At 56.1% G+C, this 115,343-nt stretch carries 91 protein-coding genes and 6 pseudogenes (1 of these 97 running past the window's edge); 47 read left to right on the forward strand and 50 right to left on the reverse strand.

Annotation, left to right across the window (positions count from 1 at the left end; all coding sequences use genetic code 11):
* A partial coding sequence (locus BLU85_RS22435) for a retention module-containing protein (RefSeq protein WP_139208049.1) occupies positions 1 to 1,349 on the reverse strand: 1,349 nt, incomplete at its 3' end.
* A 454-nt stretch (positions 1,350 to 1,803) separates the two neighbouring features.
* Here BLU85_RS22435 and BLU85_RS22440 point away from each other — a divergent pair.
* From BLU85_RS22440 to BLU85_RS22450, 3 genes are all read left to right on the forward strand, one after another.
* Entirely contained in the window at positions 1,804 to 3,162 is a 1,359-nt protein-coding gene (locus BLU85_RS22440) for a TolC family outer membrane protein (protein WP_092205060.1), read from the forward strand.
* A gap of 30 nt (positions 3,163 to 3,192) precedes the next feature.
* Complete coding sequence (locus tag BLU85_RS22445) at positions 3,193 to 5,352, forward strand: type I secretion system permease/ATPase (protein WP_092205061.1); 2,160 nt, start codon at positions 3,193 to 3,195, stop codon at positions 5,350 to 5,352.
* Positions 5,353 to 5,517: 165 nt separating this feature from the next.
* Positions 5,518 to 6,882 (forward strand): HlyD family type I secretion periplasmic adaptor subunit, encoded by a 1,365-nt coding sequence (locus BLU85_RS22450; protein WP_092205062.1) that lies wholly within the window; start codon positions 5,518 to 5,520, stop codon positions 6,880 to 6,882.
* A 131-nt stretch (positions 6,883 to 7,013) separates the two neighbouring features.
* Here BLU85_RS22450 and BLU85_RS22455 read toward each other — a convergent pair whose 3' ends face one another.
* Together BLU85_RS22455 and BLU85_RS22460 are read right to left on the reverse strand one after the other, a co-directional pair.
* On the reverse strand, positions 7,014 to 7,610 hold the full coding sequence (locus BLU85_RS22455) for a tRNA-uridine aminocarboxypropyltransferase (protein ID WP_092205063.1): 597 nt from the start codon (positions 7,608 to 7,610) through the stop codon (positions 7,014 to 7,016).
* Positions 7,611 to 7,612: 2 nt separating this feature from the next.
* Positions 7,613 to 8,506, reverse strand: a complete 894-nt coding sequence (locus tag BLU85_RS22460; protein WP_092205064.1) for a LysR family transcriptional regulator — start codon at positions 8,504 to 8,506, stop codon at positions 7,613 to 7,615.
* Between the two features lie 334 nt (positions 8,507 to 8,840).
* Here BLU85_RS22460 and speB point away from each other — a divergent pair, with 334 nt between their 5' ends.
* The 4 genes from speB to BLU85_RS22480 all read left to right on the forward strand — a co-directional run bounded on the left by speB (position 8,841) and on the right by BLU85_RS22480 (position 13,341).
* Complete coding sequence (gene speB, locus BLU85_RS22465; protein WP_092205065.1) at positions 8,841 to 9,791, forward strand: agmatinase; 951 nt, start codon at positions 8,841 to 8,843, stop codon at positions 9,789 to 9,791.
* Between the two features lie 9 nt (positions 9,792 to 9,800).
* Entirely contained in the window at positions 9,801 to 10,208 is a 408-nt protein-coding gene (locus BLU85_RS22470; protein WP_092205066.1) for a YybH family protein, read from the forward strand.
* 49 nt (positions 10,209 to 10,257) lie between these two features.
* Complete coding sequence (locus BLU85_RS22475) at positions 10,258 to 11,796, forward strand: purine-cytosine permease family protein (RefSeq protein ID WP_256326591.1); 1,539 nt, start codon at positions 10,258 to 10,260, stop codon at positions 11,794 to 11,796.
* A gap of 156 nt (positions 11,797 to 11,952) precedes the next feature.
* Positions 11,953 to 13,341 (forward strand): sodium:solute symporter family protein, encoded by a 1,389-nt coding sequence (locus BLU85_RS22480; RefSeq protein WP_092205068.1) that lies wholly within the window; start codon positions 11,953 to 11,955, stop codon positions 13,339 to 13,341.
* A gap of 208 nt (positions 13,342 to 13,549) precedes the next feature.
* On the opposite strand, the gene BLU85_RS31475 is transcribed toward BLU85_RS22480, so the two are convergent.
* Both BLU85_RS31475 and BLU85_RS22490 read right to left on the reverse strand, forming a co-directional pair.
* A complete protein-coding gene (locus tag BLU85_RS31475; protein WP_003198971.1) occupies positions 13,550 to 13,678 on the reverse strand; it encodes a PA1414 family protein in 129 nt (42 codons plus the stop codon).
* Between the two features lie 139 nt (positions 13,679 to 13,817).
* Positions 13,818 to 14,711, reverse strand: a complete 894-nt coding sequence (locus tag BLU85_RS22490) for a putrescine utilization regulator PtrR (RefSeq protein ID WP_092205070.1) — start codon at positions 14,709 to 14,711, stop codon at positions 13,818 to 13,820.
* A 103-nt stretch (positions 14,712 to 14,814) separates the two neighbouring features.
* On the opposite strand from BLU85_RS22490, the gene BLU85_RS22495 reads away from it, so the two are divergent.
* Positions 14,815 to 15,987 carry an MFS transporter gene (locus tag BLU85_RS22495; RefSeq protein ID WP_092205071.1) on the forward strand — a complete coding sequence of 391 codons (1,173 nt, stop codon included), beginning with the start codon at positions 14,815 to 14,817 and terminating at the stop codon, positions 15,985 to 15,987.
* Here the strand turns inward: BLU85_RS22495 and BLU85_RS22500 are convergent, their stop codons facing one another.
* Together BLU85_RS22500 and BLU85_RS22505 are read right to left on the reverse strand one after the other, a co-directional pair.
* On the reverse strand, positions 15,988 to 17,442 hold the full coding sequence (locus tag BLU85_RS22500) for an NCS1 family nucleobase:cation symporter-1 (protein WP_060738694.1): 1,455 nt from the start codon (positions 17,440 to 17,442) through the stop codon (positions 15,988 to 15,990).
* Positions 17,443 to 17,860: 418 nt separating this feature from the next.
* Positions 17,861 to 18,697 (reverse strand): CvfB family protein, encoded by an 837-nt coding sequence (locus BLU85_RS22505; protein ID WP_060738695.1) that lies wholly within the window; start codon positions 18,695 to 18,697, stop codon positions 17,861 to 17,863.
* A 339-nt stretch (positions 18,698 to 19,036) separates the two neighbouring features.
* On the opposite strand from BLU85_RS22505, the gene BLU85_RS22510 reads away from it, so the two are divergent.
* The 3 genes from BLU85_RS22510 to BLU85_RS22520 all read left to right on the forward strand — a co-directional run bounded on the left by BLU85_RS22510 (position 19,037) and on the right by BLU85_RS22520 (position 21,079).
* On the forward strand, positions 19,037 to 19,225 hold the full coding sequence (locus tag BLU85_RS22510) for a hypothetical protein (RefSeq protein WP_018607615.1): 189 nt from the start codon (positions 19,037 to 19,039) through the stop codon (positions 19,223 to 19,225).
* A gap of 189 nt (positions 19,226 to 19,414) precedes the next feature.
* Entirely contained in the window at positions 19,415 to 20,131 is a 717-nt protein-coding gene (locus BLU85_RS22515) for a TorF family putative porin (protein ID WP_092205072.1), read from the forward strand.
* A gap of 81 nt (positions 20,132 to 20,212) precedes the next feature.
* Complete coding sequence (locus BLU85_RS22520) at positions 20,213 to 21,079, forward strand: DUF6279 family lipoprotein (RefSeq protein WP_092205073.1); 867 nt, start codon at positions 20,213 to 20,215, stop codon at positions 21,077 to 21,079.
* 165 nt (positions 21,080 to 21,244) lie between these two features.
* On the opposite strand, the gene BLU85_RS22525 is transcribed toward BLU85_RS22520, so the two are convergent.
* Entirely contained in the window at positions 21,245 to 21,637 is a 393-nt protein-coding gene (locus BLU85_RS22525) for a transcriptional regulator (protein ID WP_092205074.1), read from the reverse strand.
* A gap of 187 nt (positions 21,638 to 21,824) precedes the next feature.
* On the opposite strand from BLU85_RS22525, the gene BLU85_RS22530 reads away from it, so the two are divergent.
* Positions 21,825 to 22,556: a DUF899 domain-containing protein gene (locus tag BLU85_RS22530; protein WP_092205075.1), complete on the forward strand. Its 732-nt coding sequence runs from the start codon at positions 21,825 to 21,827 to the stop codon at positions 22,554 to 22,556.
* Positions 22,557 to 22,757: 201 nt separating this feature from the next.
* On the opposite strand, the gene BLU85_RS22535 is transcribed toward BLU85_RS22530, so the two are convergent.
* Together BLU85_RS22535 and BLU85_RS22540 are read right to left on the reverse strand one after the other, a co-directional pair.
* Positions 22,758 to 23,015, reverse strand: coding sequence for a BrnA antitoxin family protein (locus BLU85_RS22535; RefSeq protein ID WP_092205076.1), 258 nt, complete (start codon positions 23,013 to 23,015; stop codon positions 22,758 to 22,760).
* Complete coding sequence (locus BLU85_RS22540) at positions 22,993 to 23,271, reverse strand: BrnT family toxin (protein WP_092205077.1); 279 nt, start codon at positions 23,269 to 23,271, stop codon at positions 22,993 to 22,995. The genes BLU85_RS22535 and BLU85_RS22540 overlap by 23 nt, the downstream gene beginning before the upstream one ends.
* A gap of 784 nt (positions 23,272 to 24,055) precedes the next feature.
* Here BLU85_RS22540 and BLU85_RS22545 point away from each other — a divergent pair.
* The gene (locus BLU85_RS22545) at positions 24,056 to 24,328 is read left to right on the forward strand and encodes a hypothetical protein (protein ID WP_058544380.1); all 273 of its coding nucleotides are present in this window, start codon (positions 24,056 to 24,058) and stop codon (positions 24,326 to 24,328) included.
* Between the two features lie 52 nt (positions 24,329 to 24,380).
* A pseudogene (locus BLU85_RS31480) lies at positions 24,381 to 24,546 on the forward strand (addiction module antidote protein); the annotation flags it as partial.
* Positions 24,547 to 24,550: 4 nt separating this feature from the next.
* On the opposite strand, the gene BLU85_RS22555 reads toward BLU85_RS31480, so the two are convergent.
* The 10 genes from BLU85_RS22555 to BLU85_RS22600 all read right to left on the reverse strand — a co-directional run bounded on the left by BLU85_RS22555 (position 24,551) and on the right by BLU85_RS22600 (position 45,462).
* Positions 24,551 to 24,838: a HigA family addiction module antitoxin gene (locus BLU85_RS22555; protein ID WP_092205078.1), complete on the reverse strand. Its 288-nt coding sequence runs from the start codon at positions 24,836 to 24,838 to the stop codon at positions 24,551 to 24,553.
* Entirely contained in the window at positions 24,838 to 25,002 is a 165-nt protein-coding gene (locus tag BLU85_RS31835; protein WP_371914253.1) for a type II toxin-antitoxin system RelE/ParE family toxin, read from the reverse strand. Before BLU85_RS31835 ends, BLU85_RS22555 begins: the two co-directional genes overlap by 1 nt.
* A 28-nt stretch (positions 25,003 to 25,030) precedes the next feature.
* Positions 25,031 to 25,585 (reverse strand): hypothetical protein, encoded by a 555-nt coding sequence (locus BLU85_RS22565; protein WP_092205080.1) that lies wholly within the window; start codon positions 25,583 to 25,585, stop codon positions 25,031 to 25,033.
* 283 nt (positions 25,586 to 25,868) lie between these two features.
* Positions 25,869 to 26,123, reverse strand: a complete 255-nt coding sequence (locus BLU85_RS22570) for a DUF7660 family protein (RefSeq protein ID WP_092205081.1) — start codon at positions 26,121 to 26,123, stop codon at positions 25,869 to 25,871.
* A 368-nt stretch (positions 26,124 to 26,491) separates the two neighbouring features.
* Positions 26,492 to 26,986 (reverse strand): hypothetical protein, encoded by a 495-nt coding sequence (locus tag BLU85_RS22575; protein ID WP_139208052.1) that lies wholly within the window; start codon positions 26,984 to 26,986, stop codon positions 26,492 to 26,494.
* Entirely contained in the window at positions 26,979 to 27,374 is a 396-nt protein-coding gene (locus tag BLU85_RS30775) for a hypothetical protein (protein ID WP_139208053.1), read from the reverse strand. Before BLU85_RS30775 ends, BLU85_RS22575 begins: the two co-directional genes overlap by 8 nt.
* 192 nt (positions 27,375 to 27,566) lie before the next feature.
* Positions 27,567 to 27,959 (reverse strand): hypothetical protein, encoded by a 393-nt coding sequence (locus BLU85_RS22585; RefSeq protein WP_025211708.1) that lies wholly within the window; start codon positions 27,957 to 27,959, stop codon positions 27,567 to 27,569.
* Between the two features lie 25 nt (positions 27,960 to 27,984).
* Positions 27,985 to 40,917 carry a two-partner secretion domain-containing protein gene (locus BLU85_RS22590; protein WP_092205084.1) on the reverse strand — a complete coding sequence of 4,311 codons (12,933 nt, stop codon included), beginning with the start codon at positions 40,915 to 40,917 and terminating at the stop codon, positions 27,985 to 27,987.
* A 24-nt stretch (positions 40,918 to 40,941) separates the two neighbouring features.
* Positions 40,942 to 42,648: a ShlB/FhaC/HecB family hemolysin secretion/activation protein gene (locus tag BLU85_RS22595; protein WP_092205085.1), complete on the reverse strand. Its 1,707-nt coding sequence runs from the start codon at positions 42,646 to 42,648 to the stop codon at positions 40,942 to 40,944.
* Between the two features lie 324 nt (positions 42,649 to 42,972).
* Complete coding sequence (locus BLU85_RS22600; RefSeq protein ID WP_092205086.1) at positions 42,973 to 45,462, reverse strand: PQQ-binding-like beta-propeller repeat protein; 2,490 nt, start codon at positions 45,460 to 45,462, stop codon at positions 42,973 to 42,975.
* A 220-nt stretch (positions 45,463 to 45,682) separates the two neighbouring features.
* On the opposite strand from BLU85_RS22600, the gene BLU85_RS22605 reads away from it, so the two are divergent.
* Complete coding sequence (locus BLU85_RS22605) at positions 45,683 to 45,955, forward strand: hypothetical protein (protein ID WP_092205087.1); 273 nt, start codon at positions 45,683 to 45,685, stop codon at positions 45,953 to 45,955.
* A gap of 223 nt (positions 45,956 to 46,178) precedes the next feature.
* On the opposite strand, the gene BLU85_RS22610 is transcribed toward BLU85_RS22605, so the two are convergent.
* On the reverse strand, positions 46,179 to 47,525 hold the full coding sequence (locus BLU85_RS22610; RefSeq protein WP_060738709.1) for a DEAD/DEAH box helicase: 1,347 nt from the start codon (positions 47,523 to 47,525) through the stop codon (positions 46,179 to 46,181).
* A 193-nt stretch (positions 47,526 to 47,718) separates the two neighbouring features.
* Between BLU85_RS22610 and BLU85_RS22615 the strand changes: the two are divergent.
* Positions 47,719 to 48,420, forward strand: a pseudogene (locus BLU85_RS22615) (mechanosensitive ion channel domain-containing protein); the annotation flags it as partial.
* Between the two features lie 834 nt (positions 48,421 to 49,254).
* Here the strand turns inward: BLU85_RS22615 and BLU85_RS22625 are convergent.
* The 3 genes from BLU85_RS22625 to BLU85_RS22635 are packed head-to-tail and all read right to left on the reverse strand — an operon-like array spanning position 49,255 to position 51,434.
* Positions 49,255 to 49,656: an ester cyclase gene (locus BLU85_RS22625; RefSeq protein WP_092205089.1), complete on the reverse strand. Its 402-nt coding sequence runs from the start codon at positions 49,654 to 49,656 to the stop codon at positions 49,255 to 49,257.
* A 19-nt stretch (positions 49,657 to 49,675) separates the two neighbouring features.
* Positions 49,676 to 50,626 carry a GlxA family transcriptional regulator gene (locus tag BLU85_RS22630; RefSeq protein ID WP_092205090.1) on the reverse strand — a complete coding sequence of 317 codons (951 nt, stop codon included), beginning with the start codon at positions 50,624 to 50,626 and terminating at the stop codon, positions 49,676 to 49,678.
* A gap of 31 nt (positions 50,627 to 50,657) precedes the next feature.
* Positions 50,658 to 51,434, reverse strand: coding sequence for an MBL fold metallo-hydrolase (locus tag BLU85_RS22635; RefSeq protein ID WP_092205091.1), 777 nt, complete (start codon positions 51,432 to 51,434; stop codon positions 50,658 to 50,660).
* Positions 51,435 to 52,110: 676 nt separating this feature from the next.
* Between BLU85_RS22635 and BLU85_RS22645 the strand changes: the two genes are divergently transcribed.
* Together BLU85_RS22645 and BLU85_RS22650 are read left to right on the forward strand one after the other, a co-directional pair.
* A complete protein-coding gene (locus tag BLU85_RS22645; protein WP_092204605.1) occupies positions 52,111 to 53,529 on the forward strand; it encodes an APC family permease in 1,419 nt (472 codons plus the stop codon).
* 44 nt (positions 53,530 to 53,573) lie between these two features.
* A complete protein-coding gene (locus BLU85_RS22650) occupies positions 53,574 to 54,434 on the forward strand; it encodes a fumarylacetoacetate hydrolase family protein (RefSeq protein WP_092204606.1) in 861 nt (286 codons plus the stop codon).
* A 230-nt stretch (positions 54,435 to 54,664) separates the two neighbouring features.
* On the opposite strand, the gene BLU85_RS22655 is transcribed toward BLU85_RS22650, so the two are convergent.
* Both BLU85_RS22655 and BLU85_RS30780 read right to left on the reverse strand, forming a co-directional pair.
* Positions 54,665 to 56,011 (reverse strand): aspartate aminotransferase family protein, encoded by a 1,347-nt coding sequence (locus BLU85_RS22655; protein ID WP_092204607.1) that lies wholly within the window; start codon positions 56,009 to 56,011, stop codon positions 54,665 to 54,667.
* Between the two features lie 248 nt (positions 56,012 to 56,259).
* Entirely contained in the window at positions 56,260 to 56,577 is a 318-nt protein-coding gene (locus BLU85_RS30780; protein ID WP_139208035.1) for a hypothetical protein, read from the reverse strand.
* A 9-nt stretch (positions 56,578 to 56,586) separates the two neighbouring features.
* Between BLU85_RS30780 and BLU85_RS22660 the strand changes: the two genes are divergently transcribed.
* The 3 genes from BLU85_RS22660 (at position 56,587) to BLU85_RS22670 (ending at position 60,895) form a co-directional block, all read left to right on the forward strand.
* Entirely contained in the window at positions 56,587 to 57,510 is a 924-nt protein-coding gene (locus BLU85_RS22660; RefSeq protein ID WP_092204608.1) for a LysR family transcriptional regulator, read from the forward strand.
* A 319-nt stretch (positions 57,511 to 57,829) separates the two neighbouring features.
* A complete protein-coding gene (locus BLU85_RS22665) occupies positions 57,830 to 59,167 on the forward strand; it encodes an aminotransferase family protein (RefSeq protein ID WP_092204609.1) in 1,338 nt (445 codons plus the stop codon).
* A 312-nt stretch (positions 59,168 to 59,479) separates the two neighbouring features.
* A complete protein-coding gene (locus tag BLU85_RS22670) occupies positions 59,480 to 60,895 on the forward strand; it encodes an APC family permease (RefSeq protein ID WP_092204610.1) in 1,416 nt (471 codons plus the stop codon).
* A gap of 73 nt (positions 60,896 to 60,968) precedes the next feature.
* Here the strand turns inward: BLU85_RS22670 and BLU85_RS22675 are convergent, their stop codons facing one another.
* On the reverse strand, positions 60,969 to 61,421 hold the full coding sequence (locus BLU85_RS22675; protein ID WP_092204611.1) for a MarR family winged helix-turn-helix transcriptional regulator: 453 nt from the start codon (positions 61,419 to 61,421) through the stop codon (positions 60,969 to 60,971).
* 251 nt (positions 61,422 to 61,672) lie between these two features.
* Between BLU85_RS22675 and BLU85_RS22680 the strand changes: the two genes are divergently transcribed.
* Entirely contained in the window at positions 61,673 to 62,758 is a 1,086-nt protein-coding gene (locus BLU85_RS22680) for an aromatic ring-hydroxylating dioxygenase subunit alpha (protein ID WP_092204612.1), read from the forward strand.
* A gap of 33 nt (positions 62,759 to 62,791) precedes the next feature.
* Positions 62,792 to 63,739 carry a PDR/VanB family oxidoreductase gene (locus BLU85_RS22685; RefSeq protein ID WP_092204613.1) on the forward strand — a complete coding sequence of 316 codons (948 nt, stop codon included), beginning with the start codon at positions 62,792 to 62,794 and terminating at the stop codon, positions 63,737 to 63,739.
* A 112-nt stretch (positions 63,740 to 63,851) separates the two neighbouring features.
* On the opposite strand, the gene BLU85_RS22690 is transcribed toward BLU85_RS22685, so the two are convergent.
* A complete protein-coding gene (locus BLU85_RS22690) occupies positions 63,852 to 64,790 on the reverse strand; it encodes a LysR substrate-binding domain-containing protein (protein ID WP_092204665.1) in 939 nt (312 codons plus the stop codon).
* A 143-nt stretch (positions 64,791 to 64,933) separates the two neighbouring features.
* On the opposite strand from BLU85_RS22690, the gene gtdA reads away from it, so the two are divergent.
* The 5 genes from gtdA (at position 64,934) to BLU85_RS22715 (ending at position 70,039) form a co-directional block, all read left to right on the forward strand.
* Positions 64,934 to 65,986, forward strand: coding sequence for a gentisate 1,2-dioxygenase (gene gtdA / locus BLU85_RS22695; RefSeq protein ID WP_092204614.1), 1,053 nt, complete (start codon positions 64,934 to 64,936; stop codon positions 65,984 to 65,986).
* Between the two features lie 19 nt (positions 65,987 to 66,005).
* Positions 66,006 to 66,704, forward strand: a complete 699-nt coding sequence (locus BLU85_RS22700) for a fumarylacetoacetate hydrolase family protein (RefSeq protein ID WP_092204615.1) — start codon at positions 66,006 to 66,008, stop codon at positions 66,702 to 66,704.
* A 70-nt stretch (positions 66,705 to 66,774) separates the two neighbouring features.
* Positions 66,775 to 68,139 carry an MFS transporter gene (locus tag BLU85_RS22705; protein WP_092204616.1) on the forward strand — a complete coding sequence of 455 codons (1,365 nt, stop codon included), beginning with the start codon at positions 66,775 to 66,777 and terminating at the stop codon, positions 68,137 to 68,139.
* Between the two features lie 13 nt (positions 68,140 to 68,152).
* The gene (gene maiA, locus BLU85_RS22710) at positions 68,153 to 68,794 is read left to right on the forward strand and encodes a maleylacetoacetate isomerase (RefSeq protein ID WP_092204617.1); all 642 of its coding nucleotides are present in this window, start codon (positions 68,153 to 68,155) and stop codon (positions 68,792 to 68,794) included.
* A gap of 48 nt (positions 68,795 to 68,842) precedes the next feature.
* A complete protein-coding gene (locus BLU85_RS22715; protein ID WP_092204618.1) occupies positions 68,843 to 70,039 on the forward strand; it encodes a 3-hydroxybenzoate 6-monooxygenase in 1,197 nt (398 codons plus the stop codon).
* Positions 70,040 to 70,861: 822 nt separating this feature from the next.
* On the opposite strand, the pseudogene BLU85_RS22725 reads toward BLU85_RS22715, so the two are convergent.
* Both BLU85_RS22725 and BLU85_RS22730 read right to left on the reverse strand, forming a co-directional pair.
* A pseudogene (locus tag BLU85_RS22725) lies at positions 70,862 to 71,090 on the reverse strand (IS5/IS1182 family transposase); the annotation flags it as partial.
* 117 nt (positions 71,091 to 71,207) lie between these two features.
* Entirely contained in the window at positions 71,208 to 72,680 is a 1,473-nt protein-coding gene (locus tag BLU85_RS22730; RefSeq protein ID WP_092204619.1) for an aldehyde dehydrogenase family protein, read from the reverse strand.
* A 571-nt stretch (positions 72,681 to 73,251) separates the two neighbouring features.
* Here BLU85_RS22730 and BLU85_RS22735 point away from each other — a divergent pair.
* From BLU85_RS22735 to hisN, 4 genes and pseudogenes are all read left to right on the forward strand, one after another.
* Complete coding sequence (locus BLU85_RS22735; RefSeq protein WP_092204620.1) at positions 73,252 to 74,577, forward strand: alginate export family protein; 1,326 nt, start codon at positions 73,252 to 73,254, stop codon at positions 74,575 to 74,577.
* A 299-nt stretch (positions 74,578 to 74,876) separates the two neighbouring features.
* Positions 74,877 to 75,971 (forward strand): annotated as a pseudogene (locus tag BLU85_RS31840) (HAMP domain-containing protein); the annotation flags it as partial.
* Between the two features lie 105 nt (positions 75,972 to 76,076).
* Complete coding sequence (locus tag BLU85_RS31845; RefSeq protein WP_371914254.1) at positions 76,077 to 76,832, forward strand: methyl-accepting chemotaxis protein; 756 nt, start codon at positions 76,077 to 76,079, stop codon at positions 76,830 to 76,832.
* A 104-nt stretch (positions 76,833 to 76,936) separates the two neighbouring features.
* Positions 76,937 to 77,728, forward strand: coding sequence for a histidinol-phosphatase (gene hisN / locus BLU85_RS22745; RefSeq protein ID WP_092204622.1), 792 nt, complete (start codon positions 76,937 to 76,939; stop codon positions 77,726 to 77,728).
* A gap of 422 nt (positions 77,729 to 78,150) precedes the next feature.
* Here the strand turns inward: hisN and BLU85_RS22750 are convergent.
* The 4 genes and pseudogenes from BLU85_RS22750 to BLU85_RS22765 all read right to left on the reverse strand — a co-directional run.
* Positions 78,151 to 78,688, reverse strand: a pseudogene (locus BLU85_RS22750) (IS3 family transposase); the annotation flags it as partial.
* 64 nt (positions 78,689 to 78,752) lie between these two features.
* The gene (locus BLU85_RS22755; RefSeq protein ID WP_092204623.1) at positions 78,753 to 79,694 is read right to left on the reverse strand and encodes a PDR/VanB family oxidoreductase; all 942 of its coding nucleotides are present in this window, start codon (positions 79,692 to 79,694) and stop codon (positions 78,753 to 78,755) included.
* A 76-nt stretch (positions 79,695 to 79,770) separates the two neighbouring features.
* On the reverse strand, positions 79,771 to 80,826 hold the full coding sequence (locus tag BLU85_RS22760) for an aromatic ring-hydroxylating dioxygenase subunit alpha (RefSeq protein WP_092204624.1): 1,056 nt from the start codon (positions 80,824 to 80,826) through the stop codon (positions 79,771 to 79,773).
* Positions 80,827 to 80,872: 46 nt separating this feature from the next.
* Positions 80,873 to 81,940 carry an aromatic ring-hydroxylating oxygenase subunit alpha gene (locus BLU85_RS22765; protein WP_092204625.1) on the reverse strand — a complete coding sequence of 356 codons (1,068 nt, stop codon included), beginning with the start codon at positions 81,938 to 81,940 and terminating at the stop codon, positions 80,873 to 80,875.
* A gap of 443 nt (positions 81,941 to 82,383) precedes the next feature.
* Here BLU85_RS22765 and BLU85_RS22770 point away from each other — a divergent pair, with 443 nt between their 5' ends.
* The 5 genes from BLU85_RS22770 (at position 82,384) to BLU85_RS22785 (ending at position 87,350) form a co-directional block, all read left to right on the forward strand.
* On the forward strand, positions 82,384 to 82,854 hold the full coding sequence (locus BLU85_RS22770; RefSeq protein ID WP_092204666.1) for a MarR family winged helix-turn-helix transcriptional regulator: 471 nt from the start codon (positions 82,384 to 82,386) through the stop codon (positions 82,852 to 82,854).
* 277 nt (positions 82,855 to 83,131) lie between these two features.
* Complete coding sequence (locus BLU85_RS30785) at positions 83,132 to 83,617, forward strand: carotenoid oxygenase family protein (protein WP_115986127.1); 486 nt, start codon at positions 83,132 to 83,134, stop codon at positions 83,615 to 83,617.
* Positions 83,618 to 84,161: 544 nt separating this feature from the next.
* The gene (locus BLU85_RS22775) at positions 84,162 to 85,619 is read left to right on the forward strand and encodes a coniferyl aldehyde dehydrogenase (RefSeq protein WP_092204626.1); all 1,458 of its coding nucleotides are present in this window, start codon (positions 84,162 to 84,164) and stop codon (positions 85,617 to 85,619) included.
* A 77-nt stretch (positions 85,620 to 85,696) separates the two neighbouring features.
* Positions 85,697 to 86,911, forward strand: a complete 1,215-nt coding sequence (gene fdhA / locus BLU85_RS22780) for a formaldehyde dehydrogenase, glutathione-independent (protein ID WP_092204627.1) — start codon at positions 85,697 to 85,699, stop codon at positions 86,909 to 86,911.
* 184 nt (positions 86,912 to 87,095) lie between these two features.
* On the forward strand, positions 87,096 to 87,350 hold the full coding sequence (locus tag BLU85_RS22785) for an OprD family outer membrane porin (protein ID WP_092204628.1): 255 nt from the start codon (positions 87,096 to 87,098) through the stop codon (positions 87,348 to 87,350).
* 4 nt (positions 87,351 to 87,354) lie between these two features.
* Here the strand turns inward: BLU85_RS22785 and BLU85_RS22790 are convergent, their stop codons facing one another.
* Positions 87,355 to 88,902 (reverse strand): IclR family transcriptional regulator domain-containing protein, encoded by a 1,548-nt coding sequence (locus BLU85_RS22790; RefSeq protein ID WP_092204629.1) that lies wholly within the window; start codon positions 88,900 to 88,902, stop codon positions 87,355 to 87,357.
* A gap of 172 nt (positions 88,903 to 89,074) precedes the next feature.
* Between BLU85_RS22790 and BLU85_RS22795 the strand changes: the two genes are divergently transcribed.
* The 4 genes from BLU85_RS22795 to BLU85_RS22810 all read left to right on the forward strand — a co-directional run bounded on the left by BLU85_RS22795 (position 89,075) and on the right by BLU85_RS22810 (position 95,280).
* Complete coding sequence (locus BLU85_RS22795; RefSeq protein WP_092204630.1) at positions 89,075 to 90,424, forward strand: MFS transporter; 1,350 nt, start codon at positions 89,075 to 89,077, stop codon at positions 90,422 to 90,424.
* Between the two features lie 10 nt (positions 90,425 to 90,434).
* Positions 90,435 to 91,409 (forward strand): hydroxyacid dehydrogenase, encoded by a 975-nt coding sequence (locus BLU85_RS22800; RefSeq protein ID WP_092204631.1) that lies wholly within the window; start codon positions 90,435 to 90,437, stop codon positions 91,407 to 91,409.
* A gap of 32 nt (positions 91,410 to 91,441) precedes the next feature.
* Entirely contained in the window at positions 91,442 to 92,080 is a 639-nt protein-coding gene (locus tag BLU85_RS22805; protein ID WP_092204632.1) for an RraA family protein, read from the forward strand.
* 146 nt (positions 92,081 to 92,226) lie between these two features.
* Complete coding sequence (locus tag BLU85_RS22810) at positions 92,227 to 95,280, forward strand: D-2-hydroxyglutarate dehydrogenase YdiJ (protein ID WP_092204633.1); 3,054 nt, start codon at positions 92,227 to 92,229, stop codon at positions 95,278 to 95,280.
* A 99-nt stretch (positions 95,281 to 95,379) separates the two neighbouring features.
* Here BLU85_RS22810 and BLU85_RS22815 read toward each other — a convergent pair whose 3' ends face one another.
* From BLU85_RS22815 to BLU85_RS22830, 4 genes are all read right to left on the reverse strand, one after another.
* Positions 95,380 to 95,745, reverse strand: a complete 366-nt coding sequence (locus BLU85_RS22815; RefSeq protein WP_092204634.1) for a histone-like nucleoid-structuring protein, MvaT/MvaU family — start codon at positions 95,743 to 95,745, stop codon at positions 95,380 to 95,382.
* 355 nt (positions 95,746 to 96,100) lie between these two features.
* Entirely contained in the window at positions 96,101 to 96,484 is a 384-nt protein-coding gene (locus BLU85_RS22820) for a hypothetical protein (protein WP_092204635.1), read from the reverse strand.
* Positions 96,485 to 96,573: 89 nt separating this feature from the next.
* Positions 96,574 to 97,020: a hypothetical protein gene (locus tag BLU85_RS22825; protein ID WP_092204636.1), complete on the reverse strand. Its 447-nt coding sequence runs from the start codon at positions 97,018 to 97,020 to the stop codon at positions 96,574 to 96,576.
* 47 nt (positions 97,021 to 97,067) lie between these two features.
* A complete protein-coding gene (locus BLU85_RS22830) occupies positions 97,068 to 97,463 on the reverse strand; it encodes a DUF6957 family protein (protein WP_170847656.1) in 396 nt (131 codons plus the stop codon).
* A 130-nt stretch (positions 97,464 to 97,593) separates the two neighbouring features.
* On the opposite strand from BLU85_RS22830, the gene BLU85_RS22835 reads away from it, so the two are divergent.
* A complete protein-coding gene (locus tag BLU85_RS22835) occupies positions 97,594 to 98,055 on the forward strand; it encodes a helix-turn-helix domain-containing protein (RefSeq protein ID WP_092204637.1) in 462 nt (153 codons plus the stop codon).
* Positions 98,056 to 98,086: 31 nt separating this feature from the next.
* On the opposite strand, the gene BLU85_RS30790 is transcribed toward BLU85_RS22835, so the two are convergent.
* Positions 98,087 to 98,347, reverse strand: a complete 261-nt coding sequence (locus BLU85_RS30790) for a hypothetical protein (protein ID WP_139208036.1) — start codon at positions 98,345 to 98,347, stop codon at positions 98,087 to 98,089.
* Positions 98,348 to 98,362: 15 nt separating this feature from the next.
* On the opposite strand from BLU85_RS30790, the pseudogene BLU85_RS22840 reads away from it, so the two are divergent.
* Positions 98,363 to 98,971: pseudogene (locus BLU85_RS22840) on the forward strand (mechanosensitive ion channel family protein); the annotation flags it as partial.
* 113 nt (positions 98,972 to 99,084) lie between these two features.
* On the opposite strand, the gene BLU85_RS22845 reads toward BLU85_RS22840, so the two are convergent.
* The 3 genes from BLU85_RS22845 to BLU85_RS22855 form a co-directional block, all read right to left on the reverse strand.
* Positions 99,085 to 99,951, reverse strand: coding sequence for a carboxylate/amino acid/amine transporter (locus BLU85_RS22845; protein WP_092204639.1), 867 nt, complete (start codon positions 99,949 to 99,951; stop codon positions 99,085 to 99,087).
* 351 nt (positions 99,952 to 100,302) lie between these two features.
* Positions 100,303 to 100,902: an FMN-dependent NADH-azoreductase gene (locus tag BLU85_RS22850; RefSeq protein ID WP_092204640.1), complete on the reverse strand. Its 600-nt coding sequence runs from the start codon at positions 100,900 to 100,902 to the stop codon at positions 100,303 to 100,305.
* Between the two features lie 149 nt (positions 100,903 to 101,051).
* Positions 101,052 to 101,366, reverse strand: a complete 315-nt coding sequence (locus BLU85_RS22855) for a hypothetical protein (RefSeq protein ID WP_060738712.1) — start codon at positions 101,364 to 101,366, stop codon at positions 101,052 to 101,054.
* Positions 101,367 to 101,416: 50 nt separating this feature from the next.
* Here BLU85_RS22855 and BLU85_RS22860 point away from each other — a divergent pair, with 50 nt between their 5' ends.
* From BLU85_RS22860 to BLU85_RS22875, 4 genes are all read left to right on the forward strand, one after another.
* Positions 101,417 to 102,340 carry a PA3225 family LysR-type transcriptional regulator gene (locus BLU85_RS22860; protein WP_060738713.1) on the forward strand — a complete coding sequence of 308 codons (924 nt, stop codon included), beginning with the start codon at positions 101,417 to 101,419 and terminating at the stop codon, positions 102,338 to 102,340.
* A gap of 14 nt (positions 102,341 to 102,354) precedes the next feature.
* Positions 102,355 to 103,158 (forward strand): alpha/beta fold hydrolase, encoded by an 804-nt coding sequence (locus BLU85_RS22865; protein WP_092204641.1) that lies wholly within the window; start codon positions 102,355 to 102,357, stop codon positions 103,156 to 103,158.
* Between the two features lie 4 nt (positions 103,159 to 103,162).
* Positions 103,163 to 103,726 (forward strand): peptidylprolyl isomerase, encoded by a 564-nt coding sequence (locus tag BLU85_RS22870; protein WP_092204642.1) that lies wholly within the window; start codon positions 103,163 to 103,165, stop codon positions 103,724 to 103,726.
* Positions 103,727 to 103,809: 83 nt separating this feature from the next.
* Positions 103,810 to 105,642, forward strand: a complete 1,833-nt coding sequence (locus BLU85_RS22875) for an ABC transporter ATP-binding protein (RefSeq protein ID WP_092204643.1) — start codon at positions 103,810 to 103,812, stop codon at positions 105,640 to 105,642.
* Between the two features lie 211 nt (positions 105,643 to 105,853).
* Here the strand turns inward: BLU85_RS22875 and BLU85_RS22880 are convergent, their stop codons facing one another.
* From BLU85_RS22880 to aceK, 7 genes are all read right to left on the reverse strand, one after another.
* On the reverse strand, positions 105,854 to 106,978 hold the full coding sequence (locus BLU85_RS22880; protein ID WP_092204644.1) for a GNAT family N-acetyltransferase: 1,125 nt from the start codon (positions 106,976 to 106,978) through the stop codon (positions 105,854 to 105,856).
* 141 nt (positions 106,979 to 107,119) lie between these two features.
* The gene (locus BLU85_RS22885; protein ID WP_092204645.1) at positions 107,120 to 108,430 is read right to left on the reverse strand and encodes an OprO/OprP family phosphate-selective porin; all 1,311 of its coding nucleotides are present in this window, start codon (positions 108,428 to 108,430) and stop codon (positions 107,120 to 107,122) included.
* Positions 108,431 to 108,722: 292 nt separating this feature from the next.
* Positions 108,723 to 108,959, reverse strand: a complete 237-nt coding sequence (locus BLU85_RS22890) for an anti-sigma factor family protein (protein WP_018607575.1) — start codon at positions 108,957 to 108,959, stop codon at positions 108,723 to 108,725.
* Positions 108,953 to 109,564: an RNA polymerase sigma factor gene (locus tag BLU85_RS22895; protein ID WP_060738720.1), complete on the reverse strand. Its 612-nt coding sequence runs from the start codon at positions 109,562 to 109,564 to the stop codon at positions 108,953 to 108,955. The genes BLU85_RS22890 and BLU85_RS22895 overlap by 7 nt, the downstream gene beginning before the upstream one ends.
* A 189-nt stretch (positions 109,565 to 109,753) precedes the next feature.
* Positions 109,754 to 110,875 (reverse strand): beta-ketoacyl-ACP synthase III, encoded by a 1,122-nt coding sequence (locus tag BLU85_RS22900; protein ID WP_092204646.1) that lies wholly within the window; start codon positions 110,873 to 110,875, stop codon positions 109,754 to 109,756.
* 335 nt (positions 110,876 to 111,210) lie between these two features.
* On the reverse strand, positions 111,211 to 115,122 hold the full coding sequence (gene hrpA, locus BLU85_RS22905) for an ATP-dependent RNA helicase HrpA (RefSeq protein WP_092204668.1): 3,912 nt from the start codon (positions 115,120 to 115,122) through the stop codon (positions 111,211 to 111,213).
* Positions 115,123 to 115,328: 206 nt separating this feature from the next.
* On the reverse strand, positions 115,329 to 115,343 hold the end of the coding sequence (gene aceK, locus BLU85_RS22910) for a bifunctional isocitrate dehydrogenase kinase/phosphatase (RefSeq protein ID WP_092204647.1). The gene runs 1,707 nt beyond the window's last position; 15 of the gene's 1,722 nt are visible here — the last part of the coding sequence; the start codon falls outside the window, past its right edge; its stop codon occupies positions 115,329 to 115,331.

Consider the following 115,343-nt stretch of genomic DNA (forward strand, 5'->3'; position numbering starts at 1 on the left):
CCCCCTTCGGTGTCGAGGCCGGTGATGATCACCGGGTCGTCGTTGTTGTGCACTTGCAGCACCAGGTTCGCGGTGCTGGTGTCGCCATCGGCGTCGGTCAGGGTGTAGGTGAACGTCTCGGTACCGCTGCCCCCGCCATGCAACGCGACGAATTGCGGGTCGCTGGTGTTAAGGGTGTAGGTGTATGTGCCGTTGGGGTTGAGTACCAGGGTGCCGTAGGTACCAGTGAACGTCCCGCCAATGATCGGCCCGCTGTCGGGGCCGGTGGGGATCCGGTCGGCGCCCTGGTGGTCGTTGGTCAATACGTTGCCGGTAAGGGTGACCAGGGTTTCCGACGCCGTGTTCGCGTGGCTGTCGTCGATCGCCTGGGGCACGTCATCGGTGATGTTGACGTCCAGGGTGCCGGTGGCCGTGTCGCCGTCGGTGTCGACGGCCACCACGGGGAACTGCTCGGTAATGTTGTTGGCCCCGCCGCCGGCAGGATGGGTTTCATTGTCCGTCAGGGTGTAGGTGTAACTGACCACTCCCGTGGTCGGGTCATAGCCCGTGATGGTCAACGTGTTGCCCATCGCCGACGTGATGGTCTGAGGAAAGCCTGCGGGCACGCCGCCGCTGATCACGTTGATGCCGCCGATGCTCAGGCTGCTCAGCCCATCAGGCGCGGAAACCGTGAAGGTGCCATTTTGCACCAGCGCCGCCGGATTGCTGGCCGAACCATCGGCCAGATTGGCCTCGTTGGTGGTCAGTTCGCCGCCCTGGACATTGACCCCGTCGAGGGTCACGGGGTTGTCCGGCGTCTCAGGGGTTACCGGCGGCACGGCGGCATTGTCGCCGGTGTTATCCGGGTCACCGGCCAAGCGTAGCTGGGGAAATTCGGGAATCCCGTTGAACCCGGCCGTCGGGAAACCGATCAGCGGATCGACCTCCCCACCCACTTCTTCCAACAGCACAAAACTGTGCCCACCGCCTACACCACCCGGGTTGCCACCTTCAGGCCCGGCGGCCGTGGCTTCGCCGGTCTGGGTCGGGTCGGCACCGGCGGCGATGGCTTGCTGCAGCTTTTGCACATCGGTCAGTTGCGCGTCGCTCGGCGTCGTCGTGTCGGGCGTGTCGACATGAGGCGCATGGTTGGCCAGCAGCTGCGGGGTCAGGGTCAGGTTGCTTTCACGGCCCAGGGTCAACGACTGGCCGTTCTGCAGATGAACAGCCACAGCCCCTTCGGCACCGGTGACCAGGTGTTCGCCGGCATAGAGCCGATCGCCTTCGACCAAAGGCCGCCGCAGGCCACCAGCCGCTTCTGCGAAAACTTGCCCGACCACTTTGCTGACGATACCGATGAGCGCTGCCATGTGCATTTCCTCCGTTGCCGACCGCAATCGGCACCTGTCTGGGTGAAGAATTCGTCCTCAGGTTTGGCGACCCAAAAAGCTGGAAAATCTGCCAGCTTTCGCGGAAGCAGAAGGTGCTGGCAATTCGCCTAAACGACAAAAAACCGTCACAAAAACCGCTTCTCACATCGCCCTTTCGGTACTTCTTCACGTCGCTTAAAAATCTGCATGAAACTTTTATTGACGCCTAAAAGCCGTCAGAACCCGCAGATTCAAAGGCTTTCGCTTTGAACAATGTGCCGGTTTTTTTCAAGCTCATAAGTTTTTTTTGGAATAACTCTTATGAGAAATTCTTCTTAGGTTTTGCTCAGGATGTTCTTAGCTGTGTTGTTACAAGGTTGAAACGGTTTTGATCTTAAACACGTCAATATTTTGGCGACAAGCGAAGCACTACAGACCTCAGGAGATGCACCCCATGCGCGTTCTAACCCCCCTCTGCAGCGCGGTTTTGCTGGCCATGGCCTGCTCTTCTCAGGCGCAGGCCATGTCATTGACCGAGGCGATCCAGAGCACCATCGCGACTCACCCGGAACTGGCACAACGGGTGGACAGCCGTCTGTCGGCCAACGAAGACGTCAAGGTCGCCAGAGGGGGCTTTTTCCCATCGGTGGATCTCAATGCCGGTTACGGCCGTGGCTACAGTGACAACACCAACACCCGCGCCCTGGGCAACCACCACACCAATATCCTGACCTACACCCAATCGGAGCTGCGCCTGCGGCAGATGATCTTCGACGGGTTCAACACCGCCAATGAAGTGCAACGCACCCAGGGCGTGGTCAATTCCCGGGCCTATTACGCCCAAGGCACGGCCCAGGATCTGGCGCTGCGCACCATCGAGGTCTACCTGGAAGTGCTCAAGCGCCGCGAGCTGGTGACCCTGGCCAAGAACAACCTGCAAGCGCACATGCGGGTCAACGACCAGATCGGCCTGCGCACCCAGCGTGGGGTCGGCAGCAACGCCGACTCCGACCAGTCCAACGCCCGTCGGGCCCTGGCGGAAAACAACTACGACACCGCCCAGGTCGACCTGGCCGACGCCGAGGCCAACTTCTACAGCGTGGTCGGACGCATGCCCGATGAGCTGGAGACACCGCCCTCGACCAAAGGCGAAATCCCCGCCGACCTGCGCGAAGCCCAGCAAAGCATGGTGGACAACAACCCCTACCTGAAATCGGCCCAGGCCGACATACAGTCCGCCGAGAGCCAGTACGAAGTGGCGAAGTCGCCGTTCTACCCACGCTTCGACGCCGAGGCGGCGGTGGGCGCCAACAACAACATCGGTGGCGAAGAAGGCCACGACAACAACTGGCGGGTCGGCGTGGTGATGAACTACAACCTGTTCCGCGGTGGCAGCGACAAGGCGCGGTTGGCGTCCAACGCCCACCAGATCAACCAGGCCATGGACATCCGCAACAACGCCCTGCGCCAGCTCAACGAAGACACGCGCCTGGCCTGGAACGCGATGCTCAACGCCCGCAAACAGACCCCCACCGCCCGCGAATATGCCGACACCACCGCCCGTGTGCGCGCCGCATACCAGGATCAGTTCGGTCTCGGCCAGCGCACCCTGCTCGACCTGCTCGACAGCGAAAACGAGCTGTACAACGCCAACCGTCGCTACACCGAGGTGCGTTACACCGAGGAGTACTCGATGTACCGGGTGCTGGCGAACATGGGCCTGCTGTTGCACAAACAACGGATCGTGCTGCCGGCCGATACGGTCGCGCAGACCGAAGTCAAGAACCAGGCTCGGCTGCCGGAACTGAAGTAGCCCCCTCCAAAAAAAATGGGAGCGAACACTGTGACCAGCATGGAACCCACAACCCTTGGCGCTGATCCGCGCCTGAATTTCGATGATCCCTTGCTGGACGGCCTGTTGATCCTCTGCAAACTCCATGGCGCGACGGTCAGCCGCGCCAGCCTCAGCGCCGGGCTCCCTATGGCGCACCAACGCTTGAGCCTGGACCTGCTGCCCCGCGCAGCGGCCCGGGCAAGCTTGCAGGCGCGGCTGTTGCGTCGTGAGCTGGCGGACATCTCCCCCCTGAACCTGCCGGTGATGCTGATCCTGGCGGGGGGCCGTTGCGCGGTCTTGCGGCGCTGGGGCGAGGATGGCAAGGCGCTGATCCTGCCCAGCGAAGCCGATGGTGGCGAGCAGTGGGTCAGCCGCGAGGAGCTGACCACCGATTACAGCGGCCAGGCGCTGTTCGCCCGGCCGCGCCATGAACTCGAAGACCTGCGCTCGCCCCTGGTACCCCGGGTCGAGGCGTGGTTTCGCGACACCTTGAAACTGTCGCGCTGGCTGTACAGCGACGCGATCCTGGCGAGCTTCCTGATCAACCTGCTGGGGCTGATGGTGCCGCTGTTCGTCATGCAGACCTACGACCGCGTGGTGCCGAACCAGGCCACGTCCACCTTGTGGGTGCTGGCCGTGGGGCTGTTGATCGGCACCGGTTTCGAACTGGTGTTGCGGGTGGTGCGCGCCCATCTGCTGGACACCGCCGGCAAGAAAACCGACGTGATTCTGTCCGCCACCCTGTTCGAGCGCATCACTGGCATGGCGATGAAGGCCAAGCCAGTGACCATCGGCGGCTTCGCCCAGAGCATCCACGACTTCCAGGGCCTGCGCGAATTCCTCACGGCGGTGACCCTCACCAGCCTGATCGACCTGCCCTTCGCCCTGCTGATGCTGGTGGTGATCGGCCTGTTGGGCGGCTGGCTGGTGGTGATTCCCGTGATCGCGTTTCCGATCACCATCGTCTTCGCCATGATCATCCAGGTGCGCCTGCGCGACACCGTGCAAAAAAGCCTGGCCCTCGGCGCCCAGCGCCAGGCCCTGCTGATCGAAACCCTCGGTGGCCTGGAAACCCTCAAGGCCTGCAGCGCCGAAAGCGAGCGCCAGCATCAATGGGAAAGCACCCACGGTGCCCTCACCCGCCTGGACAGCCATGCGCGCAACCTCTCGGCACTGGCGACCAATGGCACCTTGTTCCTGCAACAACTGGCGGGCATGGCGACCATCGTCGCCGGGGTCTACAGCATCATTGCCGGCAATCTCAGCGTCGGCGCGCTGGTGGCGACCTACATGCTTGGCAGCCGGGTGCTCGCCCCGCTCGGGCAGATCGCCGGGCTGATCACCCGCTACCAGCAAGCCCAGCTCACCATGCGCAGCACCGATGCCCTGATGGCGTTGCCCCAGGAGCGAGACGCCAAGCAGCGGACCCTGGACCGTACCCAATTGCAGGGCGCCCTGGACGTCAGCGGCGTGACGTTCCACTACAACAGCCAGAGCGCCCCGGCGCTGACCAATGTCAGTTTCAGCCTCAAGCCCGGCGAACGGGTCGGGATCATCGGCCGCAGTGGCTCGGGCAAGAGCACCCTGGCGCGCCTGGTGATGGGTTTCTATGCCCCTGAGGAAGGCCAGTTGCTGCTGGACGGCCTGGACCTGAGGCAACTGGACGTCGCCGACCTGCGCCAACAGATCGGCTACGTCGCCCATGACCTGCCGCTGCTGGCCGGCAGCCTGCGGGACAATCTCACCCTGGGCGCGCGCTACATCAGTGATGCGCGCATGCTGGAAGTGGCGGAACTGACCGGTGTCACCGAACTGGCGCGCCAGCATCCCCAAGGTTTCGACCGCCCGGTGGGCGAGCGCGGGCAACTGCTGTCCGGCGGCCAACGCCAAGCCGTGCTGCTGGCCCGGGCCTTGTTGCTCGACCCGCCGATCCTATTGCTGGACGAACCCACCAGCGCCATGGACAACACCAGCGAAGACGTCCTGCGGCAGAAGCTTCACCCCCATGTACAGGGCAAGACGGTGCTGTTGGTCACTCACCGCACCTCGATGCTGAGCCTGGTGGACCGGTTGGTGGTGCTGGATAACGGTCGGATCGTGGCGGACGGGCCGAAGGACGCAGTCATCGATGCCTTGCGCAAGGGACGGGTAGGCTCTGCGGCGGTTTAAGCGCAACACCTCCCCTGTGGGAGCGAGCTCGCTCGCGATAGCATTGGATCAGCTGGCGCAGGTGGGACTGTTACATCGCTATCGCGAGCAAGCTCGCTCCCACACAAGCTCGCTCTCACAGGTTCTTTGTTCGGTTTTATTTTCTCTCACTGACGGGTACCGCCCATGTCTGCCCAAACACCGGATTCAACCGCCCGAAGCTACTTCGGCAGTTTCAGCAAAAGCGCCGAAAGCGAGTTCATGCCGGAAACCGCCGGCGCCACGCTGCAGGATTCGCCCCGGCGCTCGCGGGTTACCGTGTGGCTGGCCGCCGGGTTGATCATCACCGGGCTGGTCTGGGCGAAGTTGGCGGTCTTGCAGGAAGTCACCACCGGCGAAGGCAAAGCGATTCCGTCGAGCAAGGTCCAGGTGATCCAGAACCTGGAGGGCGGCATCGTCACCGAGATATTCGTGCGCGAAGGCCAGATGGTGAACAAGGGCGACACCCTGCTGCGCCTGGACGACACGCGATATCAATCGAACAAGGGCGAGAGCGAAGCCGACCGCTATGCCTTGACCGCCCAGGTCGAACGCTTGTCGGCCGAGGCCGAGGGCCGGCCCTTCAAACTTTCAGATGAGGTGATCGCCAAGGCCCCGCAAGTGGCCGAGGACGAGCGCTCGCTGTATGAACAACGCCAGCGGCGCCTGGCCAGTGAACAACGGACCCTGACCGAACAGCTGCGGCAGAAGACCCAGGAGCTGGCGGAGTTTCGCTCCAAGCAAGGCCAGTTCAGCTCCGCCCTGGCCTTGTTGCAGGAAGAAATGAACATGTCCACGCCGCTGGTGCGCACCGGGGCGGTGTCGCCGGTGGAGATCCTGCGGCTCAAGCGCAGCGCGGTGGAAATCCGCGGTTCGCTCAACGCCACCACCCTGGCGATTCCCCGGGCCGAATCGGCGATCAACGAGATCAAGAGCAAGATCGACGAATCGGAACAGACCTTCCGCTCCGAGGCGGCCAAGGACCTCAACGAGAAACGCACCGAACTGTCGAAAATCACCGCCTCGAGCATCGCCATCGACGACCGCGTGACCCGCACGACAGTGGTCTCGCCGGTGCATGGGGTGATCAAGCAACTGAAGGTCAACACCATCGGCGGCGTGGTGCAGCCGGGCAACGACATGGTGGAAATCGTGCCCCTGGAAGACAACCTGCTGATCGAAGCCAAGGTCCGCCCCCAGGACGTGGCGTTCCTGCACCCGGGCCAGAAGGCCATGGTCAAGTTCAGCGCCTACGACTACACGATCTATGGCGGGCTGAGCGCCAGGCTCGAACTGATTGGCGCCGACACCATCACCGATGACAAGGGCAACAGCTTCTACCTGATCCAGGTGCGCACTGACAAAAACCACTTGGGCGGGGATGCCAAGCCGTTGCTGATCATTCCGGGAATGGTGGCGACGGTGGATATCATCACCGGGGAGAAAAGTGTCCTGGATTACTTGCTCAAGCCGGTGTTGAAGGCGCGGACCGAGGCGATGCGCGAGCGGTAGGCCTTGAGCTGAGACTTTCTTTGATTGTTCTACCGTTATCGCGAGCAGGCTCGCTCCCACAGGGGGCTCCAGCGCACAAAAATCCATTGTGGGAGCGAGCTTGCTCGCGATGAGGCCGGCAGCCACACCACCTATTTTTCAGCATGATTACGCTGATAGGTCTGCTCCCCCATCGCCACAATCTGCCCCTCGATCAAGGCCTCGAACGGCCTCAGCAACGCCTCGAAACTCGCCGGAGCCTCCAGGACCTGCAACGCTTGGACAATCGCCTCCACCGTCGACAACGCCCCCGGCCCCGGCGCCTTGCGCAAGCGGTAACGGGACACTCCGCCTTCGGCCAGGGTCACCCTCGGCAGTGCCGCCAGCAGCGGGTTGAGGTGCAGCAGCTTGCGGGCCTTGCGCCAGGTGCCATCGGGAACGACCAACAGCAGCGGCTCATCGGACGGGGCGCGGGCCTGCAACGGTAGCGCCTCGTCGCCGGGAAACAACAACCGCGCCTGATAACCCGGTTGATCGAGCAACCGGGGCAGATCCTCGAACACCTCACCCACGATCAACTCGGCGTTATTGAGCCCCAACGCCGCCAGGCGGGCGGTGTTCAAGGCATGGTTCACTTCGCTGGGATGCTGCAATAGCAAGACGCGGGTGCGGCTGTCGAGGCTGGGGATCAGCGGGCACAGGCAATGGCTTTGTGGCCTGTGGCAACGCGGGCACTGGATTCTGGACATGGTCAGGCCTGATTCAGTTGAGCTTTGAGCAAATCACGGAACGTCTGGATCAGCGGCTCGCGGCTGCGACCGCGGCGCACGATCATCGAAAACGGCGCCTGATAGCCGAAGGTCGCTGGCAGCAGCACGCGCAAGTCACCCCTGTCGACCCAGGCCTGGGCGTAGTGCTCAGGCAGGTAGCCGATGTAGGCACCGGACAGCACCAGGATCAACTGCGCCTCCATGCTCTCCACCGTCGCCGCGCTGTGCTTGAAGCCGTGGCGGGCGAGTTCGGCCTGGCTCCAGTAACCGCGCCCGACCATGCGCTGCTGGGTGATGACCTGCTCGGGAATGCGCCGCTCGTTGAACAACGGGTGGCGGTTGCTGCAATACAACCAGTGCTGCTCACGGTACAGCGGCATGTAGACCAGCCCGCTCATGCGCGTGGAAAACGCACCGATGGCCAGGTCCAGGCGGTTGTCCTGCACGCCGAGTTGCAGCTCGTAAGGGCTCATGACCGACAGATGCAAATGCACCGCTGGATGTTCCTGGCTGTAGGCGCCGATGGCTTCGGCGAACGGCAAGGCCTTGTCGCTGACGGTGGAGTCGATCACCCCCAGGTTCAACGTACCGCGCAGCTCCCCCTTGAGTGCGGCGGCGTACTGCTCGAACCCTTCGAGCTCGCCCAACAGGCGCAGGGTTTCCTGATGGAACAGCTCGCCCTTGCTGGTCAGGCTGAACCCGCCCCGGCCGCGATGACACAGCACCAGGCCCAGGGCCGATTCCAACTGGCTCATGTAGGTGCTGATGGCCGACGTGGACAGGTTGAGCTCGTGCTGGGCATTGGCGAACCCCTGGTGCCGGACCACGCTGACGAAAATGCGCAGCAGTTTCAGGTCGGGTAGAGCGTTGGCCATTGGGGGTCTCCATACAATCGAGTCAATGCACATTTGTGGCGAGGGGATTTATCCCCATTGAGCCCTGTAGGAGCTGGCGAAGCCTGCGATCTTTTTGATCTTTCGCTTGGGATTCAAGTGTCGGGGGAAAGATCGCAGCCTCGCTCCGCTCGACAGCTCCTACACAGCTCCTTCAGTCAGCGGGAGCAAGCTCCCCGCCACAAAGAGTCTATCGCCCCGCCCGCCATTAGTTTAGAAAAATCTGAACTAAGTATTTGCCCCCAGCGATTCTTCACGCCAGCGGCTTTTCGCAGAATCGGCCCCTGATAAATAAAACAGCGATGAGGCCCTACCCGTGGACAAGACTCTTCACCAACCACTGGGCGGCAACGAAATGCCGCGCTTCGGCGGCATCGCCACCATGATGCGACTCCCCCATTTGCAAACCGCTGCCGGCCTGGACGCGGCCTTCGTCGGCGTGCCGCTGGACATCGGCACCTCCCTGCGCGCCGGCACTCGTTTCGGCCCTCGCGAGATTCGCGCCGAATCCGTGATGATCCGCCCCTACAACATGGCCACCGGCGCCGCGCCGTTCGACTCACTGTCGGTGGCGGACATCGGCGATGTGCCGATCAACACCTTCAACCTGCTGGACGCGGTGCGGATCATCGAAGAGTCGTACCACAAGATCCTCGAACACAACGTCATCCCCCTGACCCTGGGGGGCGATCACACCATCACCCTGCCGATCCTGCGGGCGATCCACAAGAAACACGGCAAGGTCGGCCTGGTGCACATCGACGCCCACGCCGATGTGAACGACCACATGTTCGGCGAGAAGATCGCCCATGGCACCACCTTCCGCCGCGCCGTGGAGGAGGGCCTGCTCGATTGCGACCGCGTGGTGCAGATCGGCCTGCGGGCCCAGGGCTACACCGCCGATGATTTCAACTGGAGCCGCAACCAGGGCTTTCGCGTGGTCCAGGCCGAAGAGTGCTGGCACAAATCCCTCGCTCCACTGATGGCCGAAGTGCGCGAGAAAGTCGGCGGCGGCCCGGTATACCTGAGCTTCGACATCGACGGCATCGACCCGGCCTGGGCGCCCGGCACCGGCACTCCGGAAATCGGCGGCCTGACCACCATCCAGGCGATCGAAATCGTCCGGGGCTGCCAGGGCCTCGACCTGGTCGGTTGCGATCTGGTAGAAGTCTCGCCGCCGTACGACACCACCGGCAACACCTCGCTGCTGGGCGCCAACCTGCTGTACGAGATGCTCTGCGTACTGCCCGGCGTGGTTCATCGTTGAGGTGCGGCCATGAACGATCGAGATCAAATCCTCAAGGCCGCCGCCGAGCTGGTGTCGGCCTTCGCCCGCAATGACCGCGACGCCTACTTCGGTGCGTTCACGGCCGATGCGAGTTTCGTGTTCCACACCCTTGAACAGCCCCTGCTGTCACGCGATGCCTACCAGGCATTGTGGGATCGCTGGCGGTCCGAGGATGGCTTCGAGGTGCTGAACTGCACCTCGAGCAACGCCTTCGTCAGCCTGCAAGGGGACGTGGCGATTTTCATCCATGACGTGGCCACCGAGCTGCGCATGCAAGGGGAGCTTCACTCTAGCCAGGAGCGCGAAACCATTGTGTTTCGCCAAGAACAACAAGGCCTGTGGCTGGCCTGTCACGAACACTTGTCCGCAATGCCGGAAGGGCTGCCATCCCCTTAGCAACAGGCGACATTCACATTCGATGAACGCGCCTCGATGATCGGAGCAGATCATGCATAACAATAACGATAAAAGCCTTACGCACATTGAAACCAACGGGGTCGAACAGATCCCGGACCACGAACGCACTGCCGGCCCGGGCGACCTGTTTCGCCTGATCTTCGGCGGCGCCAATACCTTCGCCACCGCCGTGCTCGGCAGTTTCCCGGTGCTGTTCGGCTTGTCGTTCCAGGCCGGGGTCTGGGCGATTGTGCTGGGCGTGTTGGTGGGTTCGATCATTCTCGCGCCGATGGGCCTGTTCGGCCCGCTCAACGGTACCAACAACGCGGTGTCTTCCGGTGCGCACTTCGGCGTGCACGGGCGCATCGTCGGCTCGTTCCTCTCGTTGCTGACCGCCATCGCGTTTTTCTCGCTGTCGGTGTGGAGCTCGGGCGATGCGTTGATCGGCGGCGCCAAGCGGCTGGTCGGCGTGCCGGAAACCGACCTGAGCCTGGGCCTGGCCTACGGCCTGTTCGCCCTGCTGGTGTTGACGGTCTGCATCTACGGCTTCCGCTTCATGCTGTGGGTCAACCGCATTGCCGTGTGGGCCGCCAGCCTGCTGTTCCTGCTGGGCATTTTCGCCTTCGCACCGACCTTCGACAGCCAGTTCGCCGGCACGGTCAGCCTCGGCCAGCCGGGCTTCTACGCGGCTTTCATCGGCGCGGCGCTGGTAGCCATGAGCAACCCGATTTCCTTCGGAGCGTTCCTGGGCGACTGGTCGCGCTACATCCCCCGCAACACGCCCAAGCGCCGCATCATGCTGGCCGTGATCGCGGCACAACTGGCGACATTGATCCCGTTCCTGTTCGGCCTCGCCACCGCCACCATCGTGGCGATCAAGGCGCCGGACTACATCGCGGCCAACAACTACGTGGGCGGGCTGCTGGCGGTTTCGCCGGGGTGGTTCTTCCTGCCGGTGTGCCTGATCGCGGTGATCGGCGGCATGTCCACCGGCACCACCTCGCTGTATGGCACCGGGCTGGACATGTCCAGCGTGTTCCCAAGGGTGCTGTCGCGGGTCAAGGCCACGCTGCTGATCGGCGTGCTGTCGATTGCCTTCATCTTCATCGGGCGCTTCGCGGCGAACCTGGTGCAGAGCGTATCCACCTTCGCCGTGCTGATCATCACCTGCACCACACCGTGGATGGTGATCATGATCATCGGCCTGCTGGTGCGCCGCGGCTTCTACTGCCCGGATGACCTGCAAGTGTTCACCCGCGGTGAAACCGGCGGGCGCTACTGGTTCAGCCACGGCTGGAACTGGCGTGGCCTGGGGGCTTGGATCCCCAGTGCGCTGGTGGGGCTGTGCTTCGTCAACCTGCCGGGGCAGTTCGTCGGGCCGCTGGGGGAATTGGCCGGCGGGATCGACATCAGCCTGCCGGTGACCCTGGGCCTGGCTTCGGTGGTGTACCTGGTGCTGCTTGGGGTGTTCCCTGAGCCGGCGGCGGTGTATGGGCCGGATGATCCGCGGAGCAAAAATCAGCCGAGCACAGAACCTGTGGCGAGGGGATTTATCCCCGCTGGAGCGCGCAGCGCTCCCAAACCCTGACACCTCGGTGGGCCAGACAGATTGAGTTGGCTGTTTTGGGGCTGCTTCGCAGCCCAACGGGGATGAATCCCCTCGCCACAAGGGCAGTACCCGAGCTTTTCTGGCTGGGGTACCAGCCGTCCCCACTATAAAAAAGACAATCGGAGACACGCCACCATGGCTTTGGACTTAATCGTCGTTCTCATCTATGCCGCTGGCATGATCGCCCTCGGCTGGTACGGCATGCGCCGCGCCAAGACCCGTGACGACTACCTGGTGGCCGGGCGCAACCTCGGCCCGGGCTTCTACCTGGGGACCATGGCCGCTACCGTCCTGGGCGGTGCGTCCACCATCGGCACCGTGCGCCTGGGCTACGTCTACGGCATTTCCGGGTTCTGGCTGTGCGGCGCCATCGGCCTGGGCATCGTCGGCCTGAGCCTGTTCCTCGCCAAGCCGTTGCTCAAGCTCAAGATCTACACCGTGACCCAAGTGCTGGAACGCCGCTACAACCCGGCGGCGCGCCAGGCCAGTGCGCTGATCATGCTGGTTTACGCACTGATGATCGGCGCCACCTCGACCATTGCCATCGGCACCGTGATGCAGGTGTTGTTCGGCCTGCCGTTCTGGGTGTCGATCCTGGTGGGCGGCGGCGTGGTGGTGCTGTATTCCACCATCGGCGGCATGTGGTCGCTGACCCTCACCGACATCGTGCAATTCCTGATCATGACCGTCGGCCTGGTGTTCCTGCTGATGCCGATGTCCATCAGTGACGCGGGCGGCTGGGATGCCATGGTGGCTAAACTGCCGGCCAGCTACTTCGACTTCACCGCGATTGGCTGGGACACCATCCTCACCTACTTCCTGATCTACTTCTTCGGCATCTTCATCGGCCAGGACATCTGGCAGCGCGTGTTCACCGCCCGCAGCGAAGGCGTGGCCAAAGTGGCCGGCACCGCCGCCGGCCTGTACTGCGTGCTGTATGGCCTGGCCGGGGCGTTGATCGGCATGGCGGCCAAGGTGTTGCTGCCGGACCTGGAGAACGTCAACAATGCCTTCGCCAGCGTGGTGCAGACCAGCCTCCCCAACGGCATTCGTGGCCTGGTGATCGCCGCAGCCCTGGCGGCCTTGATGTCCACCGCCGCGGCGGGCCTGCTCGCCGCGTCCACCACGGTGGTCCAGGACTTGCTGCCCCGTCTGCGCCAGGGCCGTGAGAGCGGCAGTGCCGACGCCCACGAGAACCGCATCGCGACCCTGCTGATGGGCGCGGTGGTCCTGGTGATCGCCCTGGTGGTCAGCGATGTGATCAGCGCCCTGACCCTGGCCTACAACCTGCTGGTGGGCGGCATGTTGATCCCGTTGATCGGCGCCATCTACTGGAAACGCGCCACCACCGCCGGCGCCATCACCAGCATGTCGCTGGGCTTCTTGACCGCGCTGTTCTTCATGCTCAAGGACGGCCTGGACGCCAACACGCCGATCTACTACAGCCTGAGCGTGGCGCTGGTGAGTTTTGTGCTGGTGAGCGTGCTGTCGCCACGGCCGAAGGTGGTGGCCGAGGCGGTTTGACCGCCAATGCTCGACAATGAGATCCCTGTGGGAGCGAGCTTGCTCGCGATGACGGCAGTACATTCAACAAGAATGCAGGCCGGTCCACCGCTATCGCGAGCAAGCTCGCTCCCACAGGTTCTGTCTTCAGAAATAAAAAGATCGCAGTTCCGGGCCATCTCCATTGAAATGGTCCGGAACTGCGATCTCTCCAAATTCGGCGATGTATTTACCGGCGGCGCGGTTGGCGGCGGCGTTGCTCGTCATCGGTGCGGATCGGTACCGGTTGCATCGGCGGTTCGATCAGGCCAAGCGCGACACCCAAGTCGTGAAGCCAGTTCTGGATTTTCTCTTTCATCGTGGTGCCCCCTCAGGGTGGTGCGAGCGGCAGATTTCTGTGGCCCCTTCGCACTGATAATAGTCCGATGTTCTACGCAATGCTCGTCTCAGTTTGCAATGATCTGTTACTGAATTGATCCAAATCCACCTCCCGGAGTTCAAGCCGATTGCGCCGTGAGCATTGGCCCCCGCGGCCAGGCCTGTTGTTGCAACTCGATCCAGGCGTTCAGGTTGGCTCCGACCATGCCTTTGCGCCACATCAGCCAGGTGGTGGCGCTGGCGAACGGCTCGGCCAGCGAATGCACCGTGACCCGCTCGCGGCCCGGCAGGCTGGCCAGCATCGACTCGGACATCAACGCCACCCCGGACCCGGCGATCACACACGCCAGCATCCCCTGGTAAGACTCGATTTCCATCGCCCGGCCCATGGTCGCGTGATCATGGGCAAACCAGGCCTCTAATCGCATCCGGTACGAGCAACCACGCCGGAACGTGAACACCGCGCGGCCCTGCACATCCAGGGCACTGCGTACCGGCGGATGATCGGCCTCGGTAATCAGCACCAACCGCTCTTCGCACAACGGCACGCCATCCAGCCCCGCCAACTCCAGTGGGCCGTCCACCAGTGCCGCGTCGAGCCGGTTGGTGAGCAGGCCTTCAAGCAGCTCGCCACTGGGCCCCGATTGCACTTGCAGGTTCACCGCCGGGTACGCCCGGTGATAAGCCGCCAGCAGGTCCGGCAAATGCGTCGCCGCCGTGCTGTACATCGTGCCCAGCAGGAAATCCCCGGCCGGCTGCCCACCCTGCACGGCGGCATGGGCCTCGTCGTGCAAGGCGAACAGCTTGGCCGCATAGTCCAGCAGCACTTTACCTGCGGGCGACAACTGCAAACGCTGACGCTCCCGCAGGAAAAGGTCCACACCCAGTTGCTCTTCAAGCTGCTTGAGCCGGGTCGACAGGTTCGACGGCACCCGGTGCAGGCGCTCGGCGGCCCGGGTGATGGAACCTTCCTCGGCCACGGCCTGGAAAATCCGCAGTTGACTGAACTCCATGACCTTCTCCAAAAAAGAACAAGTTACTCACTATTATTCATTTTTAATGAAAGTCAATCAGTCCTAGCCTGACGGTCATTCGCCCCGACACCGGAGAACGACCATGTCACCTCTTACTCGCCTGCTCGGCAGTTTCATCGCGCTGATGATGGCCATGGGCATTGGCCGCTTCGCCTTGACGCCCCAGTTACCTCACTTGATCGGCGAAGGTCAGGTCGACTTGACCGCCGCCGGTCTGATTGCCGCCGCCAACTACCTGGGGTACTTCCTTGGCGCGCTGGACGCCATGTTCGCCCGTCGTCCGGAACAGGTGCGGCGACGGTTGCTCGGCGGCCTGTGGCTGTGCGTGCTGCTGACCCTGGCGTCGTTCTGGGCCTGGGGCTTCTGGCCGCACCTGGCGCTGCGTTTCGGCACCGGCGTGGCGAGCGCCTGGGTGATGGTGATGATCACCGCCCTGAGCCAACCCTTGGCCGCGGCGGTGGGACGGCCACGGCTCGGTGCCCTGGTGTTTGCCGGGCCGGGCCTGGGGATTTTCCTGACCGGCCTGCTCGCCCTCGGCTCGAACCTGCTGGGCCAGACCTCCGCCACCCTGTGGCTGGTGTATGCCGGCGTGGCCTTGGCGATGTTGCTGGCGATCTTGCCGATCCTGCCGCAGCCGGCAGCCGCAACACCTGTCCCTGGGCCGACCGCCCCTTCGCCGAACGCGGGCATCGCTCGACTGGGCGTGGTGTACGCCCTGTACGGCGTGGGCTACATCATTCCGGCGACGTTCCTGTCGCAAATGGCCTCAGCGCAGTTCCACGGCCAATGGCTGGCCGATCTGTTCTGGCCCTGCTTCGGCCTGGCCGCCGCCAGCGGCGTGTTGCTGGTCAGCCGGCGACGGCCGAACCCGAACACCACCGGCCGCTGGCTGATCGGCACGCTCTGGCTGCAAGCCGCCGGGGTATTTGCCTGCCTGCTGGGCAGCGGGCCGGGGCTGGCGCTGGGGGTGATCCTGTGTGGCACACCGTTCCTGGCCTGCATGCAGTTGGTGATGCTGCGCTCCCGGGAACTGGCGCCCCACGCCACCCAGCGCAACGCTGGCCTGTTGACCGCCTGCTTTGCCGTGGGCCAACTCAGCGGCCCCCTGCTGGCGGCGCTGAGCAGCCATTTCAGCGGCGGCCTGCAACCGGCGCTGATCATTGCCGGCAGCGGCCTGGTGCTGGCCGGTGGCCTGTTGCTGCGGCCCGCCAGCCGAGGCGCGGCGAGCCCTTGCGCCCAGACCGCCCTGCGTTGATCAGGCCTGGCCGGCCGGGCTGAACGCCTTGCTCGACTGCGTGGCCGGCTCGCGTCGCGCCAAGGCGAAATACAACACCCCGCCGAGGAAGCAGCCGGTGAACCAGGCAAAGTTGGCCATCGGTTGCAGCACGGGTGTGAAGGTGATCGCCACACCCATCAGCGTCGCCGGAATCAACGCCTTGACCGCCGTCCAGTTGATGCCGCCGCTGTAGTAGTAGCGCCCGCTGGGCCCGTCATTGAACAGCGCATCGACGTCGATCTGCTGTTTTTTGATCAGGTAGTAATCCACCAGCAGGATCCCGAACAGCGGGCCGATGAACGCCGCCAGCACGTCCAGGGTGTAGTGGATCACTTCGGGGTTGTTGAACAGGTTCCACGGCGTGATGAAAATCGAAGCCACCGCCGCGATCATGCCGCCGGCGCGCCAACTGATTTTGCTGGGGGCGACGTTGGCGAAGTCGAAGGCCGGCGAGACGAAGTTGGCGACAATGTTGATGCCGATGGTGGCGGTCACGAAGGCAAAGGCCCCCAGCAAGACCGCCACGTCGTTGTCGATGCGTGCCACAGTGGCAATCGGGTCGTGAAGCATTTCACCGAACACCGGCAAGGTCCCGGAAACAATCACCACGGTGACCAGGGAGAACGCCAGGAAATTCACCGGCAGCCCCCAGAAATTACCCCGGCGCACGTCAGACATGCTCCGGCAGTAACGGCTGAAATCGCCGAAATTCAGGGTCGGGCCGGAAAAGTACGACACCACCAGGGCCGTCGCCACGATCACTTGGCCGAACGCCTGCCAGCCGGACAAGGACTTTTCCGCCAGGGTGAAGCTGATGTTGCTCCAACCGGCCTTCCACACGATCCAGCCGGCCAACAGGAACATCACGGCGTACACCACCGGCCCGGCCCAGTCGATGAAACGACGGATCGATTCCATGCCAGTCCAGAACACCAGCGCCTGGACAAACCACAGGCTGAGGAAACCGAACCAACCCAGGTAGGACAAACCGGCAAAATGCGGCGTCGCGTAAACCTCCATCGAAGGAAAAAACCGCAGCACCACGATGATCAGCGCGCTGGAGGCCAGGTACGTCTGAATGCCGTACCAGGCCACGGCGATCAAACCGCGAATGACCGCAGGAATATTCGCCCCGAACACCCCGAACGCCAGCCGACAGATCACCGGGTACGGCACCGCAGCCTGTTGGCTCGGCTTGGCGACCAGGTTGGCGATCAGTTGCACGATGCAGATCCCGCCGAGCAAGGCGATAAGCACTTGCCAACTCGCCAGGCCTAAGGCGAACAGACTGGCGGCGAAGACATAACCGCCGACGCTGTGCACATCACTCATCCAGAACGCGAAGATGTTGTACCAATTCCATTTCTGCGGCAGCGGGCCCAGGTCCTCGTTGTAGAGGCGGGGACTGTAGCCGTTGGGCAATTGCTCGGACATTGCGGGGCTCCTTTGAGTACCGCCGTGCCCCCGTATCGACCTGCTCACCATACTGCGCACGGGAGCCGGCATGGTTTGTATACGCGTTGCTACGCAGAATGCGTGCCATGCGCGCAAGATGTGAGACAAACCGGGGTGTGTGGCGCAGAGGAAGGCCACGCAGGAACAGGCATGCGCCCACGAACAGGGCGCGGGTGCATGCTAAAGGTGCAGGGATTTGTATACAGACTAAAGGCGGGCACAGTTCCTGTGGCGAGGGGATTTATCCCCGCTGGGCTGCGAAGCAGCCCCTGAGCCTGGCGCCTCGGTGTGCCAGGCAGGGCAAGTTAGCTGTCGTGGGGCCGCTCCGCGCCCCAGCGGGGATAAATCCCCTCGCCACACAGAGTCCTTTTTGCCACAAAGCTGGGCTCGGCTGAGATCAGCTCAATTCAATACGATCGGCATGAATGACAATCTGCCCATTCTTGTACAGCGCACCAATGGCCTTCTTGAAGTTGCCCTTGCTCACGCCAAACAGGCTGCTGATCAGCGCCGGGTCGCTCTTGTCGCTGACCGCCAGGGTGCCGTTGTTCTCTCGCAACTTGGCGAGGATCTTGGCGTTCAGGCTGGTGGCGGCTTCCTGGCCCACCGGCTGCAAGCTCAGGCTGATCTTGCCGTCCGGGCGAATCTCCTTGATGAAGCCTTTTTCCTGCATGCCGGCGCGCATGAACTTGAAGATTTCATTCTTGTGGATCAGGCCCCAGTGCTTGTTATTGATGATCGCCTTGAACCCCATGTCGGTGGCTTCGGCGACCAGCAAATCCACTTCCTGGCCCGGCGTGTAGTTGGCCGGGGTCTTGTCCAGATAACGATCCAGGCGTGCCGTGGCGGTGATGCGGCGAGTGTGCTTGTCGAGGTAGACGTGCACCACGCAGTATTCGCCGGCGGTCATCTGGCGCTTTTCTTCGGAATACGGCAGCAACAGGTCCTTGGGCAGGCCCCAGTCCAGGAACACGCCGATGCTGTTGACCTCAACCACTTTCAGGCTGGCGAACTCACCGACCTGAACCTTGGGTTTTTCGGTGGTGGCGATCAATTTATCGTCGCTGTCCAGATAAATGAAAACATTGAGCCAGTCTTCATCTTCACTGGGAATATCCTTGGGAATATATCGATTGGGCAGCAGGATTTCGCCGTCCGCACCGCCGTCCAGATATAAACCGAAGTTAGTGTGTTTAACCACTTGCAAACTGTTGTAGCGCCCGACTAAAGCCATTTCCAATACCCTCATTGCGTGGGCGGCATTCTACCCGGTTTTGCGGCGCGATTCGTGGCCGCCGGCAAGGTTTGCCTGGAAGGCCTGGCACAATCGTTGATTTTCCTGGGTTTTCGTCCGAGGCACAGCCATTCGTCAGGCCGGTAACGGTGCGTGCCGTCCACGCTCGGCATAATATTCTTCAAACGGTTGTTATTTAAAACAGAGGCTTAGGGCAATTATTGCCGGATAACGGCTGATTATTCCCGTCACGCCAGCGATCATTCAGAAGGATATTTGCCAAGCAATTGTCAAGTATTTCCTGTACGATGCCTGGCCCAATTAATTATCTACAGGTTAATGGCCGTCATGCGCGTAAAAGCATCCAACAGCAAAGCAAAGCCAGCTCCAGCCGTTGAAACCAGCGAGTCGATCAATGACCAGATCGCTGCGTTCCTCAAGTCCGGCGGCGAGATCCAGCAAATTGCCAAAGGCGTCAGCGGCCAGACATTCGGCCCGTCCAAGCAGATCAGCCTGGGCAAGAAGTAACCTGCGCGTCACCTGGTCCCAAAGCGCTTTGAGCTTCGAAGCGCTTGGACTGGACCCCTCCCCGCTCCATTCATTTCCCATGAATCGACGAACGGCCTTCGCTGCCGATCATTCGCCGGTATCCTTGCACCTCTCTAGCTCAAGCGTTTCAGCTTAATTCCTGCTCCTCGCTATTTCATGGAGTGAAGCATGCGTATTCCTATTGTTGCGCTGGCGATCAGCCTGTTGACGTGCTCCCTCGCCCAGGGGCAGGTGTTCCAACGCGAACTCGGCGACTTCGACCTCAAACTGGGCACCACCCCCAGCCGCAGCATGGCCGAGGGTCTCGTCACGCCGTCGAGCACCGGCTCGTTTCATGGTGGGTTGGACCTGAGCCATGACAGCGGCTGGTACGTTGGTCAGTGGTCACCCAGCGCCGGCCTGACCTCCTCGGCCGACCTCGAAATCGATTCCTACATGGGCTTTAAACAACCCTTCGACCAGACCCTGGGCTACGAGGTCGGCCTGATCCACTACAGCTACCCCACCGCCGATACCCTCGACAGCCAGGAGTTCTACGGCGGTCTGACCGTGCTCGGCAGCCGTTTCGGCGCGGCCCTGAGCAACGATCCGGACAAACAGAACAGCACGCTGTTCGCCGACCTGGGCGGCAACGTGCCGTTCGGCATTGGCATCAGCGCCAAATACACTACCCACCAGCTCAATACACCGGTGTCGGTCGAGAACGGCTACGTAGGCAGCTTCAGCGACTGGTCGTTGAAAATTTCCCGGCCTTGGAAGGGCCTCGACCTGGACCTGATCTACAGCGACTCAAGCCTCAGCGGCAGCAGTTGCTCGGCGTATTCCGGCCACAACAGCGAATGCGACAGCCTGCTGACCCTCAAGATGGCCCATCCTTTTTACTAAGCGTTACGTATTCGATCGGCTGAACTGCTGCGTGCCTGCCATGCTCCAACAAAGCACCTACGCTTTTGCAAGGACTCGCTCATGTCGCGCTGGTTGACCCGCACTGCCCTGTTCATCGCCCTGCTGCTGACGCTCACCGCCTGCAGCCGCGTAGGCCTGGCCTACCGCAACCTCGACCTGATCATCCCCTGGACCCTCAACGACTACCTGGAGATCAACGGCGAACAGAAAGACTGGTTCAACGAACGCCTCAGGGAGCACTTGAGCTGGCACTGCACCACGCAATTGCCCGGCTACCTGGATTGGCTGGACCGCCTGAAGACCATGGTGCAAACCAACCAGGTGACCGACGAAGCCCTGCAGCAGCGCACCCGCGAAGCCAAGGCCGCGATAGCCGAAACCGCCCGGGAGATCACCCCGTCGGCCATCGAATTGCTGCAAGGCTTGAGCGACGACCAGGTCGCCGACATGGACGCGGCCTTCGTCAAGGACCAGCGCAAGCGCCAGCAGCAATACCTCAAGCCGACCTTGCAGGAGCAGATCCAGGAACGCAGCGAGCGCATGGTCAAACGCCTGAACGACTGGCTCGGCCCGCTCAACGACGCCCAGCGCCAGCGGGTAGTCGCCTGGTCCACCGCCCTGGGCGATCAGAACCAGCAATGGATCGCCAACCGCGCCCACTGGCAAAACCAGTTCAGCGAAGCCGTGGCCCAACGCCACAGCCCCGACTTCCCGAAACGCATCGAGCAGTTGCTGGTCAACCGCGAAAGCCTCTGGACACCCGCCTACCGCGAAGCCTTCAGCAAAACCGAAGCCCAGGCTCGCAGCCTGCTGGTGGACCTGATGGCCGAAAGCACCCCGCCCCAGCGCGAGCGACTGCTGAAGAAAATCGACGGGGTGAAGAAGGATTTCACTGATTTGAAGTGCCTGAAAGCAGCACGGTCTTGAAACCACTGAAGATCCAATGTTGGAGCTCCAATGTGGGAAATGTGGGAAATGTGGGAAATGTGGGAGCGAGCTTGCTCGCGATAGCGATTGAACAGGCAATACATCTGTTGAATGCCAGACCGCTATCGCGAGCAAGCTCGCTCCCACAAGGTTTGTGCCTGGTTCCTAAGCAATCTGCGCCTTCGAAGCCAAATCATCAAACGTAAACTCATCCAGCGCATCTTCCTGGTCATCCAGCACCTGACGCGGATGATCATTACCCGGAATGCTGCTGTCGATCAGGCTCAGCAACCGCGAGCCACGGGGCGTCAGCACGAAATTCTCGCCATTACCGCCCTCTTCCTCCGGCCGCGGCTCGATATAGCCGCGCTCCAGCAGCAGTTTTTCATACTCCCCGGCGACCGCTTTCAGATGATCGAGGTTCTCGATCTCCTCGCCTGCAGCTGCTTTCTCTGCCGCGTACTGCTCCGCATAAGGCCGAGGCGTAAAGCTGTGGCCGGCGCCGTTCTGCACTTCGTGCAACAACTTTTCGATCAAGTCCCAGTTATAAGTCGTCATCCTGGTCCATCCTCTGAAGAGTGAGATGCCTACCTAGGTTGTGACCGAGGTGCTGCGCTGCCGTTCAGCCGGGTTTCCGGGTGGTCTCTGCCTTGGGCCGACCAACGGCCGGTCGAATTCATCGAAGGCCAAACGACCAGTTGCTGAAGCGCCCACTCAGCAGCTCTGCCATGCAGGAGAAATCACCATGAACGTAGAGAATCATCCGGTCGTCTCGCGAGAAGAATGGCTCGCCGCCCGCCGCCAACACCTGGCCCACGAAAAAGCCTTCACCCACGAACGGGACAAGCTCAGCGCCGAACGCCGCGCCCTGCCCTGGGTCAAGATCGACAAACCCTACCGCTTCCAAGGCCCCCACGGCGAACTGAGCCTGGCCGACCTGTTCGGCGGGTGCAGCCAACTGATCATCTACCACTTCATGTTCGGCCCCGGCTGGACAGAAGGCTGCCAGGGCTGCTCCTTCCTCTCCGACCACATCGACGGCGCCAACCAACACCTGGCCCACCATGACGTGGCCGTGGTCGCCGTCTCCCGCGCCCCGTTTGCTGAATTCCAACCCTTCAAACGTCGCATGGGCTGGGCGTTCGACTGGGTCTCGTCCAACGGCTGCGACTTCAACTACGACTTCGGCGTCAGCTTCAAAGCCGAAGACACCGCCGGTGGAAAAGCCACCTACAACTACGAAAAAACCGACACCACCGAAGGCGAACTCCCCGGCCTGAGCGTCTTTTATCGCAACGAAGCCGGCGACATCTTCCACACCTACTCCACCTACGCCCGCGGCCTCGACATCCTGGTCGGCACCTACAACTACCTCGACCTGACGCCCAAGGGCCGCAACGAAGACGAAATCATGGACTGGGTGCGCCACCACGATAAATACGACGAGGCCAAGCCACACAGCTGCTGCCATGGCTGATGCGCCAACCCGCACAAGTCGAGCGCGATCCCTGTGGCGAGGGAGCTTGCTCCCGCTCGACTGCGTAGCAGTCGCCTGCGTTGCCTTAACCACAGCGCTGTGCGATAGGTTTGATGTAAATCGGGAGAGCTGCGGGCGCAGGTTACAGAATTAATGACAACGGGCGACTTCTCAGTCGCCCGTTTCATAGCATTAACTTGCTCATCGACGATGGCCCTGCTGAGCCTGCATGTATTGGCGAAGAAGCTGATTGATGCGTGTCTGATAGCCCGCGCCCTGCCCCTTGAACCACTCCAGCACGTCGGCGTCGAGGCGAATAGTCACAGCCTGCTTTACCGGCACACGCAGCTCGGCGCGACGGAAGAAGTCCTCATCCAGTTCGGGGATATCGCTGGTATCGATGTCCGTGTCATTCAACTTGGCCAAGCGCTCCCAGTCAGTTTTCGATGTTTTCGACATAACGTATGGCCTCCTGCTTAGTGGCTTTTCGGGCGGAAATGATGCGGATCACATTGCCTCGCCGCTCGGTATACACGACTACGCCAATCAACTCTTTGATCCAGCCGACGGCAATCCAGCGCTCTTCGCCGTAGTCCATTCGGTCATCGCGCACGGCCAGCATCGGATGATGGAAGATGCCCGGCACGTCGTTGAAGTCGATACCGTGCTTAAGAATATTGGCCCGGTTCTTGGCTTCGTCCCATTCAAACAGCATGGGGCTTTATGTCTTTACTTATGTACATACACAATACGCCTCTCGGCAGAAATGCACAGCCCCGGATAGCTCGGTGACACAGCCCTCGGCTGACTGGCGAAAATTGGAATTAACACAGGCGCTGGAGCTTCATTCGGCACTCGGCGCGGGACGCCTCCATCCCGAAGAGTACTGTCGGAGCCGCTCATCTGAAATCAGACGCCTCCCGTATAAAGGTATGAAAGATCCCGTGCAGAACCGGAAACTTCCTTCGAAACGGACAGATAGGATGACAAGCAGATCTCTGAGGGAACAGGGGGACAGGAAGAGGGAAGCAAGGACTGAAGCCGTCGCCACGATAAATACGAAGGTCCCCACAGTTGCTTCCTGGCTGATGCACAAACCAACCAAGTCGAGCACCATCCCCGTGGCGAGGGAGCTTGCTCCCGCTCGACTGCGCAGCAGTCGCCTGCGTTAAGCCGACAAATACCGGGCCAAACGTCCTACGTGACGCTCGGAAAGCGGTGTCTTGTGGCACTGGAGCCAGCCAGCCTATAGTCCCTCGTCGCCTAAAAAGGCGATTCGGGTTTGGCGACTCGATTACAGAGAATGCGAAAGCTACCGGCTAATTGCAGGTACCGACGCACCCGCAAAGCCGCTATATTCCACGGCGGCTGTGCGCGGGAGATCTTCGGATCTGCCGGTTTTCTCTGTAACCGGTTCGCCAACCTGCGCACAGCCACCACCCAATCGTTTGGCGACGACTGAGTGATGGCTTTCAGCCAATCAAACAGAGATCTTCAAAATGAATCGATATATGCCCATCACTGGCATCGACTGCGTCCCTGCAACGTTGCTCATCGATACCGAAGCCCCGCTGGATGTCCTTTTCGAAACCGCCGACTACCGCATCCGCACCGTGACCCAGGTGCTGGAGAACATCGCGTTCCGCTCTGATATCAGCTCCGATACGGTGGTGCTTTCCGACTTCTGCAAAATGCTGACGATAGCGTTGCGCGATGGGTGTGATGTGATGGATGTGATTGGGAGGCGGTTGCGGGCGCAGGCTGCTGAGTAATGAAAACGGGCGACCTTAGGGTCGCCCGTTTCAAACGTGTGGAGAGTACAAAATGACTGAGACTTTTACAGAATTTGACCCCGCAGAATACCTCAGTACTTCCGAGGCCATTGCGGAGTTTATAAGCGATGCCCTGAAAACCGGCAATGCGAGCTATTTCGCCAAAGCGATGGAGATAGTCGCACGCGCCCAAAGGGATGACCGAACTGGCCGGCGAATGAATCATGCAAAAGCGAGTTTTTCTACCTGCTGCAAATCAACATGTTGACGGGCCACCCACAGATCGTAAGCATCCTGCATGGCCAGCCAACTTTCCGGCGAGCGGCCAAGCGCTATCGACAGCCGCAGCGCCATTTCAGGCGAAACGCGGCTAGTCCCCTTCAAGACGAGGCTCAGGGTCGAAGAGGCCACTCCAAGCTTTTCTGCCAGCTCACGCCCGCTGATACTGTTCGGCTCCAGATAGATCTCGGTAATGAACTCACCAGGATGGGGCGGGTTGTGCAAGTTCATCAGTGGTAATCCTCATAGTCCAAGACATAAGCATTTCCGTCGCGAAATTGAAATGTCAGGCGCCAGTTGCCGTTCGCCATGATCGACCAGCGTCCCGCGTATTTCTTCTTTGGGGTCGAAAGCCGTGGATAGTCATGTTTTTGATCCTCAAGACATCGGGTCATCGCCCGCTCTAAGCCTGCCCCGCCCCTTTTACTTTGGAATAACGATCGGAATGATCATCGGCGAAGGCGGAGCTGGGGGGTTGATCATGCCTTCGCTTTTCACCACGGGCACTCCTTTGTTTTTGATCGCATCGAACAAGCGCTCCGTGGCCGCCGAATCAATATAACCGCCCTCATCAATAGACGCGCTCAGCGCCAACTGACGCCGATCCTCGGTTAACTGGAGCTGACTGGTACGAAAGAAGGTATGCAGGGCGACTTTTCTAAGCGCCGATAGCTCCACGTGGGCGATTTCGACATATTTCAGGGCTTTGGCATCCCATCCCTGCACATACAGGTCATTGGCGGTCAGTGCATAAGTGCAGAAATAGTAGGTGCCTGTGCTCGAACCGGGGGTTGAGATGATCACGGAACACCGGCCATGCTGAAGAATGGGGCCGGTCAGCTCTGGATAATCTTTGACCAGTTGAGTGGGGAACTGTATTCGGTCGTAGTAGATAGTGGCTTTGTCGTAAGGGGTGGTGTTGCAGGCTGACAGAAGCAATGTCATGACCAAGAGGAGAGACGAGCCGAAATAGCGCATTGATAAATCCTTGTAAAAATTAAAAAATCTCGTTTACACAAAACTAGTTACCCCCACGTGCCCTTGCTTGATCGGTGTGTTCGCAACTATCACCGTAGACCAAGACCAGCCCCTCTTCATTTTTCGCTTTCAGTTCAAGCGCTTATTCGCTAAGGAAGTGCCATTCAAACCTGTCCCCTTTTTCTGTAGACCAAGGCCAGCCTTTTTTCATTTTTTCGCAGTCGCATCAGCTAGTTAGCCGTTAAGTAAGTGCCATTCAAATCTATCCCTTTCCCCCTCTTTTTCACTCATAGATCTTCGAGGCAAAAAGTATCTTCGCAAATGTCTGCCAGCTAGGAGTAAGAGCTTTCTCATCACCAGAATTTTTAGCGTAATAATTCATTGCTCTAACCCAAGCTTCCATGGCGTCCAAAAATCTTTCTAATGTAGGATTCTCCCACTCACTGGGATTCAGCTCCAAGTCCTCCTTGAGCTTACAGATAAAATCTGCAAACTCCTCTCTAGTATCCATACGCTCAATCATTTTATCTAATTCCATAAATCACCTATTTACAAATACCACGAACACAAATTATAGACCCGTTGTTTGGCGTAGTCATTTTCCTACCAATCTCAGCGGCTATCTCGGCCTCAGTAGCGGGAACTATTTTGATTGGTACGCCGGCCGCTGACGCGGCTAAAACTCGACGATTGTCTAAACTATAAATTAAACCGTCCTTTTCAAACACTCGTACGGCTGGCAAATCAGCTGGAGAAAGCTTTCCAGATTTCAAATCGTCAATCGTTGTTTGAAGAACCTTGCCATCCGAAAAGTGGAAAAAGGGGACAGATTTATTTTCCTGACCTAAATAAATCTGTCCCCTTTTTCCGCTAAGGAAGTGCCATTCAAATCTGCCCCCTTTTTCATTAGTCCCCTTTTTCAAACCCCGAAACATAATAGCCGATAAATTCTTCCCCCCCGCAAGAATCCAGTAATAAAATCGCCTCCTCATACCCATCAAGATGGCTTCCAAGCCAAAACGCACCATCGCGTAAAAGATGAAACTTTACAGTTGCGCCGTACTCATCATTTGAGATAATCGCCTGATATATCCCATCTTCCTCTCTAAACCGCCACTCCTTAAATACTGCCATTACAAGAAGACATGCATTGGCGAGATAATCCGTGGCCACATAATCATCAACATGCAGAGAATTTACAAAGCACTCCCACCCAGTCCGATCCGGAAAGTCCTTTAGGGCGGCATTGGTTTGTTTACCAGCAAGGGCACGAATAAAAAAACAACCGTCCCTCTCATCGAACCCCTGAGCCACAAGACCAAACAAAGCCGAAGGAAGTTTTCGCCCTGAAAAGTTAATCCCCGCCAACTCCTCACTCATTTTTTCATTCATTTCATTCACGACTCACCCCCAGATACTTTGTCATGCCTTTATCGATTGCCTGCGAAAACCTTGAGTCCTTCAGCAACTGATTAACCGATTTTGGCGCATTAGGAAACGACTTAGATTGAGGATCATACAAATATTTATTCCCTTTATTGTCTTGGTAATGAAGCTGACCAGGACGCTGGCCTGGGTTGGGATTCTCAACATCCAAACGCTCTTTACCATCCCCTTTCCAGATTGTCTTACTTGCAGTTTGAACACCCTGGGCACCCAGCATTCCATCTTTTCGGTCACTTCCTACAACCCCGACCTTAACCCCGGTTGTACCACCCTTCCCCCCAGCAGTCGATGCGAACAGATCCGGGTACAACGCATCCAGAGTAACGCCCGTCAGCAGCCCCACTACCTCGCCATTTTCAGAGCGGGACTTCTCTACTATGCCGGTATTGAGAAAGGGGACAGATTTATTTTAAAACACCGAGTAAGCCAACAAACCCACCCCCTCTGACCTCATAAAATAAATCTGTCCCCTTTTCGCTTCTTTTCGCTTCATCCTACCTCGATGAAAACAGGAGAATGGAGATCTATTTGCAAACTAAACCACTACAACATCACCGGAATCCAAATAAATTGAATAGGCCTCATACCCACTACCACTATCAGCCTCAACGACGATCGTGTCGCCAGAATGGAATGTTATCTTCAACCCTGCGCCTTCAAACTCTTTAACCGACGCGACATCTTGTAATAAAAAGTCCAGTAAAGGCGCACTCGTATACGAATCAGAAAACTCTCGCCGCCCTAAAGTGCCCCCGACCTCATACGTCAACCCTCCTTCTATACAGAAAGAGACTTTATATGGAGGCACACCTGGGGCCACTTGCGGACGTGCAAATTCCAATTTGGTGATTGCCACCCCAAAACTAACCATTTCCAAGTAACACTCGGACAATAGCAAAAAATCAAAATCATCGGGCAATGCGTACATACGTCACCTATGTCAAACCTCAAGTTCAACGCCGAACCGGCGGTAAAGTGTCGGGGGGAAGAGGAACATGTGTGTCGCCCTGACCCTTCCCAGGTTTTCCTGTCGCGGGGTTCATTGGTTGTTTGCCGGAGTTTTGCCAACGCCAGTATCCATTCTCATATCCGGGCACAGGTGATGAACCTGGGGGCATTACTCGAATGTGCTCCCCTTTAGCAGGATCGGTCCCGGGTGGAAAATATATTTCCCCTCCGTTTTTCCCCGGCCGACTGACCCACCCTGATGGAATTACAGGCCCCTGAGGAGGATTAGATATCTGCTCTAGGGTTTGTGGCGTCTTTGCCCCACCCTTCGCACCATCATTCCCTACAACCCCAACCTTAACCCCGGTTGTACCACCCTTCCCCCCAGCCGTCGACGCGAACAAACCACGGTCCGGATTCAATCCATCCGACGCAAGCTCCGCCAGGAAGGCAGCCCCATCGCCGTTTTCGGTGCGCGTCTTCTCGACGATGCCGATGTTGATGGCCCGCTCGTTACTTCTAGTAAGTTCCCAAAGTGCTGCCGAGCGATCGAGCCCGGCGCTTCTGCCGTCATGCAGCAATTTCTCATTGGCCGGAATCTCATCCGCCAGTTGCCTGGTCACTTGCAAACAAGCCGTCGGGTTCTGCTGGCAGTACTGGCCGAACTCTCTGTTCCGAGTCGCATCGAGGTTGTTGTAGTAGTCCCTGACAGCTTGACAATCCGTTGGTGAGGCGCAGGTGTTGAGCTTCTGTTCTCTTTCGAGCAGCTCTGCATGGAACAGGTAGTTAAAGGTAGTCGCGTTCTCGGCAATCTTCGAACCGGTACCCACATCGCCTCCGACCGCAGCCGCGGCCAATAAACCGGTCAGCTGCGACAGCATCACCTGCAGCTCTTGGTTTCCATTCGCAATTTTGGTCATGCCGGGAATCAGCGCTTCATTCAAACCAGCGGCGACCGCCCCCGTTTTGAAGTCACTCCCCATGGCTTCAGCCAGCAGGCCCCCCATGATCGCGTGTGCAACGATTTTCTGAAATCCGCCATCTGGGAACTTGATGTTATCGCCCACCCAGTTAAACCCCGTGGCCATCGCCACACTGCCCGCCTCGCCCATCAGCGCGGCACTCAGGTTGTCCCCAAAACTGCCTCCCCCAATGGCAGTCGAGATGCCGCTGGAGAGCACCGCTCGGCCCCCAGTCCGTATTGCAACGTCAGTGAAGTTATTGCTGGTCAGCAGGTTCGCCGACTTCGAACCTTGCGAGGCGGCCGCGAACCAATTTTCGTCCGCGTAATTGAGTACGCCCGCAGTAACCCCCGCAATGGCTGCCCCTTTCAGGCTATCCGCACTAAACGTTTCCTTAAATGCAGCCCCAAGATTGCCCTTGTTGTTAATGGTGCTGGTCACCGCCGTAGTTGCCAGACTGGTGGCGAAAGCCCCACCAGCGCCTGCGCTCACCACGCCCAGACCTGCCGGGCCCATGACCACGGACATCATGATCGCTATGATCAACTGCGAAGCAGGCCCCAACCCAGAGTTGCTGTACTTGAACGACTCGTGAATCTCCTTCACTTGCCGCCAATCCACGTCACCCCGTGCTTCGGCTTCTTTCAGCCAGGCCAGTTTCGGATCGGCCTTGACCATCGCATCGATGGATTGGCTGACCGTTTCCTTATTGACCTGCGTAACATCGATATGAAGCCCATCGACCGCCTTGATCATGATGCTGCCGGCGGCCACCATCTGGGTCTGGCGCAGGGTTTCGTCGGTGTTGCCCTTTCCTTTCGATGAGGTCCAGAACGCATCGCCATTGCTTTTGGTATGCGTCTCCTGGACCAGATCCTTCACACCCTCAAAGGTAATCGCCCCCCCACTCTGCACAGTCAGGTCACCCCCACTGTTCAACTTCGCAGCCTGATACCGCTGGTCATCACCACTGACCAACGTCAGATCACCGCCCGCAGTGATTTCACTCCCCACGTTCGTGACCTTGGTCACCTCGTCATGCTTGGTCTTCTTTTTCCCCCAACTGCCTTTTTTCTTCTTGTCGTACAGCGAATAGTCACTGTCCTGCGCCGCCAATACGTCGAGGTTTTCGCCCGCCACCAGATAAGCCTCGTCCCCGGCGCTGATGCGGCTGGAGATGATGGCCATGTCTTTTCCGGCCCCCATCGTCACGTCACCGCCGGCGGTGATGGCGCTGCCGATCTGTTTGACGTGATCTTCCTGGGTGGTGACTTTTTTCGTTTTGGAATAAGAGTGGGTTTCGTCGGCCGCGGAGGAGATGGTCATATTCTCCCCGGCAGTCAGTGCGACGTTGCGCTCGGCCCCGAGTTGGCTGGCGATGACGTTGAGATCCCGGCCAGCGTTCACGATCAGGTCACGACCTGCTTGGGCGCTGGAGCCGAACTGCGTCACCGCGCTTTTGCGGACACCATTGTTGCTGGCACTTTCCTGTTGGGCTGAGACGATGATCGCGTCCCGGCCGGCATCGATCGTGGTGTCACGCCCACTGACCATGACGCTGCCGACGCTCTTGATATCGCGTCCGGCGCCCATGTCCAGATCATTGGCAGCCTCGATACGGGCGGCGCTGTCCATGAAGTCCTGTCGCCGGCTGTAGTTTGCGGTGGTCACGGTACGCTCGTTGACGACGTCCCCCATCACCGCCTTGATGTTGACGTCACGCCCGGCGAGGATCCCGCCAGCCTGGTTGGCGATGTTGTTGACCGCCAACAGGTCCAGACGATTACCGGCCTGGATCAAGCCACTGTTGACCAGGTCGCTGCCTGCGGTCGCCGACAGGTTGTTGGCGGCGCGCAGGGTGCCGACGTTATCGAGGTTTTGGCCGGCGATCAGCGTCACGTCATTACCGGCGATCAGCGCACCGGTAGGCCTGAGGCGGCCTTCGGCCTGGGCCAGGTACAGCACCGGCACCAGAACTTTTTCACCATTCACTTCGTGCTCTTCGAGCCAGACGATGTCGTGAGTCAGCGCGGCGACTTGTTCCGAAGTCAGCGTCACGCCCACCGACAGGCCGAGCTCCTGCTTGCTGGCGATGGCGTTGTTCATCAGGTATTTGAACAAGCCTTCGTCGCTGGTCTGGCCGTCGATGAAACGCTGGCCGGTGCGGGCAACGACCGCCTGTTGGATCAAGCGCTGTTCGTAGAGGCCATCGCCCAGGCGTTTGGCGCTTTGGTCCGGGTCGTAGCCGAGGTTTTGCAGCAGGTAGTCCGAGCTCATGAACGACTTGAGGTCGGTGAGCACGGGGTTGGTTTCGATCAGGTACTTCTGCGGATTGGACTTGAAGGAAGTCTCCGGTACACCTTGAACGCGCACGACCGCCTGGCTGGCGGCTGGCGTATCCACCGCATTGCCCACCTGTGGGACGACCTGTGCCGTAGGGAGCAGGTTGGTACCCGTGACATTCACGGCGGCCACTTGAGTCCCGGCGCCGACGCCGCCGTTGCGACTTGGCATTGGTAGCGAGTGGCTGCCTTCAACGGGCGCGCTGACGTTGAGCGTACTGGCGCTCACGTTGCTGTCGTTGGCTTGACGAGCGATCAGGGCCAGTTGCCGATCACTGGTGCCCACCGCCGCGATAGCACCTACCTGGACATCACGGGCTTGAGCATCAGGCAGGTCTTGCTGGCGCTGGCGGGTGCTAATCGAGGCGCTGCCCATGCTCCAGTTTTGCGAGCCGGTGCTGGCCTGGGTGGCCTGTTGAGCCGAACCTCCTTGGCCGCTCAAGCGGAACAGACCGTTTTGCCCGGAGGGCAAGGCGAAGCCAGGAAGGCTCAGCGGGTTCACCTGCTGCTGGGCGCGATCAGGTGGCAGCTGATTGTTGATCCTTACGACGGTGGTGCCGGTTCCGCTTGCCTGGGTGTTCGCCACTTTATTGGTACCGCCACTGGCGGCGTAGTCCTCATGGATGACACTGTTCTGCAGGTCTTTGGTTGCGGTGATCGAGACGTTACCGCCGGCCTGGATGACGGCGTTACGGCTGCCGACTGTACTTGCAGCGCCGGAACTGTCTTTGACGATTTCAATGTCACTTAGAAGGTTGTACTGATCCAGGTTTGGCATCTGAAGCAGGTTGTTCGGGTCGTACTGGGATTGCGTGGTGTTCTCGAAACCGTAGCTCAGCCCGGGCAGTACGAGGTTGTAGTCTCCACGTGTTTTGACAGTGGCCCCTGTATCGACATCTGTAAGAGCCACCACGGAAAACGATTCACCGTCTCGCCCCCCTTCCCTGTAGCGAGTCGATTTGGGGATAGCTTTGTGAATATTCCCGTCCAGATCAAGGTAATAGACATATGGGAAATCAGGGTTATTGCGCTGGTTGTAAGGGGTCAGGACGTTGGCGAAGAACCGCCCGGTACCGCCGTCACTCATACCTGCGACTTGGTACATGCGCGTGCGCTCGATGGTTCCGTTCTGCGCACCGATGTTCTGTACGTTGTCGGCCACGATGTTGATATTGCCGCCAGCGCTCACCGTACTTTTACTGTTGAGAAAGCTGCTGCCTTGGAACACGAAATCCTTGCCGGCCGTTAGCAGCGCCGAGGCACTGGTGTCGTTGTCAACACTTTCAAAGACCTCACGGGCCGCCAGCGTGAAGGTGTAATAGTCCCCTTTGCAGTCATTACATATATTGGCGATAAACCCCGAAATCAGCTTGCGCCCACCAGACGCCACCGCGCCCTCGGTACGGTTCTGGAACCCATCGGCGTTGATCGTGAATGTGCCGCCGCTCTCCATCGAGCCGGAGACATTGTTCACGCTGGCGGCTCGTGCGGCGCCGCCATAACCACCCATCAAAACATTCCCCAACCCGTAAAGATCGCCGCTCTGGTTGGTGAAGTTGCTCACGCCCAGCGTCATGTCCGCACCGCTGAATACCAACCCGCGGTCATTGAGCAGCGAAGGGGTTTTCAATACGAGGTTCCGGGCCGAACCCAGGGTTCCAGAATTGATGAGGTTCCCGGCCTGGACGGTCAGGTTTGTACTGGAGGTCAGACGCCCGGCATTGATCAGTTGCCCACTGATGTTTACCGTGGTGTCGCCACCGCCAGCGATGCTGGAAGCCGCGCCCAAATTCAGTTGCGCTGCGGTCAGGTCGATACCCCCGAGGCTCGACATCCGCCCGCTGCCTCCGTAGCTCCCCCCCAACGCCAGACTGATCGAACCATCACTGGCAATCAGCCCATCGTTACTCCAATTCCCCCCGTTCCCCACCAGGCTGGTAGAAGCCAGCAACTGCCCGGTCCCGGTCTGAGTCAGGTTGTTCACGTTGACGGTCAGGCGTCCGGCCTGGATCACGCTGCTGTTGGTCCAGCTGTCGGCGGTCAGCGTCAAGCCGCCGCGGGTGACGAGGCTACCGCCGGCATTGGTGAGGTTGGCGGTGGAGATATCAAAGTTGCCGCTGCCCACGTGTAACAGGCTGCCGCCCTGGTTCTGGAAGTTGGCGGCGTTGAGGATCAAGCCATTGTTGGCGGTTTCCAGCGTGCCATTGCGGTTATCGAACAGGCCGCCAATCTGGAAGTTGGTCGTGCCGCTCCCACCCAAGGCACGCAACTGCCCGGTCTGGTTATCCAGGCTCGCGGCCTTGATCGCCAGGGTGCTGTCACTCTCGATAATCCCCAGGCGGTTGTTCAACGCGCCGGTGAGGTCCAGGTCGATCTGGCTGCCGGCGATCTGGCCGTCGTTGTCGCCGCTGTTGTCGAAATCGTTGGCGCTGACGTTGATCTTGCCTTTGGCATAGAGGCCGCCGTTGCGGTTGTCGAAATTGCCGGTGGTGACGGTGGCGTCGCCGGTCTGTGCGGAGATGCGCCCGCCGTAGTTGTCGAGGCCGCCGCGTGCGATCAGGTTCAGGCGCTGAGCCTGGGTGATGCCGCCCTGGCGGTTGTTGTTCAGGTCGTAGCCGTTTTTCAGCACGCCGGTCAGTTGGGTGGTGAGCAGGCCTTGCAGGCTGGCGAGGACGCCGCCACGGTTATCAAAATGGCGACCCGCTACGGTCACATCGCCGGCCTTGGCTTGGATTCGACCGCTCTGGTTATCGATGTCCGCATCGACCGTGAGTTTCAACCCTCCTTGGCTTTGCACCACACCCTTGCCGTTGGTAAGGCTGGCCGCGTCGATTTCCACGCCGCCGTTCTGGCTGTAGATCAAGCCATCGGCATCGTTCTGGACGACGCCGGAGGTATTCAAGACCAACGAATCATTGGCCGCGACGGTGCCGCGATTGCGGTTGTCCAGGCCGCCGGTGAGCAGGGTCAGCAGGCCCTGGCTGGCGATCTGGCCGCCCTGGTTGTTGATCTGCGTGGCGCGCGCGACCCGCAGCGGGCCGGCGCTGGCGAGCTTGCCATTGGTGTTGGTCAGGGCGCCGAGCAAATCCAGGGTCACGGCGGCATTACCGATCAGGTTGCCGCCGCTGTTGTCCAGGCTGGTGCCGGTGAAGCTCAGGACTTGCTGTGCATTGACGGTGCCGCCGGCATTGCCCAGGGTCATGGCCTTCATGACCAGAATGGCGCCGCTGTCGATCAAGCCGCCTTGGGCGTTGTTCAGCGAACCGCCAGTGACGGTCAGGGTCTGGTCGCCACCGCTGGACAGAATCCCGCCCCGGTTATCCAGGTTGGCGGCGCTGACAGTGAGTTTTTTCTGGCCGACCAGGGCACCGGCAGCGCTGTTGAGCAGAATTCCGCTGAGGGTGACGCCCACGTCTCCATTGCGGCTGGAGAGCGTGCCGTTGTTGCGGTTGTCCAGGCTGCTGCCACTGACCTGCAAGTCTTGCCATCCAGAGATCAAGCCGTTCTGGTTGACCAAGCTACCGCCCTTTAGGCTCAGGCTTTGGCTGCTGATCAGTTTGCCGCCGCTGTTATCGAGTGTCTGGCCGCTGAGCGTGAAGCTCTGGCTACTGGAAATTTCGCCGCCTTGGTTGTTCAGGTTGCGCAGGCCGTTGAAGGTCAGCGGACCTTTAGCGGTGATCAGGCCATTGCGGTTGTTCAGGTCATGGCCGCCCAGGTTCAGCGCCATGGCTTGTTCGCCCAACAGACGTCCGCCGTTTTGAGTGAGCGTCGCGAGGGTCAGGTTCATATCGCCCTTGGCCGACACTTCGCCGCCGTCGCTGGAGTCCAGCGCGTTGGCAGTCAGCGTGAGGTCACCCTGGGCATTGATCAGGCCGTTGGCGCTGTTGTTGAGCGCCATGGCGTTGAGCAGCAAGGCACCGCTGGCCAACACGCTGCCGCCCTGGTTGTTCAAATCGCCGCTGTTGAGCGTGAGCAATTGCGCGGCGCTGATGAGACCTTGGGCCTGGTTATCCAGTTGCTGATCGATCGCCAGGACGAGGTTGCCGCGGCTGGTGAGGACACCCCCGTTGTTGTTCAGGCTTTGGGCGTGGGCATCGACGGTTGCCGCGCCGATCATGCCTTTGACGTTGCTCAGCGCCTGGGCGACGTGCAGGGTCAGGCCCTGGTTGCTGAGCAGCCGGCCGCCATCGTTGGTGAGGTTTTGTGCCGTCAGGGTGAAGGCTTGGGCGCTGGAGATTTCACCGCCCTGGTTGTTCACACCGAGGAGGTTTTTCAGCAGCAACGTACCGGGAGCGTTGATCAGGCCGTTCTGGTTGTTGAGCTGGCCGTTGTTCAAGTCCAGGCTCAGCGAGGTGTTGCTGAACAACTGCCCGCCCTGCTGATCCAGGCCGGAAACCGAGGCAGTCAACGCGCCCTGGCTGCCGATGCGGCCGCCGTCCTGGTTGGTGACCTGGGCCGCCTTGAGGTTCAGCGTGCTGCCACTGTTGAGGCGTCCGTTCTGGCTGTTGTCGAACGCGCCGGTGGTGACGTTGACCGCGCCCTTGCCGCTGATGCTGCCTTGCTGACGGTTGTCCAGGGCCGTGCCGCTGAGCGACAACGCGCCGTCGGTCACCAGTTCGCCGCCCTGGTTGTCGAGGCGGCCCAGGCTTTTAACGGTGAGGTTGGCGGCGCTGGACAGGCTGCCGTCGGTGTTGGTCAGGTTGGCGGCGCTGACGTCCAGGGCGCCTTCGCTGCTGATTTGACCCTGGCTGTTGATCAGGTCGCCACTGAGGTCGATGCGCTGGTTCTGCTGGCTGACCAGATAGCCGCCGCTGTTGTCCAGGGAACCGCCGTCGAGGCTCAATTGGGTCTTGGCACTGAGCAGGCCTTTGGTCCGGTTGAGCAGCTTGTCCACGGTGAGCTTCAGGCTTTGCCCGGCGAATATTTGGCCGCTGTCGCTGTTGTCGAGGTTTTTGCTCACCAGTGTGACGCCGGTGTTACCGCTCAGCTCGCCGCCACGGTTGTCGAGGTCGTCAACGTTGATATCCAGCGCTTTTGTCGCGCCGATCAAACCGGCCTGGCGGTTGTCGAGGCGGGAGGCCTTCACTGTCAGGTCCGTGGTACTGACCAGCGTGCCTTGACGGTTATCCAGCGCGGTGACGGTAGCGTTGAGCCCGGCTTTGCCGGCGATGCTGGCGGCACGGTTGTCCAGGCGATCAGCGTTCAATGCCAGCGCGCCGTCGGCGATCAGCGAACCGCGCTGGTTGTCGAGCAGGGTATCTACGTTCAAATCGAGCTGATCGAGACTGCTGACCAGGCCATCGCTGTTATCCAGGCTGGCGCTGTGGCTGTCCACGGACGCGGCCGAGATGATCCCGTTGGCGTTGTTCAGGGCTTGGGCTGTCCTCAGGACCAGGCCTTGATTGCTGAGCAGCTTGCCGCCGCTGTTATCGAGGTTCCGCGCCGCCAGGGTGAACGCTAGCCGACTGGAAATTTCACCGCCCTGGTTGTTGACGTCCTTGAGGTTGCTCAGCAGCAACAGGCCCGGGGCGTTGATCAGGCCGCCCTGGTTGTTCAACTGGCCCTGGTTCATGTCCAGGCTGACGCTGGTGTTGCTGAACAACTCCCCTTGCTGTTGATCCAGCCCGGTGACCGATGCGCTCAAGGCCTGGCTGCTGGCGATACGGCCGGCGGCGTTGTTCACCTGAGCGGCGGTGAGCTTGAGGGTGTTGCCCGAGGTCAGGCGGCCACCTTGACTGTTATTGAAAGCGCCAGTGCGGACCTCAGTGGCGGCGCTGCTCGAGATCAGGCCTTTCTGGCTATTGTCCAGGCTGGCGCTTTTGAGGCTCAGGCCAGCGTCGGTGCTGATGGAGCCGCCCTGGTTGACCAGCCCGCCCTGGCTGACGATGGACAACGCACCGGCGCTGCCCAGACTGCCAGCGGCGTTGTCGAGGCTGCCGGCGTTGACGGTCAGTTCACCTTCACTGCTGATCAAGCCTTTGTTATTCAACAATGCGTTGTCGAGTGTGATCACCAAAGCATTCAGGCTGCTGAGTGCGCCACCGCTGTTGTCCAGCGTACTGCCTGTGAGCGTGAGGCGGCCTTGGGCGTGGATCAGGCCCTTGTTCTGGTTGATCAGTTGCGCGACTTTCAATTCAAGCGCGCTGCCGGCAATCAGTTTGCCGCCGTCGCTGTTCTGCAGCCGTTGACCGCCGACCTTGACGTCCAGCCCTGCGGACAGTTCGCCCGCCCGGTTATCGACCTGCCCAACCTGCAAATCCAGCGCTTTTGTGGTGCCGACCAAGCCACCGTTGCGGTTATCCAGAACGCTGCCGGTCAGGCTCAGGTTGCCTTGCGAGACCAGCGCGCCGCCCTGCTGTTGCAGGGTATCGATCCGCGCGGCGAGGTCGGTTTGGCTGGAGATGCGGCCAAGGGCGTTTTGCACCTCATTGGCCTTCAAGCTAAGCGGGCCGACGCTGCTCAGCAGGCCACCGCTGTTGTCCAGCCGCGTGACTTCGACACCGACGCCGGCCTTGCCGGTGACGATCCCGTTGTTGCGGTTGTCCAGTTGCGCGACCGTCAGTTGCAGCGCTTTGTCGGCGCGGATGTTGCCGCCACGGTTGTCGAGCGAATCGCTGCGCACGGTCAGCAGGTCGACCCCGGTGAGGCGACCGCCGCGGTTGTCGAGGCTACCGGTTTGCAAGTCAAGTGCGCCCTTGGCGATCACTTCGCCCTGGCTCTGGTTGTCCAGCAGGCCGCTGATGCGTGCGCTCAGGCTGCCGTCGCTGATCACCTGGCCAGCGTTGCCGTTGTTCAGGCTCGCGGCCTGGATGTCCACGACCTTGCCCGAACCGAGCACGCCCTCGCGGTTGTCCAGCGCACCGCCCAAGCTGATATTCAAGGCGTTATCGCCCAGCACCTGACCGTTGCGGTTATTCAGGGTCATCGCGTTGAGCCGGGTCAGACCGGCACTGGACACTTCGCCCTCCAAGTTGGTCAGCGTTGCGTCGACGTTCACGCTCAGGTCGGCGTCGCTGCTCAAGGTGCCGCTGCTGTTGTCCAGGCTGGCTGCGCGCACGGCAAGGCCATTGGCCGAGACCCATCCTTGGGCGTTGTTCAACGCCTGGGCAATGGTCAGGTTGAGGCCCTGTTTGCTGACGACCTTGCCGGCGCTGTTGTCCAGGCTGTTTGCATTCAGGCTGAAGGCCTTGTCGCTGGAGATCTCGCCGTCACGGTTGTTCACGGCGGCGAGGTTGTTCAACAGCAGCGCGCCGGGGGTGCTGATGAGCCCGCCCTGGTTGTTCAATTGCCCATGGTTGAGGTCGAGGGAAAGGCTGGTGTTGCTGACCAATTGGCCGTTCTGTTGCTCCAGCCCGGTGACGCTGGCATTCAGGGCTTTGGCACTGGCGATGCGGCCGGAGGTGTTGTTCACCTGACCGGCCTTCAGTGCCAGCGTGTCGCCGCTGATCACGCTACCGCCGAGGTTGCTCAGGGTCGCGGCGCTGTCGATGTTCAACGCACCGACGCTGGTCAACTGGCCCGCATCGTTAGTGATACCGGCGGCTTTGACGCTGGCGCTGGTGTCGCTTTTGAGGCTGCCTTGGGCATTGAGCAGTTGCCCGCGCAGGTCCAGGTTCATCCCTTGCCGGGCGTACAGCGAACCCTGGCGGTTGTCCAGTTGCCCAGCATTGACGGCCAGGGCGCCTCGGGTGGAGATCAATCCTTGGCTCTGGTTGGTCAGGCGCTCCAGGGTCAAGCGCAAGTCGCCGTAGGCAATCAGTTTGCCGCTGTTGCCGTTGCTCAACTCGGTGCCGGTCAGCGCCAGGGCACCCTGGCTCGACAGCTCACCGCCGCGGTTATCCAACGCGCCTACGGTGAGGCTGGCAGCCTGGCTTGTGGTGACGACGCCGCTCTGACGGTTGTCCAGGCTCGCCGCGTTGAGGGTCAGCAGTCCGGCCGAGGACAGCAACCCCGTCTGATTCAGCAACTGCGCCGAAATGCTGGCGGTGAGCGCACCGTCACTGAGCAAGCGGCCTGCGGTGTTATCCATCGACGCAGCGCTGAGCTGCACGCTCTTGCTTGAAGTGATCCGGCCGCTGCGGTTGTTCACCTGGCTGCTGGCGTTGATAACCAACCCCTGCCCCGCCGCGACCAGACCCGCTACGTTGTCCAGCGAAGCAACGCGCAACGTAACGCCGTTCAAGCCGGTGAATTCGCCACTGGTGTTATTCAACTGCCCGACATTGGCCGTCAGGTTGCCATTGCTGCTGACTGTGCCCTGGGTATTGAGCAGTGTGTTGGCGGTGATGTTCAGCGTATTGCTGCTGAGCACCCGTCCTTTACTTTGATTGTCCAGAGTCGCGGCGTTGACTGTAGTGGTCTGCCCGCCGCTCAGGGTTCCGCCCTGGTTACTCAGCGTCTGCGCCACGTTGGCTGTGAGGTTACGACTGGCAACAACGCTCTGACCATTGTTATTCAGGCTCTGCGCCGTCAGGCTCACATCCCCCGCCGCGTTACGGGTGTTGTCCGCATTGACCCCGGCCTCGATGATGCCGTTGTTGGTCAATTGCCCGCCCGCATTCAGCGTAACGCTGTCCCGCGCCGCAAGACTCTGCTGGTTGCTCAGGTTGCCCTGGGCCTGGGCGTTCAACGTGGTGCCGGCGTAGACCGGACCTTGGGCATCGAGGCTCGCGGCTTTGACGTTGATCGTGCCGGTGGCCGAGGTCTGCGCCAGGCTCAGGTGGCCGTTGGCATCGAGCTGAATATCCCCACCGCTGGCAATCAGCTTGCCGTCCAGCTTCACCCCAACCCCGGCCTCGGTGCCCACCAGCTTGATGGCGCCTGCATACATCCCACCCAACGCCGAAGAGTCGATGGCCAATTGCGGCTTGGCGCTGCCGTCGTCGGCGCGGGCCGTGGCGCTCAAGGTGTCGGCGTTGACGTCGTTGCGCCCGGCGACGATGGTCAGGTTCTTGGCCTGAATTTCAGCGTTGATCCTGGCGCTGCGAGTGATGATTTCGAAACTGTCGACGTTGTTGGCGTTGAGGCCCGCGCCTTCGATCGCGACACTGCCCTGGTCGACCTGATAGCGGCTCACCTGGCCGTTCTCGATGATTGGCTTGCCGGTGGTCAGGGTGGCCTTCGGGGTATTGATGAAGCCGCAGCCGTTGCAGGTAATGCCGTAGGGGTTGGCCACGATCACGCGGGCCGATTGCCCGGCCACTTCGGTGTAGCCGCGCAACTGGCTGGGGTTGCCGCCGTTGACTTCGTTGAGGATGGTGGTGGCGGCCGTGCCGTTGAGGTTCGGGTTGCCGATAATGATCCCGCCCAGTTGCGTGGACTGGGTGCGGGCGGTGGCGTTGTTGAGGATCACGCCGTTGCTGCCGACGTTATAGTCGCTGAACTGGTTGTGGGACAGCCCGCTGCCGTTGGGTTTGGCGATGTTGACGATGGGTACGCCGTTGCCTGCCTGGCTGAGGCCGGTGCCCGGTGCACTGACGACAATGCCGTCGGCCTGGGCCCACAGCGGTTGCCAGAACATGACGTTGACCAACAGGAACGCCAGGCCGCGCTTGGGCATGCCGAGAAACCGCTCTCGGTTTTTCAGGACAGCAGAAGGTTGGCGGGCCAGGAAGGCGTATTGGCGGTCGTCCATGTTCAGGTCTCGTTGCAGCAAAATTTAGAGAAATGCATCAATGCGGAAGTAGATCGGCGCTTCGCGCTCGGTCAGGGCATCCGGGCGTTCCAGGGAATGGGCGAAGGTGACACTGGCGCTCAGGTGCTCGCCGCGGGCGAACAACTCCACCGAGTTGCTCGACATGCGCCCGTGCTGCCCGCCGTTGTAGCGGTCGCCGCGAATCACGCCCTGGTCATAGCCGAGGCTGGTGCCGTATTCGGCGAACACCGGGCGCAGCCACTCCACCGCCACCGGGCGGCTCCAGCGCAGGTCGTTGCGCCAGTAGCCGCCGCTGTCGCCGGACAGTGATTGGTCCTTGTAGCCACGAATCGATGATTGCCCGCCCAGGCTCATGCGCTGGGGGCTGAACAGCACGTCCTCGCTGCGCTGACCGGTCATCAGGCTGCTGAAGCTGAAGGACTCGTCCCACAGCTTGAAAGGCTGCAGGTAGCTGGCGGTGGCGGTGTATTTGCGATAGCGCGCATCCGGCACGCCAGGGCCCGGGTCGTGATCGCCCTGGGCGTCCAGGGCACCGATGCCCTCCTGCATGCCCAGGTCGAGGTTGACGAAAGCACTGCCGACTCGCCGTCCGTGGTTGATCCCGAACTGCGCCTCGCTGATGCGATTGCTGCTCTCGCGAAGCTTGCTGTCTTCGATGAAGTTGTTGGTGCGCAGGTACGAAAGACCGGTGTTGAGGGAAGTCTTGCTCAGCGCATCGCGATGGATCACCCGCTCGACCCGCACCTGATGGTTCTGGCTGTCGCCCGTCTGCTTGAAATTGAAACCGTTGGCCGGGATTTGCGAGCGGTATTCGCTCTGGCTGTAGGTGTAGCTGACGTTCCACCAGCCCCAAGGCAGGTTGTAATAAAGCATGGCGTTGTTGGAGGTGTGCTGGTGATCGGTCATCCCATCGTGACCGCCGCGCAGCATCAACTGGTCGGCCAGGCCCAGCGGGCTGTCCCACTCGAAGCTGCTGCCCCACTGCTGTTCACCGGTGCTGCGCTGGCCGTCGTTGCTGCGCGACAGCCCGGCGCGCCAAGGCTTTTTCGGTTCATTGGTGACCCGCACTTCACTGCCACCGACTTCCTGGCCGGGGGTCAGCTCCATTTTGGCCTGGTTCGACGGCAGGCGATTGAGCTGATCCACCATCTGCTCGATCTCCCGCAGGTTGACCAGGTCACCGGCCTTGCCGGGAAAAGCCATCGCCAATTCACGGTCCGACAGCTTGCTGTTCTCGGCCCCCTTCAGGCCTTCGAGTCGCCCTTCCACCACCAGCACGCTCAGATGCCCACCGGACAGGTCTTGCTGCGGCAGATAGGCACGGCTGGTGACCAGCCCCTTTTCGATGTAGTGGTCGGTGATGACTTTGAGCAGTTCGTTAAGCTGCGGCACACCCAGGCATTGGCCGATGTAGGGCTTGAGCAGATGCTCGCGCTCGCTGGCGGAAAGACTGTTGGCGCCTTTGAGCTCGATGGTCTTGATGGGGAAGCAACGGGTATCGACAGGTGCGCTCGGCTGGGCCGGCTTCGCCTCCTGGCCGGGCAGGTCCTTGAGTTCCTCCAGGCGACGACGCTGCTCTTCGAGCAAACGGTTCTGGCGCTCGCGGATCAGGTCAGTCTCGCCTGGAGTAGGGGCGGCGTGAGCCAGGGTCAGCGGAGAAAGGCACAGCAAAGCTACGCACAACCTCGCCCAAAAGGCGGGTGAGGACATGTTCGATCCCTCGAATGGAAATGACATCAAAATAGTGGCGCGATATTAATGAGCCATCATTTTGACGTCAACTAAATGAATTGGGCTTTAAGGCTATTGCTGGAACCATTCATCTGAAATCGGATGGCTCCGGTACGGAGGTACGAAAGGTCCCGAGGCAGACCTGGAAACCTCCTACAAAACGGACAAGCAGCGTTCGCCGGGGGTGATTTTTGTATCGGCGGGGCTTCATAAAAAACCGGACTCAAGGTCCGGTTCTTTTATGAAAGAGCTAGGCATTCGCCTCGGAAAGCACGGATACCCTGCAGGGCAGAGGGTTGACGACTACTTGCTTGCCTCCTCAACGGCTGCCGTGTTCCGAGGACCGAAAGAATATTTCAGCGCCCTTGCCTTCATGGTGCGCGGATCAGGTAAGCCTACGGTCTCTGGGCCCGCAAAGCCGGTAACACCGTTGTTGAACGTGGGATTGATCGCGTCGAACAGGAAGCTGAAACCTTGTTTCAGCGAGCTCTGGGCGATGCCGTGACACCCCATGCAACCGCCCATGGTCAGGCTTTGGGTGCTGTGGTCATAAACCGGCACCTTGATGTTCGGCTGGTTGCGCGCATTGGTCAGGGTGTTGTTATTCGGGATCGGGAACACGTTGCTCCCACGAAACAGCTGAATCCCCGGCTGGCTGCTTTCGACCATGATATTGGCCAGGTAGTAATCCGGATCGGTTTGAGTACTCGACGGGATGGCCTGCACGCCTTTGAGCCGATAGTGCTTCCAGACCGAATTATCGAACTCACTGCTGCTATCCATGAGTTGCTTGACCTGGTTGTTCACCGCCGCAACTTCGGAATAAATGGTCAGCGGTTGAACGACACGAATCGGGCCTGCCTGCCCCTCGGGGATTCCATTACTGTTGGAGTAGACGGGAGGATTGAGGTTCGAATTGGCGACTGGCCCCGCCTTCGGTAAAGAAACCGTATGGGTTTTGCTGCCGTCAGAGAAAGTGGCCGTTGGGGGATTTGTATCGGAACCGGGGTAGGCAATCTCGTTGTAATTGGCGATGTAGTAGAGTCCGCTCGGCGACTTGCCATCGGACAACGTCAGGGCATCCTCATGCTCGAACGTGGCGAATATGAAGGTCGGGTAGTTGGGCGTCTTGTGGATGATATGCAGGGCAACCAGCGCGTAGTCTTCATTGTGCGCCACCGGCGCATCGTCTTTGCCCTGGTAGGTCACCACCGTCGCTGTATGATAGCGCCCGCGATTCTGTACCGGAATGTCTGCCAGCTTGCGCCATGCCGCCTTGACCTCCACCGCGCCGTCGGGCAGCACTACATTAGTATCCGGGAAACTGGTCAGGCCTTTCGCATATTCGTAAACGACGGGGTTCGCCTTGGCCTCGAACAGGATCTGGCTGTCGTTTGAAGGTGCATAGTCGTTTCCTGTCTTCGCCGCATTCGGCGGGTTGACCGGGAAAAATATCGCGTTCTGACCTATCTGGGTCGCCTCGTCCAGATTGTTGTAATGAGCATAGGTGGCGCCAGCCGCCAAGGGCGCCCCAGTGGGGAAATTGATGTAGCTGTATTGCGGGTCGGAACCAAACGGACGTATAGGACCGCCAGCGGAGTTTTTTTGTTTTCCCGCCGGAAACAGCTCGGTACGGTGAGCGAAGGTTTGCCACAACAAGGGATTGGGAGATTGTGAGGCCTTGCCCGAATCGGCAAAGCTGCCGGTGGGATTGCCGACGCCACGGTTAGCCGGCAACGGGGTCTTGGCCGTATTGTTCAGTGCGAAAAAACTCCGCCAGGCGAACGTCGCATAGTCGGTATGGCTAAGACCCGTTGCCAGGTCCGCAGGCAGTTGTGGGTTGTCTGCTGTCAGATCGCTCGTGGTAATGGCATAGGAAACGCCCAGCCCCGGCGCGCCCGTCAAATCCCCGGGGAACGTCTTGGAAAAATAGGGGCTCCAGTTGACTCCGTCGGTTGAAGCAAACGTATTAGTGCCACTGCTGATGAAAATGCGGTTGCCGATCATTGTTGCACGGCTCAGGAGAAGCTCATTGGCGATGCCCGACAGCGTTTGCTCATCGCCCCACTGAGCACTGCGGTCGTAAGCACGCACGGCCAAATGGCCAACGTCATAAGAGTAGTAAAGCAACAGTTCACCGTTATAGACCACCGGCACTATGCTCAGGACCCTGTAAGCGTTTGCCTTGAACCCGAGATTTGGCTGGCTCCACTGAAGACCATCGTCCGAGGTCACGTAGTAAACCGTGTCGTCGTCCTCCTCGCAGTAGAAGACAAACAATTGTCCGTTGTACACCACAGGACTGTTATAGGCCGCATCATTGGAGGCCGTGACAGGGCTAGCGTCGGACCAAGTCATGCCATCTTCGGAACTGATGCTATTTATTTGAGCCTGGTCGGTAAAGGTCAGTATCAGCTTTTGCTTGAACACCGTGACTGAAACATTACCCAAGATATTGGCGACGGGGACGGACTGTGGGGCAGACCAGTTATTTCCCTGCGCCGAAGTGGAAAAATAGATATGAGCGGTATCACTATCGCTGACCCAGAACATATACATCTTGCCTTTGAACGATTGCACCGCGGGGGTAAACAACCCAACCGAAGTGGATGGCACGTTGCTGGTTGCAGACGGTTTTCCATTGAGGGCATCAGGACTGTCGAATACGTCCACTTCGATCCCCACACCTCTTTGCGGAGTGGCGATGACTACACTTTCTGCATAACTTGATGAGACCGCGAATAAACTACACAGGCACAACACCAGCCGACTGGATATCGCTCTAAGGTTCATCGCTTTCATTCCTTTGAGTTAATGAAGATCCAACATCTGACAGGAACACTCCAGCGTTGCAGGTACAGCGCCGCCTGTCACATTTTCCATGGTAGACGACGGTTTAATATCGGCGAGGGAATTACGAAAAAGAAAGCCATCAGGACGGTGGCCAATGAACTTTCCACCCGAGACCGGCCTCAACCCATTACCTGCCCAACAAGGAATACGAGGCCCTGCCATGAAAACCCTCTTGAAACTCACCCTCGCAGCCACCCTGACCTGCGCCCTGCCCGTCTGGGCTTGCACGCCTGACGAAGCCACCCTCAAACGTGAACAGCTGGCCCAGGAAGTGTCCAAGCTCACCGAGCAGAATCCGGCCAAGGCCAAGGAAATCAATGATGAGTTGCAGGCAATGAACCTGGAGACCGCCAGCAAGGATCTGCCGGATAAGTGCCAGTTGATCGATAAGCGTCTGGAGGAGTTGAAGCAGGCGGAGAAGAAGGCTGGGTGATTAACCACAGCCTGCTTTTGTGGCGAGGGTACATTTGTGGGAGCAAGGCTTGCCCGCGATGAAGGCGATGCGGTCTTTCAGAAATCGAGGCGTCTGTGTCGCGAGCAAGCTTTGCTCCCACAAATCCCCCTTGCCACAGGTCCTGGCCGAATTGCAGATTGAGTTTCACCCATAAAAAAACCGGACCCAAGGTCCGGTTTTTTCATGAAGCACTACCGCCGCTTCACTCAGCCGCAGGCGCCTCTGGCTTGCGGCGCTTGAGCGGGGCCATGCCGTCCTTGCTGACCAGCGACGGAGCGTCGGTCTTCGGGCGGTTGGCGGTCTTGCGCTTGGTCGGGGCCTTGGCGCCGGTTTTCTTCTTGTCGCCCTTGGCGTCGACCTTTTTCTTTTTCACACCCACGGCCTTGCCCGAGGCCTTGACCTTTTTCGGTCCGCCGTAGGTGCCTTTGACTTCCTTGATGGTGCGGCGCTCGAAGCTCTGCTTGAGGTAGCGCTCGATGCTCGACATCAGGTTCCAGTCGCCGTGGCAGATCAGCGAAATCGCCAGGCCGTCATTGCCGGCGCGGCCGGTGCGACCGATGCGGTGCACGTATTCGTCGCCGCTACGGGGCATGTCGAAGTTGATGACCATGTCCAGGCCATCCACGTCCAGGCCGCGGGCGGCGACATCGGTGGCGACGAGGATTTTCACGCCGCCCTGCTTGAGGCGGTCGATGGCCAGCTTGCGGTCCTTCTGGTCTTTCTCGCCGTGCAGCACGAACGCCTTGTATTCCTGGGCCACCAGGCGACCGTAGATGCGGTCGGCCATGGCCCGGGTGTTGGTGAACACGATGGCTTTTTCGTAGGTTTCGTTGGCCAGCAACCAGTTGACGATCTGTTCTTTGTGCTGGTTGTGGTCGGCGGTAATGATCTGCTGGCGGGTGGTGGAATTCAGTTGGCTGACCGCGTTGAGCTGCAAGTGCTCAGGGTTGTTCAACACCTTGGCGATCATCTCGCGCAGGCCCGAACCGCCGGTGGTGGCGGAGAACAGCATGGTTTGCTGGCGATTGACGCATTCGTCCACCAGGCGCTGCACGTCTTCGGCAAAGCCCATGTCCAGCATGCGATCGGCCTCGTCCAGCACCAGCACTTCGACTTCCTTGAGGTCGAGATTGCCGGCGTTCAACTGCTCGATCATCCGCCCCGGCGTGCCGATCAGGATGTCCGGCACCTTGCGCAACATGGCGGCCTGGACCTTGAAGTCTTCGCCGCCGGTGATCAGGCCGGACTTGATGAAGGTGAATTGCGAGAAGCGCTCCACTTCCTTCAAGGTCTGCTGGGCCAGTTCGCGGGTCGGCAGCAGGATCAGGGTCTTGATGCTGACGCGGACCTTGGCCGGACCGATCAGGCGGTTGAGGATCGGCAGCACGAACGCGGCGGTCTTGCCACTGCCGGTCTGCGCCGTCACCCGCAGGTCACGCCCCTGGAGCGCGAGCGGAATAGCCGCTGCCTGCACCGGCGTTGGCTCGACAAATTTAAGCTCGGCCACGGCTTTGAGCAGGCGTTCGTGCAGGGCGAATTGGGAAAACACGGGTGCTACCTCGAAGAAATACAAAAAAACAGCTGCATAGGGTAACGGTTTCGAGCGCTAAGGCCGAGTTTCTTTATACAAACGGCGGTAAATCGGTGCATTTTTATAAGCCGATTTGTCATCGACGGTCACTTGACCGGGCTTAAATGCTCTAATCGTCCCGTCGTGTCTTTATAGAAGAACCGTTTCGTCCATGGACATCAAACAACTCTGGGTCAACATCCAAGACCTCTGGGGTGCCCTTGACCAGCACCCGCTCCTGCATTCCAGCCTCGCCCTGATGTTGCTGCTGGTCATCGCCCTGGTGCTGGGACGGGTGGCGCGCTACCTGATCCTGCACGCGGCCAAACTGCTCGGGCGCCAACCGGCCCTGCACTGGGTCAACGACCTGCGCCAGAACAAGGTCTTCCATCGCCTGGCGCAGATGACGCCATCACTGATCATCCAGTTCGGCCTGCACCTGGTGCCGGAACTGAGCAAGACCAGCATGATTTTCCTGGGCAACGTCGCCCTGGCGTTCACCATCCTGTTCATGGTGCTGAGCCTCAATGCCCTGCTCAGCGCCCTGCTGGACGTGTACGCCCGCACCGAACATGCGCGTACCCGCTCGATCAAGGGCTACGTGCAACTGACGAAGATGGTGCTGTATGTGTTTGGCGCGATCATCATCGTCGCCACGCTGATCGACCGTTCGCCGCTGTTGCTGCTGTCTGGCCTGGGTGCGATGTCGGCGGTGATCCTGTTGGTCTACAAGGACACCCTGCTGTCATTCGTCGCCAGCGTGCAGCTGACCAGCAATGACATGCTGCGGGTCGGCGACTGGATCGAGATGCCCCAGGTCGGCGCCGACGGTGATGTGGTGGATATCACGCTGCACACGGTGAAGGTGCAGAACCACCCGTGAGTTATGAAAAACTGACTCTGACCCGTAGATAATCTCAAAAATGGACAACCCCATTTCATCCTGATTTCCTCCTCCCCGTACCAAGCTCTCATCCCTCCACCCAGACTGTCAGCAACGGCTTCGGTGTGGCTAACGCCTACTCAGCACTTCCTTCGGCATTTAGGAGGTAACCCGAATAGGTGAATCGGTTAGCCAAAGAGACGGTAGCGAAGCAGCTCCAGCGTCTTGATGGCATCAGTCAATCACCTAGTGGTAATTTGGATTGGGCAGGAGCAATAGTGCTGGAGAGGAAAATCAATAAAAAACGAAGGCAGTTCCACCTTGCTACTCCTGTTTGTGGCTGCGATTTTCAGCTGTTAAACCGATTGCTTGTGTTTGCGCCGCCATCGCTCGAACCAGCCGTTCTAGCTGTTAGCAGCCTGTGAAGCTCGGTGATTTTTCAGATGCTGCATCTCGCGCTCCCACTCAGTCAGAAATTTATCCCAGTCTATGGCGTAGGGCCCAACAGGAATTCTGGTTGATCCGATGCTCGCTTGCAGAAAGCGCTTTCGCCAGGACAGCGGGATATCGCGCTCCAAGATGATGTCGACTCCGGAGTTATGACGCATCACCACGTGGCAGTTACGAACCTCAATGACTTCGAGTGGCTTATCGCTACAGTGGGTATCGTTTCGCTCTTGGACGTCGAGGCTATCAAGGATGGTGAGGAGTTCGGAGGCATTCGGATCACCAGGATGGAAGCTGGCAAACGCCCACAGAACCCTTCGCCTAGTCCTCTCTCGTTCGCGCACCCGAAGGTTGGTTAATCCGCTTTTGCAAGTGGCTTCAAGCACTAAGCTGACGAACTACGTCCTGAGAGTCATAATGAGCGCGTTTTTCTTTGATCAACCCATCTTCCACCAAAAGTTTAAACATCAGCGAGAATCGTAGAGTATTCCCAGTGGGCGGTAGATCGTGAAAAGGCTTGGTATGTACACCTTCGAATATCACATAGCATGCCACTTGGTTACCCTTGGTGAACATCTCGTGGATACGCATGGTGAAATTCGGGCATGAATCCATATTAGCTTTTTCCTGAGCAACGAACTCATTCGCGGATAAAGCTTGGTCTAGCTGTGGATAAAAACGAAATTCCGGATGGCAAAGGCCAGCCACCTCATCATACTTATTCTCTTCTATCAGACGATAGAACCTCTCAACAACGGCTGCATTAGCTGCTTCGCACATATAAACTCCGTATAAAAAACTAACTAACCTGAAAAGTTTTACGCCACTCGCTAGGGCTGACGTTGTACTTTAACTTGAAATGCTGGCGATAGGTAATGGCGGACTGAAATCCGACCTTTTCGGCAATCTGTTCTATGGTCAAATTGCTAGACTCCAAAAGTAATTGGCTTCTGCGCAATCGCTCAGCGATAATCCAATTCCCGACGCTTACACCTGTAACCTTCATAAAGTGTCTTGTTAAGCTGCGACGGCTCATACACACGTATTCTGCTAGAGAATCTATATTTAGCTCCGCATCAATATTCTTCATCAAGTGGTCGATAAGGTTGTTCACGCGCTCATCCGTGGTACTACTGGGAATAGGCTGTTCAATATATTGAGCCTGGCCGCCATCCCGGTGCGGTGGCACAATCATTCGTCGTGCAATCTGATTCGCGACCGCGCTCCCGAGCCTCTTACGAATCACGTATAAACAGCAATCCAATGCCGCTGCCGTACCAGCTGAAGTGATAATACTTTCATCGTCAACGTATAGAGAGTTCACATCGAGTTTCACTAATGGAAACGACGCTTGAAAGTTTTTCTCATACTCCCAGTGCGTTGAAGCCCGCAAACCGTCCAAAATACCGGCATAAGCAAGAACATAAGACCCTAAACATAGACCTACAATTTCGGCATCACGCTTTTTAGCGTTGACCAACGCCTCCAAAAGCCCTTCTGTTGGCCTAACACTTGGATGACTCCAAAAAGGGACAATAACTATGTCAGCCGTGCGCAGCACCCCGTAGTCAGCCGTGACGGTGACTGAAAAACCCTCAGGAGAAGTAACAGTACCAACTTTTTCAGAACACAGAACCAGATCGAAATATTTTTCGTCTGTTACGGCGTCACTGAACACGATCATAGGTACCGACAAATGAAATGGGCTAAAGTCTTGGGTGACCACAATCGCAACGGATAGCCTTTTCATCTTTTCTACCTTTAGTTCGTTAAGTAGAGTCCTAAAAATTCAGACTCTCCCCGTCAGCAGGCACGCTGACGAAAGCATCGATTTGGTTCGCATGAACATACTCCCTAAGTTCATCTCGACTTAGAAGGCAGTGGTTGATTGCTTCAAGATGAACCGCAACAATCTGGGCGTCGGGTAGCGCAAAATGGGTTTTGAGAACGTCCTCCTTACCCATGATGATTGGGCCAAAACCAAGGGCATGCGCATAGCCTGCATTCAGAATTACAACCCCAGGCTCGTATTTTTCGTAATCACCTTCCACCGAATCACGCCAGATGGTGTCCCCGACCAAGTAAAGTGTTTTTTCGCTGGGATGCTGGAAAACAACGCCCGCAGCGTCACCGAGAATTTCCGCCATCATCGGGTTTTCGTAAGCTCGATCACTTCCGTGCTGCCCTTGAGTCTTAATCAAAGAAACACCAGAAAACGAGCTGTTATCTGAAAGCACCGATACATTCGTGAAACCTTGCGCTTGAAGGATCTCGGCATCATGCTCATTTTGAGCGAAGAAAGGGAGCGACTTTGGCACACGGTTGATCGCGACTTCGTCCCAGTGGTCGGGATGCAGGTGTGTGACGATGACCGCATCAACGTCGACGATGGTGTCGATAGATAACGGGAGCGCCACCATCGGGTTTCGAATCTCTGATCGAGCAGTACCTGGGAAGCCTTCGAAAGATTCTTTATCAGAAAGCATAGGGTCAACCAGGAATTTTTTTCCGCCGAAGGTGACAAGGGTTGTCGCATTCCGCACATGTTGGATTTTCATAATCATTCCTCGCTAGGCTGCCACTCGACGCTTCAGGTGGCTAGTGAGGTTATCTTAGGAGTGGCGACTTCCTACTGCTGTGGCCAAATGGGCATTCCCCGATGACATTGGGCCAACTTTTAGCGGTGTATATACCCAGCATGCGAAGCTTTTGTCAGACCACATTGACAGCTCGCGCGTGAAGCAGCGTCTACTTTTATGCCCTTCCGCCCCCCTCCCCCCCTTGCTGTTGCTGTTGCAGTTGTAGTTGCAGTTGCCAGTGCCTGTGCCTGTGCCTGTGCCTGTGCCTGTGCCTGTGCCTGTGCCTGTGCCTGTGCCTGTGCCTATCAAGACGGCATCACGACGCCACGTAGTTTGCAAAAGTGGATGATGACTGCGATGAAAACGCTGACAACTCAAGGGAGTAGAAACACGTTTCGTTGACTGGAGTGAGAGAGCCTACGCTTGGAATAGCGGATCAATAAGCATCAAGGAACAGATCGACCCTTTGGAAGGATTTCTAAGCAGCAACTGCTCTGGCCCAAGCGATCAGAAAAGACAAGGGGTGAAATGAGAGCGGTCAGTGGACTGATCTTGAGAACAGATTAAGAGATCGTGTTTTTGTGATTGTCGGCCTGCGTTGCTACGTGAAGAATCCGATTTACCATAATCGTTTTGATCCTAGAAGGAGGCCCTCATGCAAGGGGCATCGTCACAACAACAATTAAAAACAGCTTCCCTTGGCGTAGCCGATATCGTCTTTTTTGTCGTCGCCGCTGCGGCGCCCCTTGGAGCCACCCTAGGTGTCGCACCAGTCGTTTTCGCGAGTGCGGGTGCCGGCGCACCAGGTGTCTACCTCTTGGCATCCGTAATCCTTCTGTTATTCGCAATTGGTTTTGCAGCGATGAGCAAGCATGTGGTTAGCGCGGGAGGCTTCGCCGCAATGGCTACTAAAGGCCTAGGCACTAACATTGGCAACGCTGCTGCGGGTATTGCTGTGTTTGCCTATGTGGCAATGCTGACAGGCATCTACGGCCAGTTCGCTGGATTCAGCGTGGACACCCTGTCCTCACTCTTCGGGTTAAACGTAGACTGGTGGATCGTTGTGGTTGTAGTGATCGGTGTCATCGCACTGTTTGGCTACCACGACGTCAACATGTCCGCGAAAGTGCTAGGAGTGTTAATGATTCTGGAGGTGCTAATCCTAGTAATCTTCGATATAGCGGTCATCGCGCAGACGGAGGTAACAGACTTTACAGTTAGCACTTTCATCCCGACGTCCTTAGTAACGCCAGGTATCGGTATTGCGCTGATGTTCGCCTTTTGCTGCTTCGTAGGGTTCGAGTCAACGACCATCTATGGAGAAGAAGCGAGTGACCCCTCACGCACCATCCCGATGGCGACCTACGTTTCCATAGGAATTATCGGGGTTTTCTATACCTTCACCATGTGGAGCCTAGGCCTCGCTTACGGGCACATGAATGTACAAAATGCTGCATCGACCAACATGATAAATTTCGTGTTCGACGCAAACACCAAGTTCGTAGGCGAATGGTCTACCAAGATCATGAAGATCCTGGTGCTGACCAGCATCTTCGCAGTTCTGCTCTCCTTTCATAACGCCTTATGTCGATACTCTTTCGCCCTTTCTCGGTCGAAATTTTTGCCTAAAAGCCTTAGTAACGTGCATCCGAAGCATTCCAGCCCTCATATCGCTAGCGTATGCGTAACCTTTGTGAGCCTGCTTATCGTGGGTGTCTTCGCGATTGCCGACGCCGATCCAATCCTGCAGCTATTCATGTGGATGGTCGGCATAGGTACTCTCACCGTTTTGGTACTCCAGACAATCGGTGCGGCTTCTGTCATAGGATTCACAATTAGGACGAGGAAAATTGGTTTCTGGCAAGGAATAGTGGCATCAAGCATTGGTGGCATGGGCTTGGCGGTCGTAGTTTATCTAGCGGTAGCTAATTTTGATGAGCTCACTGGCGCGAAAACAGGCTTAGTCACCCATCTTCCCTGGTTGGTTGTAGTGGCAGCGGTGATTGGGTACCTAAATGGCCTTTGCAAGGCCTCAACGCCTAAAACTGGCAGTGTAGCGCCGCTGAGCGAATAACTAACTGGCTCAATCCAGAGTTGCTTAACCACCTAGGAAAAAAAATGAAACTTTGCTTTTTCAACAACTCACAACTTGGCTTAGTTGAAGGCAATAATGTGATTGATGTAAGCGCCGTCTTAGAGAGCATCGCAACTCCAAGCTATCCACTCCCTTCTTATGACTTGTATATTGCAGCACTGGAGGAGCTGAAGCCTAAGATAAACTCGATAAAACAGAACTCCAAGCATTATAAAACTTCAGAAATTTATTTTCATTCACCTGTTTTGAATCCAGGAAAAATAATTGCGGCGCCAGTAAATTACCTTGCACACCTTAATGAAGCTATTGCAGATACCGCAACCTTTTCAAGAGCTCATGTGAGGGAGATACAAGAAACTGGTTTGTTCCTAAAAGCCACAAGCTCCTTGGTAGGTCAGAACAAAGGAGTCTCGATCAACTTCCCCGAGCGCCGAACAGATCATGAAATTGAACTCGTAGCCATCATTGGCAAGTCCGGCAAAAATATTAGTGCAGACAACGCACTCAGCTATGTCGCGGGATATAGTGTAGGCTTGGATATTACAATCCGTGGGCCAGAGGAGCGCAGCCTACGTAAGTCCCTAGATAGCTATACGGTTCTAGGGCCCTGGCTTGTGACTTCAGATGAAGTCGATACCCCCCATGACCTATCGATGCATCTCACCGTAAACGACGAGGATCGACAGATCGCTAATACCAAAGATCTAATTATGAACGTAGCCGAACTGATCGAATTTGCTTCAAAATTTTACACGCTGGAACCAGGGGATTTGATTTATACCGGCACTCCGCATGGCGTCGGAGAAATTCGCGGTGGCGACGTAGTAAGTGCACATATTGCACAGATCGGCACCCTAACGGTCAGCGTCCGCAACGCACCTTGAGTTTTTTGCAATGACGGGCGTGAATTACAGTTCACCATAGTCTGAATTTACCAAAAATTTACTCTCGACCCAGTAAAGTCAATAAACTCAAATCAAAGATTACCTCAAGCGATAAGCCTTCTAATAGCACAAAAAAACGCGCCCCCTAGAAAAATTTCTAGTCAAGGAGGCGCGCCTGCCCTAAAAGGACACAAGTTAGAGACCGCAATGATTTCTCAACTTACCTGATTTTAATCCTCACTGTAGATAAGTGAAATAATTTCTTTGGTGGTCTCGATGTATCCGTCCACATCTTCATTAGTCATAGGCAAGGTTAAACCAACTTGACCACGATGCACGGGAAAATAACCGCGAGTGGCCATCTCAAGGGCATAAATGTTCATGCTATTTTCATCCACCTTATGCCAATAATCGCGATGTGTTGTAATCGTTTCTCCGAGCTTCTTTGTAAATACATACGCAAAAACGGAAAAAGACCCAAATACGATAAATGGGTATTTTTTCGATTCAGCCCACGAATTTAGCTCACGCTTTATTTTACCAGCCATATCGTTTAGCCGTTGATAAGCGCTTACGTCCATAGCTTCCAGGCATGCTATTCCCGCTGCAGAAGCCAGTGGATGGCCATGGTGTGTACCAGAGATTATTACTTGATTATCTTCGAGCACACGAAAAACTTTTTTACTTCCGCCAACGGCTCCGATTGGCAACCCACCACCAATCATTTTCCCGAGCACAGTCATATCAGGCTTAATATTGTATATACTTTGAAGACCACCGTATGCTGCTCTGAAAGTGATTGTTTCATCTACAATCAACAGTATTCCGAGCTCTTCAGTAAGAGTCCTGAGCTTGTGAACAAAATCTTTATCGAGTTCGACGATGCCACCAGCGCCTGACTGCAGCTCCATGATTAAACATGCAATGTCATCCTTGTTGCCTCGCAAAATTTTCTCGCAAGCATCGAAGTCATTCTGTATGAGAACAACTACGTGCTCGCTTTTATACGAAGGAATACCGTCTGAGTCCGGTAATGATTTAGGATTGAAATCCGGCCCAGGAAAGTTATTTGGGTTTGGGTGTGCGGAGATGGCAAGGTCGTCTGTGAAGCCATGATAGCCCCCCTCGAATTTAGCGATTTTCTTCCGACCAGTATAGCCACGGGCAATACGAATCGCGCTCAGACAAGCCTCGCTTGCCGAGCAGAAAAATTTTATTTGTTCAATCGATTCGACTCTTTCACATAAGTGCCTAGCGAGTTCCAATTCATGATCCGTCGGGTTTCCGAAGGAGAAGCCGTCAGGAAGCAATTTTTGAATAGCCTGGACGATTCCTGGATGGTTATGACCTAACACATTAGTAGAAAAATTATTATTCAGGTCTAATAATTTCCGCCCCTCAATCGTGTGAATGTACTGCGCATCCCCTTTAGCCGCGAAAATTGCGTGTGGGCCATAACCAAAAGTACGTCTACTGAAGCCACCGGGAATTACACTTTTACCGTCGTGGGTTTTAGTTTTCGACAAGTGAAAAGCTTCGGAAAAATTCTTTATAGATTGCTCATAACTAAGCTTCATAACAACTCCAATCCCTCATAAATTAAAAATCAACTAACTATCACTTACCACGCACAACTCTTGCTGCCAGATCCCGACCGACGCCAGGCAAACTTATCTCAATCATCTGACGGATACATTAACAACAAATCGTCGTTGAATTATTTAATTTCGAAAGCCAATATTAAGCAATCTCGCTTTTCATATTAATTGATCGCCTTTGATGATTAATTTTTTAGCAGCGAATTACGCGACATCGATGTTAAAAATCAAATCGCGTATGAAAGCGAATTGACATGCTTCAAAAAAGGGTGTTGGCAAATAATATTGTCCCGCCGCTTGAGAACGGCTTGTAACATCAGCGAAAGATAGTAGTCCCAGAGCATACCGTCGAAGCGTTTGTCGGTTAGGGAACCTTGGTCATCAGGTGTTACGTTTGGAACCGCTAGGTGTTCCAAAAGTATGCAGCAGGGGCTTGCACTGCGTGCAGATGGCGCATAGCCCTTTTTTTTAGAGCAGAGAATTTCATGGAACGTCCATTTTAGAGCCGTGGCCTGAAGCACACCTTCCTTACGCAAAGATTGCATGAATTTTGCATGATCAAGCCAACATCCCCAGAATTGGGCAAGGCAATGGACACCCGAAAGCTACTACTCGCAGTAAGACTAGGCGAAACTCTCCATTTTGGAAAAACAGCAGAAATAGAGAATATTGCACAGTCTGGTTTAAGCGCTCAAATATCCAAGCTCGAAAGTGAACTGGGCTTTAAAATATTCAATCGCGCCAACAGACGAGTGACCCTTACGGAAGCAGGTGACAAGTTTATTAACCAAGCCCGAATGATTCTCGACAATATGGATAATTGTATCGTTGAATGCAAAGAGCTTGCTGAAAGCAACAGGAAGATTTTAAAAATAGGTTTTTTCGCTGATCAAGCATCAGATCATACGCATGGATTATTTTCGCTATTTAAAAAGCTTAACCCTGATATATCGCTAGTATTTCACGAACTCCAAATGACAAATCAAATACAATCCTTGATAAGCGGCAACATCGACGTAGCCCTGATCCGCCTGCCCACTTATGATGAGAGACTGGAGTACGTAGATCTTTTTGAAGAATCGCGCGTTGCGGTAGTTCCTTACAATAGCGACTTGGCGGAATGTTCAAGTCTATCAGTTAAGGATCTTTTGGATAAACCGTTTGCAATTCCTGCTGATGGAGCCCCTGCAGACCTTATAGCGTACTGGAGTCTTGCCGATATCAGAAACGAGCCTAGTCGCGTTGCAGCTAGGGTAAGAACGATTCCAGAAGTGTTGACCGCAGTTGCATACAGTGGAGCGTACGATACGTTCCCCACTTCGCTCAGCAAAGTGTGCAGGCATCCGGGAGTTAAGTACATACCATTGACTGATGCATCTTCCAACACAATGTCTCTAACAACCTTATATGGGAACCGAACCCCTGCTGTCAGAGCGTTACGAAGCTGCGCGGCACATGCATTAGGAATAAACATTTAAATTCTATAAATCTAACAAGCCCTCCTCGAGAGGGCTTTTTTATACCCACTTTTATTTACTTTTCATAAAATAATGACTTCAACACTCTTCCATGCAAGAAAAGCCCGCGAATACTTAATCACTGATCTCCAATCGTGATTGATCGATCAGTGCGCGCTCATTGATAACCTACCCTACCCAGCTGATTATCGACCTGTCGGTTTCAAGCATGCAACGTGAGCAGATAAGAACAACGCAGACACTGCAAAGTTATCTACCACGTTGGAATAACAGGCGGAGCTAAGAATCTGCCGTAAACAACCAGGTAAAGGGTAGTCTCATGAATTCCTTTGAAAAACTCATCCAGGCTGATCATCGCCACCTGATTCACCCCCACCTCCCAAGCAATCAAATGCAGCGCACAATTTTCTCCCGTGGCAAAGGCTGTAAGCTGTGGGACGTTCAAGGGCGCGAGTATCTGGACGCAACAGGTGGTCTGTGGCTCGCACAGATTGGCCATGGTCGCGAGGAAATGGCTGAAGCTGCAGCTAAGCAAATGAAGCAGCTTGAATACTTCACTTGCTTTTGGGACTTTTCAAACGAGCGGGCAATTGAGCTAGCAGAGAAGCTTGCGAGCCTGACGCCTGATGGCTTGGACATGAGCTTTTTTACCAGCGGAGGCTCAGAGGGTGATGACGCAGCAATCAAAACTGCTCGCTATTACCACAATATGAAGGGCGAACCAAACCGCACCTGGATTCTTTCTCGAAATCACGCATATCACGGTATGGCGTATGGTGGAGGTACCGCCACCGGTTTCCCGGAAATGCGAGCGGGTACCGGCCCTGGCTTGCCGAACGTCGCTTACTTGTCGCAGCCAAGCGCGTACCGCACTTACTACTACGATGGGCAAGACCCAACCGACTTCTGCGTGGCAGAGCTCGAAAAAACGATCTCGTCGATTGGCGCAAATAACATCGCCGCTATGATCGCTGAGCCAATTATGGGCGTAGGGGGAATGGTGATCCCACCAGCGGATTATTGGCCCCGTATGTCAGCCGTTTTGAAGAAGCATGGAATTCTGCTGATCTTCGACGAGGTCGTAACCGGTTTCGGTCGTTCGGGCAGTTGGTTTGCTGCTCAAAAATTTGGTGTGACCCCGGACATCATGGTTACGGCTAAAGGTATCTCGAGTGGCTATATCCCGCTCGGGGCGGTCGTGATGAGCAAAGAAATTGCAGACACCGTCCGTGATGGGCATGGATACCCTGTGGGCTACACCTACAGTGGGCACCCCGTGGCGTGTGCTGTTGCCTTGGAAAACTTGCGGATTCTCGAAGATGAAAAGCTGATTGATCGCTCAAACGAAATGGGCGCCTATTTCGCAGATCAGTTCAGCGTACTGCGCGACAACCCATGCGTGGGTGAAGTGCGGCAATCTGGCATGGGCATAGGGATTGAGCTAGTTACGGATAAAGAATCCCGCCAACCGCTTCCAGATGCCGCAATGATTCTTCCAGATATCATCCGGGAAGAAACAGGAGTGATTGTGCGAATCACCAGTTCTACCAACCTATGCATGTCGCCCCCCTTGACAATGTCTAGAGACGAGGCGGACAGAGTTGTTGAAGCCGTCTGCACTGTCTTGGCTCGAGTCAAGCCTGACGGCACCGTTTGAAAATAAGCGAGGGCTTAGAACCCTAAGCCCTCAAACTGCCCCTTATATAAAAATATGATAGGCCGCTAACAGGCCGCCTCACATTTTCACACCGAAAAACACCTATTAACAATAATGGTGAAGAAAATGATTTTACTGAATATCTCCTGCCAAAATTTAGGTTTTCTGATCATAGGAAACTGGATTCACCGGCTTAAGCAAGGCATACGAAGCCGAAATATTATTCTAAAGACAGTAAGCGGACTTTAGCGCCACCTAGCACCATTGGCGCGCCTGTGAAGTGCGACGGCTAAATTTTGAGCAGAGGTCAATATGCAAATCGAAGAACAAAAACATAATTTAAAATCAAACTCCTTAGGAGTTTCAGATATTGTTTTTTTTGTAGTGGCAGCTGCCGCGCCATTGGGAGCAACGCTAAGCGCAGCACCAGCCGTTTTTGCAGTAGGCGGCGCGGGCGCGCCTGCGATTTATCTTTGCGCTTCCTTAATACTCCTCTTGTTCGCTATTGGCTTTGCCGCGATGAGCAAGTATGTCGTGAGCGCAGGTGGCTTCGCTGAGCTTGTCAAAGTAGGTATCGGACGGGTCGCGGGCAATGCAGCATCAGGCGTAGCGTTAGTCGCATATACATGCATGCTAATCGGAATTTATGGAGCATTTGCAGCTTTTAATTCCGAGCTTATCTTGAGCTACACAGGAATAGCTGTAAGTTGGCAAGTCAGCATCATAATTGCAGTAGCATTAGTGGCAGTATTTGGCTACCTGGACGTAGGTATTTCGGCGAAATTGTTGGGTATCTTAATGATCTTGGAAGTTTTCATCCTAGTGATATTTGACGCCGCCGTGCTTTGGCATACATCTGTATCGGAAATGAATTTCGGTACCCTGCTCCCCCAGAATATAAATTTATCTGGTATCGGTGTTGCCCTAATGTTCGCATTCGCGTGCTTTGTCGGATTCGAGTCCACCACCATTTACGGAGAGGAAGCAAAAAACCCAAGTAAAACCATCCCTTTGGCCACGTATATATCAATCGGACTTATTGGTGTTTTTTATACATTAACAACATGGTGTGTAGGCCTCGCCTATTCAGGTGAAGATGTTCAGAGCGCAGCAGGCGCAGACTTGGTCAACTTCGTGTTCAATGCAAATACAAAGTTTGTAGGCGCATGGTCTACTGCTTTGATGCAGCTACTTGCTGTAACGAGCTTATTCGCAGTGTTGCTGTCTTTCCACAATGCACTCTGCAGATATTTTTTCTCGCTTGCCCGAAGCCAATTTCTATTTAAGGCAATGGAGCGAGTCCACATCAAACATAATAGCCCACACATCGCGAGCGCTACACTTACCTTCATCACAGCGGCGTTGATTGGTGCTTTTATGATTGCCCAGGCAGATCCTATCAAGCACCTGTACATGTGGATGGTTGCTGTTGGAACCTTTGGCATTTTGATTCTCCAGACTTTGGGCGCATTTGCCGTCATCGCTTACTTTAGGAAAACGAAGCAGGGATACTTTTGGCAAGGGCTGGTTGCGCCGTCACTTGGAGGTATAGGTTTAAGCGTCGCAGCGTATTTAGCCGTCACAAATTTTGCCGAACTAAGTGGTGCAAACTCAGGTCTAGCAAGCTACCTTCCTTGGCTAATACCAATTGCCGCGTGTTTGGGGATTCTGAACGGAACCCGCAAACGGACGTATCTAGGCATTGATCAAAAAAGCGCAATAATTTAATGAAAAAAACTGGAAGTGGCTAGCCCACTTCCTTTTTATTCGCAAGCACAAATTATGTATGCATTAGCCCATCCTAAAGACTGTTCACCTCCACAAACTTTCGTAACAAGCGTAAAAACTCTTCGCTATCCTCCTTCCCCATTTTAGCGAAAACAGAATACTTAACAGCTGCTACCCCAGGCATTAGCTGCTTAAGATAATCTTCGCCAGCTTCGGTAAGCGATAGTTTACGCTGTCGACGCGGTAGTATTTCACGCAATAACCATCCCTTATCTTCCAGCCTTGATGCTATACCCGCAGTAGTAGTTGGATCTAAGGCAATCTTCTGCGCTAGAGAAAGTTGATCCATACCAGGACTGTCATGTACTGCCCGCAGGGCGGCGTACTGAACAGGTGTGACTCCCCTTCCAAAACGATCATGAAAATTTGCAACCGAGATCTGGTGCGCTCGTCGGATCAAGTATCCGGGATGGCTATAGAGATCGCTTTCGAGCGTAGGGCTAAGCTCATCATCTGAAAGCTGCATTTCCTAACCTTTTGTTTTTAATCAATTTTCCATTACGCCCAAAGCTATTTTGTTAAATGCCTGGGCAGTTTTTGAACAAATTGTACTATACGAAAAACTTTGCTAGCCAACCAGTCAATTAGTATACTGATTGTCAATCAGTGTACTAATCGTCGCTGGTAGTTTCACCGCAGCCATTCCGTCCGAGCGCATCTCGATGACGGGCTGGCTGCCACGGTCGATCCATAAAAATAAGATATCTGGAGGTCACAATGTCCGACATTGAGCAACCCAAACCTACCTTCCCGCTGAATGCTTGGTACGTCGCTACATGGGACTATGAGCTTGAGCATAAGCTGTCACCTAGGCAGATCTGCGGGCAGCGTGTGGTTCTTTATCGGCAAAAAGATGGCGTGCCTGTTGCCCTAGAAGACGCGTGTTGGCACCGGCTTTTGCCACTCTCATCCGGTACTTTGATTAATGACGAGGTGCGCTGCGGATATCATGGATTGGTTTATAACAATCAGGGTCGATGCACCCACATGCCGTCTCAAGAAACGCTGAACCCGGCAGCATGCGTAAAAACATACCCCTTGGTAGAAAAGCATCGGTTCGTTTGGATCTGGATGGGCGAAGCATCCAAAGCGGATGCTTCACTTATCCCTGACCTTCACCAGAATGAACATGAAGAATGGGCCGGTGACGGCGGTTATACAGACTTGAATTGTAATTATCAGCTGCTCATCGATAACCTGATGGATCTCACGCACGAAACTTTTGTTCATGGTAATAGCATCGGTAATGATGCGGTTGCGGAAGCTCCTTTCAGCCTTAAGCACAGTGATAAAGACGTCAAGCTCACCCGGTGGATGCTGGACATTGATGCGCCGCCGTTCTTCAGAAAACAGCTTGGGAAGCCGGGCAATGTGGATAGATGGCAGTTAATCACCTTCCAATCCCCTTCTACAGTGACGATTGATGTTGGTGTGGCGCCTACTGGCACCGGTGCGCCCCAAGGGGATCGCAGTCAGGGAATCACGGGCTTTGTCCTGCACTGCGTCACCCCTGTTACCGAGAATACTTGCCGTTACTTCTGGGCGTTCCTAAGAAACTACAACCTTAGCTCGCAGCGTTTGACAACAGAATGGCGCGAGGCAGTACGCGGTATTTTTGCAGAAGATAAAGCAGTTTTGGAACTTCAACAGCTTGCAGTTGAGCGCTATCCAGAACGAGAGTTTTACTTTCTGAATATTGATACTGGTGCAATGTGGGCCCGAAAGCTGATCGAAAAGCAGGTAGATGCGGAATACATCAAATCGCATCAAAAAAATATACCACTCCGCCAAGTAGGCATTTAAACGTCTAAAAAATCACTACTTGAGGATAGAATAATGCACCTGTATGAAACCGTGATAAAAGAAATCGACGACTCCTACCTAGACGTGAAAATTTTTCACCTCTTGTTTAATGTCACTCTGCCTCCATTTGAACCTGGAAGCCATATTGATGTAAAAGTGCACGTAGGAGACCGAGTAGAAATACGCTCATACTCCGTAGTTAAAGTATTAGATGAAACCACACTGGCAATCGCTGTACGACGCTTGGTAAATAGTCGAGGCGGATCGGAGTACATGCATTCTCTATCCGTAGGAAACCGACTTGAGTGCACGCTTCCTGCAAACCATTTTCAACTGTCTCTACAAGCATCAGAATACCTACTCATCGCCGGAGGCATAGGTGTCACTCCTATTATCGGCATGGCGCGCCTGTTAAAGAAGTGCTTGCTACCATTTCGCTTTATTTACCTTGGCCGTTCGCGAAGGTCGATGCCGTTCATCAAGGAAATGGAGAGCGAATTTCCGGAGGAGCTAAGCGTTTTTGCCGATAACGAATCTGGCCAGGCGGACTTCGGTAAGCTTATCGCACCATTGCATTCCAACGGTGAAGCATACATGTGCGGCCCAGTACCAATGATGGAAGCAATAAGGAAATCATGGAATCTGGATCAGCGAAAAGCTGAGAGAATTCGGTTCGAAACATTCGGTGGCGCGGGCATTAAACCATCAGAGTTATTCAGAGTAGTTGTCCCGTCAAGAGGACTCGACATCGAGGTTCCTGCCAATAAAACACTGCTTGACGTTCTGAATGAACAAGGTGCAGAACCTTTATTCAGCTGCCTTCGAGGCGAGTGCGGTGTGTGCTTAGTCGACATTGTTACTCTTGAAGGTGAGCTTGATCATCGCGACGTCTTTTTAAGCTCGCGCCAGAAAGATGATAACAAGCAATTATGCGCATGTGTTTCACGGGCAACTGGCAGCATCACGCTTGAGCTTCCGTAATATATGAGACGGCCTAAACCGTGCGCTGTCTAATCGTCGGTTTAGGCTCCTTATTAATAATTCGAGTATTGAAATAATATCTACACATCAATCTGCTAACGTTGTACAGAACTCACCCAAGTGAAGGCGTCCCACGGATTGGCACTTTTGTAGCCTTACGTAACGCTTCGAGCAGATCTAGCACAACACTTTGCGGGTGAGACTCATCGCGCCAGCACATGCCAACCGAGCCTTCGGCATCCAACTCAAAGTTGAGCGCGTGCAGCAGGCCACGCCCTGTAAAATGAGAAGCGACCCGCCCCGATGCGATTGAAAGCAGATCGCTGTTCTGCATGAGCCAAAGGTTAGCCATAAGCGACGAGGACTCTATCCTGCAGGGCAATGGCTTTAACCCGGCACTGCTTAGTGCCAAGTCAAGGCGACTGCGAATGGGTGTCCCTTGAGGCCACAATAACCAGTCATATTGATATAGGTCGCTCCAACTCAGTGCGGAACGACCGATCAGCGGGTGGTCAGGCCTCGCGACAACTCTCATTGGCTCCCGAAAGAGCATCTCACTGTTTAACGTGGTGCGAGGCGCGTAGCTGTCTACGCGGCCAACGACGATATCCAGCATCCCTTGTTCCAGGCGCTCAAGCAGAACGTTCATCGTTCCCTCCTGAAGGGATACCTGGGCGCGTGGATGCAACTCTAAGAAATACATAATTGCGTCGGGGACAAGACTAGGTGCGGATGCCGGCGAGGTACCGATAGAAACCGTTACTGTGTTGCCTTCCTGCATTGCATTGAGGTTGATCTGTGCACGATCCATCTCATTGATGATTCGACGCGCGTGGTCGACCAGGAGTTGACCCTGTGCCGTAGGACTCACTCCCCTGGCATGCCGGATAAAGAGAATAGATCCTGCGTCCTCCTCCAAATCTTTAAGCCATTTTGAAAGCCCGGGCTGGGTCGTATGAGCCATACGTGCGGTGTCGCTGAGGCTTCCTGTTTCGGCAAGCCTTACCAGCAATTCGAGATGCCGGGTTCGTAAACGACGCGTCCAATCCACGATATCACCTATACCAAAATTCGTATTGATACATCTCAAAATATCATTATTCAAGAATGGCTCATAGCCTATTTAATCGGAGCATACGGTTGCATAGCGTAGCGAATGCATACCGAACACAGCCGCACGCTAAAGGTGAAACGATGAATAACAATGACAACATCGAAAGTTCACGCGCTAACTTTTATAAGCGCATCGATACGCAGTCCCTTTTCCCGCTATGGGAGCAATTACACAATTTGGTGCCTCGGCAGCCAGCGTCACAATGCATACCTGCTCTCTGGCGTTACAAAGAATTACGGCCTCACCTCATGGAGGCTGGTCAACTCATCACCGCTGAAGAGGCTGTACGACGCGTTCTTGTGCTAGAGAATCCAGGAATCCGTGGGCAAGCATCTATTACGCCAAGCTTGTATGCAGGCCTACAGCTGATTCTTCCTGGTGAGATCGCTCCAAGCCATAGACATACCCAATCCGCCCTTCGCTTTGTAGTTGAGGGACGAGGAGCATTCACAGCCGTCGATGGTGAACGAACCACAATGGAACCGGGCGATTTCATCATTACCCCATCGTGGACTTGGCATGACCATGGTAATCCCAGCGAAGCAGACGGTGGCGAACCCGTCATTTGGCTGGATGGCCTGGATATTCCTACCGTACGTTTCTTTGGTGCAGGTTTCGCAGAAAATTACCCTGAACCGGTACAACCCATTTCTCGCCCAGAGGGAAATAGCCTGGCGCGGTACGGCGCCAACATGCTGCCGGTACGACACGAAAGTCAGTGCAAGACCTCGCCAATTTTCAACTACCCATATGCCCGTACACGTGAAGCATTGGACACTTTGCTACGCCAAGAAGAGGTAGACGAATGGGATGGCGTGAAGCTGCGCTACGTCAACCCGGTTACTGGCGGATGGGCAATGCCCACTATTGGTACTTTTATGCAGCTACTCCCTCGCGGCTTTACCGGCAAGACTTACCGGACAACTGACGCGACAGTGTTTTCTGTTGTGGAAGGCACTGGCCGCGTGGTCATTGCAGGCCAGACGTTAGCTTTCGAATCGAAGGACGTCTTCGTAGTGCCTAGCTGGGCAGCGGTAAGCCTGCACGCAGATGAAGACTGTGTGTTGTTCAGCTACTCGGATCGTCCTGTGCAAGAAGCACTGGGCCTGCTGCGCGAATCCCGCGAAAACTAAGTCACTGAGGAAATTCCAAATGGATTACGTCGTTGCTCCCCAAGAAACCGCCAGCCTTCCAATCATTGGAAGTGAGGCACGCTTTCCAGTACGCAGGGTCTACTGCGTAGGCCGTAACTATGCGGCGCATGCACGTGAGATGGGTTTTGACCCAGACCGCGAACCACCGTTCTTCTTTTGCAAACCTTCCGATGCTGTGGTTCCTGTAAAGCAAGGCGAGACTCTGGAACTTCAATATCCAGCGCAAACCAACAACTACCATTTCGAAATCGAGTTGGTCGTCGCTATCGGTAAAGGTGGTCGGGATATTACCGCCGCCCAAGCAAATGAGCATGTGTGGGGGTATGCGGTAGGCCTAGACATGACCCGTCGCGACCTGCAGATGAAAATGCGCGAAATGGGTCGTCCATGGGAGATAGGCAAAGCTTTCGACGCATCGGCGCCAATCGCTCCACTCTATCCGGCGAGCAGTCACGGCCATCCAACTAGCGCTGATATTTGGTTGCAAGTCGACGGCGTCGACAAACAGCGCAGCAACATAGACAAATTAATTTGGGCAGTCCCTGAAACAATTGAGTACCTGTCGCGCTTTTTCGAGTTGCAGCCTGGTGACCTCATCATGACAGGTACGCCTGAAGGCGTAGGGCCGGTGGTCGCTGGAGAACTTATGACTGGCGGCATTGAAGGCTTGGGCGAAATCAATGTTCGAGTGATTTAACAGCGATTTCACATTGAATACTCGCCTCAACAATCCAGCCGCTGTGTGAGCAGCGGCTCGGAGGATCATCATGACTTCCACAGATAATAATAAAAGCGTGGATGTACAGGCGTTTATCGACTGCCATCCCATTGCCCGGCTGCAATGGCTTGTGGTCGGCCTGTGTTTCCTGGTTACCGCCATCGACGGCCTTGATACAGCCGCTATTGGTTTTATTGCGCCCACTTTAAGAGAAGAGTGGCAAGTCAGCGCAGCCAGTTTAAGCCCTGTACTAGGCGCCGCACTGGTAGGTTTGATGCTAGGTGCTTTCGCTGCCGGGCCGTTGGCGGATCGATTCGGGCGCAAGCGGATACTGTTGTACTCAGTTGCCTGCTTTGGGATGTTCAGTTTGCTGGCGGCTTTTTCAACTGATTTGGAGATGCTGGCTCTTTTCCGATTGCTCACCGGGCTTGGATTGGGTGGCGCCATGCCTAACGCAATAACGCTCACATCAGAATATTGTCCTCAAAGAAAGCGCTCCTTGATGGTAACCACAATGTTCTGTGGGTTCACCCTAGGTTCCGCGCTTGGTGGATTAGTCGCAGCTCAATTGGTACCTATGTTTGGATGGCGTAGCGTCCTGTTAGTAGGCGGTGCATTGCCACTTTGTATTTTACCCCTACTTATATGGCTACTACCCGAATCACCCCGCTTTCTGTTGTTGCGTGATTCAAATCGCGAGCAAATTTCGAAAATCCTTACACGAATTGGCACATTGCCAACTAACTGGAATGGATGCTTTAGCAATAATCATGACGAGCCGGATCTGTTCGAGAAGTCTCCTCTTCGATTACTGGTGAGCCGCTCTTTTCGCTTAGGTACGTTTGCGCTGTGGTTATCGTTTTTTATGAGCTTACTCATAATTTACATGATGACCAACTGGCTGCCTCTTTTAATAAAAGACACAGGTCTTTCGTTAAGCCACGCGGCAATTGTAAGTGCGATGTTCCAAGTCGGCGGAACCGTGGGGGCGATATGCCTGGGCGGCGCGATGGATAAATTTGAACCACATCGAGTTCTGATTATTGCGTATGTGACAGGAGCGGCATGCCTGTATGGCATAGGACACTTTCATTCAAATTACAGCCTATTGGTTCTATGCGTCGCAGGCATGGGCTTCTGTATCAGCGGCTCGCAAGTTGGGGCCAACGCATTAGCAGCGTCCTATTACCCCACCGCTAGTCGTGCGACCGGAGTGAGTTGGGCTCACGGCGTGGGTCGTATCGGCTCGGTGTGTGGGACGTTCGGTGGCGGCTATATGTTTAGTTTAGGTATGGGCATCAGCCAGATATTCGCCTTATTAATGATACCGGCCCTAATCGCGGCGCTCGCCATTTTTATAAAAGGGACTCGCGCTAAAAACAACGTAAGCCCTACCTCCCCTGCCCTTGTATAAATCGGAATTCTTTATGCACCTCTATAGCTTTTTTAACAGTTCAACTTCGTACCGAGTTCGCATTGCCATGGCGCTAAAGGGCCTTGCGCACCAATACCATGCCGTCAATTTGCGTAGCGGGGAACAAAAGACTGACCAGCATCGCGAGTTGAGCCCGATTGGGGGCGTCCCTGTTTTGGTTGACGAAAATGGTTTTCACTTAACACAGTCGATGGCCATTATCGATTATTTGGACACTCTTCATCCTGAACAACGGCTTATCCCAAGCGAGCCCGTCATTCGCGCTCGAGTGCTAGAACTCGCCAATCTCATCGCCTGCGATATACATCCCGTTAATAACTTGCGAATTTTGGGTTATTTGCAGAACAACCTGGGTATTAGCGTCAAACAAAAGGAAGACTGGTATGCCCACTGGGTTAAAGAAGGTTTTGTAGCAGTCGAAGAGTTTCTGCGTCGCAACGATCAAGGGCCGTTCTGCTTCGGCGCGTCCCCCACCGTCGCTGACTGCTGCCTCATACCGCAGGTTGCCAACGCCGAACGCATGGGCTGCGACCTTACGGCTTATCCATTGATACAGCAGGTATATCGGCACTGCATAGCGCTGCCGGCTTTCAAGCAAGCAGCGCCTGATCAACAACCAGACTTCATCCAATAACGAATCGACCGGCTCTTACCTGTCGTCAATTGAACTCGGAGAAACCAAATGACTGTCCAACGAAAACAAAAAGTCATTATCGTGGGAGGTGGGATCGGTGGTCTTGCAGCCGCCCAGGCCCTCACCCAGCAAGGGATCGAAGTTTTGCTGCTTGAGCAGGCTAGTCAGATTGGCGAAATCGGCGCGGGCATTCAACTCGGCCCTAACGCCTATTCGGCCTTGGATGCCCTAGGTGTGGGAGAGGCCGCTCGCAGTCGCTCGGTGTTCACTGATCACTTGATCATGATGGATGCAATTGATGCGGAAGAAGTAGCACGAATTGAAGTAGGTGATCGCTTCCGTAAGCGCTTCGGAAACCCCTATGGTGTCATCCATCGAGCGGATATCCATCTTTCAATTCTTGAAGGCGTTGAAAAGAACAATTTAATCCGTTTCCAAACTTCGACTCGTATCGTTTCTATAGATACAACTGAAGACGGCGTCACCCTTATTGATTGCGACGGGAATAGCTACGAGGCAGATGCCGTTATCGGATGCGACGGCGTTAAATCTATCGTCAGAGAGGTGCTGGTAGGCGATGAGGCTCGGGTTACAGGTCATGTGGTGTACAGAGCCGTTGTCGATGTCGAAGACATGCCTGTGGATCTCAGAGTGAACGCGCCAATGCTATGGGCGGGGCCACGCTGCCACCTTGTGCACTATCCATTGCGAGGCGGTCAACAGTACAACCTGGTTGTGACATTCCACAGCAACAAGGAAGAACAATGGGGTGTAAGTGATGGTAGTCAAGAGGAAGTGCTGTCCTATTTCGAAGGCATCCATGAGCGCCCTCGACAAATGCTGAATTGCCCTAAGTCTTGGCGCCGATGGGCTACTGCTGACCGAGATCCCGTCGACAAGTGGGGTGAAGGGCGGGCAACCATCCTGGGCGATGCAGCGCACCCTATGACACAGTACCTCGCACAAGGCGCGTGTATGGCGCTTGAGGACGCAGTAGTTCTAGGACAAGCGGTCAAAGCATGCAACCACGATTTAACTGCAGCATTTAGATTATATGAGTCTGTCCGTATCCCACGTACTGCTCGAGTTCTTTGGTCGGCGCGAGAAATGGGACGACTCTACCATGCTAAGGGAGTCGAACGACTTGTTCGAAATCAGCTTTGGGACGGCCGTAGCCAGGATCAATTCTACGATGCTCTGCAATGGTTGTATGGCTGGAATGTAGAAAACTGCTTAAATAGTTAAATTGCTCGTTTCAGTCCTCACGTCCTCGATTGTTAGGTATTTGCTTTCGAAGGTCAGGCTTTACAACACTCTGAGCGTAACGAACAGGGGCATAGCATAACTATGCCCCGTCTTCATCAACTGCATATTACTTTCTAGGATATATCCAGCAACCTTAAGTTATAAACTGTTGCCCCAAGTGCAAGGCAAGCGTCCAATAATATAATGTTGTCACCTAGCCTGGCTGTCGCGATTTATTTGAAAAAAACGTTTGGCAACCATCAATTCTACTCGTACCGGCTAAGTCAACGCGGTGTCGATGCAAAGCGGAGCTTCGGCCCACGCTTCATATGATTCAAAAAAGGGCCTGCCAAGTTGGTGAGGTCAGGTCTTGAATATCACCTATCCTCGCTCTACCCGGCGCCGATGTTCATCTGATCCGAGCAAATCACCTGAATATCCCCTAGCCGAAGACCGGCCTCAGAGGCGATTCTGCTCCGCATCATTCGGCTCTCTGTCAGTGGATTTACGCAATCAACGATGACCGTGTGCCCTAGCAGAGGATTACTCAGCGAAAGCTGGTTAGCTACCATGTGATCACAGCGTCCGCCATCTCGCGCAAGCGTGCCGGAGTGTCGAATCGCTTGCTCAGTCGTATCGATAGCTAGGTAGAGGGCACCGGTCTTAGCGATCAGCTCTTTCGCGACAATGGTTTTCCGGTGCCAGGAAACCGCTGAATATGGCAAGAATTTGTTCTACGATTAATGAATTAAATCTGAGTCCCGACTGGTTATGGTTGACGCTAGAGCCGTCCTGCCCGCTGCATAGAGATCCGGCATATAGTGACGAACGAATGCGTTTGAAATAGCCTAGAGATAGAGTTTGAGTAAATCGGCGGGATCATACGAAGGACACCCCATGCCCTTGGGCCTGGCTTTGTCAAATCCAAATGCTCAAGGTTCAGAAGGGGAATGTATGCCTCGACGACCCGAGCCAGATGGTCTTCAGGAGCGAGTTCGTCCAGAGAGAGTGAAACAACCCGCTCTGGAAGCGGATCTCTTTCACCTTGAATAGTGCATAAAAAATGCCCCTACCTTGCGATACGGGCATTTTCTTTGATCGGCCAGCAGATTGCTAGGTTTTCAAACAGCCTGATAAGACGGCGATTTACTCACCACATTACACCTTATTAAAAAGGATATGGACGAGGCGCAGATTGGACTGTAACCCACTGGGTCGTCGTGAACTCCTCGATTGCCCAGTCACCATTGAATCGGCCTAGCCCTGAATTTTTCTCACCACCGAACGGGATATTGGCTTCATCTGCTACCGGAATATCATTCACATGAGCCATGCCGGAGTGGATACGGCGAGCGAACTGGACACCGCGCTCAGCGCTGCCGGAAAACACCGAAGCAGACAACCCGAAGCACGTGTCATTAGCCAAGGTTAAAGCATGCTCTGAGTCTTTAGCACGCATTACAGCGGCAATAGGCCCAAAGATTTCTTCTCTCGCAAGTTCCATCCCAGGTTCGACATCGACAAATACATGGGGTGCGAAGACGAGCCCATAGGATTCACCAGCATAACGAAGCGTTGCACCTTCGCGCTTAGCAAGCTCCACTTTCTTTACCAGACTATCAAATTGTTTTTGGTTGATAACCGGCCCGAGAGCAGTTTGCGGATTTTTTGGATCGCCCGTGCGAATGTTTTGTACACGTTCCACGAAAAGAGCCACAAAATCGTCATAAATTGAATCTTCAACAATAATTCGATTTACCGACATACAGATCTGGCCCTGGTGCAAAAACTTCCCCACCACGGCTGCATGGACAGCGACCTCTAAATCCGCGTCTTCAAGCACTACGAAGGGGTTGTTACCGCCCAATTCAAGCGCAACGTGTTTAAGATGTTCGCCGCTGCCAGCCTGTACTGCGATGTTTTGACCGATAGGAGTTGAACCAGTAAACGATATGAACGACGGGATTGGATGCTGTACAAAAGCATCACCAATTTCCGAACCCGCGCCAACGATCACATTCAGAACACCAGGTGGTAAGCCAGCTTCCTCGAAAACTTTCGCTAACAAAAGCCCACCTGTCACAGGGGTGTCACTGGCCGGCTTGACAACAACAGCATTCCCTAACGCAATTGCAGGAGCGATAGATCGTTGAGTTAGGTGGAGGGGAAAGTTCCAAGGACTGATGACACCCACAACACCAATGGGACGGCGATATACGCGACTTTCTTTGTCTGCTACATTTGTCTCGACAATGCGCCCGTGAACACGGTTTGGAAAAGACGCAGCTTCGAGGGTAATTCCCTTCGCTGCTGACAATTCAAACTCTGCCTTGACCACCGTACCACCCGTTTCTCGGATGATCCAATCAATTAGCTCGTCATGTCTTTCGTCAAAAATTTGTGCAACTTTGAGTAATACTGCAGCCCGGGCTGCAGGGCCGACAGCAGCCCACTTTATTTGTGCCTTCCGAGCTGCCTCGAATACTTCATCCAAGTCAGACCTGTCAGCTAATGGAATCTCAACAAGCGATTGCTGGGTGAACGGATCAATTACAGACAGTAAACGACCGGAGTTTCCTTTTCTCCAAGTGCCCGCGAGAGGCTGCAAATGGAAGTCTGTATAAGCCTGGGATTTTTTCATTATTTTGCTCCAACAGCCTTTAGCTTGATCAAATATGATACCGAACATTAAGGCACTGGCATGCCTTAATCAGCAAAGTAGTTTTTACTGCAAACTGCCAAGTGAAATATAAAAAGCCTTATCCTGCTTACAATATCAATCGACCAGCTCGCCTCATTAACTCTCATTTTAAGTTTAACACTCCCACTGGCTCAGATTGTCTGATCAAATCCCGTTAATATACAACCCTCCTTTTATGATGAATCGATCACATCCAGTGATTGATTAGTTTGGACAGATCACGAATTGTTTAGTGATTTTGAGCACAAGCAGCCTTGCAGGAAGCGAGTGGCTAGCAACCATTGCAACACCTATCTATTCCTACGCATGCGTAAGCGTTTCCGACTCACTAATAGATCGCAAATGGCGATCAACCAATCACCAAGCAAGCGTTGTGATCAGATCTCTTACCTAAAACAATCACCAAGCAGGGAAAGCGCGGAAAACCTATAAAAATCGACCACCGCACCACCGCATAGCTTTTACAAGATCACCTTCTGCCCAAAAAATCTCACAAGAAAGGAGCAGGATCATGCTGAATAGATCTTTACCAACCAAAAACACTCTCATTGCAGTAGCTCTGTCCGTAGCCCTTCCGGCTCACGCCTATGAGATTTACAACGTAAATGAGACCGTCTTAAATGCGAATCTAGAAGCTGTGTTTGCGGCAATGCATAGCGACGAGAATTACGCGGTATTTGGAAATCGCAGCTCAGGAAGTTCGAGTTGGCGGGAGGGATACATCAAATACGGTCTCAGCGGTACTCAAGGCCTGGGGGGCAACGGCAGCCTGTATGGTGCTTTTAGTCTTCTAAGCTCGGGAACATGGGGAGACGGGGATGCCGCTGGCTTCACAGAAGGTTCAGAACGAAGAACAGCGGTAGAAGACGCATATCTTGGTTGGAAGTCTGGAGATCTATTTCCAACCTTGGGGACGAACGGTATTGATATATCGGCTGGCCGGCAGAAGATTGTCATCGGCGATGGATTTTTGATCAACGGAGACGCACTTAATCTGGGCGACGTTGATCTCGGGCAAAATTTCGACCGGGGCGGTGCCTATTATCTTGCAGCACGAAAAACATTCGACCAGACCGCCGTCCTGCGAATCGGTGGGGATAGCGGATGGCGTAGCGATCTGATGTACTTGGGCTCAAATAATCATGCTCAGGCTGACACAAAGCTGGCTGCAGCGAATCTGGAACATGTGGACGAGCTAGGAACGCTGGGGCTGACCTATCTTCATGGGCTGGACGTTAACAAAAGATTTGCAACCCTTGCTCAATTGGAACGCGACGGAATGGATACAGTGAGCCTGCGAGGCAACGGCTCCTTGGGAGTCAAAAATCTGAATCTCGCGTTCGAATATGCGACTCAAGACCGAAGCAGTGGTCGCGAGAACGCGTGGTATTTTGAAAGCAGCTGGACATTTGCCGATGTACCTTGGACGCCAACTGCGACGTATCGTTACAGTCGGTTCTCTGAAGATTTCGACCCGCTGTTTTACGGTCTCAGTCGAGGCTATGGCACCTGGTTTCAAGGCGAGGTTGCAAGCAATTATGCGGGCCCTTTCAACACAAACACTAAGGTTCATCATGTAGGTCTCAAAGCGAAGCCACGTGAAGACCTAACGGTGGGCGCACTGTTCTTTGACTTCAATCCCATCAATAAGAACACGACCAATTATGGTGGGCATGAGCTAGACGTTTACATGGAGTGGATGATCAACGAGCACTTCATGATCAGCCCTCTCATCGGATTATACACACCTGACAAAAGCGCCGGTCAGGGCGGCCTGCAGCTAGGCAGTAACGATACCAATACCTACGTACAACTCATTGTTGGCACATTCTTCTAACACTGTCCTCACTCGCAGCTCATGGCGAATATGAGCTGCGAGCCAGAGTAAGCCTGCTCTTCCATCAGGTTATTGCGAACTCATTCTCATAAATCGTGTTTTGGGGACTCTCTATGGCTAACGCCCGTCTCTCTATCCAACAACGAGTCACGCTCCTGGTTGGAATTTGCTTACTGCTGATTGTCGGCGGATTGACTGCACTATCCCTGTTTAAGTCAGCCATTAATACTTCGCTTGTTAAAGAGCGGAGTACAGAAGCTCTCGGCAGGGTTGCTGAGCAGCGGCTGCTAGCAGAAGGCATGCTGCAAAGCCAGACGGTCAAAAGCCACCTATTGGCTAGCTACGAGTTAGGTCGGAATTTTGCAGTTGAGGTAGCAAATCTTCGCCTACTCGCCCATCGTGAAGGTCTAGAGCCCTCATTGATAAGAGGCGAGCTTGCTGACCTGTTGAATAAGCGTCTTTCGACCAACTCTCAGTTGCTGAGCATGTTTCTTATTTTTGAGCCGAACGCTCTAGATGGGGTAGATGCGCAGTTCTTGAACCAACAACGTTTCAGTAGTAATGAACAAGGGCGCTTTTCACTGTACTCGTCGCAAGCGGACGGCAAACTGACGTCCAAACCCACCCCAGAAGCGACCATCACCGATCAAACTCCAGGACTGGACGGCAGTCCTTTCAGCACGTGGTACGACTGTCCCAAGGCAACAGCAAAACCTTGTCTGTTATCACCATATTTCGACGATGCATCAGGACAACGTACGTTGATTACCACGCTCTCATTTCCAATAATGGAAAACGGTAAAGTCATTGGCGTAGCAGGAATGGATATCAGCCTAGGGAAGCTGCAAGAGATTGTTGAAATCGCCAATAAGTCACTTTACGAGGGTGCTGGTTCGATTAGTATCCTGACGCCTACGGGACTGCTGGCGGGCTATAGCGCAGACGCAAGCAAGCTCGGGCAAAACCTGGAAGAGACCGACGATAAGAACAGTCAAACCTTACTGACAAAGCTAAAACATGGAGATCGGCTTGTTGAATCCCGCCAAGGCACGCTCACCTCTTTAATTCCAATGCAGCCCATACCTGACTCGGCCTTTTGGGGCATTTTACTCAGCGCTCCCGAAACAAAAGTTCTCGCCCCGGCCATCGCCCTTCAGCAGGAACTGGACGTAAAAAGCTCCGACAATGCGAAATCCGAATTGGTATTTGGTCTTCTCGCGGCTTTGGCTGGATTGATTTTGGTCTGGTCGACAGCACGAGGGGTAACTCGTCCTATTCTGGGCGTGGCTTCGATGCTCAAAGACATAGCAGGCGGAGGCGGCGATTTGACCAAACGCTTGCATTATAACCGCCAGGACGAGCTGGGAGAACTGTCTAGCTGGTTCAACCGTTTTCTAGACATTCTTCAGCCTCTGATAGCAGACATCCAGCGCGTCGCGAGCGAAGCCAGCCAAACTGCAGACCACTCTGCTCATGTAGCGAATAAAATACACTCAGATATGCAGCAGCAATTTCATGAAGTCGATCTTGTGGCAACGGCTTCGCAAGAACTCAGTTCTTCCGCACTAGACGTAGCGCAAAACGCTGCATCGGCGGCGCAAGCAGCGCGAGAAGCCGACGGGGCGACGCGCAATGGATTAGACGTGATCTTGCTGACGACAAATGCCATACAAGGATTGTCCCAGGAATTTGCTGACGCTAGAGACCATGTCGAAAGCCTTGCACAAAAAAGTGATCGAATCGGGTCGGTATTGCGGGTAATCCATTCAATCGCTGAACAAACAAACCTTCTTGCTCTTAACGCAGCTATTGAAGCCGCTAGGGCCGGGGAAAGCGGACGTGGTTTTGCAGTGGTCGCTGACGAAGTCCGTAATTTAGCAAGGCATACCCGGGATTCAATCGAGGAAATAAGGGAAGTTATCGAGGAGGTGCAGCACCGAACCATCGGGGTTGTTGCTGCGATGCGTAATGGCACCGCCAGAGCTGCCGATGGTGTCGAACAAGTCGGCCTTGCAGCGAAGTCCTTCCGGGAAATCGATAGTGCAGTGAGCATTATCAAGAACATGAATCTGCAAATTGCTAGCGCTGCAGAACAGCAGAGTCGCGTCGCAGAAGAGGTTAGCCGAAGCGTAGCCACGATTCGCGACGTCACAGAATCGTTATCGACCCAAACATTGAACTCTCGTCAAGCGAGCGAAACGCTCAATATTCAAGCAAGTGAGCAACTCAGGCTAACTGGCAATTTTAAGACGTGAGCCGAGTCGGCCAGAAGGAAAGGCATGGTATTTTAAGAGCACGTTTACGGCGAAAGTGTCAACCTAACCGCTTTTTTGCCAACGATACAACAAAAGGAAAACACATGACAGTGCCTTCTGGTAGTCAACTAAACGAATATCTCGACTTTTCGGAACGGCTGGCGGATGAGGCGGCCGCCGTTATCATGCCCTATTTTCGTCAAACCCTGGGGGTGACGGATAAGGGCGATAGTGCGCTATTCGACCCTGTGACGGTGGCTGACATGGCAGCGGAGACAGCCATGCGCCAACTGATCACGATGGCTTATCCAAAGCATGGAATCTTGGGGGAAGAGGCTGGGGAGCAGCTTGGATCATCTCGTTTCAAGTGGGTACTTGACCCAATTGACGGCACCCGTGCTTTCATCACAGGCTTACCGCTCTGGGGAACTCTTATAGCCTTGAATGACGGCGCTGTACCGGTAATAGGACTCATGAATCAGCCCTTTACCGGCGAACGCTTCACCGGTTCACCACTCGGAAGCTTCTGTAATGGAAAACCTATACTGACCCGCAAATGCGCCGAGTTGTCTTCTGCGACGTTGATGTGCACCACACCAGATATGTTTACTACACCCAAGCAGAAAGCAGCTTTTGAAGGGGTAGCACAGCGTGTCCGGCTGTTGAGATACGGCGGTGATTGCTATGCGTACTGCATGCTTGCGGCAGGATTTGTAGATGTAATAGTGGAAGCAGCACTCCAGCCCTATGACATACAAGCGCTGATACCCATCGTTGAGGGGGCGGGTGGTGTCGTTTCTAACTGGTCGGGGGGAACAGCTCAAAATGGGGGACAGATTGTCGCTTGCGGCGATCCTGCTCTGCACAAGCAGATACTCGATTTACTAAATGCCTAGTAGGTATCTACCGCCTGCAAAGCTATTACGGGTCGGAAGTACGGACGTGAATATCCTTCAAGGACAGCACTTCACTGGCGCTCCCCTAGCGCGCTGGAATAATGGATCAACAATCGAACGACTGGATGGCGTAGACCCAAAACAGCCAGCTTGCACCTGGTAGCCATAGACAGCAGCTCTGTGCGTATTTGTTAAAGTTTGGCGACCTCCGTTCCACCTTTTCCAAATGCTTTTATACCACCGACAGCGCATCTGCGCAGGGTTGATTTGAGGCAGCCTCGGTCTTGTCGGGTCAATAATGGCCGGCGACAAACACTGCTGCGCTCAGGCTTAACAACGTCTGCGCCGGATATTACGGGCCAGATAAGCGAATCCAGTGTCGATGATTCTTTCTGTCGCCATGTTGAATCGCCCCGGATTCTCTAGGCACCTTGCAAGCTCATTGCGTAACGCTTCTCAAACTCTACAGGTGTCAGCTGATTGTTGAACCATGGCGGCGCTCTACGTTGTAGAACATCTCGATGTGATTGAACACATCACTCCGAGCATCTTCCCGAGTGGTGTAGATTTTTCGCTTGATCCGTTCCCGTTTCAGAAGCTGGGAAAGGCTCTCGGCAACGGAGTTGTCCTGACAGTTGCCTCGGCGACTCATGCTGGCAATTAAATTGTTTGCATTCAAAAAGCTTCGCCAATCGGAGCTGCTGTACTGGCTGCCTTAGTCGGAATGAACCATCACCTCTTGCTTCGGTTTACGCCTTCAAAAACCGCCATCAACAACGCATCAATAGCCAAATCACTGGTCATCTGTGACCTCATTGACCGGCCAACGACCTGCCGAGAAAACAAATCCAGTACCACCGCCAAATACAACCTGCCTTCGTACGTACGAATGTACGTGATATCGGTTACCCAAACCTTGTTGGGTTCCAGGATATCGAACTGGCGCTTCAGCAAATTGGGTCACAAACTAATTGAAAAGTCAAAACCACACCATAATCAATCAGACTTTTATTACAGGAAATACCTAGATATCCAGGACTAAGCGAGTAGACTTAGCGCGCGAGCAGCAGGGGGTGAATATGTTATTGGCCTGCTGTTCATCTTCAGTGAGATACATATCCCTGTGTTCTGGAATCCCCTCCAGAATGCCAGTTACACAAGTACCGCAGATACCTCGCTCGCAGGACAACGGAATGTCAAGACCAACGGCGATCAATGCCTCAGCAACTGAAGTTTCAGAACCGACAGTGACTACCTGTCCGGTACTAGCAATCTGTACCTCAAAAGAGCTATTTTCAGCACCAGCTTTGGGTTCAGCGCTGAAATACTCTCGATGTAACCGATGCTGTGGCCAGCCTTGAGCCTCCGCTGTTTTGAGTACAAAGTCCATGAAGCCGGATGGCCCGCAGACATAGAGATGATCCTCAGCTTGAGGAGAACTCAACAACCCCACAATGTCTGCTGACTTTTCATCATCAAAGTGGAAGCTGGCATTACCTGCAAAAGGACTATCTTCAATCCTGCGCACAAATGCCGCTTGCTCCCTCGAGCGCGAGCAATAATGCAGCTCAAAATTTGCATCCGACATGTGCAGGCTTTCCGCCATACAGAGAATAGGAGTAATGCCGATACCACCGGCGAAAAGCAGCGACCGCCCTTTTGATTCTTCAAGAGGAAAAAAGTTACGAGGTTCACCGATTGTAATTTCGGAACCTTCAATCAACTCATGTACTGCTTTCGAGCCGCCGCGTGATTTTGGATCCAGCAGTACACCTATCAGGTACCGATTACGCTCATTAGGAGCATTGCAAAGCGAATACTGCCGAATTAGCCCATTGGGAAGGTGAACATCTATATGAGACCCGGCCTCAAATTTAGGAAGCTCTGAACCATCAGCTTCCACAAGTTCCAAACTAACAACATCGCGGGCCTCACGAATAATCGATTTAATTTGCACCGCTAGCATAATGCACCTCCGATCTCAGGGGCAGTAACTACTACCCCAGAAGCAATCTTACTTTTATTATTCGTCAGCTTCTTTATTAAGCGAATGAACTTGTTTTCGCAATCAACTGGTGCTCATCTGCGAGCAGCCGTTCAAGCACGCGTCGAGATTGCACGCCACCGGAGTCAATGTTCAGCTTAAGAAGGCCGCGCTCAGGGTAAGTCAATAAATTGCTCTGCTGCTGTTCGAGCATGTCGAGGTCTTCACTAAAAATCTTCCCTTGGCCCTCCCGGATCGTATCCGTCAACGCCAAGTCGTTAGGCTTAAATTTCCGCGCCATCCCCCAGAAGTACCAATGGGACGTCTCAGTTTCGGGCGTTATGAAGTCGACAACAATGCTGGAGGCTTTCAAGCGATCTGGAGCGTCATAGCCGCCATTACCGGCGTGAGCAACCCCAACTTCGATCATGACATGACTTGGAGGCGTGAAACGGCAGATCTGCCAGCGATCAACAGGCACGTCATCTGCGAGATCGTTACCCCGCAAAGCCATCTGCCAGAAAGGCGGGGCCATAATGTTTTCCATATGGCGTGCGGTGATCACTTCTTCGCCGTTTACGGTAGTAATAGGCAGCGACTCGTCGATCTCTTTCTGACCGATACTAGAAGAGTGAACATACGTCTCATGGGTCAAATCCATGAGGTTGTCAATCATCAAGCGGTAGTCACATTTGATGTGATAGAGACCACCACCATAAGCCCAGTCAGGGCTCTCTGCCCATTCCAGATGATGGATCAAAGCAGTATCGGCGAGCTCCTTCTCACCTGGCCATACCCAAATGAATCCATACCGCTCCACGACTGCATAGGACTTGATGCAAGGGAAGCCGCGTACTCGCTGCCCAGGCATGGAAACGGTTTTACCATCACAGCCCATTACGAGTCCGTGATACCCGCATACTAGATTTCCATCTTTCACGTAGCCTAGGGAAAGAGGGGCACCACGATGAGGGCAGAAGTTTTCAACAGCTGCAACCTGCCCTTCCTTCCCACGATAGAAGGCAATATTTTCGCCGCAAATCTTCCTGCCAAGAGGCTTGTTTTCGATTTCATCAGGCGTACAAGCGACATACCACGAATTTTTTAGAAACATGACAATCTCCAGCTGATTATACTTATTGCCGGTATACCTTAGGTGCTCAGCTAAATGCTTTGAGCTTTTCAACAATTTTACGAGCGCGATTCGGGCCAACATCGATATGGATATCGATCATTGGCCTATCCCCGAATCGAAGCATATTTTTGTACTGAGACTCGATGACGACCTTGTCTTCGTCAAAAGTCATCTTCGACTGCTCGATAACTTTATTTTTACTTTCTTCCGCGTCACAAACTGGGTTTGTCCCAACTGACCAAAAATAATGGCAGGTAGTTTCCGTCTCAGGTGTCACCCCATGGAAACCTTTCATGTGAAAGCCGCCGCGATTTGGATCGTTCAAATCGTCAGTTCCAGCATCTACCGCCCCAGACCAGATTCGCAGGTGGTTAACGTGGAACTCAATCTCCTGCCAACGGTCGACTATGCCGTCAAATGGGAATGCTGCGGTGTAAGTGGGCGGCGGGATTGATCCAGGCATATGACGAACTACCCGAACCCACTCATCACCTGCTTCGACCTTCATTTCGGCGTTCATGTGTACTTTGGCGTTACCGCCGATAGTCCGTAAGTGCACGTATCCCAAGTGGCTCAAATCCATCAAGTTATCGTGAACCAACTGCCATGGCGCGTCATAGTGATAGACATCGCCATCGAACAAATACCGACCACTGCTGTGAACATCATATTGCGGAGGCTCGAAACTTGGTTCGCTATCGCTTCTGCTACCAAACCATATCCACAAAATCTGATCCTGCTCTCGGATATGATAAGCCGGAACTATAGCCTTACTTGGAATCTTTGTTTGGCCAGGAATATCAATGCAACGACCGCCACCATCAAATAGAAGGCCATGATAACCGCAGCGTATCCCTCCCTCCTCCACCGTGCCGTCAGATAAAGGCAAAGCACGATGACAGCAACGGTTTTCGAGAGCGCAGAAATCGCCCTCAAGAGTTCTAAACAACACAATCGGCTTGTTAAGAAACGTCCGGCCAATTGGTTTATCTTTTAGCTCCCACGAGAACCCCGCCACATACCATTGATCCAGCGGGAACTGCGGAGTCGGTGCAGGGGCGGCTACTCCCGGTTCGACGATCTGTACTGACATTTTATTCTCCTTATACAGTAATCATTGTGACTCAAGCAGCAGATGAGAAAGTCGATTCGTACTGAATGTGTGTCCTGGACTTAAGTGTGGACAGGCCGGCCTAACCCATCAAAAATCTGACGGAATTACCGGGAGAAGAAAGGAGAAAAAATTTCACGGTCATGTTTGTCACCATTCTTCTTGTATTAGAGGCCGCCCTAGGTCTGTGAGGCCATGACTTTAGAATAATCAATATAGTTGATATGTCAACCAGATGGAATCACTTGGGGATGATCGGTGCTCACCGGGAGGAATGCGAGCTCGGAAAATCGAGTCTTGGCCAAGCTCAAGGCGTCATACCCTGTGAGTTAATCAGGCGCGATCTGCTGCTAAACGCGTAGAGGCGAAAGCAATGCGGTATGGTAAAAAACCTCTTTCGTCACATTCGGAGCTATGGCCTTCACATGCACACCCCACGTCTCGATCTGAACCGCTACGTCCCTGGTCTACTAGGCTTTATCTACAACAAAATGTCCGCCGGAGCGTCGGCTTGTTACCGCAAAGAGTTCGGCGTTGGAATCATCGAGTGGAGAATGCTCTCTATGCTTGCGGTAGAAGAAGACATTACCGCCAACCGGATTGCTCAAGTCATCGGGCTAGATAAAGCAGCGGTTAGCCGTGCATTGAAGACCTTGATCCAATCCGAAGACATCGCTACCAAGGTGAATTCGAACGATGGTCGAAGCGTGACCCTAAGCCTTACCGATAAAGGATTTCAGCTACACGACAAAATCATTGCCATCGCCCTAGAGAGAGAGAGAAGGCTTTTGGCCGGATTATCTGAAAAGGAAATCGAGACTCTACTCGACCTTCTCCGTCGTATGCATGGGAACGTGTCCAACGCGAATCTCGCGGGTCTCGGCCCTGATCGGTGAATAAACACAACATTGTCCTAGCAGCAACCCCGCCTTGTAGAATGCTCCCACTACGTCCATCCGCTAGCCGGAACCATCCAGCACTCCAGGCACAGTCCCCACGAGATGTGGTTGACACGTCAACCAGATTGGGTATATCTCTGTGCCATCGGGGAGTGCATTTGCAGATGTCCATGCGGCCACGCGCCCATTTGGAGTTCGTTGGGGGCCTCTGACACGTCGCGAGTGAGTATCCGTATTGTGTGAATGCCTACAATAAACATAAGAGGCCCAAGCCATGAATTCTGCATTGCGTTGCGCAAACCACCACATGCAGCTGGAAAACTATCGCCCGGTTGATCTGGAGCTCTGGAGCCACGATCTAGGGGTAACCTGCGAGGTTCCAGCTGGACTACACGGCCCCCTCTTCTGTAACGCGTCTACCCGCCAGCTCACTCCACTTTGCACTGACCACTATCTGTTCTTCTCAAAAGCGATGGTCAACGCCGGTCGAATCAAATACAGCCAGGTCAGTGACAGAACCCACTGTTTCAGAACCAAAGAATTCAACTCTCAAAAGCACCCCGTTAACCGGCTAGTTTCGACTGCCTTTCCAGCAGTCCCGAACGGTCAGGTGTTCGCACATGGAGAATTCAATTTTCCAGTATTCCTAGATCCGGGCACGCTGGAAACAGAGAAACTCTGGGATGCAGACGGAAAATATTATTCGGCACTCAATGCCCACCCGAAAGTGCCCCTCGCGAGGCCCCTTGCTCGATTGTGAGTACCAAGCGTCGAGGTTCGACATTCCAAATAACCACTACGACGGACTCTACACCGACGGTGTACTTATCAGGAACGAACTACTCAAGGCACCGTTCATTAGCGCTGGGACGTCAATCAAAAGTCCAATGACGAGTAAACGAGTGCATCCGATTACCAACACATACCCGGACGAATTTTGACGTGTTATGGAAAAGCTTCGGTCGCTTAACCATTACATAGTCAAGCCGGATACCGACTGAAACTTCAACCGCGACTGGCAGTTCAATGCCGGGGTCGTAGTTGGTTGTGTTCATACAACAGCCAATTATAAACCCTGAGCCTCCTGGCAACAGGCATAGCGATGATTTTGCACCAATTGTTACTAGAGAAGTCAACGCAAACGGTTCGATCAACATAACCGCAGAGCACGAATACGGAAAGACGTTTCATAGTAATGGAACGAGTAAAGACAAAGATCTGGGTTTTGGCTCATGTACGACACTGTCAGTCACATTGGAAACTTTAAAAGATAAAATTTTACTGATTGAGGAGTAACCATAAAAATGAATATCAGCGAGCATAGCGCAGTCACAATCGGCAAGATGGCGCAGGTTTTAGAGCGGATGCAGAAGAGCCAGGTTGCTGACGGCTTGCCCTCCGCCCAAGTTCGAATTGAACGTCTCAATCGTCTGGTAGAAATGGTTGTTAAAAATAGCCAAGCTTTGGCCGAGGCCATCAGCGAGGACTTTGGCCATCGGAGCAAACACCAAAGCCTTCTAGGGGATATCGGCGTCACTGTGCTTGCGATCAAGCATAATCGGGATAATCTCGTTTCCTGGATGAAGCCCGAACACATCGCCGACCCCTTCCCGGGGGTGAAAACCGCCATTGAGTATCAGCCTCTCGGTGTCGTGGGCGTTATAAGCCCATGGAACTTCCCAATCATCCTTTCGCTCAGCCCAGTAGCTGCAGCTCTCGCAGCCGGCAACCGGGCGATGCTCAAACCCTCAGAGCTTACGCCTCGAACATCTGCCCTACTGGCATCACTTGTTCGAGAATATTTTGACGAGTCTGAATTCACCGTCTTCTGCGGTGATGCAAGCGTCGGCGCAGCGTTCAGCGCACTCCCCTTCGACCACCTTATGTTCACGGGCAGCACTGCTGTAGCCAAGCATATTTCCAAGGCTGCCGCAGAGAATCTTGTACCGGTGACACTTGAATTGGGGGGTAAATCCCCTGTTGTGATTTCTAAGAGCGCTGATCTAACGGTGGCTGCCAAGCGGATCATGGCAATCAAAGCCTTCAATGCCGGTCAAATTTGCCTGGCCCCTGACTATATTCTTGTTGAACGTTCCCAAGTAGATGAATTGGTCGAAGCCCTCGTGGCTAGCACAACAGATATGTATCCAAGTCTTCTCGGAAATTCAGATTACACATCCATGATTTCGCAGGCAGCTTATACGCGACAAGCCAACCTCGTTAATGACGCCCTTGCCAAAGGAGCAACTGTTGTCCCCATCAACCCTGCTCTGGAGACATTTGACGGGACGCGTAGCAAAAAATACCCACCAACATTACTTCTCAACGTCGACGGCAGCATGCAGGTAATGCAACAAGAAATCTTCGGCCCGTTACTTCCAATTCAGGTCGTCGAAAACTTTACGGCAGCGATTGACATTATCAACAGTAAAGACCGCCCACTAGCACTTTACTACTTCGGCACTGACGATGACGAAGTCACCCAGGTTACACAGCGAACTACATCTGGCGCCATTGTGGTGAACGATGTAATGACACATGCCTTCTCTGAAGACATTCCTGTAGGTGGCGTCGGTGCTTCCGGTATCGGGCAATATCATGGAATCTTCGGATTCCGTCGATTCAGCCACATGAAACCTGTCGTCCGTCAAAGTCTTGGTGGCGAATCCAATATTGCTCTACGAGCGCCATTTGGTGAGCTGCAAAACCAGATCATTGAAGCAATGCTTGTCGATGATACACCTGGGTCAAAGTGTTCATAACTGATCCGCCAAATGACACCTCTATCTCTTGAGGTGTTTCAAATGGCTGCATGGCTTAATCAACCGGAGATTGTTTTATGAGTGGTAATCGTGGTGTTGTTTATCTTGGCGCTGGTCAGGTTGAAGTAAGGGCGATTGACTATCCTAAAATGCAAGATCCTCGCGGAAAGAAGATCGAGCACGGGGTCATCCTGAAGGTAGTGTCTACCAATATCTGCGGCTCAGATCAGCACATGGTGCGCGGGCGCACCACAGCTCAGGTAGGATTGGTACTGGGTCACGAAATTACCGGCGAGGTCATCGAAAAAGGGAAAGACGTTGAACGCCTTCAGATCGGCGACCTTGTATCGGTACCTTTCAACGTTGCATGTGGACGTTGCCGATCCTGCAAGGAGCAACACACCGGGGTCTGTCTGACCGTGAATCCTGCCAGGCCGGGCGGTGCATATGGTTACGTGGACATGGGTGACTGGACAGGTGGCCAAGCCGAGTATGCCTTCGTTCCATACGCTGACTTCAACCTGCTAAAGCTTCCCGACCGCGAAAAAGCGATGGAGAAGATCCGAGACCTGACATGCCTTTCCGACATCCTGCCTACCGGTTATCACGGTGCCGTGACTGCTGGTGTTGGCCCTGGCAGCACTGTCTACATCGCAGGGGCTGGGCCAGTTGGATTGGCTGCCGCTGCATCGGCCAGGCTGCTGGGCGCGTCCGTAGTCATCGTTGGCGATGTTAACCCTGTCCGCCTCGCTCACGCCAAAGCAGTTGGTTTCGAAGTCGCCGACCTCTCCACCGATACCCCACTGCACGAGCAGATCGCGGCCTTGCTGGGCGAGCCTGAAGTCGATTGCGCTGTTGATGCGGTAGGCTTTGAAGCGCGCGGGCACGGCCATGCTGGGGTAAAGCAAGAAGCTCCAGCGATTGTCCTTAACTCTTTGATGCAGATTACTAGAGTTGCAGGCAAGATCGGCATTCCTGGGCTGTACGTCACAGAAGATCCAGGTGCAGTGGACGATGCAGCGAAGATGGGCAGTTTGAGTGTTCGCTTCGGTTTGGGTTGGGCAAAGTCCCACAGCTTCCACACGGGACAAACTCCCGTGATGAAGTACAACCGCCAATTGATGCAAGCCATCATGTGGGATCGTATCAATATCGCCGAGGTCGTAGGGGTGCAGGTGATCAACCTGGACGATGCTCCCAAAGGTTACGGAGAGTTCGACGCAGGTGCTCCTAAGAAGTTCGTTATTGATCCACACAATACCTTCAGCACAGCCACTCAATTCATAACATGAGTCACTAAATTAGCATTATGACCTGCAACGCTAGGTCATAATGCTAGCGCGCTCTACCGGCAAACCAATTTTACTAACCATACTGCCTCCACCTAAACAAAGTGCACGAGCGGTTCCCGCTCGCCTAAAAACTTTAATCTGCCGCGTCTATTCCTAGCACAAAAAATAACAAGGAAGACAATTAATGAAGAATATTTACCACAATAGCCATGTGTATTTTTTTGGAATGGCGACAGGCATCCCCGCCACCGCTTCAGAGTTTATCATTGCTAGCGAAGCAACACTCACCACTCGAAACTACTATTTCGAACGAGAACTCAAAGGAACATCTCTACAGAATCACACTAGAGAATGGGTGCAGGGGTTCATTCTGAAGGTGAACTCAGGCTGGGGGGGGCTGGCCCTAACGCTATGCAGAGAGCTATTTATGGCTGACTGAATAATTACTCGAATTTAATGCCTAGAGATAAAAGGCGTTCTATTTTTTCAGTAGCTTCACGCATAAGTGTAGATAGCGTCGGTAAGTCACGCTCACTTTTACGATACTGGGGAATCGTCGCCGATATTGAGCCCCTGATTTTACCGTCAACGAAAAAAGGGACTGCCAAACCAAACGCCCCCAATACTCGCTCGCCCTCACCAGTCGCCCACCCGCGTTCCTTGATGTTTTTCAGCTCTTCTTTAAGCAATTTACGAGAAGTGATTGTCGCCTGAGTAAGTCGTTCAAGTTTGAGCGAGTCGACCAATTGCTGGTCACAGTAGGCCAACACAGCCTTGCCTGCGGCACCTGCATAAAGAGGAACATCTACGTTCACTTGAAGCTTGTATTGGATAGGCCTCCAACCTTGTATCACATCAAGAAATTCAGCCTTTTGAGTGGTTTCATCGTACGAAAGGAGGGCTATCGTCTCACCGGTTTCCTGGACTAAAGACGACAGGATTTTCCGGGTAATATCGGCGAGGTCGCGATGAGCTGAATTAACTCGTGCAGCCCATTGATAGAGCCTTGGGCCTGGATACAAGGTAGTTCCAACCACGCTGATTAGGCCGGCTTGAATCCCGGACTCTATAAGTCGCTTGGCCGTGGCCGCATTGCACAAGAGCTGATCGTGCAACCCGACAGAGCTTTTTATACCCTGCGGAAAAACGCAGGCCAACAACAAAAGTCGTTCAAGACGACTGACTGTGGATTTGGCATCTTGTGCGCCGAAATTACTAACAACTTGAAGCGTGTCAATGCTCCTGGACTCTATACCAGCCTGTATCTTTTCAATAACGCGCTGGATGTGTTTTTCCAAATGACGAAGTCCCTTGGAGCCCGAACTTCCAGCTGAGTGAAAAGAGACCGACACGATAAGCCCACTTGCTATTTCGCTCACAACTATCGATAGAGCGCTGGGAAATTCCGACTCCGACATAAGGCCAAGGGCATCATGATCGGGGAGGATACAGTCATCACCACCTGCCCCGGCTGACGTTTTTAATCTTGAAGCGTTAACGCCGATAAATTCTGCAAACTTGCGTCCGATGTCTCCAAATGTGAGTGGATAGACCACCCCCAGCTCAGGCCTGAACGTCAGCGTTGCCTTGGCTTCGCTGCAGGCCGCGATGAAATAGCCGTTACTACGCGGGCAGTAGATAGAAATGAGCGCGGTGCACTTTGAGACGTCAGCGAGTTCACCGAGCGACTCACCGCCACGGCCCAGAAGCACGCTTGAATGGGTGAGCGTTTGAGTAAGGACGTCAATTCTCGGCCCTATGCTGTATTTACCGACCCCGACTTCGCTAGCCAGACCAATCTCAACTAGGGAAACAAGAATCCGATTAACGGTACTTCGGCTCTCTGAAAGCTCTGCCGCCAGCTCTCGAACCCCCCAAGACTCGACGCCGGCTCGCCTCACAAGTGCGTCCATTACCTGAATCATCCGGGTATGGCTGGACGCAGGGACGGCTGTGGAAGGTGTTGTGCTAGAGCGGTTTGACTGAGGCATCACAAGTCAGATCGATAGGTTCGGGCCTCCATTCTGGGGTCTAACGCTGGCCCACGGCAAATCACACCAAGTTGTTGACAACCGCCCCGGCGTTCTAGAAGCTAGATAAAACAAAAGCTGGACGCTGTCCCATTTTTTGAATGGAGCCGACGTCCGATAACTCGAGGTGCCCATGAACAACAATAACGTTATGGCCGAGCCTGTCGTTCAGACCGTTGCAGAAACGGATCAGACGAGGAAAGCCAAGAAGGCCACGAGGGCCGCTGTATTCGGAACCTTTGTCGAGTATTACGACTTCAGCGTCTACGGATACGTCGCTGCAACCCTCGCCATGGTTTTCTTTCCTTCAGATGATGCGACGACCGGCCTGCTGAACACTTTCCTGGTGTTCGGCTCCGCGTTTTTGGTGAGGCCGCTCGGCGCTATTGCTTTCGGCTGGCTCGGCGACAAGGTAGGCAGACGCTTCAGCCTGATTGCCAGCATCACCCTGATGGGGGCTGCGGCCACGCTAATTGGCCTGCTGCCCGGCTATTCGCAGATTGGTGTCTGGGCGCCGATACTTCTGGTCGTGCTGCGCATGTTGCAGGGCTTCTCCGCTGGTGGCGAAATCGGTGGAGCTGCAAGCTACATCCGCGAGTGGGCTCCGCCTAAACGCCGCGCCTTGTACATTTCCTTCCTGCCCTCGATTGCTCAGTTCGGTAAAGGCTTGGCTGCTGCAATTGCGGGTCTTGCTGCGGCGACCCTCACCGATCCGGAGATGCTTTCTTGGGGCTGGCGTATCCCATTCCTGCTGGCGCTGCCGCTCGGGATCATTGGTCTCTATATGCGACTGAGCATTGAAGACAGCCCGGAGTTCGCGTCTAAGAAAAACGATGCAGAAGTCAAAAAAGGCCAGCCTTTCGCTGAGTTGATTCGCGACTATCGCAAGCCTTTGGCCAAGGTGATCATGATCGCTATGGTTCAGAACATTGGTACCTACATTGGCACCGTATTCATCGCGGCCTACTTCAGCTCCATCCTGGGGTACTCGAAAGGTGAAGCATCCACCATCGTTCTAATCGCCGTGATCCTCGCCGCATTTTTGATTCCTCTCGCCGGCCAGCTCGGCTCTTATCGCGGCGGCAAATCCATCCTGCGCTATGCCTACGTTGCGTACGCCGTAGTGTCGATACCGTCCTTCATGCTGATGCAGCAAGGCTCGGTCAATCTGGCAATGGCTGGGCTTGTTCTCGGCATGATTCCGTACGCCCTTTGCCAGGCGGGTACTTACTCAGTGATGCCGGAATTTTTCCCGATGCACATTCGCCATACCGGCGTCGCATTCGGACATAGCGTAGGTGCCGTTATTGGCGGGGGGTCAGGCCCATTCCTTGCTACCTGGCTAATCGGCGCAACCGGCAATCAATCCACGCCCGCATTCATCCTGTGCGCATCAGGTCTTCTGGGACTGATCGTCATCTCGACTGTTCGTAAAAATGCGCCGGCGGCTGGCGGTGACGCCAACACCCACCAATTCTCCTAAGGTGACGATCATGTCTTTGATTTACGTGACAAGCCCCATCCATCCCGATGTATTGCAAGCGCTTTCCGCTTTAGGCGAAGTTCGACTCGGCTATGGCGCAGACGCGATTACCTATGCAGACATCCAGCACCACGTAGACGCCGTATTTTTACGCGGTGGCCATATCTCTGCCGAGATGCTCGCTGCTTCCCCGAAGCTGCGTATCGTAGCTCGACACGGCGCGGGTTACGACAACGTCGACTACAAAGCCGCATCCGAATTGGGTGTGTGGGTAACTAACACGCCTGGCGCAAACAGGAGAAGTGTTGTGGAGCATGTGTTTGCTCTGCTGCTGGGTATTAGCCGCAAGATCCAACTGGCTACGGATCAGACTCGAAATAACATTTGGGCGGCAGATCGACTGTCCCTCACAGGCATTGAGCTTGAGGGTCGCACCTTGGGCTTGATCGGATTCGGCGACATCGGTCGTCATGTTGCGCCCGTTGCTGAAGCTTTCGGCATGAAGGTGCTGGCGACTGACCCCGCTTATGACTCGAGCTTTGATAAACGTTTGGTAGACCTCGATACCTTACTGTCCCAAGCAGACGTCGTGAGCCTCCACGTGCCTCTGCAGGCGGGCACTGAGAACCTCATTGGCGGGACTGAAATCGAGAAGATGAAAACAGGCGCCATCCTGATCAACACCAGCCGTGGTGGCGTGATCGATGAAGCGGCGGTTGCTGAAGCCCTGCGCAGCGGCAAGCTGGGGGGGGCGGGCGTCGACGTTCTGGCAGCGGAAAACACCGACATGATTACCCCGTTCAGTTGCAACACGTTCCCTGTTTCAGACCTACCCAACCTACTCGTCACGCCTCACGTTGCAGGACAAACCAATGAATCATTGCTGCGCGTTGGAATGAGCGCTGTAGAAGCAATTTCTGCAGTCTTGCGCGGTGAAGCGCCGCTGCACCCAGTCAACAAACCTGTCTCCAAGACGTTCAACTAACAGCGTTCCAAACGAGCCACCCCGAGGTCACCATGTTTATCAATGTATCTGATGAAAGCATCACCGTGAGCGAAGATTGGGAACGCGCATCCCTTGATGAAATTAAAGAGATATCGCATTACCCGGTCGCGCTAATTGGCGATGTTTTGCAGCGCATGGGAATGATGGCTTCCGCTATCCACCATGTTGCAGGAAAAGCCTCGTTCTACGGAACGGTATTACCTATCCTCACGTGGGAAGGTGACAACCTGGCCATCCACAGGGCATTGGACGATGCCAAGCCAGGTGATGTTCTTGTGATTAATGGCAATGGTGAAACTAACCGTGCTGTTTTTGGTGATCTGCTGGGTGAGGTTTGTCTTGCCCGCGAAGTCGCAGCTGTGGTCATCGACGGCGCAGTTCGAGATGTGGAGGAGCTGAGCGTCATGGGGCTGCCTACCTATGCGCGGGCTGTGAATCCAGCCGGCCCATCCAAGTACGGCCCGGGACAGGTCGGGGCGCCTGTCGCGTGCGGCAATGTAGTGTGCAACCCGGGCGACGCAATTTTGGGGGACAAAGACGGAATCATCGTTATCAGCCGCCACTTAGTTCCTTCGCTTGCCGACAAGCTCAAGATCCAAGATGGGATCGAGAATAGTTTTAGAGAGAAAGTCAGGGAGAGCATTCGCTGAGGTTCGTCGGCGATTGCAAGGGAGGTGTTATCAAGCCTCCCTTAGATGTCAATTGATCGTCCCAATATGCTCACGGGCATCGCACCTCCCCTACCGCCAACAAGTTAGTCAGCCAGATAAGCCGCATGCCGGTTGGAGTTTTTATCATGATCGCCCGGTTGCCTCCGTCCAAAAATCAAAGTGTAAATTACGACGAATTTCTTAAGCAGCTCACTATAGCGGGCTTCCGGGGAGATATCGCCCACAGCTATGGTCAGCGGATTGTGCTTGCAACAGACAACTCGATTTATCAGCGTCTACCTCAAGCTGCCGTATTCCCCGTAGATGCTAAGGACGTAGAAATTCTCGCGACCTTGGCGGCTGATCCCGAGCATCGGGCTGTTGTCTTGACACCACGAGGGGGCGGAACGGGAACCAATGGCCAGTCGCTGACCGATGGCATCGTCGTCGACCTGTCACGTCACTTGAACAGCATTCTTGAAATCAATGCTGAAGAGCGCTGGGTGCGCGTTCAAACTGGCGTGGTAAAAGATCAGTTAAATGCCGCGCTTAAACCCTACGGACTGTTCTTCGCGCCGGAATTGTCCACTTCCAACCGGGCAACGATTGGCGGCATGATCAACACTGACGCCAGTGGACAGGGAAGTTGCACCTACGGCAAAACCCGTGACCACGTGCTGGAGCTTTCTACGGTGTTGCTTGGCGGTGAATTACTCCACAGCGGCGTGGTGGGTAAAAGCACTCTGGCGCAGGAAACTGCGCGTCAGGATCGGATCGGTGAGGTTTATCGATGCGCTGTAGGCATTGCAGATAATCAGGCCGATCTGATTGAACGTACCTTTCCGAAATTGAACCGTTGCCTCACCGGCTATGACCTGGCGCACCTTCGCGAGCAGGGTGGCCGGCTCAACCTCAACAGTGTGCTGTGCGGCTCCGAAGGATCGCTGGGTTTCATTGTTGAAGCCAAACTCAACGTCTTGCCGATCCCGAAATATTCGATCCTGGTCAACGTCCGTTATGCAGGCTTTATGGACGCGTTGCGTGATGCAAAGGCGTTGATGCTACTCAGGCCATTATCGATTGAGACCGTGGACTCAAAAGTCCTGATGCTGGCGATGAAGGACATTGTCTGGCACGGCGTCGCCGAATACTTCCCAGAAGATCCAAGCACACCGACCTTGGGCATCAATCTCATTGAGTTCAGTGGCGACGACGAAGTCGCCGTCCAGCAAAGCGTTCATGACTTCGTCTTGCACCTGCAGCGCGATACGTCCGTGGTGCGGCTGGGCCACACGCTCGCCATTGGCGCCGATGCACTCAAGCGCGTCTATGCGATGCGTAAACGCGCGGTTGGGTTGTTGGGCAACGTCAAGGGTGAAGCCAGGCCGCAGCCCTTCGTTGAGGACACCGCTGTACCGCCGGAAAATCTTGCTGACTTCATTCAAGAGTTCCGCGCGCTGCTGGACAGCTATGAATTGCAGTACGGCATGTTCGGCCATGTCGACGCTGGTGTACTCCATGTACGACCGATTCTCGACATGAAAGACCCCGTCCAGGCAGCCCTGATCCGTCCCATTTCCGACGCGGTTGCAGCCTTAACTCAAAAGCACGGCGGCTTGCTGTGGGGCGAGCATGGTAAGGGATTGCGATCCCAATACGTGCCCGATTACTTTGGCGAACTTTACCCGGCCCTGCAGGAGTTGAAAGCGGCGTTCGACCCTTGGAATCAGCTCAACCCCGGTAAAATCGCAACACCGAAAACACGGCCTGACACGCGGCTGACACGCGTTGACGAAGTAACGTTACGCGGTGAGCTCGACCGCACCATTGATGAAAGGATTTGGCGCAGCTACGACACCGCATTGCACTGCAACGGGAACGGCGCGTGCTATAACTTCGATCCTGACGACGCCATGTGTCCGTCCTGGAAGGGCACGCGCAATCGGGTGCATTCACCTAAAGGACGTGCCTCGCTGATTCGCGAATGGCTGAGGCTGCAGGGCCAGCACGGTATTGATGCAGTGGCTGCCGGTAATCAAATACGATCAACCAGCAATGTCGCAGGCATCGCAAGACGAGCCGTGAACACAGTCGCCCAAAAGATGGGCCAGCAAGACTTTTCCCACGAAGTCTACGAGGCAATGGCTGGCTGCCTGGCGTGTAAATCCTGCGCAGGGCAATGCCCAGTCAAGGTCAATGTGCCCGAGTTCCGCTCACGGTTTCTAGAGCTGTATCACAGCCGCTATCTGCGCCCGCTGAAGGACTACCTGATCGGCTCGCTGGAATACACGATTCCCTACATCGCACGCTTCCCGCGTCTGTACAACTTCGTCATGGGTGCTAGCCCCGTCCGGCTGATCCTTGAGCATGTGGCCGGAATGGTCGATAGCCCTTTGCTCAGCATGACGGACTTTGACGCTGTATGCCGTCGATGGGGTGTTGAAATCGCCACCCCTGAACTTCTATTGACACTGGAGAATGAACAGCGCGCTCGCAGCGTAATCCTCGTCCAGGATGCTTTTACCCGTTACTTCGAAACCCCTGTGCTATCGGATTGGATCGAACTGGTCTCAAGGCTTGGCTACCGGGTTTACATTGCCCCCTTCGCGCCCAATGGGAAACCTCTTCAGGTGCAAGGTTTTGTAAAAGCGTTTGAAAAAGCAGCTCATTACAACAGCGAAGCTCTTGGTCAGCTTCAGCGCTACGAAATACCGCTTGTAGGACTCGATCCCGCGATGACGCTTGTGTATCGCCAGGAATATTCGAAGACACTGGGCGGCGATAAAGCACCCACCGTATTATTACCTCAGGAGTGGCTCGCCGGTGCGCTTCCACAGGCTCAATTTGTCAAAGACGCCGCCCCGTATTACTTCCTTCCCCACTGTACTGAAAAGACAAATGAGCCGAGCAGTATCGGCCTTTGGCAGCAAGTCTATGAGCGAATGGGGCTGAAACTGAACGTTCAAGCCAGCGGATGCTGCGGCATGTCTGGCACGTATGGACATGAGACACAGAACGCGAAGACTTCTGACATTATTTACGGTCAGTCTTGGAGCCCGCTGGTAGAAAAATTCAACCGTTCGGGGCGCCTGTTGGCGGATGGGTATTCTTGCCGTAGCCAAGTTAAACGAAAGGATGGTGTGACGATTTTGCACCCGTTGCAGGCTCTTCTCGCTGTCGTGCGGGAAGAAAGACACTAAGTTAACGCTATCATGTCATTCGTATGAGGCAATTCACCCGCATCTCTCATATGGGACGTAAGAAGGCCCTTTAAGGGCCCTCTTGTACTCAAACCAAAATCACTTGCTCAGCCAGGACTCAACAGTCGCGGCGCCATGCTTCGCTTTCCAATCTTTAAGCGTCTTGTGGTTACCGCCCTTGGTTTCGACGACTTCGCCAGTGTGCGGATTTTCATAAACCTTCATCTGGCGAGGTTTGCGGCTGCCGGCTTTGGAATCGACGGCTGGAGCGCGACGACCTGCTTGTGGATCTAGCAGATTGATCACATCCTTAAGGCTGTAGCCGTATTTTGCGAGCAAATCACGCAGCTTCGTTTCGAATTCGATTTCTTTCTTAAGGCCTGCGTCGCCCTTGAGGGCTTCGAGTGCTTGGAGCTGCTCGGCGAGGTGTTTTTCAAGCTGGCGGAATTCGGCAAGTTTCGACATGGAGCTTCCTAAACAATTGGTACTATCAATTCACCATAGAATAGACACTTGAATGAAGCAGAAGTATCAATATTTAAATTTTATAAGCTGTTCCGGCACCAAACCTCGAAAAGAGCTGGTTAACCGGCGCGAGCGGAGCGCGCAGGCTGGCACAGCCGAAGCGTGAAGGAAGTATGCCCGTAGGGCCGAGAAACGGTGGGGCGCGGATGGGTTTACGACAGCGTGCCCGCGCGAAGCGGCTCGCCAACCGAGGTAAGTCAGTCAGACCTTGCGGCTCGACGCAACACCACCACCGTCACCTTGATCTCAAACTCACAACAGTAGGCCGAGAGATCCCCGCCCTCCCGTTGAAATATCACTGCAAGATCCGAGGGGTCGGATGGTACTGCCCCTTGGTAGTACGCAAAAAATCACGCAAGCTGGCGCGGCCATTTTGGCGCTGAAATGTCGCTAAGACATAACGGCTATTCTCGGTCGTCATTACCCAGAACCTCCCCTCGCGTTCGACCTTCAACACGTCAGAAGTCCTGATCAGGTGACCATCTTCAAAACGCCCATACTGGTCTTTACGCTTGTGGCCAAACACCACACCGATGCCTGCGCGCGCCCGGATAGAAACTCCACAAAGGTAAGCGGTCACTGGTACGTCAAAGCCTTGTTCTTGGGCTTTAATGATTCGCTTGAGATCGAAATCTGTATGGCGTTTTCCGTGGAAATTCACATCTAGGGTGTCGAGCATTGTGGGCTCCGGTTGCGGTCTGTATGGAGTTATCAAGAATTGCACACGCGACCAGACGCGCTGGTATCGTGGGGGATTCTTGGAAAATTTCAGGCTGATCGAATCATGGTTTCGAGAAAAATTGGCCGGCAGTTCTGCAGTGACTGAATTTGAAAACCTGGTCGGTGTGAGTTGTGGTAAACAGCTCCACTGTCCACCTCGATCAGGCTGACCTCAAAGTCGCAATTATCATCACCAACAGTCACCTTAACGACGCGTTCCATACCCCAGCCATCGCAGTTATTCATCCAAGGGGGGGTGACCACTTGCACGTCGACTATCACTTCCCCTGCATTTTGCTGCACAAGCATTTGCTGCAGTCTGCGCTCACCTTCGATCATTCGCGTGAACTCAGTGCTTCGACCCTGCTCGCTGATTCGAACGGTCAGGTGATACCAGTGCGATCTGAGCACCCGTGACACGCCCTGCCAGTGCATCAAGCCTTCGCCAAACAATCCCGGAACGCCAATAGCGTCTGAGTCTTCGGTTCTGAACATCAGGTGCCTCAGTTTTCTGCGGACGCAAAGCAGCCCGGTTGGTTAATTCAAAATAGAGAGAAGATCTCTTTGATGGTTGCTGATTTGCGATGACCCGGCCCGAGCAGCACATAGACGCTATTCCGAGTTTCGAACAGAAAGCCGGCGTTGAACGCAGTGCCCATACTCGACCTGACCCAGTGGCCAGGTTCGAAACGTCTCTGCTCGTCATTCACGACCTTGTGGGCAAACATAAACATTGGTTGGCAGCCTGCGGCGGCTACTTTGGCTCGCTCTTCGTCGGTGACGATGGCATCTAGGACGATCCACTCCTCGACGACGCATAGGGGCATCCATTTGTAGCGCTTTCTGGCTGCATGCATCGCTGCCTCAAGACCGTGCTCAGAACCCATCAGGCTGACACCGGGATCGCCCAACAGACCGTCTTCGATGATCCCATCCACGGCCCAACCCCTCTCTGTCAATATTCAATAATTAGCGGCTGAGGCGTAATACCGCCACGACGACAAATATATCTGTTTGTGTGGCGGTAGGCAAATACGACATACCGTCTCTTTTTATTGGGATAGTGAAATGTCGCTGCGGAAATCTTATGCAGCAGTAGTTCAACTGCTTCGCACTCGGAAAGGCTTGTCTCAAGCAAAACTCGCGGGCTCGTTAACACAAGCCCACGTGAGCGAGCTAGAGCTCGGTAGAAGCTCAGCGACCATCGAAATGAGTGCCCGACTTGCCTCAGCGCTGAAAGTAGAGCCAATTACTTTGCTGGCACTCGCTGCTGCCTCCCATGAGAAGTGCACAGTGCGGGAAGCTCTCCTGGCTGCGCTGGCTGAGGCTGAATCCCTAGGGCTAGCGGACACTCTTCTGCCAACCGAACCACAAGTTATGGATCCGTCTAGAGTGTTGGAAGCCAAGAGAAAATGGTTGGCCGTGCAAGAGCTGAAGGCGAAAGGGCTCAGTCAGAGTGAGGCAGCGAAACATCTAGGGGTGCCTGAATCTACGTTGCGTCGGTTGTGGCATCAGACGCTTAAAGATTAAGGCTGGTGCGGCGTATGCATCAACTGGGCAATTAGCTAACTGAGAATCTTGCATTGGGAATCAGCAGCCCCACCAGGCTGGTGCCAAAATTCACGCTTTCAGGCGGCAGGAGCGAGGTAGATCTGAAAGGGCCAGCAAGGTCAGGATTTACTCCAGAGACGTGGTTTGCCAGACACCACAGCTCTCCCCTATCAATGTTGAGATCTTGCCTGCCCTGTCCATTTTTCTGGAAAAAGATGGACAGGTGCGATTGTCTGTAAGTGATTGTTTTTAAATATTTTCGAATGTCCATTTTAAGGCCCTCTCACGGGTGTCAATTTTCGACAAGACCATCGTCTCGATCCCGACCTGGCGGCTGATGTCCGAGTCGTTCAAGAACTGGCGCGGCATGCAGCAGTCCGGCGGGCGACGGATCAAGCGCAGCCTGTTCATTGACGCCAGCGGCGTGCGCTTCCTGCATGACGAGGAAGAACAGCGCCTGACCCAGGTGCGCCTGCTGACCGACTACATCGGCCGCAAGCAGGCCGAGCTCAAGGCCTGGAACGAGGCCCAGGGCAACGTGGCGGCGATGTCGGCCAACCGTCGGCGGATGACCAACCTGGGCACCTTCCGCGCCTACGCCCTGGCCTATTTGAAGAGTCACCCGGAGATCCAGCCGAACATGACCTGCATGGTCCGGCAGATGCAGACCACCGCCCAGGGTATCCCGCTGGAAATCTACTGCTTCACTCGCACCACTGCATGGACCGACTACGAACGCATCCAGGGGGATATTTTCGATTACCTGCTGGCGGTGATGCCGGAGTTCGGATTGAACCTGTACCAGCAGCCTAGCGGCATGGACTTGCGCTCGGGATTGTTGCCGGCGGTGTTGGGGGCGAGCTCAATGTCGGAGCCGCAGAAGCAGGTGATCTGAAACCACCACAGACCCCCTGTGGGAGCGAGCTTGCTCGCGATGACGGTGTATCAGAAACATAGTTGCTGACTGACACTCCGCCATCGCGAGCAAGCTCGCTCCCACAAAGGGTTTCAGTGTGCAGGCTGAGGTTGGCGGATCCCCAACCGACTGATCCACACCGCCGTCAATATCACCGCCCCACCCAGCAGCAACCGCCCCAAGGCCTCGTGCTGGTTCCAGATGAGCAGGTTCATCAGCAGCCCCACCGGCACGTGCAGGTTGTTCATCACCGCCAGCGTCCCGCCGTTGACCAGGCAGGCGCCTTTGTTCCACCAGTACAACCCCAGCGCGGTGGAAACCAGGCCGAGGAACACCAGCACGCCCCATTGCAACGGCGCTTCTGGCCAGAAATTGGCCTTGCCGAACAGCAGGAATGCCGGTAACGCCACCATCAACGCACCGAGATAGAAATAGCCGAAACGGCGGTAGTGCGGCAGGTCGCTCGGGTGACGGGCCACCAGGTGTTTGTAGAGCACCTGCCCGGCCGCGTAGGTGAAGTTGGCCAGTTGCAGCAGCAAGAAGCCCATGAAGAAATCCGGGTTGATCCGGTCGTAGCGAATCACCGCCGCGCCGGCCACGGCCACCAGCGCCGCGATCAACGCCCAGGGATTGAAGCGGCGGTTCAGCGCGTCTTCGATCAAGGTCACGTGTAAAGGCGTAAGGATGGTGAACAGCAGCACCTCGGGCACCGTCAATACTCGGAAGCTCAGGTACAGACAGACGTAGGTCACGCCGAACTGCAAGGCACCGATCAACAGCATGCCGCGCATGAACGACGGTTCGACCTGACGCCAGCGGGTCAGCGGGATGAACACCAGCCCGGCCAACAGGACCCGTACCAGTACAGCGAAGTAACTGTCCACATGCCCAGCCAGGTACTCGCCGATCAGGCTGAAGGAAAATGCCTGGATCAATGTCACAAAAAGTAGATAGCCCATATCGCCCCTCGTTTCGGATGGCGGCGAAGATAGCGGTTTTTGCCGGCTGCCGCTAACCGCGGTCGCCAGTCCAGGCAATGAGCCCTGTGGGAGCGAGCTTGCTCGCGATAGCGGGGTGTCAGTCAGCCGCTATGTCTATGATGCACCGCCATCGCGAGCAAGCTCGCTCCCACAGGGTTGTATGGCAGGCCTTGGAATCGCAGGCAAAAAAAAGCCCGATCTCGCTAAAGCGTTCAATCGGGCTGATGCACTCAGGAGCAATAAGTGCAAAGGGAGGTTCGATGCGCAAAACGGTTTGAAGGGAAGCGCCAGGTCACTAGACCACCTGGCGATTACCCGAGGATTAACGGATCAGGCGACCTGGGACAATTTGGCGTTGGCCTGATTCAGGCCCTTCTCCTGGAAATCGCCGCCCAGGTTCATGCCTTCGGCATGGATGAAGGTCACGTCGTGGATGCCGATGAAGCCCATGACTTGGCGCAGGTAGGGTTCCTGATGGTCGGTGCTGCCACCGGCGTGAATGCCGCCCCGGGCGGTGAGCACGAAGGCGCGCTTGTCGGCCAGCAGGCCCTGGGGGCCGGTGGGGGTGTACTTGAACGTCACGCCGGCACGCAGCACATGGTCGAGCCAGGCCTTCAAAGTGCTGGGAATGGCGAAGTTGTACATCGGTGCAGCCATCACCAGGACGTCGGCGGCCAGCAACTCATCGGTCAGTTGGTTCGAACGTTCCAGCGAGGCGTTTTCAATGTCGTTGCGCTGCTCGACAGGCTTCATCCAGCCACCCAGCAGATTGGCATCCAGATGCGGCACCGGGTTGATGGCCAGGTCGCGAACGGTGATGTCGTCGGCCGGGTGCGCAGCTTTCCACTGGCTGATGAAGGTCTGGGTCAGTTGACGGGAAACCGAGTCTTGCTGGCGGGCACTGCTTTCGATGATCAGAACGCGGGACATGGCTTGTAGGCTCCATCTGAGAATGTTGTCAGTCGATGGAGTGAAGGTTAAACGTGAGCATATCGATGAAAAAGCGCAAATAACTGCTGTAATACATCGATATTTTCGTTTATAAGCGGAGCAGGTACGATCACCTGCTCGCTGCGGGACTATTTAGGCTGACAGGTCAACTTGATGCGCAGCTTGATGATGTTGCGGTTGAACTTGGCCGTGGCGTTCTTGAACTTGCCGGCGGCGACTTCGATCTTGCGGGTGCGCGGTGCCTCGGGACCGTTGTTGAACACCACGGTGCAGGCCGCGTCGGTGCTGCCGTAATTGTTGACCTGGATAGAGCCGATGTCGGCATCGGTGTCATAGGCGGTGTAGTCGATACTCAGGCCGTTGAGGTGTTTTTCCACATCGATCGGGTAGGCAAACGCAGTCAGTGGCAGCAAGGCCAGCACCACACAACAGATTTTCTTCATTCGGCAGTCTCCACCAAGGGACCGCCAGCTTAGGACAAGAGGAGCCCGATATGAAAGCGCCCCGCGTGACCCTGGATCAATGGCGCACCCTGCAGGCGGTGGTCGACCACGGCGGTTTCGCCCAGGCCGCCGAAGTGCTGCATCGCTCCCAGTCATCCGTGAGCTACACGGTAGCCCGCATGCAGGATCAGCTCGGCGTGCCGTTGTTGCGCATCGACGGACGCAAGGCCGTGCTGACCGAAGCCGGCGGGGTGCTGCTGCGCCGCTCGCGGCAACTGGTGAAACAGGCCAGCCAACTGGAAGACCTGGCCCACCACATGGAACAGGGCTGGGAAGCGGAAGTGCGCCTGGTGGTCGACGCGGCCTACCCCAACGCCCGCCTCGTTCGCGCCTTGACCGCGTTCATGCCGCAAAGCCGTGGCTGCCGGGTGCGGCTGCGCGAAGAAGTGTTGTCGGGTGTCGAAGAAGTGCTGCTCGAAGGCGTGGCCGACCTGGCCATCAGCGGCTTCAGCATTCCCGGTTACCTGGGGGCGGAGTTGAGCGACGTGGAGTTCATCGCGGTGGCCCATCCCGAGCATGCCCTGCACCGCCTCAATCGCGAGCTGAACTTCCAGGACCTGGAAAGCCAGTTGCAAGTGGTCATCCGCGACTCCGGCCGCCAGCAGCCTCGCGACGTCGGCTGGCTCGGTGCCGAGCAGCGCTGGACCGTGGGCAGCCTGGCCACCGCCGCGAGTTTTGTCGGCAGCGGCCTGGGCTTCGCCTGGCTGCCCCGGCACATGATCGAACGGGAACTCAAGGAAGGCGTGCTCAAGCGTCTACCCTTGGAACAGGGAGGCAGCCGCAACTCGACCTTCTATCTTTTCTCGAACAAGGAAAAACCCCTGGGCCCGGCCACGCAAATCCTGATCGAATTGCTGCGCACCTTCGACACCGCGCCGCTGGATGCGCCGTTCGCCGCCCCTGAACAAGCCTGACAAGGATTTCGCCGATGGCCTATTTTGCACACGAAGGATGCGACCTGCACTACGAGGAATACGGCCACGGCACGCCCCTGGTGCTGGTCCATGGGCTGGGCTCCAGCACCCGCGACTGGGAAAAGCAGATCCCGGCATTGTCCGCCCGCTACCGCCTGATCGTGATGGATGTGCGCGGGCACGGCCGTTCCGACAAACCCCGCGAGCGCTACAGCATCAAAGGTTTCAGCGCCGACCTGAGCGCCCTGATCGATCACCTGGACCTGGGCCCGGTGCATTTGGTGGGCTGGTCCATGGGCGGCATGATCTGTTTCCAATTGGCGGTGGATGAGCCCGAACGGATCAGGAGCCTGTGCATCGTCAACAGCGCGCCGGAGGTCAAGGTCCGCACGCCCGACGACTGCTGGCAATGGTTCAAACGCTGGAGCCTGATGCGCATCCTCAGCCTGGAAACCATCGGCAAGGCCCTGGGCGCCAAGTTGTTTCCCAAGCCCGAGCAAACCGAGTTACGCCTGGAAATGGCCCGGCGCTGGGCAAAGAACGACAAACGTGCTTATCTCGCCAGCTTCGATGCAATCGTGGGGTGGGGCGTTCAGGAACGACTTTCACAGGTCGCCTGTCCAACCCTCGTCATCTGCGCCGACCACGACTACACCCCGGTGGCGCTGAAAGAAGCCTATGTAAAGCGGCTGCCCAATGCGCATCTGGTGGTCATCGCCGATTCACGGCACGCTACCCCGCTGGATCAACCCGAACGCTTCAACCAAACCCTGCTCGACTTTTTGACCGCAACCGATTCCACCACTCAGGATCTCTGACCCCATGCTGAAAAAAATCGCCCTTGCCGCCAGCACCGTACTGTTTGCCGCCAACCTGATGGCTGCGACTCCCGCCAAGGCCCCCCATGTATTGCTGGACACCACCAACGGCCAGATCGAAATCGAACTGGACCCGGTCAAGGCCCCCATCAGTACCAAGAACTTCCTCGAGTACGTGGACAGTGGTTTCTACAACAACACGATTTTCCACCGCGTGATCCCGGGCTTCATGGCCCAGGGCGGCGGCTTCACCACACAGATGCAACAGAAAGACACCAAGGCACCGATCAAGAACGAAGCCAGCAATGGCCTGCACAACGTTCGCGGCACCTTGTCGATGGCGCGCACGTCCAACCCGGACTCGGCCACCAGCCAGTTCTTCATCAACGTGGCCGACAACGCCTTCCTCGATCCGGGCCGTGACGCCGGCTATGCAGTGTTCGCCAAGGTGGTCAAGGGCATGGACGTGGTGGACATCATCGTCAACTCCCAGACCACCACCAAGCAAGGCATGCAAAACGTGCCGATCGACCCTGTGCTCATCAAGTCGGCCAAGCGCATCGACTGAAGCGGCACACGGCTAGCCTGGGCGGCGCGGTCATCCCGCATCGCCCATCAGCAAAAGGAGAGCCCCTGCCAGGGCATTTACAGATGGTTTTTCGCCGCTTCGAAACACTGATCGATATCTTCCGCGACGCCCCGAGTTCGGCCCCGCCGAACCGCGTCCTGCCCTTCTACACCTATTACCTGAAACAGGTCTGGCCCAGCTTCGTCGTGCTGCTGGTGGTTGGCCTGATCGGCGCGCTGATCGAAGTGGCGCTGTTCAGCTACCTTAGCCGCATCATCGACCTGACCCAAGGCACGCCCAACGTGGACTTCTTCAAGGTCCATGGCCTGGAGCTGGCCTGGATGGCCGTGGTGGCGCTGGTTTTCCGGCCGATCTTCGTGGCCCTGCACGACCTGCTGGTGCACCAGACCCTGAGCCCCGGCATGACCAGCCTGATCCGCTGGCAGAACCACAGCTACGTGCTCAAGCAGAGCCTGAATTTCTTCCAGAACGATTTCGCCGGGCGCATCGCCCAGCGCATCATGCAGACCGGCAACTCCCTGCGCGACTCGGCGGTCCAGGCGGTGGATGCCCTGTGGCACGTACTGATCTATGCCGTCAGTTCCCTGGTGCTGTTCGCCGAAGCCGACTGGCGCCTGATGATCCCGCTGCTGATGTGGATTGCCGCCTACATCGGCGCACTCTGCTATTTCGTGCCACGGGTCAAGGAGCGCTCGGTGGTGTCGTCCGATGCCCGCTCCAAACTCATGGGGCGGATCGTCGACGGCTACACCAACATCACCACCCTGAAGCTGTTCGCCCATACCAATTTCGAACAGCAATACGCCCGCGAAGCCATCCAGGAGCAGACCGAAAAAGCCCAGTTGGCCGGCCGCGTGGTGACCAGCATGGACGTGGTCATCACCAGCATGAACGGACTGCTGATCGTCGGCACCACCGCGCTGGCACTGTGGCTCTGGACCCAGTCGCTGATCAGCGTGGGCGCCATTGCCCTGGCGACCGGGCTGGTGATCCGCATCGTCAACATGTCCGGTTGGATCATGTGGGTGGTCAACGGCATCTTCGAAAACATCGGCATGGTCCAGGACGGCCTGCAGACCATCGCCCAGCCGGTCAGCGTCACCGACCGCGACCAGGCCAAGCCCCTGGCGGTGGCTCGCGGCGAGGTGCGTTTCGAGCATGTGGATTTCCACTATGGCAAGAAAAGCGGGGTCATCGGCGACCTCAACCTGACCATCGAGCCCGGTGAGAAAATCGGCCTGATCGGCCCGTCCGGCGCGGGTAAATCCACCTTGGTGAACCTGCTGCTGCGCCTCTATGACGTGCAAGGCGGGCGCATCCTCATCGACGGCCAGGACATCGCCGAAGTCGGCCAGGAAAGCCTGCGCGAGCGCATCGGCATGATCACCCAGGACACCTCGCTGCTGCATCGCTCGATTCGCGAAAACCTGCTCTACGGCAAACCCGACGCCACCGATGCGCAACTCTGGGAAGCCGTGCACAAGGCCCGGGCCGATGAATTCATCCCATTGCTGTCGGACGCCGAAGGCCGCACCGGCTTCGATGCCCATGTGGGTGAGCGCGGAGTGAAATTGTCCGGCGGCCAGCGCCAGCGCATCGCTATCGCGCGAGTGCTGCTCAAGGACGCGCCGATTCTGATCATGGACGAAGCGACGTCAGCGCTGGACTCGGAAGTCGAGGCGGCGATCCAGGAAAGCCTCGAGACCCTGATGCAAGGCAAGACCGTGATCGCCATCGCCCACCGCCTCTCCACCATCGCCCGGATGGACCGATTGGTGGTGCTGGAAAATGGCCGCATCGCCGAAACCGGCAGCCATGCCGAATTGCTGGCCCACGGTGGGTTGTATGCGCGGCTGTGGCAGCATCAGACGGGCGGGTTCGTGGGGATCGACTGAGCGGAGGGGATGGGTCAGGCCCTATGGATAAGGACCTGACTGGCTTACCTTACTGTGGCGAGGGGATTTATCCCCGCTGGGCTGCGAAGCAGCCCCAATACAGTTAACTCATTCGAGCCTGACACAACCGAGTGATCTGGTTCTAGGACTGCTTCGCAGTCCAGCGGGGATAAATCCCCTCGCCACAGGGTTCGGTGCCAATCCTGGGATATCAGCCCTGCCGATACGGCAGTGCCGCCCTGGCCTCTTCGGCGTACGCCAGCACCCCCTCCTGCTCGCGCACGAGAAAATCCGCCACCGCCGCTTTCAACCCCGGATGCCGCAAGTAATGCCACGACCGGGTAATCACCGGCTCGAACCCCCGAATCAATTTGTGCTCGCCCTGGGCGCCGGCATCGAAGCGCTGCAAGCCATGGGCAATCGCATAGTCCATGCCTTGATAGAAACAGGTCTCGAAGTGCAACCGGTCGAACTCCGCCAGGCAGCCCCAGTACCGTCCATAGAAGCTGTCGCCGCCCACCAGGCTGAACGCCATCGCCACCGGCCGTGAACCTTGCTTGGCCAGCACCACACGGATGGCCTCGGGCATGCGTTCGGCCAAGAGGCTGAAGAATGTCCGGGTCAAGTAGGGCGCCTGCCGTCGTATCGCGTAGGTGTTGGCGTAACAGGCGTAGACAAAATCCCACTGTGCCTCGTCCAACTGATGACCTTCGAGCCATTCGAACGCGATGCCCTGCCCCGCCACTTGTTCGCGTTCCTTGCGCATCTGCTTGCGCTTGCGGGAACTGAGGGCGTCGAGAAAATCCTGGAAGTCGCGATAACCGCGATTTTGCCAGTGATACTGGCAACCGATCCGCTGTAGCCAGCCTTCTTGCCCGGCAAGTGCCGTGTCAGTGAAGGCATCGGTGAAGTTGATGTGGGCACTGGAAAGCCCTTCGATTTCCAAGTATCCGGGCACGCTGCCCAGCAACTCCAGACCGTCCTCCACCCGCGCCGCCAACAGTCGCGGACCACTGACCGGACTGAACGGTACCGCCGTCAACAGCTTCGGGTAATAGTCGATGCCGGCGCGGGCGCAAGCGTCGGCCCAGCCGTGGTCGAACACGTATTCACCGTAGGAATGCCACTTGCGGTAACTGGGCAAGGCCGCCAACAGCTGACCGTTTTCAATGTGCAACAAATGCTCGGCTTGCCAACCGGATTGCGGCCCCAGGCTGGCGCTGTCTTCCAGGGTGCCAAGGAAGGCGTGGCGCAGGAAAGGCTGGTTGGCGGGCACCAACGCGTCCCACTCGTGCGGCGCGATGGCGGACAGGCTGTCCAAGACGTGAAGCGGCATGCGATTCCTCGAGAGCCAGACGACGGATGGAACGAGTATCGCCGATCCTGACCGAGCGCACATAAAAAAACCCCGCCAGGGGCGGGGTTGAAAAGGAGCATTAACGGATGAAGAAAACGCTCTGTATCAAGTCAGCGCGATTCAGAACACGTACTGGGCACGGACGACGAAACCGTCGCCATCATCATCGCCATTGACATTGGTGACCTTGTCGGTCTTGGCCTTGATGTAGGCACCGGTGATTTTCACCGCTTCGTTGGCGTACCAGTTCACGCCCAGGTTGTGCACCTTGGCTTCGGCATCGCCGACGTCACGGGTGGCGCTGGCGGTGGTGATGTTGTCGTCTTCGACGGTCATGCTGTCGAAGCGGTAGAACACTTCCCAGGCACCGATGGACTTGTTCTGAGGCTTGATGGCGTCGAACTTGCCGACTTTATAGCCGCGGGACTCACCGGTGAGGGTGTAGGCGCCCTGGACATAGAAGCCGTGGCCCTTGATGTCTTCGAAGCCGTCGGCATCAGCCTTGGTCTTGCGGGTGATGTACTCACCCTGGATCGACGCCGGACCCATGGCCCACGCGGCTTCCAGGCCGAACGCGGTGTCGCGGTCGTAGGAGCCGGCCGGCGAGTTGTTGGCGCCGCCCAGTACCGGACGGTTGCCGTTAGGGCCGGCGTCGTTGCCGCCGAGGGTTTCAACGCCACGCATGCCCAGGCGGGAACGATAACGTGCATCGAACACCGTGTCGGACACATCACGGGAGGCCACGTTCAGACCGAAGTGCAACACGTTGCCAGCTTCGTGCATCGGAGCGAAGACGAAGCGACCGTTGACTTGCTTGACGCTGTCGCCGTCGGTGTCGTCGGTGTCCTTGCTGAATACACCGGCCGAAGCATAGAACGAATCGGCGAAGGTGCTGGACGCCTGGATGCCCAGGCCGTTCTGATGGCTGTTGGCCCAGTCGATCAGGTCGTAGGCGGCGTTACGCTCAGGCGCGGTCACCCACTTGGAGCTGGTGGCTTTTTCCAGACCGAAGTCGGGGTCGAAACGACCGACCTTGATCGACACCGGCTTGAAGCCGTTGTAGGCCAGGGACGCTTCGTCGAAGTAGCCGTTGTCGGAGTCGCCGGTGTTGTGGGACATGTCGTAGTTGATGGTGTAGGCCCAATCCGTGTACAGCACGCCGGACAACTCCAGGAAAGCGCGACGGAAGTAAGCGGCGTCGGCCGATTTGCCGTTGTCGGTGTAGATCCCATCAAACTGGCTGTAGTCAGCCTGCAAACGACCGCCGAGCTTGAAGCTGAACTCTTTGTCCGTGGTAGCGACCTCGAGGCCGCCCTTGGTTTTGACCACGATATCGGCGCCATCGGTGGTGACGGTGCCGGCGAAAGCCTGGGCGGTTACTGCCATTGCCAGTGCGCTGGCGGCAACACCTGCGAAGTGCTTACGGATCATCGAAGAATTCCCCTGTTGGTAGTCTATGCGTTAGAAAACACGCGGAACTGGGCCCGCTGGTGTTGGGAGGGGATGTTGGCGACCGGTTGTGTCAGGCGAGTTGCTATCACATAAAGATTTTATGACAGCGGAACTTTTTACTTCGAATGGGAATATCCAGCGCAACGGCAAGCCCCCATGTGGGAGCGAGCTTGCTCGCGATGGCGGCATATCAGTGACAGATTTGTTGCCTGATGCGCCGCCATCGCGAGCAAGCTCGCTCCCACAAAGGGAGGGGGTGATGTGTCAGGTGTCAGCGGATGTTTTTGCGACGCTCGGCGGCGAGTTTCTCGGCGAGGTGATCCAGGTCGGGAATCGGTGGTTGCGGCAGTTTTTTGAGGGTCGCCTGCATCAGGCGCATCTGACGGATGAAACGTCGGCAATTGGGGCAGAACATCAAGTGATGACGCACCATCAGGCGTTCACGAAAGCTCAATTGTCCATCGAGATAATCGCTGGAGCGCGCCACTTGTTCCTTGCAGGTCAGCATTCGCCGGTTTCCTCGAAATGTTCAACAGTCGCGAAGACCTTCAGTCGGGCACGGTGCAACAGCACACGTACATTGGAGAGTGAAATACCCAACAGGTTACAGATTTCGTCCAGCTCCAGGTCCTGCTGTTCCCGCAGGGTCAGCACGCTGCCTTGCAGTTCCGACAGGCTGAGCAACGTGTGCTCCAGGCAATCACGCAATTCACTCATCGTGAGCAGCGCTTCGGGCGTGTCCTGGTGCCAGGCGAACGGCGCCAGCAGCCAATGGCCGTCAGCGGCGAAACGGTCATCGCCGAGGGTGCCGTGGGGGGCCGGGAGGTCATCGAGCAGCACTTCCCGCCGATTCTGCTTGTAGCGGCCCTTGGCGGCGTTCGCCGTGATGGTCAACAGCCAGGTCTTGAGGCTGGAACGCCCCTGGAAACCACTGAGATTGCGCACCACGGACAGCCAGGCGTCCTGCACGACTTCGTCGACATGGCGACTGCCGACGATGGCATAGGCCACGGCACGCATCGGGCTCTGGTAGGCGCTGACCAGTTCCCTGTAGGCCTGCTGTTCACCGGCCAGGAGGCGTTGGAGCAGGAGGGTGTCGTCGGTGACCGTCATTCAACATCCCATTGCCTGGAAGGACTGATGATTTTTCTGTGGCGAGGGGATTTATCCCCGCTGGGTTGCGAAGCGACCCTGATATCTGCCATTGCGGTGCAGCAGGATGTATTCATTGCCTGCTTTGGGGCTGCTACGCAGCCCAGCGGGGATAAATCCCCTCGCCACAATACATCCCATTGCCAGTCATCAGTGCTTACGCAAAATCACGCTGCCAATCGAATACCCGGCACCGAACGAGCTGAGGACGGCGACCGAGCCGCTGGGCAGGTCATCCTGGTATTTGTGGAATGCAATCACCGAACCGGCCGAACTGGTGTTGGCGTAGCGGTCGAGGATCACGGGAGCTTCCGCTTCGGTGGCTTCGCGCCCCAGCAGTTTGCGCACGATCAGGTGGTTCATGCTCAAGTTGGCCTGGTGCAGCCAGAAGCGTTTCACGTCGCCAACGTTCAGTTGGTTTTCTTCCAGATGGGTACCGATCAGTTCGGCCACCATCGGGCAAACGTCGCGGAACACCTTGCGGCCTTCCTGGACGAACAGTTTGTCGCGGCTGCCGATCCCCTCTTCCGCGGCGCGGTTGAGGAAACCGAAGTTGTTGCGGATGTTATTGGAGAACTTGGTGAGCAGCTTGGTGCTGACCACGTCGAACTGATACGGCGAGGTCGCCAGGTCCGCCCGCTCGATGATCACGGCAGTGGCCGCGTCGCCGAAGATGAAGTGGCTATCGCGGTCGCGGAAATTCAAGTGGCCGGTGCACACTTCCGGGTTGACCATCAGGATCGCCCGGGCCTGACCCAGTTGCACACTGTTGGCCGCGGCCTGGATACCGAAGGTCGCCGAGGAACAGGCCACGTTCATGTCGAAACCGAAACCTTCGATGCCCAGGGCTTCCTGGACTTCGATGGCGATGGCCGGGTAGGCACGCTGCAGGTTGGAACAGGCGACGATCACGCCGTCGATATCGGCGGCCGTGCGGCCAGCGCGCTCCAGGGCCTGCTTCGCAGCCCCGACGGCCATTTCGCAGAGCACTGACCACTCGTCATTGGAGCGCTCGGGCAGGCGAGGGGTCATGCGTTGCGGATCGAGAATGCCGTCCTTGTCCATGACAAAGCGGCTCTTGATGCCCGAGGCCTTTTCGATGAACGCGGCGCTCGATTCGGTCAATGCCTCGACTTCACCCCGCTCGATGGCATCGGCGTTGTCGGCGTTGAATTGCGCGACATAGGTATTGAAAGATTGCACCAGCTCTTCGTTGGAGATGCTGTTGGCCGGGGTGTACAGGCCGGTGCCGCTGATGACGACGTTATGCATGGGTCGTGTCTCTGATCTGTTCAGGCAGAAAGTATTGGCACCGACGTACCAATACACAAAGGGACTTTTCCCATCCGGGGAAGCAGCCCTGGCATCGCTTTATTCCGGATCCGCCCGTGGCCTTGAAGCTCAAAACCACGGAACCGGCATTTATAGGCGCGAAGTTTGCCATAAACGCTGGGGTTTGGCCCATTCTCCCTTACTGACGACACAAAACCTGTGGGAGCGAGCTTGCTCGCGATAGCGGTGGTTCAGCCTGCATTGATGTTGACTGATTCACCGCTATCGCGAGCAAGCTCGCTCCCACAGGGGGTCATGGTGTCATCTGGATTTGATCAACCCTCCACCAACCCCCACTGCTTGCCCAGGCGCTTGTCGGAAATCGGCACCTTAGTGCCCAGTTGCTGGGCGAACAGTGACACTCGGTATTCCTCCAGCCACCAACGGTACAACTCCAGTTGCGGGTCGCGCTTGCCTTCCTGGGCGTGTTTGCTGGCGCGGGCCTGGTATTGGGCCCAGAGGTTCGACAGTTCGCCGCTCCAGACCCGGTCTTTCTGCACCTGGCTGCCCAGCTTCTCGAAGCGTTGCTCGATGGCCTTGAGGTAGCGCGGCAACTCCTTGAGCCACTGATGCGGGGTTTCCCGCACGAAGCCCGGGTACACCAGGTGACTGAGCTGCTGCTTGATGTCGTTCAGCGCCACGGCCTGGGCCAGGTCGATCTTGCCCTTGAAGCGTTTTTGCAGGCCATGCCAGAGCTTGAGGATGTCCAGGATCAGCTTCGCCAGGCGTTCGGCGTGTTCGGTCCAGCCGCCGCGCTTGCGCTCGGCCAGGGCAGCCAGGGCGGCGCCGTCGCGGGGCAGGCTCGCTTCACCTTCGAGCACACAGCTGTCGAGGCTGGCGAGCAGGATGTCTTCCACCAGGCCGTCGATGCGGCCCAAGTCGCGGTACAGCAGGCCCAGCTCCGTCAGCCCCGGCAGCTTGCCACGCAGGAACTTGGCCGATTCGGCCAATTGCTGCATGAGCAAGCGCTGCAAGGCGCGGCGATGCTGGAATTCGGCTTCGGCCGGAGTCGGGAAACGCCCTTCCTTGACCACGCCACCCTCTTCCACCAGTGCCGGATAGACCGTCATCGACAGGCCGGCGATCTTCTGCTGGGTTTTCTCGGCCACCGGTGCGAAGACCTTCGCTTCCACCGGTGCCTGGCTCTTGGCCGTTTGCGGCACGGCCAAGGCCGCCTGGCTGGCCTCGGCAAAGCGTGCTGTCAGCTCGGCCAGGTCGCGGCCCTCGCCGAGGAACTTGCCCTGGCCGTCGACAATTTCCAGGTTCATGCGCAAGTGGCTTTCCACCTGCTGCGCGGCTTCCGCCCAGGCTTCGTCGCTGACCCGCGCCCCGGTCATGCGCAGCAGCTCACGGCCCAGGGCTTGGGGCAACGAACCTTCGGCAAAAGTGATGCGTTGCAGCGCCGCCTTGACGAAGTCAGGCACCGGCACGAAGTTCTTGCGCAGGGCCTTGGGCAGGTTGCGCACCAGGGCGATGCACTTGGCCTCGATCATCCCTGGCACCAGCCATTCCAGGCGCTCCGGCGGCAGCATCGGCAACAACGGCGCCGGCACGCGCAAGGTCACGCCGTCGCGGGGGTGGTTGGGCTCGAAGTGGTAGCTCAGCGGCAACGTCAGGTCGCCGACACGCAAGGTGTCGGGGTACTGCGTGGCGGTGACCTCGCTGGCCTCGCGGGCCAACACGTCTTCCTCGCGCATGATCAGCAATTGCGGGTCTTTCTGGCTGTTGATCCGGTACCAGCTGTCGAACGTCGCGGTCTGGTGGATCTCGGCCGGCAAACGGGCATCGTAGAACGCGAACAGGGTTTCCTCGTCCGCCAGGATGTCGCGGCGACGGGCCTTGGCTTCCAGTTCGTCGAGTTGCTCCAGCAAGCGGGTATTGGCGCCCAGGCACTTGGCCTTGGACTGGATCTCGCCGCGCACCAGCGCCTCGCGGATGAACAGTTCACGGGACACCACCGGGTCCACCGGACCGTAGTGCACCGGCCGCCGACCGACGACGATGAGCCCGAACAAGGTGATCTGCTCATAGGCCACCACTTGCCCGCGCTTCTTCTCCCAATGGGGTTCGAAGTGGTTTTTCTTGATCAGGTGTCCAGCCAGCGGTTCGATCCAGTCCGGCTCGATCTTGGCCACCATGCGCGCGTACAACTTGGTGGTTTCCACCAACTCGGCGGTCATCAGCCACTGCGGCCGCTTCTTGCCCAGGCCCGACGAGGGGTGGACCCAGAACCGCCGCTGGCGAGCACCGAGGTAATCACCCTCTTCGGTTTTCTGGCCGATCTGACTGAGCAGGCCCGAGAGCACCGCTTTGTGCAGTTTCGGGTAATCCGCCGATTCTTTATTGAGGCTCAACTGCATGTCGCGGCAGATCAGGCTCAACTGGCGATGGGAGTCACGCCATTCGCGCAGGCGCAGGTAATTGAGGAAGTTCTTGCGACACCAGTTGCGCAGCGGGCTGGCGGTCAAGGCCTGGCGCTGCTCTTCGAAACCGCGCCACAGATTGACCAGCCCGGCGAAGTCCGAATCCGGGTCCTTCCACTGGGCGTGGGCCTGGTCGGCGGCCTGCTGACGCTCTGGCGGACGTTCGCGCGGGTCCTGGATCGACATGGCGCTGGCGACGATCAACACTTCCTGCAAGCTGCCCAGCTTCGCCGCTTCCAGCAGCATGCGGCCCATGCGCGGGTCCACCGGCAGGCGCGCCAACTGCCGACCGAGCGGGGTCAGCTGACTGTTGCGGTCTACCGCCGAGAGCTCTTGCAGCAGGTTGAAACCGTCGCTGATGGCCTTGCCGTCCGGCGGCTCGATGAACGGGAAATCGGTGATCTCGCCGAGGCGCAGGTGCAGCATCTGCAGGATCACCGCCGCCAGGTTGGTGCGCAGGATCTCGGGATCGGTGAACTCCGGCCGCCCAAGAAAATCTTCCTCGCTGTACAACCGCACGCAAATCCCCGGCTCGACCCGCCCGCAACGCCCCTTGCGCTGGTTGGCGCTGGCCTGGGAAATGGCCTCGATGGGCAAGCGCTGGACCTTGGCCCGGTAGCTGTAGCGGCTGATGCGCGCGGTACCGCTGTCGATCACGTAGCGAATGCCCGGCACCGTCAGCGAGGTTTCGGCGACGTTGGTCGCCAGCACCACGCGACGGCCCGGGTGGGACTGGAAGATCCGCTGCTGTTCGGCCGGCGACAACCGCGCATACAGCGGCAGGATCTCGGTGTGCTTGAGCTGGGCCTTGCGCAGCATCTCCGCCGCGTCGCGAATCTCCCGCTCACCCGGCAGGAACACCAGCACATCCCCAGGGCTGCGGCGCTCGCTGCGTTCATAGGCGGCGATTCCATCGAGGGTGGCGAGGATCGCCTGGTCGACGGTCAAATCGTCCTCGACCCGGTTGCCCTCCTCGTCCTGCTCCAGGGTCAGCGGGCGATACCAGGTCTCCACCGGGAAGGTGCGGCCCGAGACTTCCACGATGGGCGCGTCGTCGAAGTGCTTGGAAAAGCGCTCCAGGTCGATGGTCGCCGAGGTGATGATGACTTTCAGGTCCGGGCGACGCGGCAGCAGGGTCTTGAGGTAGCCGAGCAGGAAGTCGATGTTCAGGCTGCGTTCGTGGGCTTCGTCGACGATGATCGTGTCGTAGCGCTCGAGGTAGCGGTCATTCTGGGTCTCGGCCAGCAGGATGCCGTCGGTCATCAGCTTGATCAGCGTATTGGCGTCGCTCTGGTCCTCGAAGCGCACCTGATAACCCACCAGCGCCCCCAACGGCGTGGCCAGTTCTTCGGCGACACGGCTTGCGACGCTGCGGGCGGCGATCCGGCGCGGTTGGGTGTGGCCGATCAAACCGTGCTGGCCGCGACCGATTTCCAGGCAGATCTTTGGCAACTGCGTGGTTTTGCCCGAGCCAGTCTCGCCGGCAATGATCAGCACCTGGTGCCTGAGCAATGCCTGCTTGATTTCGTCGCGCTTGGCGGCGATCGGCAGATTGTCGTCATAGCGGATCACCGGCAGGCTCGCCTTGCGCGCCAGCACCTGGTCGCACGACGCCTGCATGCGCGTCACCCACTGGGCCAGCTTGGCCTCGTCGGGCTTCTTGCGCAGCTCGAGCAGTTGGCGCCGCAACCGGTGACGGTCGGCGAGCATGGCGTGGTCGAGGTTTTTCAGCAGCTTGTCGATAGCGGGGGCTTGGTCAGTCATCAGGTACGCAAGGGTCGTCGGTTTATGCAGGGGCGGATTGTCGCAGATTTGCGCGCGCGGCGCCGACACATGGCAGTCTGCCCCGCGGTTCCCTTGTGGGAGCGAGCCTGCTCGCGATGGCGGTGTGTCAGTCGACATTAATGCTGGCTGATCCACCGCCATCGCGAGCAGGCTCGCTCCCACAGGGTTTTGCGCAGAGTTAGGGGTTACTCACTGTCCAG

The sequence above is a fragment of the Pseudomonas sp. NFACC14 genome (genome assembly GCF_900106885.1).
In the GTDB taxonomy this organism is placed as follows: Bacteria; Pseudomonadota; Gammaproteobacteria; order Pseudomonadales; family Pseudomonadaceae; genus Aquipseudomonas; species Aquipseudomonas fluorescens_AA.

Excerpts from the sequence above, each read along its gene's own strand:
- BLU85_RS22440 (WP_092205060.1), top strand. The coding sequence starts at position 1,804 with ATGCGCGTTCTAACCCCCCTCTGCAGCGCGGTTTTGCTGGCCATGGCC.
- BLU85_RS22450 (WP_092205062.1), top strand. The coding sequence starts at position 5,518 with ATGTCTGCCCAAACACCGGATTCAACCGCCCGAAGCTACTTCGGCAGT.
- BLU85_RS22455 (WP_092205063.1), bottom strand. The coding sequence starts at position 7,610 with ATGTCCAGAATCCAGTGCCCGCGTTGCCACAGGCCACAAAGCCATTGC.
- BLU85_RS22460 (WP_092205064.1), bottom strand. The coding sequence starts at position 8,506 with ATGGCCAACGCTCTACCCGACCTGAAACTGCTGCGCATTTTCGTCAGC.
- BLU85_RS22470 (WP_092205066.1), top strand. The coding sequence starts at position 9,801 with ATGAACGATCGAGATCAAATCCTCAAGGCCGCCGCCGAGCTGGTGTCG.
- BLU85_RS22480 (WP_092205068.1), top strand. The coding sequence starts at position 11,953 with ATGGCTTTGGACTTAATCGTCGTTCTCATCTATGCCGCTGGCATGATC.
- BLU85_RS31475 (WP_003198971.1), bottom strand. The coding sequence starts at position 13,678 with ATGAAAGAGAAAATCCAGAACTGGCTTCACGACTTGGGTGTCGCGCTT.
- BLU85_RS22490 (WP_092205070.1), bottom strand. The coding sequence starts at position 14,711 with ATGGAGTTCAGTCAACTGCGGATTTTCCAGGCCGTGGCCGAGGAAGGT.
- BLU85_RS22495 (WP_092205071.1), top strand. The coding sequence starts at position 14,815 with ATGTCACCTCTTACTCGCCTGCTCGGCAGTTTCATCGCGCTGATGATG.
- BLU85_RS22500 (WP_060738694.1), bottom strand. The coding sequence starts at position 17,442 with ATGTCCGAGCAATTGCCCAACGGCTACAGTCCCCGCCTCTACAACGAG.
- BLU85_RS22505 (WP_060738695.1), bottom strand. The coding sequence starts at position 18,697 with ATGGCTTTAGTCGGGCGCTACAACAGTTTGCAAGTGGTTAAACACACT.
- BLU85_RS22510 (WP_018607615.1), top strand. The coding sequence starts at position 19,037 with ATGGCCGTCATGCGCGTAAAAGCATCCAACAGCAAAGCAAAGCCAGCT.
- BLU85_RS22515 (WP_092205072.1), top strand. The coding sequence starts at position 19,415 with ATGCGTATTCCTATTGTTGCGCTGGCGATCAGCCTGTTGACGTGCTCC.
- BLU85_RS22520 (WP_092205073.1), top strand. The coding sequence starts at position 20,213 with ATGTCGCGCTGGTTGACCCGCACTGCCCTGTTCATCGCCCTGCTGCTG.
- BLU85_RS22525 (WP_092205074.1), bottom strand. The coding sequence starts at position 21,637 with ATGACGACTTATAACTGGGACTTGATCGAAAAGTTGTTGCACGAAGTG.
- BLU85_RS22530 (WP_092205075.1), top strand. The coding sequence starts at position 21,825 with ATGAACGTAGAGAATCATCCGGTCGTCTCGCGAGAAGAATGGCTCGCC.
- BLU85_RS22535 (WP_092205076.1), bottom strand. The coding sequence starts at position 23,015 with ATGTCGAAAACATCGAAAACTGACTGGGAGCGCTTGGCCAAGTTGAAT.
- BLU85_RS22540 (WP_092205077.1), bottom strand. The coding sequence starts at position 23,271 with ATGCTGTTTGAATGGGACGAAGCCAAGAACCGGGCCAATATTCTTAAG.
- BLU85_RS22545 (WP_058544380.1), top strand. The coding sequence starts at position 24,056 with ATGAATCGATATATGCCCATCACTGGCATCGACTGCGTCCCTGCAACG.
- BLU85_RS22555 (WP_092205078.1), bottom strand. The coding sequence starts at position 24,838 with ATGAACTTGCACAACCCGCCCCATCCTGGTGAGTTCATTACCGAGATC.
- BLU85_RS31835 (WP_371914253.1), bottom strand. The coding sequence starts at position 25,002 with ATGACCCGATGTCTTGAGGATCAAAAACATGACTATCCACGGCTTTCG.
- BLU85_RS22565 (WP_092205080.1), bottom strand. The coding sequence starts at position 25,585 with ATGCGCTATTTCGGCTCGTCTCTCCTCTTGGTCATGACATTGCTTCTG.
- BLU85_RS22570 (WP_092205081.1), bottom strand. The coding sequence starts at position 26,123 with ATGGAATTAGATAAAATGATTGAGCGTATGGATACTAGAGAGGAGTTT.
- BLU85_RS22585 (WP_025211708.1), bottom strand. The coding sequence starts at position 27,959 with ATGTACGCATTGCCCGATGATTTTGATTTTTTGCTATTGTCCGAGTGT.
- BLU85_RS22590 (WP_092205084.1), bottom strand. The coding sequence starts at position 40,917 with ATGGACGACCGCCAATACGCCTTCCTGGCCCGCCAACCTTCTGCTGTC.
- BLU85_RS22595 (WP_092205085.1), bottom strand. The coding sequence starts at position 42,648 with ATGTCCTCACCCGCCTTTTGGGCGAGGTTGTGCGTAGCTTTGCTGTGC.
- BLU85_RS22600 (WP_092205086.1), bottom strand. The coding sequence starts at position 45,462 with ATGAACCTTAGAGCGATATCCAGTCGGCTGGTGTTGTGCCTGTGTAGT.
- BLU85_RS22605 (WP_092205087.1), top strand. The coding sequence starts at position 45,683 with ATGAAAACCCTCTTGAAACTCACCCTCGCAGCCACCCTGACCTGCGCC.
- BLU85_RS22625 (WP_092205089.1), bottom strand. The coding sequence starts at position 49,656 with ATGTGCGAAGCAGCTAATGCAGCCGTTGTTGAGAGGTTCTATCGTCTG.
- BLU85_RS22630 (WP_092205090.1), bottom strand. The coding sequence starts at position 50,626 with ATGAAAAGGCTATCCGTTGCGATTGTGGTCACCCAAGACTTTAGCCCA.
- BLU85_RS22635 (WP_092205091.1), bottom strand. The coding sequence starts at position 51,434 with ATGAAAATCCAACATGTGCGGAATGCGACAACCCTTGTCACCTTCGGC.
- BLU85_RS22645 (WP_092204605.1), top strand. The coding sequence starts at position 52,111 with ATGCAAGGGGCATCGTCACAACAACAATTAAAAACAGCTTCCCTTGGC.
- BLU85_RS22650 (WP_092204606.1), top strand. The coding sequence starts at position 53,574 with ATGAAACTTTGCTTTTTCAACAACTCACAACTTGGCTTAGTTGAAGGC.
- BLU85_RS22655 (WP_092204607.1), bottom strand. The coding sequence starts at position 56,011 with ATGAAGCTTAGTTATGAGCAATCTATAAAGAATTTTTCCGAAGCTTTT.
- BLU85_RS30780 (WP_139208035.1), bottom strand. The coding sequence starts at position 56,577 with ATGCAATCTTTGCGTAAGGAAGGTGTGCTTCAGGCCACGGCTCTAAAA.
- BLU85_RS22660 (WP_092204608.1), top strand. The coding sequence starts at position 56,587 with ATGATCAAGCCAACATCCCCAGAATTGGGCAAGGCAATGGACACCCGA.
- BLU85_RS22665 (WP_092204609.1), top strand. The coding sequence starts at position 57,830 with ATGAATTCCTTTGAAAAACTCATCCAGGCTGATCATCGCCACCTGATT.
- BLU85_RS22670 (WP_092204610.1), top strand. The coding sequence starts at position 59,480 with ATGCAAATCGAAGAACAAAAACATAATTTAAAATCAAACTCCTTAGGA.
- BLU85_RS22675 (WP_092204611.1), bottom strand. The coding sequence starts at position 61,421 with ATGCAGCTTTCAGATGATGAGCTTAGCCCTACGCTCGAAAGCGATCTC.
- BLU85_RS22680 (WP_092204612.1), top strand. The coding sequence starts at position 61,673 with ATGTCCGACATTGAGCAACCCAAACCTACCTTCCCGCTGAATGCTTGG.
- BLU85_RS22685 (WP_092204613.1), top strand. The coding sequence starts at position 62,792 with ATGCACCTGTATGAAACCGTGATAAAAGAAATCGACGACTCCTACCTA.
- gtdA (WP_092204614.1), top strand. The coding sequence starts at position 64,934 with ATGAATAACAATGACAACATCGAAAGTTCACGCGCTAACTTTTATAAG.
- BLU85_RS22700 (WP_092204615.1), top strand. The coding sequence starts at position 66,006 with ATGGATTACGTCGTTGCTCCCCAAGAAACCGCCAGCCTTCCAATCATT.
- BLU85_RS22705 (WP_092204616.1), top strand. The coding sequence starts at position 66,775 with ATGACTTCCACAGATAATAATAAAAGCGTGGATGTACAGGCGTTTATC.
- maiA (WP_092204617.1), top strand. The coding sequence starts at position 68,153 with ATGCACCTCTATAGCTTTTTTAACAGTTCAACTTCGTACCGAGTTCGC.
- BLU85_RS22715 (WP_092204618.1), top strand. The coding sequence starts at position 68,843 with ATGACTGTCCAACGAAAACAAAAAGTCATTATCGTGGGAGGTGGGATC.
- BLU85_RS22730 (WP_092204619.1), bottom strand. The coding sequence starts at position 72,680 with ATGAAAAAATCCCAGGCTTATACAGACTTCCATTTGCAGCCTCTCGCG.
- BLU85_RS22735 (WP_092204620.1), top strand. The coding sequence starts at position 73,252 with ATGCTGAATAGATCTTTACCAACCAAAAACACTCTCATTGCAGTAGCT.
- BLU85_RS31845 (WP_371914254.1), top strand. The coding sequence starts at position 76,077 with ATGCAGCAGCAATTTCATGAAGTCGATCTTGTGGCAACGGCTTCGCAA.
- hisN (WP_092204622.1), top strand. The coding sequence starts at position 76,937 with ATGACAGTGCCTTCTGGTAGTCAACTAAACGAATATCTCGACTTTTCG.
- BLU85_RS22755 (WP_092204623.1), bottom strand. The coding sequence starts at position 79,694 with ATGCTAGCGGTGCAAATTAAATCGATTATTCGTGAGGCCCGCGATGTT.
- BLU85_RS22760 (WP_092204624.1), bottom strand. The coding sequence starts at position 80,826 with ATGTTTCTAAAAAATTCGTGGTATGTCGCTTGTACGCCTGATGAAATC.
- BLU85_RS22765 (WP_092204625.1), bottom strand. The coding sequence starts at position 81,940 with ATGTCAGTACAGATCGTCGAACCGGGAGTAGCCGCCCCTGCACCGACT.
- BLU85_RS22770 (WP_092204666.1), top strand. The coding sequence starts at position 82,384 with ATGCACACCCCACGTCTCGATCTGAACCGCTACGTCCCTGGTCTACTA.
- BLU85_RS30785 (WP_115986127.1), top strand. The coding sequence starts at position 83,132 with ATGAATTCTGCATTGCGTTGCGCAAACCACCACATGCAGCTGGAAAAC.
- BLU85_RS22775 (WP_092204626.1), top strand. The coding sequence starts at position 84,162 with ATGAATATCAGCGAGCATAGCGCAGTCACAATCGGCAAGATGGCGCAG.
- fdhA (WP_092204627.1), top strand. The coding sequence starts at position 85,697 with ATGAGTGGTAATCGTGGTGTTGTTTATCTTGGCGCTGGTCAGGTTGAA.
- BLU85_RS22785 (WP_092204628.1), top strand. The coding sequence starts at position 87,096 with ATGAAGAATATTTACCACAATAGCCATGTGTATTTTTTTGGAATGGCG.
- BLU85_RS22790 (WP_092204629.1), bottom strand. The coding sequence starts at position 88,902 with ATGCCTCAGTCAAACCGCTCTAGCACAACACCTTCCACAGCCGTCCCT.
- BLU85_RS22795 (WP_092204630.1), top strand. The coding sequence starts at position 89,075 with ATGAACAACAATAACGTTATGGCCGAGCCTGTCGTTCAGACCGTTGCA.
- BLU85_RS22800 (WP_092204631.1), top strand. The coding sequence starts at position 90,435 with ATGTCTTTGATTTACGTGACAAGCCCCATCCATCCCGATGTATTGCAA.
- BLU85_RS22805 (WP_092204632.1), top strand. The coding sequence starts at position 91,442 with ATGTTTATCAATGTATCTGATGAAAGCATCACCGTGAGCGAAGATTGG.
- BLU85_RS22810 (WP_092204633.1), top strand. The coding sequence starts at position 92,227 with ATGATCGCCCGGTTGCCTCCGTCCAAAAATCAAAGTGTAAATTACGAC.
- BLU85_RS22815 (WP_092204634.1), bottom strand. The coding sequence starts at position 95,745 with ATGTCGAAACTTGCCGAATTCCGCCAGCTTGAAAAACACCTCGCCGAG.
- BLU85_RS22820 (WP_092204635.1), bottom strand. The coding sequence starts at position 96,484 with ATGCTCGACACCCTAGATGTGAATTTCCACGGAAAACGCCATACAGAT.
- BLU85_RS22825 (WP_092204636.1), bottom strand. The coding sequence starts at position 97,020 with ATGTTCAGAACCGAAGACTCAGACGCTATTGGCGTTCCGGGATTGTTT.
- BLU85_RS22835 (WP_092204637.1), top strand. The coding sequence starts at position 97,594 with ATGTCGCTGCGGAAATCTTATGCAGCAGTAGTTCAACTGCTTCGCACT.
- BLU85_RS30790 (WP_139208036.1), bottom strand. The coding sequence starts at position 98,347 with ATGGACATTCGAAAATATTTAAAAACAATCACTTACAGACAATCGCAC.
- BLU85_RS22845 (WP_092204639.1), bottom strand. The coding sequence starts at position 99,951 with ATGGGCTATCTACTTTTTGTGACATTGATCCAGGCATTTTCCTTCAGC.
- BLU85_RS22850 (WP_092204640.1), bottom strand. The coding sequence starts at position 100,902 with ATGTCCCGCGTTCTGATCATCGAAAGCAGTGCCCGCCAGCAAGACTCG.
- BLU85_RS22855 (WP_060738712.1), bottom strand. The coding sequence starts at position 101,366 with ATGAAGAAAATCTGTTGTGTGGTGCTGGCCTTGCTGCCACTGACTGCG.
- BLU85_RS22860 (WP_060738713.1), top strand. The coding sequence starts at position 101,417 with ATGAAAGCGCCCCGCGTGACCCTGGATCAATGGCGCACCCTGCAGGCG.
- BLU85_RS22865 (WP_092204641.1), top strand. The coding sequence starts at position 102,355 with ATGGCCTATTTTGCACACGAAGGATGCGACCTGCACTACGAGGAATAC.
- BLU85_RS22870 (WP_092204642.1), top strand. The coding sequence starts at position 103,163 with ATGCTGAAAAAAATCGCCCTTGCCGCCAGCACCGTACTGTTTGCCGCC.
- BLU85_RS22875 (WP_092204643.1), top strand. The coding sequence starts at position 103,810 with ATGGTTTTTCGCCGCTTCGAAACACTGATCGATATCTTCCGCGACGCC.
- BLU85_RS22880 (WP_092204644.1), bottom strand. The coding sequence starts at position 106,978 with ATGCCGCTTCACGTCTTGGACAGCCTGTCCGCCATCGCGCCGCACGAG.
- BLU85_RS22885 (WP_092204645.1), bottom strand. The coding sequence starts at position 108,430 with ATGATCCGTAAGCACTTCGCAGGTGTTGCCGCCAGCGCACTGGCAATG.
- BLU85_RS22890 (WP_018607575.1), bottom strand. The coding sequence starts at position 108,959 with ATGCTGACCTGCAAGGAACAAGTGGCGCGCTCCAGCGATTATCTCGAT.
- BLU85_RS22895 (WP_060738720.1), bottom strand. The coding sequence starts at position 109,564 with ATGACGGTCACCGACGACACCCTCCTGCTCCAACGCCTCCTGGCCGGT.
- BLU85_RS22900 (WP_092204646.1), bottom strand. The coding sequence starts at position 110,875 with ATGCATAACGTCGTCATCAGCGGCACCGGCCTGTACACCCCGGCCAAC.
- hrpA (WP_092204668.1), bottom strand. The coding sequence starts at position 115,122 with ATGACTGACCAAGCCCCCGCTATCGACAAGCTGCTGAAAAACCTCGAC.